This is a genomic window from Pararoseomonas sp. SCSIO 73927, from assembly GCF_037040815.1.
Classification (GTDB): Bacteria; Pseudomonadota; Alphaproteobacteria; order Acetobacterales; family Acetobacteraceae; genus Roseomonas.
The window spans coordinates 1,537,432-1,645,913 of sequence record NZ_CP146232.1 but is presented as its reverse complement, the minus strand read 5'-3'; the positions used below and the strand labels follow the sequence as shown (position 1 = coordinate 1,645,913).

At 71.9% G+C, this 108,482-nt stretch carries 118 protein-coding genes (1 of these 118 running past the window's edge); 86 read left to right on the top strand and 32 right to left on the bottom strand.

The annotated features are described in order from the left end of the window. Window positions 1–365 precede the first annotated feature (365 nt). Genes VQH23_RS07825 through VQH23_RS07810 form a run of 4 tightly spaced genes read left to right on the top strand, consistent with a single transcriptional unit; the run spans window position 366 to window position 5,427 of the window. Window positions 366–1,952 (top strand): ABC transporter substrate-binding protein, encoded by a 1,587-nt coding sequence (locus VQH23_RS07825; protein WP_338665074.1) that lies wholly within the window; start codon window positions 366–368, stop codon window positions 1,950–1,952. 9 nt (window positions 1,953–1,961) lie between these two features. Beyond that, window positions 1,962–2,945: an ABC transporter permease gene (locus VQH23_RS07820; RefSeq protein WP_338665073.1), complete on the top strand. Its 984-nt coding sequence runs from the start codon at window positions 1,962–1,964 to the stop codon at window positions 2,943–2,945. Beyond that, window positions 2,945–3,781, top strand: a complete 837-nt coding sequence (locus VQH23_RS07815; protein ID WP_338665072.1) for an ABC transporter permease — start codon at window positions 2,945–2,947, stop codon at window positions 3,779–3,781. The genes VQH23_RS07820 and VQH23_RS07815 overlap by 1 nt, the downstream gene beginning before the upstream one ends. Then, the gene (locus VQH23_RS07810) at window positions 3,778–5,427 is read left to right on the top strand and encodes an ABC transporter ATP-binding protein (RefSeq protein WP_338665071.1); all 1,650 of its coding nucleotides are present in this window, start codon (window positions 3,778–3,780) and stop codon (window positions 5,425–5,427) included. Before VQH23_RS07815 ends, VQH23_RS07810 begins: the two co-directional genes overlap by 4 nt. Before the next feature lie 162 nt (window positions 5,428–5,589). Here the strand turns inward: VQH23_RS07810 and hemA are convergent, their stop codons facing one another. From hemA to VQH23_RS07795, 3 genes are all read right to left on the bottom strand, one after another. Further along, window positions 5,590–6,795 carry a 5-aminolevulinate synthase gene (gene hemA, locus VQH23_RS07805; RefSeq protein WP_338665070.1) on the bottom strand — a complete coding sequence of 402 codons (1,206 nt, stop codon included), beginning with the start codon at window positions 6,793–6,795 and terminating at the stop codon, window positions 5,590–5,592. 114 nt (window positions 6,796–6,909) lie between these two features. Then, window positions 6,910–8,085 carry an acetyl-CoA C-acetyltransferase gene (locus tag VQH23_RS07800; protein ID WP_338665069.1) on the bottom strand — a complete coding sequence of 392 codons (1,176 nt, stop codon included), beginning with the start codon at window positions 8,083–8,085 and terminating at the stop codon, window positions 6,910–6,912. A gap of 434 nt (window positions 8,086–8,519) precedes the next feature. After that, entirely contained in the window at window positions 8,520–9,401 is an 882-nt protein-coding gene (locus VQH23_RS07795) for a pyruvate, water dikinase regulatory protein (protein WP_338665068.1), read from the bottom strand. A gap of 344 nt (window positions 9,402–9,745) precedes the next feature. Between VQH23_RS07795 and hemE the strand changes: the two genes are divergently transcribed. Both hemE and VQH23_RS07785 read left to right on the top strand, forming a co-directional pair. After that, the gene (gene hemE, locus VQH23_RS07790; RefSeq protein ID WP_338665067.1) at window positions 9,746–10,807 is read left to right on the top strand and encodes a uroporphyrinogen decarboxylase; all 1,062 of its coding nucleotides are present in this window, start codon (window positions 9,746–9,748) and stop codon (window positions 10,805–10,807) included. Between the two features lie 45 nt (window positions 10,808–10,852). Beyond that, on the top strand, window positions 10,853–11,863 hold the full coding sequence (locus tag VQH23_RS07785) for a TIM44-like domain-containing protein (protein ID WP_338665066.1): 1,011 nt from the start codon (window positions 10,853–10,855) through the stop codon (window positions 11,861–11,863). A gap of 255 nt (window positions 11,864–12,118) precedes the next feature. Here the strand turns inward: VQH23_RS07785 and VQH23_RS07780 are convergent, their stop codons facing one another. The 9 genes from VQH23_RS07780 to VQH23_RS07740 form a co-directional block, all read right to left on the bottom strand. Beyond that, window positions 12,119–12,832: an isochorismatase family protein gene (locus tag VQH23_RS07780; protein WP_338665065.1), complete on the bottom strand. Its 714-nt coding sequence runs from the start codon at window positions 12,830–12,832 to the stop codon at window positions 12,119–12,121. Further along, window positions 12,829–13,323 (bottom strand): hypothetical protein, encoded by a 495-nt coding sequence (locus VQH23_RS07775; RefSeq protein WP_338665064.1) that lies wholly within the window; start codon window positions 13,321–13,323, stop codon window positions 12,829–12,831. The genes VQH23_RS07780 and VQH23_RS07775 overlap by 4 nt, the downstream gene beginning before the upstream one ends. Further along, window positions 13,320–15,257: an acetate--CoA ligase gene (acs, locus tag VQH23_RS07770; RefSeq protein WP_338665063.1), complete on the bottom strand. Its 1,938-nt coding sequence runs from the start codon at window positions 15,255–15,257 to the stop codon at window positions 13,320–13,322. The genes VQH23_RS07775 and acs overlap by 4 nt, the downstream gene beginning before the upstream one ends. Before the next feature lie 160 nt (window positions 15,258–15,417). Next, the gene (locus tag VQH23_RS07765; protein ID WP_338665062.1) at window positions 15,418–15,720 is read right to left on the bottom strand and encodes a hypothetical protein; all 303 of its coding nucleotides are present in this window, start codon (window positions 15,718–15,720) and stop codon (window positions 15,418–15,420) included. A gap of 114 nt (window positions 15,721–15,834) precedes the next feature. Further along, a complete protein-coding gene (locus VQH23_RS07760; RefSeq protein ID WP_338665061.1) occupies window positions 15,835–16,182 on the bottom strand; it encodes a Rieske (2Fe-2S) protein in 348 nt (115 codons plus the stop codon). Between the two features lie 12 nt (window positions 16,183–16,194). Continuing rightward, window positions 16,195–16,605 (bottom strand): EVE domain-containing protein, encoded by a 411-nt coding sequence (locus VQH23_RS07755; RefSeq protein ID WP_338665060.1) that lies wholly within the window; start codon window positions 16,603–16,605, stop codon window positions 16,195–16,197. Beyond that, entirely contained in the window at window positions 16,602–16,895 is a 294-nt protein-coding gene (locus VQH23_RS07750; RefSeq protein WP_338665059.1) for a YciI family protein, read from the bottom strand. The genes VQH23_RS07755 and VQH23_RS07750 overlap by 4 nt, the downstream gene beginning before the upstream one ends. Before the next feature lie 81 nt (window positions 16,896–16,976). Then, a complete protein-coding gene (locus VQH23_RS07745; RefSeq protein ID WP_338665058.1) occupies window positions 16,977–17,960 on the bottom strand; it encodes a tripartite tricarboxylate transporter substrate binding protein in 984 nt (327 codons plus the stop codon). Window positions 17,961–18,321: 361 nt separating this feature from the next. Further along, entirely contained in the window at window positions 18,322–18,735 is a 414-nt protein-coding gene (locus VQH23_RS07740) for a zinc-ribbon domain-containing protein (RefSeq protein ID WP_338665057.1), read from the bottom strand. A gap of 105 nt (window positions 18,736–18,840) precedes the next feature. Between VQH23_RS07740 and VQH23_RS07735 the strand changes: the two genes are divergently transcribed. The 4 genes from VQH23_RS07735 to VQH23_RS07720 are packed head-to-tail and all read left to right on the top strand — an operon-like array spanning window position 18,841 to window position 22,040. Next, a complete protein-coding gene (locus VQH23_RS07735; protein ID WP_338665056.1) occupies window positions 18,841–19,809 on the top strand; it encodes an ATP-binding cassette domain-containing protein in 969 nt (322 codons plus the stop codon). Further along, entirely contained in the window at window positions 19,802–20,671 is an 870-nt protein-coding gene (locus tag VQH23_RS07730; protein WP_338665055.1) for an FtsX-like permease family protein, read from the top strand. The genes VQH23_RS07735 and VQH23_RS07730 overlap by 8 nt, the downstream gene beginning before the upstream one ends. Next, the gene (locus VQH23_RS07725) at window positions 20,668–21,303 is read left to right on the top strand and encodes a YdcF family protein (protein WP_338665054.1); all 636 of its coding nucleotides are present in this window, start codon (window positions 20,668–20,670) and stop codon (window positions 21,301–21,303) included. Before VQH23_RS07730 ends, VQH23_RS07725 begins: the two co-directional genes overlap by 4 nt. Beyond that, window positions 21,300–22,040, top strand: a complete 741-nt coding sequence (locus VQH23_RS07720) for a lysophospholipid acyltransferase family protein (protein ID WP_338665053.1) — start codon at window positions 21,300–21,302, stop codon at window positions 22,038–22,040. Before VQH23_RS07725 ends, VQH23_RS07720 begins: the two co-directional genes overlap by 4 nt. Window positions 22,041–22,309: 269 nt before the next feature. On the opposite strand, the gene VQH23_RS07715 is transcribed toward VQH23_RS07720, so the two are convergent. Further along, complete coding sequence (locus VQH23_RS07715; RefSeq protein WP_338665052.1) at window positions 22,310–24,352, bottom strand: TRAP transporter fused permease subunit; 2,043 nt, start codon at window positions 24,350–24,352, stop codon at window positions 22,310–22,312. After that, the gene (locus VQH23_RS07710) at window positions 24,352–25,326 is read right to left on the bottom strand and encodes a TAXI family TRAP transporter solute-binding subunit (protein WP_338665051.1); all 975 of its coding nucleotides are present in this window, start codon (window positions 25,324–25,326) and stop codon (window positions 24,352–24,354) included. The genes VQH23_RS07715 and VQH23_RS07710 overlap by 1 nt, the downstream gene beginning before the upstream one ends. 136 nt (window positions 25,327–25,462) lie before the next feature. Between VQH23_RS07710 and VQH23_RS07705 the strand changes: the two genes are divergently transcribed. Further along, a complete protein-coding gene (locus VQH23_RS07705) occupies window positions 25,463–26,605 on the top strand; it encodes an epoxide hydrolase family protein (protein ID WP_338665050.1) in 1,143 nt (380 codons plus the stop codon). Between the two features lie 216 nt (window positions 26,606–26,821). Continuing rightward, window positions 26,822–27,343, top strand: a complete 522-nt coding sequence (locus tag VQH23_RS07700; RefSeq protein ID WP_338665049.1) for a hypothetical protein — start codon at window positions 26,822–26,824, stop codon at window positions 27,341–27,343. A gap of 278 nt (window positions 27,344–27,621) precedes the next feature. Here the strand turns inward: VQH23_RS07700 and VQH23_RS07695 are convergent, their stop codons facing one another. Together VQH23_RS07695 and VQH23_RS07690 are read right to left on the bottom strand one after the other, a co-directional pair. Further along, window positions 27,622–29,307, bottom strand: a complete 1,686-nt coding sequence (locus VQH23_RS07695; RefSeq protein ID WP_338665048.1) for a UdgX family uracil-DNA binding protein — start codon at window positions 29,305–29,307, stop codon at window positions 27,622–27,624. Further along, window positions 29,300–30,622, bottom strand: a complete 1,323-nt coding sequence (locus VQH23_RS07690) for a putative DNA modification/repair radical SAM protein (RefSeq protein WP_338665047.1) — start codon at window positions 30,620–30,622, stop codon at window positions 29,300–29,302. Before VQH23_RS07690 ends, VQH23_RS07695 begins: the two co-directional genes overlap by 8 nt. Before the next feature lie 132 nt (window positions 30,623–30,754). Here VQH23_RS07690 and VQH23_RS07685 point away from each other — a divergent pair, with 132 nt between their 5' ends. Continuing rightward, window positions 30,755–31,369 carry a hypothetical protein gene (locus VQH23_RS07685; RefSeq protein WP_338665046.1) on the top strand — a complete coding sequence of 205 codons (615 nt, stop codon included), beginning with the start codon at window positions 30,755–30,757 and terminating at the stop codon, window positions 31,367–31,369. Between the two features lie 63 nt (window positions 31,370–31,432). Further along, entirely contained in the window at window positions 31,433–31,660 is a 228-nt protein-coding gene (locus VQH23_RS07680; RefSeq protein ID WP_257717640.1) for a DUF4170 domain-containing protein, read from the top strand. 279 nt (window positions 31,661–31,939) lie between these two features. Here the strand turns inward: VQH23_RS07680 and rfaD are convergent, their stop codons facing one another. Next, window positions 31,940–32,923, bottom strand: a complete 984-nt coding sequence (rfaD, locus tag VQH23_RS07675; protein WP_338665045.1) for an ADP-glyceromanno-heptose 6-epimerase — start codon at window positions 32,921–32,923, stop codon at window positions 31,940–31,942. Window positions 32,924–33,014: 91 nt separating this feature from the next. On the opposite strand from rfaD, the gene VQH23_RS07670 reads away from it, so the two are divergent. Together VQH23_RS07670 and rfaE1 are read left to right on the top strand one after the other, a co-directional pair. Beyond that, window positions 33,015–34,145 (top strand): AGE family epimerase/isomerase, encoded by a 1,131-nt coding sequence (locus VQH23_RS07670; RefSeq protein WP_338665044.1) that lies wholly within the window; start codon window positions 33,015–33,017, stop codon window positions 34,143–34,145. A 299-nt stretch (window positions 34,146–34,444) separates the two neighbouring features. Then, on the top strand, window positions 34,445–35,890 hold the full coding sequence (gene rfaE1 / locus VQH23_RS07665; protein ID WP_338665043.1) for a D-glycero-beta-D-manno-heptose-7-phosphate kinase: 1,446 nt from the start codon (window positions 34,445–34,447) through the stop codon (window positions 35,888–35,890). 218 nt (window positions 35,891–36,108) lie between these two features. Here the strand turns inward: rfaE1 and VQH23_RS07660 are convergent, their stop codons facing one another. The 3 genes from VQH23_RS07660 to VQH23_RS07650 all read right to left on the bottom strand — a co-directional run bounded on the left by VQH23_RS07660 (window position 36,109) and on the right by VQH23_RS07650 (window position 39,324). Beyond that, window positions 36,109–36,861 carry an aspartate/glutamate racemase family protein gene (locus VQH23_RS07660; protein WP_338665042.1) on the bottom strand — a complete coding sequence of 251 codons (753 nt, stop codon included), beginning with the start codon at window positions 36,859–36,861 and terminating at the stop codon, window positions 36,109–36,111. Between the two features lie 7 nt (window positions 36,862–36,868). Continuing rightward, window positions 36,869–38,134 carry an FAD-binding oxidoreductase gene (locus VQH23_RS07655; protein WP_338665041.1) on the bottom strand — a complete coding sequence of 422 codons (1,266 nt, stop codon included), beginning with the start codon at window positions 38,132–38,134 and terminating at the stop codon, window positions 36,869–36,871. 272 nt (window positions 38,135–38,406) lie between these two features. Next, the gene (locus tag VQH23_RS07650; protein ID WP_338665040.1) at window positions 38,407–39,324 is read right to left on the bottom strand and encodes an NAD(P)-dependent oxidoreductase; all 918 of its coding nucleotides are present in this window, start codon (window positions 39,322–39,324) and stop codon (window positions 38,407–38,409) included. A gap of 362 nt (window positions 39,325–39,686) precedes the next feature. Between VQH23_RS07650 and VQH23_RS07645 the strand changes: the two genes are divergently transcribed. From VQH23_RS07645 to VQH23_RS07620, 6 genes are all read left to right on the top strand, one after another. Further along, entirely contained in the window at window positions 39,687–40,454 is a 768-nt protein-coding gene (locus tag VQH23_RS07645; RefSeq protein WP_338665039.1) for a lysophospholipid acyltransferase family protein, read from the top strand. Between the two features lie 10 nt (window positions 40,455–40,464). After that, the gene (locus tag VQH23_RS07640) at window positions 40,465–41,247 is read left to right on the top strand and encodes a glycosyltransferase family 2 protein (RefSeq protein WP_338665038.1); all 783 of its coding nucleotides are present in this window, start codon (window positions 40,465–40,467) and stop codon (window positions 41,245–41,247) included. Continuing rightward, a complete protein-coding gene (locus tag VQH23_RS07635) occupies window positions 41,247–42,290 on the top strand; it encodes an alpha/beta fold hydrolase (protein WP_338665037.1) in 1,044 nt (347 codons plus the stop codon). The genes VQH23_RS07640 and VQH23_RS07635 overlap by 1 nt, the downstream gene beginning before the upstream one ends. A gap of 353 nt (window positions 42,291–42,643) precedes the next feature. Next, window positions 42,644–43,870 carry a JmjC domain-containing protein gene (locus VQH23_RS07630; protein ID WP_338665036.1) on the top strand — a complete coding sequence of 409 codons (1,227 nt, stop codon included), beginning with the start codon at window positions 42,644–42,646 and terminating at the stop codon, window positions 43,868–43,870. Next, entirely contained in the window at window positions 43,867–44,730 is an 864-nt protein-coding gene (locus tag VQH23_RS07625) for an OmpA family protein (protein ID WP_338665035.1), read from the top strand. The genes VQH23_RS07630 and VQH23_RS07625 overlap by 4 nt, the downstream gene beginning before the upstream one ends. Before the next feature lie 248 nt (window positions 44,731–44,978). Further along, the gene (locus tag VQH23_RS07620) at window positions 44,979–45,290 is read left to right on the top strand and encodes a hypothetical protein (protein WP_338665034.1); all 312 of its coding nucleotides are present in this window, start codon (window positions 44,979–44,981) and stop codon (window positions 45,288–45,290) included. Window positions 45,291–45,541: 251 nt separating this feature from the next. On the opposite strand, the gene VQH23_RS07615 is transcribed toward VQH23_RS07620, so the two are convergent. Both VQH23_RS07615 and VQH23_RS07610 read right to left on the bottom strand, forming a co-directional pair. Next, complete coding sequence (locus VQH23_RS07615; protein WP_338665033.1) at window positions 45,542–45,973, bottom strand: hypothetical protein; 432 nt, start codon at window positions 45,971–45,973, stop codon at window positions 45,542–45,544. 97 nt (window positions 45,974–46,070) lie between these two features. Next, on the bottom strand, window positions 46,071–46,706 hold the full coding sequence (locus tag VQH23_RS07610; protein ID WP_338665032.1) for a polymer-forming cytoskeletal protein: 636 nt from the start codon (window positions 46,704–46,706) through the stop codon (window positions 46,071–46,073). A gap of 336 nt (window positions 46,707–47,042) precedes the next feature. On the opposite strand from VQH23_RS07610, the gene VQH23_RS07605 reads away from it, so the two are divergent. Both VQH23_RS07605 and VQH23_RS07600 read left to right on the top strand, forming a co-directional pair. Continuing rightward, window positions 47,043–48,029 (top strand): adenosine kinase, encoded by a 987-nt coding sequence (locus VQH23_RS07605; protein ID WP_338665031.1) that lies wholly within the window; start codon window positions 47,043–47,045, stop codon window positions 48,027–48,029. A 44-nt stretch (window positions 48,030–48,073) separates the two neighbouring features. After that, a complete protein-coding gene (locus tag VQH23_RS07600; protein ID WP_338665030.1) occupies window positions 48,074–49,255 on the top strand; it encodes a beta-ketoacyl-ACP synthase in 1,182 nt (393 codons plus the stop codon). A 296-nt stretch (window positions 49,256–49,551) separates the two neighbouring features. On the opposite strand, the gene VQH23_RS07595 is transcribed toward VQH23_RS07600, so the two are convergent. Together VQH23_RS07595 and VQH23_RS07590 are read right to left on the bottom strand one after the other, a co-directional pair. Further along, window positions 49,552–50,166: a hypothetical protein gene (locus tag VQH23_RS07595; protein WP_338665029.1), complete on the bottom strand. Its 615-nt coding sequence runs from the start codon at window positions 50,164–50,166 to the stop codon at window positions 49,552–49,554. Continuing rightward, complete coding sequence (locus VQH23_RS07590; protein ID WP_338665028.1) at window positions 50,163–50,993, bottom strand: S24 family peptidase; 831 nt, start codon at window positions 50,991–50,993, stop codon at window positions 50,163–50,165. Before VQH23_RS07590 ends, VQH23_RS07595 begins: the two co-directional genes overlap by 4 nt. Before the next feature lie 105 nt (window positions 50,994–51,098). On the opposite strand from VQH23_RS07590, the gene VQH23_RS07585 reads away from it, so the two are divergent. The 59 genes from VQH23_RS07585 (at window position 51,099) to VQH23_RS07295 (ending at window position 95,994) form a co-directional block, all read left to right on the top strand. Then, window positions 51,099–51,410, top strand: a complete 312-nt coding sequence (locus VQH23_RS07585; protein WP_338665027.1) for a helix-turn-helix domain-containing protein — start codon at window positions 51,099–51,101, stop codon at window positions 51,408–51,410. After that, entirely contained in the window at window positions 51,407–52,249 is an 843-nt protein-coding gene (locus VQH23_RS07580) for a ParB N-terminal domain-containing protein (RefSeq protein WP_338665026.1), read from the top strand. The genes VQH23_RS07585 and VQH23_RS07580 overlap by 4 nt, the downstream gene beginning before the upstream one ends. Continuing rightward, complete coding sequence (locus tag VQH23_RS07575; protein WP_338665025.1) at window positions 52,246–52,506, top strand: hypothetical protein; 261 nt, start codon at window positions 52,246–52,248, stop codon at window positions 52,504–52,506. The genes VQH23_RS07580 and VQH23_RS07575 overlap by 4 nt, the downstream gene beginning before the upstream one ends. Further along, entirely contained in the window at window positions 52,503–53,261 is a 759-nt protein-coding gene (locus tag VQH23_RS07570) for a hypothetical protein (protein WP_338665024.1), read from the top strand. Before VQH23_RS07575 ends, VQH23_RS07570 begins: the two co-directional genes overlap by 4 nt. Then, window positions 53,258–53,479 (top strand): hypothetical protein, encoded by a 222-nt coding sequence (locus tag VQH23_RS07565; RefSeq protein WP_338665023.1) that lies wholly within the window; start codon window positions 53,258–53,260, stop codon window positions 53,477–53,479. Before VQH23_RS07570 ends, VQH23_RS07565 begins: the two co-directional genes overlap by 4 nt. Next, window positions 53,479–53,658, top strand: a complete 180-nt coding sequence (locus VQH23_RS07560) for a hypothetical protein (RefSeq protein WP_338665022.1) — start codon at window positions 53,479–53,481, stop codon at window positions 53,656–53,658. Before VQH23_RS07565 ends, VQH23_RS07560 begins: the two co-directional genes overlap by 1 nt. Further along, window positions 53,655–53,999: a hypothetical protein gene (locus VQH23_RS07555; RefSeq protein WP_338665021.1), complete on the top strand. Its 345-nt coding sequence runs from the start codon at window positions 53,655–53,657 to the stop codon at window positions 53,997–53,999. The genes VQH23_RS07560 and VQH23_RS07555 overlap by 4 nt, the downstream gene beginning before the upstream one ends. Before the next feature lie 4 nt (window positions 54,000–54,003). Continuing rightward, complete coding sequence (locus tag VQH23_RS07550) at window positions 54,004–54,456, top strand: hypothetical protein (RefSeq protein WP_338665020.1); 453 nt, start codon at window positions 54,004–54,006, stop codon at window positions 54,454–54,456. Next, the gene (locus tag VQH23_RS07545; protein WP_338665019.1) at window positions 54,456–56,438 is read left to right on the top strand and encodes a transposase domain-containing protein; all 1,983 of its coding nucleotides are present in this window, start codon (window positions 54,456–54,458) and stop codon (window positions 56,436–56,438) included. Before VQH23_RS07550 ends, VQH23_RS07545 begins: the two co-directional genes overlap by 1 nt. 68 nt (window positions 56,439–56,506) lie before the next feature. Next, window positions 56,507–57,514 carry an AAA family ATPase gene (locus tag VQH23_RS07540; protein ID WP_338665018.1) on the top strand — a complete coding sequence of 336 codons (1,008 nt, stop codon included), beginning with the start codon at window positions 56,507–56,509 and terminating at the stop codon, window positions 57,512–57,514. Beyond that, complete coding sequence (locus VQH23_RS07535) at window positions 57,511–57,801, top strand: hypothetical protein (protein WP_338665017.1); 291 nt, start codon at window positions 57,511–57,513, stop codon at window positions 57,799–57,801. The genes VQH23_RS07540 and VQH23_RS07535 overlap by 4 nt, the downstream gene beginning before the upstream one ends. Window positions 57,802–58,012: 211 nt before the next feature. Beyond that, window positions 58,013–58,291 (top strand): GapR family DNA-binding domain-containing protein, encoded by a 279-nt coding sequence (locus VQH23_RS07530; protein WP_338666066.1) that lies wholly within the window; start codon window positions 58,013–58,015, stop codon window positions 58,289–58,291. Window positions 58,292–58,294: 3 nt separating this feature from the next. Then, window positions 58,295–58,429, top strand: coding sequence for a hypothetical protein (locus VQH23_RS07525; protein WP_338665016.1), 135 nt, complete (start codon window positions 58,295–58,297; stop codon window positions 58,427–58,429). After that, on the top strand, window positions 58,426–59,112 hold the full coding sequence (locus VQH23_RS07520; RefSeq protein ID WP_338665015.1) for a DUF2786 domain-containing protein: 687 nt from the start codon (window positions 58,426–58,428) through the stop codon (window positions 59,110–59,112). The genes VQH23_RS07525 and VQH23_RS07520 overlap by 4 nt, the downstream gene beginning before the upstream one ends. Then, the gene (locus VQH23_RS07515) at window positions 59,105–59,431 is read left to right on the top strand and encodes a DUF4326 domain-containing protein (RefSeq protein ID WP_338665014.1); all 327 of its coding nucleotides are present in this window, start codon (window positions 59,105–59,107) and stop codon (window positions 59,429–59,431) included. The genes VQH23_RS07520 and VQH23_RS07515 overlap by 8 nt, the downstream gene beginning before the upstream one ends. Beyond that, on the top strand, window positions 59,424–60,164 hold the full coding sequence (locus VQH23_RS07510) for a phage Gp37/Gp68 family protein (RefSeq protein WP_338665013.1): 741 nt from the start codon (window positions 59,424–59,426) through the stop codon (window positions 60,162–60,164). The genes VQH23_RS07515 and VQH23_RS07510 overlap by 8 nt, the downstream gene beginning before the upstream one ends. Further along, window positions 60,161–60,655, top strand: a complete 495-nt coding sequence (locus tag VQH23_RS07505) for a regulatory protein GemA (protein WP_338665012.1) — start codon at window positions 60,161–60,163, stop codon at window positions 60,653–60,655. Before VQH23_RS07510 ends, VQH23_RS07505 begins: the two co-directional genes overlap by 4 nt. A 202-nt stretch (window positions 60,656–60,857) precedes the next feature. Then, window positions 60,858–61,220: a hypothetical protein gene (locus VQH23_RS07500; protein WP_338665011.1), complete on the top strand. Its 363-nt coding sequence runs from the start codon at window positions 60,858–60,860 to the stop codon at window positions 61,218–61,220. A gap of 110 nt (window positions 61,221–61,330) precedes the next feature. Next, window positions 61,331–61,861 carry a glycosyl hydrolase 108 family protein gene (locus tag VQH23_RS07495; protein WP_338665010.1) on the top strand — a complete coding sequence of 177 codons (531 nt, stop codon included), beginning with the start codon at window positions 61,331–61,333 and terminating at the stop codon, window positions 61,859–61,861. Next, window positions 61,858–62,400, top strand: a complete 543-nt coding sequence (locus tag VQH23_RS07490; protein ID WP_338665009.1) for a hypothetical protein — start codon at window positions 61,858–61,860, stop codon at window positions 62,398–62,400. The genes VQH23_RS07495 and VQH23_RS07490 overlap by 4 nt, the downstream gene beginning before the upstream one ends. A 2-nt stretch (window positions 62,401–62,402) precedes the next feature. After that, window positions 62,403–62,831: a hypothetical protein gene (locus VQH23_RS07485; protein WP_338665008.1), complete on the top strand. Its 429-nt coding sequence runs from the start codon at window positions 62,403–62,405 to the stop codon at window positions 62,829–62,831. Further along, window positions 62,828–63,133 (top strand): hypothetical protein, encoded by a 306-nt coding sequence (locus tag VQH23_RS07480; protein WP_338665007.1) that lies wholly within the window; start codon window positions 62,828–62,830, stop codon window positions 63,131–63,133. The genes VQH23_RS07485 and VQH23_RS07480 overlap by 4 nt, the downstream gene beginning before the upstream one ends. A 6-nt stretch (window positions 63,134–63,139) precedes the next feature. Then, complete coding sequence (locus VQH23_RS07475) at window positions 63,140–63,700, top strand: phage protein Gp27 family protein (RefSeq protein ID WP_338665006.1); 561 nt, start codon at window positions 63,140–63,142, stop codon at window positions 63,698–63,700. Then, the gene (locus tag VQH23_RS07470; RefSeq protein WP_338665005.1) at window positions 63,697–65,328 is read left to right on the top strand and encodes a terminase large subunit domain-containing protein; all 1,632 of its coding nucleotides are present in this window, start codon (window positions 63,697–63,699) and stop codon (window positions 65,326–65,328) included. The genes VQH23_RS07475 and VQH23_RS07470 overlap by 4 nt, the downstream gene beginning before the upstream one ends. Before the next feature lie 10 nt (window positions 65,329–65,338). Continuing rightward, window positions 65,339–65,560, top strand: coding sequence for a hypothetical protein (locus tag VQH23_RS07465; RefSeq protein WP_338665004.1), 222 nt, complete (start codon window positions 65,339–65,341; stop codon window positions 65,558–65,560). Window position 65,561: 1 nt separating this feature from the next. Continuing rightward, window positions 65,562–67,115 carry a DUF935 family protein gene (locus VQH23_RS07460; protein ID WP_338665003.1) on the top strand — a complete coding sequence of 518 codons (1,554 nt, stop codon included), beginning with the start codon at window positions 65,562–65,564 and terminating at the stop codon, window positions 67,113–67,115. A gap of 119 nt (window positions 67,116–67,234) precedes the next feature. Then, window positions 67,235–68,482 (top strand): PBECR2 nuclease fold domain-containing protein, encoded by a 1,248-nt coding sequence (locus VQH23_RS07455; RefSeq protein ID WP_338665002.1) that lies wholly within the window; start codon window positions 67,235–67,237, stop codon window positions 68,480–68,482. 121 nt (window positions 68,483–68,603) lie between these two features. Next, window positions 68,604–69,068: a phage virion morphogenesis protein gene (locus VQH23_RS07450; protein ID WP_338665001.1), complete on the top strand. Its 465-nt coding sequence runs from the start codon at window positions 68,604–68,606 to the stop codon at window positions 69,066–69,068. A gap of 134 nt (window positions 69,069–69,202) precedes the next feature. Continuing rightward, complete coding sequence (locus tag VQH23_RS07445) at window positions 69,203–70,363, top strand: hypothetical protein (protein ID WP_338665000.1); 1,161 nt, start codon at window positions 69,203–69,205, stop codon at window positions 70,361–70,363. A gap of 10 nt (window positions 70,364–70,373) precedes the next feature. After that, entirely contained in the window at window positions 70,374–70,793 is a 420-nt protein-coding gene (locus VQH23_RS07440; RefSeq protein WP_338664999.1) for a capsid cement protein, read from the top strand. A gap of 14 nt (window positions 70,794–70,807) precedes the next feature. After that, window positions 70,808–71,737 (top strand): major capsid protein, encoded by a 930-nt coding sequence (locus VQH23_RS07435; protein ID WP_338664998.1) that lies wholly within the window; start codon window positions 70,808–70,810, stop codon window positions 71,735–71,737. A 3-nt stretch (window positions 71,738–71,740) separates the two neighbouring features. Continuing rightward, window positions 71,741–72,187: a hypothetical protein gene (locus tag VQH23_RS07430; protein WP_338664997.1), complete on the top strand. Its 447-nt coding sequence runs from the start codon at window positions 71,741–71,743 to the stop codon at window positions 72,185–72,187. A gap of 3 nt (window positions 72,188–72,190) precedes the next feature. Further along, window positions 72,191–72,640 (top strand): DUF1320 domain-containing protein, encoded by a 450-nt coding sequence (locus VQH23_RS07425; protein ID WP_338664996.1) that lies wholly within the window; start codon window positions 72,191–72,193, stop codon window positions 72,638–72,640. A gap of 2 nt (window positions 72,641–72,642) precedes the next feature. Beyond that, entirely contained in the window at window positions 72,643–73,248 is a 606-nt protein-coding gene (locus VQH23_RS07420; protein WP_338664995.1) for a phage protein Gp37, read from the top strand. Continuing rightward, window positions 73,245–73,514 carry a hypothetical protein gene (locus tag VQH23_RS07415; RefSeq protein WP_338664994.1) on the top strand — a complete coding sequence of 90 codons (270 nt, stop codon included), beginning with the start codon at window positions 73,245–73,247 and terminating at the stop codon, window positions 73,512–73,514. The genes VQH23_RS07420 and VQH23_RS07415 overlap by 4 nt, the downstream gene beginning before the upstream one ends. Continuing rightward, window positions 73,511–74,986 carry a phage tail sheath C-terminal domain-containing protein gene (locus tag VQH23_RS07410; protein ID WP_338664993.1) on the top strand — a complete coding sequence of 492 codons (1,476 nt, stop codon included), beginning with the start codon at window positions 73,511–73,513 and terminating at the stop codon, window positions 74,984–74,986. Before VQH23_RS07415 ends, VQH23_RS07410 begins: the two co-directional genes overlap by 4 nt. Before the next feature lie 13 nt (window positions 74,987–74,999). Continuing rightward, window positions 75,000–75,359 (top strand): phage tail tube protein, encoded by a 360-nt coding sequence (locus tag VQH23_RS07405; RefSeq protein WP_338664992.1) that lies wholly within the window; start codon window positions 75,000–75,002, stop codon window positions 75,357–75,359. Further along, a complete protein-coding gene (locus VQH23_RS07400) occupies window positions 75,356–75,766 on the top strand; it encodes a phage tail assembly protein (RefSeq protein ID WP_338664991.1) in 411 nt (136 codons plus the stop codon). The genes VQH23_RS07405 and VQH23_RS07400 overlap by 4 nt, the downstream gene beginning before the upstream one ends. Before the next feature lie 17 nt (window positions 75,767–75,783). Continuing rightward, window positions 75,784–77,886, top strand: coding sequence for a tape measure protein (locus tag VQH23_RS07395; RefSeq protein ID WP_338664990.1), 2,103 nt, complete (start codon window positions 75,784–75,786; stop codon window positions 77,884–77,886). Continuing rightward, entirely contained in the window at window positions 77,886–79,268 is a 1,383-nt protein-coding gene (locus tag VQH23_RS07390; RefSeq protein ID WP_338664989.1) for a DNA circularization N-terminal domain-containing protein, read from the top strand. Before VQH23_RS07395 ends, VQH23_RS07390 begins: the two co-directional genes overlap by 1 nt. Beyond that, window positions 79,265–80,536, top strand: a complete 1,272-nt coding sequence (locus VQH23_RS07385) for a phage baseplate assembly protein (protein ID WP_338664988.1) — start codon at window positions 79,265–79,267, stop codon at window positions 80,534–80,536. The genes VQH23_RS07390 and VQH23_RS07385 overlap by 4 nt, the downstream gene beginning before the upstream one ends. Further along, window positions 80,533–81,105 (top strand): phage baseplate assembly protein V, encoded by a 573-nt coding sequence (locus VQH23_RS07380; protein WP_338664987.1) that lies wholly within the window; start codon window positions 80,533–80,535, stop codon window positions 81,103–81,105. Before VQH23_RS07385 ends, VQH23_RS07380 begins: the two co-directional genes overlap by 4 nt. Then, complete coding sequence (locus VQH23_RS07375) at window positions 81,102–81,554, top strand: phage GP46 family protein (protein ID WP_338664986.1); 453 nt, start codon at window positions 81,102–81,104, stop codon at window positions 81,552–81,554. Before VQH23_RS07380 ends, VQH23_RS07375 begins: the two co-directional genes overlap by 4 nt. Beyond that, window positions 81,554–82,615 (top strand): baseplate J/gp47 family protein, encoded by a 1,062-nt coding sequence (locus tag VQH23_RS07370; RefSeq protein ID WP_338664985.1) that lies wholly within the window; start codon window positions 81,554–81,556, stop codon window positions 82,613–82,615. Before VQH23_RS07375 ends, VQH23_RS07370 begins: the two co-directional genes overlap by 1 nt. Beyond that, the gene (locus VQH23_RS07365) at window positions 82,612–83,199 is read left to right on the top strand and encodes a putative phage tail protein (protein WP_338664984.1); all 588 of its coding nucleotides are present in this window, start codon (window positions 82,612–82,614) and stop codon (window positions 83,197–83,199) included. The genes VQH23_RS07370 and VQH23_RS07365 overlap by 4 nt, the downstream gene beginning before the upstream one ends. Then, the gene (locus VQH23_RS07360; RefSeq protein ID WP_338664983.1) at window positions 83,199–84,035 is read left to right on the top strand and encodes a hypothetical protein; all 837 of its coding nucleotides are present in this window, start codon (window positions 83,199–83,201) and stop codon (window positions 84,033–84,035) included. The genes VQH23_RS07365 and VQH23_RS07360 overlap by 1 nt, the downstream gene beginning before the upstream one ends. A 2-nt stretch (window positions 84,036–84,037) precedes the next feature. Continuing rightward, the gene (locus VQH23_RS07355) at window positions 84,038–84,346 is read left to right on the top strand and encodes a hypothetical protein (protein ID WP_338664982.1); all 309 of its coding nucleotides are present in this window, start codon (window positions 84,038–84,040) and stop codon (window positions 84,344–84,346) included. Window positions 84,347–84,348: 2 nt separating this feature from the next. Beyond that, window positions 84,349–87,570, top strand: coding sequence for a hypothetical protein (locus VQH23_RS07350; protein WP_338664981.1), 3,222 nt, complete (start codon window positions 84,349–84,351; stop codon window positions 87,568–87,570). Between the two features lie 37 nt (window positions 87,571–87,607). Further along, entirely contained in the window at window positions 87,608–87,967 is a 360-nt protein-coding gene (locus VQH23_RS07345; protein ID WP_338664980.1) for a hypothetical protein, read from the top strand. Further along, window positions 87,967–89,160 (top strand): hypothetical protein, encoded by a 1,194-nt coding sequence (locus tag VQH23_RS07340; protein WP_338664979.1) that lies wholly within the window; start codon window positions 87,967–87,969, stop codon window positions 89,158–89,160. The genes VQH23_RS07345 and VQH23_RS07340 overlap by 1 nt, the downstream gene beginning before the upstream one ends. 147 nt (window positions 89,161–89,307) lie before the next feature. Further along, window positions 89,308–90,132, top strand: a complete 825-nt coding sequence (locus tag VQH23_RS07335) for a DNA adenine methylase (protein WP_338664978.1) — start codon at window positions 89,308–89,310, stop codon at window positions 90,130–90,132. 362 nt (window positions 90,133–90,494) lie between these two features. After that, window positions 90,495–91,289: a beta-ketoacyl synthase chain length factor gene (locus tag VQH23_RS07330; protein ID WP_338664977.1), complete on the top strand. Its 795-nt coding sequence runs from the start codon at window positions 90,495–90,497 to the stop codon at window positions 91,287–91,289. Between the two features lie 29 nt (window positions 91,290–91,318). Continuing rightward, window positions 91,319–91,699 carry a phosphotransferase gene (locus VQH23_RS07325; RefSeq protein ID WP_338664976.1) on the top strand — a complete coding sequence of 127 codons (381 nt, stop codon included), beginning with the start codon at window positions 91,319–91,321 and terminating at the stop codon, window positions 91,697–91,699. Then, complete coding sequence (fabG, locus tag VQH23_RS07320; RefSeq protein ID WP_338664975.1) at window positions 91,696–92,412, top strand: 3-oxoacyl-ACP reductase FabG; 717 nt, start codon at window positions 91,696–91,698, stop codon at window positions 92,410–92,412. Before VQH23_RS07325 ends, fabG begins: the two co-directional genes overlap by 4 nt. Next, window positions 92,409–92,945: an NUDIX hydrolase gene (locus VQH23_RS07315; protein WP_338664974.1), complete on the top strand. Its 537-nt coding sequence runs from the start codon at window positions 92,409–92,411 to the stop codon at window positions 92,943–92,945. Before fabG ends, VQH23_RS07315 begins: the two co-directional genes overlap by 4 nt. A 7-nt stretch (window positions 92,946–92,952) precedes the next feature. Then, window positions 92,953–93,654, top strand: a complete 702-nt coding sequence (queC, locus tag VQH23_RS07310; protein WP_338664973.1) for a 7-cyano-7-deazaguanine synthase QueC — start codon at window positions 92,953–92,955, stop codon at window positions 93,652–93,654. Window positions 93,655–94,029: 375 nt separating this feature from the next. Further along, complete coding sequence (gene trxA, locus VQH23_RS07305; protein ID WP_338664972.1) at window positions 94,030–94,362, top strand: thioredoxin TrxA; 333 nt, start codon at window positions 94,030–94,032, stop codon at window positions 94,360–94,362. A 19-nt stretch (window positions 94,363–94,381) separates the two neighbouring features. Further along, window positions 94,382–95,509 carry a PQQ-dependent sugar dehydrogenase gene (locus VQH23_RS07300; RefSeq protein WP_338664971.1) on the top strand — a complete coding sequence of 376 codons (1,128 nt, stop codon included), beginning with the start codon at window positions 94,382–94,384 and terminating at the stop codon, window positions 95,507–95,509. Beyond that, on the top strand, window positions 95,506–95,994 hold the full coding sequence (locus VQH23_RS07295) for a glutathione peroxidase (protein ID WP_338664970.1): 489 nt from the start codon (window positions 95,506–95,508) through the stop codon (window positions 95,992–95,994). Before VQH23_RS07300 ends, VQH23_RS07295 begins: the two co-directional genes overlap by 4 nt. Before the next feature lie 4 nt (window positions 95,995–95,998). Here the strand turns inward: VQH23_RS07295 and VQH23_RS07290 are convergent, their stop codons facing one another. After that, window positions 95,999–96,613, bottom strand: a complete 615-nt coding sequence (locus VQH23_RS07290) for a Maf family nucleotide pyrophosphatase (RefSeq protein ID WP_338664969.1) — start codon at window positions 96,611–96,613, stop codon at window positions 95,999–96,001. 327 nt (window positions 96,614–96,940) lie between these two features. Then, window positions 96,941–97,864, bottom strand: coding sequence for a dihydrodipicolinate synthase family protein (locus tag VQH23_RS07285; protein ID WP_338664968.1), 924 nt, complete (start codon window positions 97,862–97,864; stop codon window positions 96,941–96,943). A 138-nt stretch (window positions 97,865–98,002) separates the two neighbouring features. Here VQH23_RS07285 and VQH23_RS07280 point away from each other — a divergent pair, with 138 nt between their 5' ends. Continuing rightward, window positions 98,003–98,629 (top strand): glutathione S-transferase family protein, encoded by a 627-nt coding sequence (locus VQH23_RS07280; protein ID WP_338664967.1) that lies wholly within the window; start codon window positions 98,003–98,005, stop codon window positions 98,627–98,629. A 301-nt stretch (window positions 98,630–98,930) separates the two neighbouring features. Here VQH23_RS07280 and VQH23_RS07275 read toward each other — a convergent pair whose 3' ends face one another. The 3 genes from VQH23_RS07275 to VQH23_RS07265 form a co-directional block, all read right to left on the bottom strand. After that, on the bottom strand, window positions 98,931–101,426 hold the full coding sequence (locus tag VQH23_RS07275; RefSeq protein WP_338664966.1) for a PAS domain-containing protein: 2,496 nt from the start codon (window positions 101,424–101,426) through the stop codon (window positions 98,931–98,933). Between the two features lie 69 nt (window positions 101,427–101,495). Beyond that, window positions 101,496–102,446 (bottom strand): MYG1 family protein, encoded by a 951-nt coding sequence (locus tag VQH23_RS07270; protein WP_338664965.1) that lies wholly within the window; start codon window positions 102,444–102,446, stop codon window positions 101,496–101,498. 295 nt (window positions 102,447–102,741) lie between these two features. Continuing rightward, window positions 102,742–104,763, bottom strand: a complete 2,022-nt coding sequence (locus tag VQH23_RS07265) for a M3 family metallopeptidase (RefSeq protein WP_338664964.1) — start codon at window positions 104,761–104,763, stop codon at window positions 102,742–102,744. Window positions 104,764–104,874: 111 nt separating this feature from the next. On the opposite strand from VQH23_RS07265, the gene VQH23_RS07260 reads away from it, so the two are divergent. Further along, the gene (locus tag VQH23_RS07260) at window positions 104,875–105,846 is read left to right on the top strand and encodes a tripartite tricarboxylate transporter substrate-binding protein (protein WP_338664963.1); all 972 of its coding nucleotides are present in this window, start codon (window positions 104,875–104,877) and stop codon (window positions 105,844–105,846) included. A 291-nt stretch (window positions 105,847–106,137) separates the two neighbouring features. On the opposite strand, the gene VQH23_RS07255 is transcribed toward VQH23_RS07260, so the two are convergent. From VQH23_RS07255 to VQH23_RS07245, 3 genes are all read right to left on the bottom strand, one after another. Continuing rightward, window positions 106,138–106,344, bottom strand: coding sequence for a hypothetical protein (locus VQH23_RS07255; RefSeq protein ID WP_338664962.1), 207 nt, complete (start codon window positions 106,342–106,344; stop codon window positions 106,138–106,140). A 72-nt stretch (window positions 106,345–106,416) separates the two neighbouring features. Beyond that, the gene (locus VQH23_RS07250; RefSeq protein ID WP_338664961.1) at window positions 106,417–107,772 is read right to left on the bottom strand and encodes an aldehyde dehydrogenase family protein; all 1,356 of its coding nucleotides are present in this window, start codon (window positions 107,770–107,772) and stop codon (window positions 106,417–106,419) included. 184 nt (window positions 107,773–107,956) lie between these two features. After that, complete coding sequence (locus VQH23_RS07245; protein WP_338664960.1) at window positions 107,957–108,199, bottom strand: hypothetical protein; 243 nt, start codon at window positions 108,197–108,199, stop codon at window positions 107,957–107,959. A gap of 262 nt (window positions 108,200–108,461) precedes the next feature. Between VQH23_RS07245 and VQH23_RS07240 the strand changes: the two genes are divergently transcribed. Further along, on the top strand, window positions 108,462–108,482 hold the 5' portion of the coding sequence (locus VQH23_RS07240; RefSeq protein WP_338664959.1) for a Tat pathway signal protein. It continues 450 nt past the right edge of the window; the window shows 21 of its 471 coding nt (coding positions 1–21); it begins with the start codon at window positions 108,462–108,464; its stop codon lies beyond the right edge, outside the window.

Genomic DNA, 108,482 nt, shown 5'->3' with positions numbered 1-108,482 from the left:
CGGGTACGATGGTGGAAGGCGGCACCGAGAGGCTTCACGCCGTGTCGGCCCGGGCCGCCGTGTCCGTCGCCTGAGGTCATCGACCTCAGGGGCAACGTCGGGAGAGCATTCTGCGGCAGCCCACCAAGAGGGAATTTTGAGGGGGTCGGAGCACTGCCTCCGATGCGGAAGAGAATTCCTTCTCCTCCTCAGGTTACCGCGGCGGCAGATCGCATCGGGCCCTGCCCCTGCCCACAGGGCGGCAGAATGCCCGCACCATGGGCACGGCGATGTCCCGCGCCAGCCCGGCGGCCTCAATGCCCCCCTTTCGCCATATTGCTCATCCGGCCTAGCCTTCGCGCCGTCTGACGACCGGAGATGACGCGATGAGCCTGACGCGCCGCAACCTTCTCGCCGGGGCGGCCTCTGCCCCCGTGCTGATGAGCGCCTCCCAGGCCATGGCGCAGGGCGTGCAGCCCAGGCGGGGCGGCGTGCTCAACGTCATCCTGAACCCCGAGCCACCGGTGCTGCAGATCGGCGTCAACAACCAGACGCCCACCCTCATCCTCGGCACGAAGATGACGCAGGGGCTGCTGAAGTTCTCCCCCACGCTGGACCCGATGCCGGAACTGGCGAAGAGCTGGACGGTGAGCCCGGACGGGCTGGAATACGTCTTCCGCCTGCAGGAGAACGTGAAGTGGCATGACGGCCGCCCCTTCACGGCGGACGACGTGATCTACTCCGTGATGACCTTCAACCGGGAGATCGCGCCCCGCCTGCGCGGCATCATCGCCGGCATCGCGGAGGCGACGGCCCCGGACCCGCACACCGTGCGCTTCGTGCTGAAGCAGCCCTTCCAGCCCTTCCTGCTCTGCTTCGACGCCACCGCCCTGCCGATGGTCGCCAAGCATGTCTATGAGGGCGGCGACATCCGGGCGAACCCCGCCAACGCGCGCCCGATCGGCACCGGGCCGTTCAAGCTGGTGGAGTGGCAGCGCGGCAACTTCGTGCGGATGGAGCGCTTCGAGGAGTACTGGAAGCCCGGCCAGCCCTACCTCGACGGCATCCTCTGGCGCATCATCCCCGACGCGCAGAGCCGCCGCGTGGCCCTCACGGGCGGGCAGGTGCAGATGGCCACCGCCACGGACATCGAGCCCTTCGACGTGCCGGCGCTGCGCCAGGCGCCGAACCTCAACGTCACCACCAAGGGCTGGGAATACTTCTCTCCCATGTTCTGGTACGAGGTGAACCACCGCATCAAGCCCTTCGACGACAAGCGCGTGCGCCAGGCGATGAGCATGGCGCTGGACCGCAACTTCATCGTCAACCGGCTGTGGTTCGGCCTGGGCAAGGCCGCCACCGGCCCCGTCTCCTCCACCACCCGCTTCTACGATGCCAACGCCAAGGTCGCGCCCTTCGACGTGGCGAAGGCGCGCGCGCTGCTGGACGAGGCCGGGCTGCGGGCGAACGCGCAGGGCGTGCGCGGCAGCTTCAAGTACGTCATCCCGCCCTATGGCGAGATCTGGAACCGCATGGGCGAGTACTTCCGCCAGGCCATGCGCCAGATCGGCTTCGAGGTGACGCTGGAATCCACCGATGCCGGCACCTGGGGCTCCCGCGTGGCGAACTGGGACTTCGAGACGACCTCCAACGTCCTCTACCAGTTCGGCGACCCGACGCTGGGGGTGGAGCGGAGCTACGTCACCTCCAACATCCAGAAGATCCTGTTCACCAACACCTCCGGCTACTCCAACCCGCGCGTGGACGAGCTCTTCGCCCGCGCCCGCACCGCGGCGTCCGAGGCGGACCGCCGCGCCGCCTTCTCCGAGGTGCAGAAGGTGCTGGTGGACGACATGCCCCTGCTCTGGGTGGTGGAGGTGAACTACCCCACCATCACGGACAAGCGGCTGCAGAACGCCGTGCAGCTCGGCACCGGCGACCACGCCAGCTACGACGACGTCTTCTTCGCGTAACGGGGTCTTATGGAATTGTCGCGCCTGCCCGGCTTCCTGTTGCGCCGGGTGCTGAAGTCGATCGCCGTCGTGCTGGCGATCGTTGTCTGCAACTTCCTCCTGATCCATGCGGCGCCGGGCGACCCGGCGACCGTCATGGCGGGCCAGTCCGGCGCGGCGGACCCGCAGTACATGGAGCAGCTGCGCCGCCAGTTCGGCCTGGACCAGCCACTGACGACGCAGCTCTGGATCTACCTCAAGGGCGTGCTGCAGCTCGACCTCGGCTACAGCCACCGCCAGCAGGCGGGCGTGGCGGGGCTGATCGCGGACCGGCTGCCGGCCACGCTGCTGCTGACGGGCGCCGCCTTCCTCATCGCCATCGCCGGCGGCGTCGCCATGGGCGCGCTGGCCGCGCGACGCGTGGGCACCTGGGCGGACAGCGCCATCACCGTGGTGGCGCTGGCCTTCTACGCCACGCCGATCTTCTGGGTCGGGCTGATGCTCGTCCTGCTGTTCAGCGTGACCCTCGAATGGCTGCCGGGCTTCGGGATGAGCGACCCGAGCCTCAACGCCACCGGGCTGGCACTGGCACTCGACGTGGCGCGGCACCTCGTGCTGCCCGCCGTCACGCTCGGCCTCTTCTACCTTGCGGTCTACGCGCGGCTGACGCGGGCGACGATGCTGGAGGTGGCGGACCAGGACTTCGTGAGGACCGCCCGCGCCAAGGGCGTGCCGGAGGGCCGGGTGCTGCGCGCCCATATCCTTCGCAACGCGCTGCTCCCCGTCATCACCTTCGCCGGCATCCAGGCCGGGCAGCTCGTCGGCGGCTCCATCCTGGTGGAGACGGTCTTCGCCTGGCCGGGCATCGGGCGGCTGGCCTTCGAGGCGCTGCTGGCGCGCGACTACCAGGTGCTGATGGGCGTGTTCTTCATCACCTCCGTCATGGTGGTCCTGTTCAACCTGCTGACGGACCTGCTTTACGCCCTCGTCGATCCGCGGGTGGAGGTCGCCTGATGAACCTTCTCCGTCGCTTCATGCGCCACCCCGGCGCCGTGGTCGGGGCGGTGGCGCTGCTCCTCGTCGTCGCCACCGCCCTCCTCGCGCCCCTGCTCTTCCCCGGCTCCCCCTGGGACATGGCCGGCGCACCCTTCGGCCCGCCGGGGGAGGACGGCATGCTCCTCGGCACGGACAGCCTCGGCCGCGACCTCGCCGCCGGCATCGCCTACGGCGCCCGCGTCTCGCTCCTCGTCGGGATCATCGCCACGGCGGTCTCCATCGTGATCGGCGTCGCCCTCGGCGCGGTCGCCGGCTATCTCGGCGGGATCGTGGACGACGCGGTGATGCGCTTCACCGAATTCTTCCAGACCATCCCGAGCTTCGTGCTGGCGATCCTGCTGGTGGCGATCTTCACCCCCTCCATCACCTCCATCGTGGCCGCCATCGCCATCGTCTCCTGGCCCCCGGTGGCGCGGGTGGTGCGGGCGGAGTTCCTCTCCCTTCGCAACCGGGAGTTCGTGCAGGCGGCGGAGGTACTGGGCAAGCGCCCCGTCTCCATCGTGCTGACGGACATCCTGCCCAACGCGCTCTCGCCCATCATCGTGCTCGCCTCGCTCAACACCGCCAGCGCGATCCTGCTGGAGAGCTCGCTCTCCTTCCTCGGGCTGGGGGATCCGAACCTGATGACCTGGGGCTTCCTCATCGGCTCCGGCCGCTCCGTCATCCAGCTCGCCTGGTGGATGAGCGTCTTCCCGGGCATCGCGATCTTCATCACCGTCCTCGCCCTCAACCTGATCGGAGAAGGCCTGTCCGACGCCTTGAACCCGCGCCTGCGCAAGAGGGGCGAGCGGTGAGCGCCCTCCTCTCCGTCGAGGGCCTCACGGTCGGCCTGCCGCCGGGCGGCGACCGCCCGAACGCCATCGAGGACATCACCCTCACCGTCGCGCCCGGGGAGATCCTCTGCGTCGTCGGCGAGAGCGGGTCCGGCAAGTCGATGACGGCGAACGCCGCCATGGGCCTGCTGCCGCCCGGACTGCCCGTGAAGTCCGGCCGCATCCTGTTCCAGGGGCAGGACCTGCTTGCGAAGCCGCGAGAGGAGATGCGCAAGCTCCGCGGCTCCCGCCTTGCCATGATCTTCCAGGAGCCGATGACGGCCCTGAACCCGCTGATGCGCGTGGGCGACCAGATCGCGGAGGCGCTGCGCGTCCACGGCGCCGGCGCGGACGCCGCCCGCCGCGTGCCGGAGCTTCTGGCGGCCGTGAACCTGCCGGACCCGGAGCGCCTGGCCCGCAGCTACCCTTTCCGCCTCTCCGGCGGCCAGCGGCAGCGCGTGATGATCGCCATGGCGCTGGCACTGGAACCCGCCCTGCTGATCGCGGACGAGCCCACCACCGCGCTCGACGTCACCACCCAAATGCAGATCCTGCGCCTGATCCGGGAGGTGCAGGGCCGGCGCGGCACGGGCGTGATGTTCATCACCCACGATTTCGGCGTGGTGGCGGAGATCGCGGACCGCGTGGCGGTGATGCAGCGCGGCCGCATCGTGGAATCCGGCATCGCGTCCCAGGTGCTAAACGCCCCGCAGCACGAGTACACGAAGGCGCTGATCGCCGCCGTCCCCCACGGCACTCCGGCCGAGCGCCCGCCCGTGCAGCCCGGCGCCCCGATCCTGTCCCTCAAGGGCGTGCGAAAGACCTACCACCGCGGCGGCGGCTGGTTCGGCAAGGGCCAGTCCTTCCAGGCCGTCCACAGCGCCGACATCACCCTGAACCGCGGCGAGACCCTCGGCATCGTCGGCGAGAGCGGGTCCGGCAAGTCCACCCTAGCCCGCGCCGTGGTCCGCCTTGTCCGCCCGGAGGAAGGGGAGATCCTCTTCCACGGCACCGACCTGCGCCCCCTCTCACGCGATGCCTGGAAGCCCTTCCGCCGCCAGATCCAGATGGTCTTCCAGGACCCCTACGCCTCCCTCAACCCCCGCCGCTCCGTCGGCGAGGCCATCGCGGAAGGCCCCATCACCCACGGCACCCCCCGCGCCCAGGCCCTGGACCGTGCCCGCGAGCTGCTCCGCCTCGTCCAGCTGCCCGAGAACGCCATGGACCGCTACCCGCATGAGTTCTCCGGCGGCCAGCGCCAGCGCATCGGCCTCGCCCGGGCGCTTGCCATGGAACCGGAGCTGCTGATCGCCGACGAGCCCGTTTCCGCCCTCGACGTCTCCGTCCAGGCCCAGGTCCTCGCCCTGCTCGCCGCTATCCGCAAGCGCCTGGGCCTGACGATGCTCTTCATCACCCACGACCTGCGCGTGGCCGCCGAGATCTGCGACCGCGTGGCCGTGATGCAGCGCGGCGCCATCGTGGAGCAGGGCCCGACCGCCCAGGTCTTCGCCAACCCGTCCCACCCCTACACCCGCGCCCTGCTGGACAGCATCCCCGGCCGCGGCTGGACGCCGCCTTCCGGGGAAGGGCTCCGCCCTTCCCCGAACCCCAACCCGCCAGGAAACTGAGTTTCCTGGACCTTCCATCTGTTTAAACGCCCTCGGATGGAGGGGCCCTTTTCGGGGCCCCTCCATCCGAATGCATGTCTTTTACAGGCTGGAGGTGCCGGGAAACTCAGGTTCCCGCCGGATAGGGGGCACAGGGGAAAGGCAGAGCCTTTCCCCCGAAGGTCAGGCTGCCAGCTTCTGCCGGGGCAGTCCCAAGCGGTCCCAGACGGTGGAGAGGGCCTGGGCCAGGTGGGCGATGGCCGCGTCGTCGTGGAGCGGTGTGGGCGTGATGCGCAGGCGCTCCGTGCCGCGGGGCACGGTGGGGAAGTTGATGGGCTGGATGTAGACGCCATGCTCCTCCAGCAGCATCTCGCTGGCCTGGCGGCACAGGGTGGCGTCGCGCACCATGACAGGCACGATATGGCTGGGACATTCCAGCACGGGCAGGCCCTGGGCGCGAAGGGCGGCGCGGGTGGCGCGGGCGCGCTCCTGGTGGGCGGTGCGCTCGGCGTCGGAGGCGCGGAGGTGGCGCACGCTGGCAAGGGCGCCTGCGGCCACGGCGGGGGTGAGGGTAGTGGAGAAGATGAAGCCCGGCGCGAAGGAGCGGATGGCGTCGATCAGGGTGGCGCTGCCGGCCACATAGCCGCCGCCGACGCCGTAGGCCTTGCCCAGCGTGCCCTCCACCACGTCGATCTCCACGCCCTCGCGCGCGGCGACGCCCGCGCCGCCAGGGCCGTAGAGGCCGACGGCATGGACCTCGTCGATGTAGGTCAGGGCGTTGTGGCGGCGGGCCAGCTCGGCGATCTGCCGGATCGGGGCGATGTCGCCGTCCATGGAGTAGACGCTCTCGAAGGCCACCACCTTCGGCGCCTCGGGCGGCAGCTCGGCCAGCAACTCGGCCAGGTGCGCCACGTCGTTGTGGCGGAAGATCCTCTTCGGCCCGCGCCCGTTGCGGATGCCCGCGATCATGGAGGCGTGGTTGTCCGCGTCCGACAGGATCGTGGCGCCGAGCAGGGAGGCCAGCGTGGACAGCGCCGCCTCGTTGGCGGTGAAGCCGGAGTTGAAGACCAGCGCCGCCCCCTTGCCGTGCAGCGAGGCCAGCTCCGCTTCCAGCGCCACGTGGTGCCGCCCGGTGCCGGAGATGTTGCGCGTGCCGCCGGCACCCGCCCCGTCCTCCCGGATGGCGGCGATCATCGCCTCCTGCACCTTTGGGTTCTGGCCCATACCCAGGTAGTCGTTGCTGCACCACACCGTCACCGGCCGCCCATCGGCCCGCAGCGCGCGCGGGAAGGCGCCGGCCTGCCGTTGCAGGGTCAGGAAGTGGCGGTAGCGCCCCTCGGCACGGAGCGCGTCCAGGTGGGAGGCGAGAAGGGCATCGTAATCGGGCATCGCGGGGAAACGTGACCAGCTTTGGTTCTGCGGAACGGGGTTAGGCCCCGCCCCGCGCGGAATCAACATTTTCGATGGCGGCGCGGCCCGCCCTGGAGGGGCCGCGCCCGCCGATCAGGCGGCCTCGACGCACATGGCCACGCCCATGCCGCCACCGATGCACAGCGTCGCCAGGCCCTTCTTGGCCCCGCGCCGCTGCATCTCGAACAGCAGCGTGGTGAGGACGCGAGCGCCGGAGGCCCCGATCGGATGGCCCAGCGCGATGGCGCCGCCATTCACGTTCACCTTGGACGGATCCCAGCCCAGGTCCTTGTTCACCGCGCAGGCCTGCGCCGCGAAGGCCTCGTTCGCCTCGATAAGGTCCAGGTCCTGCAGGTTCCAGCCCGCCTTCTGCAGCGCCTTGCGGGAGGCCGGGATGGGCCCCGTGCCCATGATGGAGGGGTCGACGCCCGCCGTGGCCCAGGAGACGATGCGCGCCAGCGGCGTCACACCCCGCTTCGAGGCCTCCGCCCCGCGCATCACCAGGATGGCCGCCGCGCCGTCATTGATGCCCGACGCGTTGCCGGCCGTGACCGACCCCTCCTTGTTGAAGGCCGGGCGCAGCTTCTGCAGCACCTCCAGGCTCGTCTCGGGCTTGGGATACTCGTCGTTCTCCACCACCGTATCGCCCTTGCGGCCCTTCACGGTCACCGGAACGATCTCGTCCGCGAAGCGGCCGGCCTTCATCGCCTCGCCCGCCTTGCGCTGGGAATTGAAGGCGAACTCGTCCTGCTGCTCGCGCGTGATCTGGAACTTCTGGGCCACATTCTCCGCCGTCTGGCCCATGTGGTAGCCGTGGAAGGCGTCCCAGAGCCCGTCCTTGATCATCGTGTCGATCAGGGCCAGGTCGCCCATCTTCTGCCCGGCCCGCAGCTGCTGGGCGTGCGGCGCCTGCGTCATGCTCTCCTGCCCGCCCGCGATCACGATGGACGCATCCCCCGTCGCGATCTGCTGGGCCGCCAGCGCGACCGAGCGCAGGCCCGAACCGCAGAGCTGGTTGATCCCGAAAGCCGTCCGCTCCACCGGAATGCCCGCAATCACGCTCGCCTGCCGCGCCGGGTTCTGCCCCGCCGCCGCCGTCAGGATCTGGCCGAGGATCACCTCGTCCACCTCCCCGGCCTCCACCTTCGCCCGCTCCAGCGCCGCCTTGATCGCGGTGGCGCCGAGCTGGTGCGCCGGCACGCTGGCGAAAGCCCCGTTGAAGCTGCCCACCGGCGTGCGGGCGGCGGAAGCGATGACGATGTCGTCCATGACCGGCTCTTTCCTCTGTGTCCTGGCGATTGCGCGGGCAGTCCCGCGTCCCCGTCCCGCGCAGTCCGGACGAGGGTCTTGCCGGAAAGAGTGCGTCCGGCACCCGCCCCGCACAACCCATCCGTGGAACGGCTGGCCTGCATGTGGCGAGGCAGGGATGGCGGCACCAGGGGGCGCCGCCCCCTGGAACCCCCGCCAAAGGCCTGAGGCCCTTGGATCCCCTTCTGGCTGCCGCCGCGCCGTCCTGAGACGGTATTTCTGCAGGACAGGCCCCTTCCTGCCCAGGCAGTCGCCTCGGGTCATCGACCCGAGGCGCACCGTCAGCAGGGTATTCCCAAAGCCTAAAAAAAGATGATGGAGAGGGGTCCGGGGAGAGGAAGAATTCCTTCTTCCTCTCCCCGGCCACGAACCGCCCCCGGCAGGATCAAGCCCGCCTACCGGGCTGGCGGCCCCTGGTTCGCCCCGTGCGGCCCGGCGAGAAGTCCGCTGCGGGCGTGCCAGGCTTCCATAAGCTGCAGCACCGTCGCCGCCGTCTCCTCGATGCTGCGGCGGGTCACGTCGATCACCGGCCAGCCTTTCGTGGTGCAGAGGCGGCGGGCGGCCAGGATCTCGGCCTTCACCGCTTCCGGGTCCACGTAGTCGGTCGTGTCCTGGCGGAGGGCTCCGGGGCCGTGTCCGATGAGCTTCAGCCGGTGTCGGCGGATTTCCAGGAGGGCGTTCACCTCAATCGTCAGGCCGACCACGGGGCAGGGCGGGGCGTCCAGTTCCCCGGGCAGGGTGGCGCCGGGGACGATGGGGACGTTGGCGGCCTTGATGCCGCGGTTGGCCAGGTAGAAGCAGGTGGGCGTCTTGCTGCTGCGGGAGACGCCGACAAGGCAGACATCCGCCTCCGCGATGCCGGCGGTGCCCTGGCCGTCGTCGTGGGCCAGGACGTAGTGCATGGCGTCGATGCGGCGGAAGTAGTCCGCGTCCAGCACGTGCTGGGCGGCGCGCTTTTCCTTCGCTGCCTCGCCGATGGCGGCCTGCAGCAGGTCCAGCGTCTGGTCGAGGACGGAGAGGCTGGTGACGCCAAGGCGGGCGCAGAACTCCTCCAGCGAGTGGCGCAGCGACTTGTCGGCCATGGTGAACAGGACGGGGCCGGGCTCCGCCTGGATGCCCTCCAGCACCTGCTCCAGCTGGAAGCGGGAGCGGACGAGGAACCAGCGGTGCTGGATGACGTGCGGCTCCTCGAAGCGCGCCAGGGTCGCGCGCGCCATGGAGTTCAGCGTCTCCCCCGTGCTGTCCGAGACGAGGTGGAGGTTCGTGGTGCGCGGCATGAGCGGAGCCTAGCCCAGTTGGGTCCGGGATGGGGAATCCGGCTGGGGGGGACTCGGGGGGCGGGGGTGAGTCCTGGGGATAGATCCCGGCCCTTCCCGTCCCCCGCTGAGTCATGGGGAGGGCGAGTCACGACTCACGCCAGGGTGGATCGAATCCCCGCCCCTGCCGTGACTCGCCGGGGAACGAGTCACCGACTCGGCCCGAGTCAGCGAGTCCCCGTGCGTCCGGGCCTGTGGAAAACCCTCGGGATGAAATGCGCCGGCGGATGCGTCCACAGGACTCACACCCCCTACAAACCACCTCAGTCTTTCTTAAAGAATCCAATTAGAGTGAAAGGGCGCCGATGGACCCCGTGGACAAACCCTTCCTCCGTGCCCTGGCCGGCGAGGCCGTGTGGCCGCCGCCGGTCTGGCTGATGCGCCAGGCCGGGCGCTATCTGCCGGAGTACCGCGCGACGAAGGAGCGGGCCGGCGGCTTCCTAGAGCTGTGCCTGAACCCCGAGCTCTCGGCCGAGGTCACCTTCCAGCCGCTGCGCCGCTTCCCCGGGCTGGACGCCGCCATCCTCTTCACGGACCTGCCGATGCTGCCCTGGGCCATGGGCCAGGGGCTGCACTACGGGAAGGGCGGCGCGGAGGGTGTTGGGCCCATCCTGGAGCCGGTGCGGGACGCCGCCACCCTGGCGGCCCTGCGCCCGGGCGATGCGGCCCGGCGGGCTTCCCCGATCATGGAGACGGTCGCGCGGATCCGAATGGGCCTTGAGAAGGACCACCCCGGCACCGCCCTGATCGGCTTCGCCGGCGCCCCCTGGACCACCGCCTGCTACATGATCGACGGCCGCGGCGGGCACGGCTTCCCTGAGGCGCGCCGCGCCGCCGAGGAGAGGCCCGATTTCCTCGCCGACCTCTACGACGCGCTGCTGGAGGCCGCGGAGGCCTACCTCCTCGCCCAGGCAGAAGCCGGGGCGGAGGCGCTGATGCTCTTCGACTCCTGGTCCGGCCTGCTGCCGCCGGAGCTCTTCGACCGCTGGGTGTTGGCCCCCACGGCGGTCCTCACGGCCCGCCTGCGGGCGCGGCTGGGGCCGGACTACCCCCTGATCGGCTTCCCCCGCCTGGCCGGCCCCGGCCTGCCCGCCTACGCCGCCCGCGCCGGGGTGAACGCCATGGGCCTGGACGAGACCGTGGACCCCGCCTGGGCCGCCTCCACCCTGCCGCAGGGGGTCACCCTGCAGGGCAACCTCGACTCCCGCCTCCTCGTCCAGGGAGGGCCGGCGATGCGGGAGGCCACCGACGCCATCCTCGCCGCCATGAAGGGCCGCCCCTTCGTCTTCAACCTCGGCCACGGCATCACACCGGACACGCCGATCGACCACGTGGCGGAACTGGTGCGGAGGGTGAGGGCGGGCTGAACCCCCCTGATGAAACCGGTGCGAAGCGCGCTATATTACATGGCTGTGAGAAACCTCCTCGGGAGCAACCCCACCATGCGCCCCCGCGCCCGCCTCCTGGCCGCCTTCGCCGCCCTGGCCCTCGCCCTCGGCCCCGCCATCGCGGAGGCACGGCCGGGCGGCGGTTCCTCCTCGGGCAGCCGCGGCAGCCGCAGCTACAGCGCGCCGCCGAGCACCCGCACCGCGCCCGGCACCGCCACCCCCTTCAACCGTACGGAAACGCCGCAGACGGCCCCCGGCACGGCCGCGCCGGGCTACGGCCAGCCGCGCCCCTCGCCGAGCTACACCACCCCCAACCGGGGCGGGATGTTCGGCGGCGGCTTCATGACCGGCCTGATGGGCGGCCTGCTCGGCGCCGGCATCGCCGGAATGATCTTCGGCGGCGGCGCCTTCGGCGGCATGTCCGGCGGCGCGGGCTTCCTCGGCTTCCTGCTCCAGCTTGCCCTCATCGCCGGCATCGTCTGGCTGGTGGTGCGCGCCCTGCGGAACCGCAACCCGTCCCCGGCCATGGCGGGCGCCACCCCGAACGGCGCCCCCGGCAACGCCATGGCCCGCGCCATGGATGACAGCAACGCCATGGGCCGCGGCGCCGGCGCCCGCACCGCCACCCGCGCGCTGCAGATCACGGAGACGGACTTCGCCGCCTTCGAGAACAGCCTGATCCGCATCAACCAGGCCTGGTCGAACCGCGACACCGGCAGCCTCGCGCGCCTCGCCACCCCGGAGATGGTCCGCTACTTCGAGGGCGACCTGCGCGACCTCGCCGCCCGCGGCTGGCACAACGAGACCCGCGACGTGCGGCTGGAGTCCGGCGACCTCTCCGAGGCCTGGGCGGAGAACGGTCTGGAGTACGCCACGGTGGCCATGCGCTTCAGCATGATTGACGTGACCCGCGACGCGGCCGGGCAGGTTGTGGAGGGCGACCCGAACGCCCGCCAGACCTCCACGGAGATCTGGACCTTCGCCCGCCGCCCGCGCGAGGCCTGGTTGCTCTCGGCGATCCAGCAGGTCGGCTGACGGCCTGTCCCGGGGAGAGGAAGAAGGAATTCTTCCTCTCCCCGGACCCCTCACCATCATCTTTTTCTAGGCTTTGGATTTACTCGGCTGACGGTGCGCCTCGGGTCGATGACCCGAGGCGACTGCCAGGGCAGGACCGAGCCCTTCACGCAGAGACCCTGCCTCAGGACGGCGCGGCGGTAGCCAGATGGGGATCCAAGGGCCTCAGGCCCTTGGCGGGGGTCCAGGGGGCGGAGCCCCTTGGGGCCACCCGCGCTACCCCCCGGCCAGTTCCGTCAGTGCCGCCGTCGTCGTCACCCACCCGAAGAAGGTCTTCGTGTTGAAGACCGTCGCGTCGTGCACGAAGCGCGGCCCGCCCTGCCAGCAGGCGTCCTCCACCAGCACGGGCCAGAACTCGCGGTGGAAGGCCTCGCGCAGGGTGCTCTCCACGCAGACGTTGGTGGCCACGCCGCAGAACAGGATGTCGCGGATGCCGCGGGCGCGCAGCATCATCTCCAGCTGGGTGCCGCTGAAGCCGCCGTAGCGGGGCTTCTGGATCAGGATGTCCTCGGGCGCGCGCTGCATCTGCGGCACCAGGGCGTAGTCCCAGCCTCCCTTGGCCAGCAGGGTGCCGGCCAGTTCCGGCTTCTCCCGCATCAGGCGCAGGGCGTTGGACTTCCAGTGGTTGGGGGAGCCGGGGCCGCCAGCCTCCACGCCCTCGGGGTCCCAGCCGTTCTGGAACCAGACGATCTGGATGCCCAGCATGCGGGCGGCGGCCACCACCTGCGTCACCTTGGCGATGACGGACTGCGCGCCGGAGAGGTCGAAGCCCGCCTTGTCCAGGTAGCCTTCCCTGGAGGCGTAGGCGTTCTGCATGTCCACGACGATGAGGGCGGTGCGGGCGGGCAGGACCGGAAAGGCCTCGGGCTCGGCGAGGAGGAGGAGGTCGCCCGGGACGCGGGGAAGGTCCTGGGGGGCACGGTCGGTCATCGGAGAACATCCTCGGGGCGCTGCAGAAGCCGCCTCTCGCGCGGTGCGGCGGGGCGGTTGGCGTAGAGGTCTGCAAGCGCCGGGCCGGAGCGCGGGCCGGAGGAGGTGCCGTGGCAGGCCCAGCCATAGGCGGCGGCCGCGGCGCGGTCGGCCGGGGCGGGCTCGCCGGGGTTCAGGGGGCGCTCCCGCCAGCGCCGCCCCGCGCGCTCCACCAGGGCGGGCCAGGTGCCGGAGCAGAGGACGTAGAGGATCTCCTCCTGCACCTCCTCCTCGCCCGTTTCCGGGCGGTCGGTGCCCGTCCACCAGTGGATCTGCAGGCGCAGCAGCATCCCGCGCGCGCTGGCGCCGGCCACCTCGCGCGACAGCTCGCGGAACCAGATGCAGCGCTCCTCCTCGCAGGGGCCGCGCACGGGCCGCCCCGCCTCCGCGGCCGGGGCGGGAAGGAGGCCCGCGAGGAGCAGCAGCGCCAGCGCGGGCCCGGCCGCCCTCACCCCACGCGGTTCCCGATCAGGTCCTGCACCACGGTCGGGTCCGCCAGGGTGGAGGTATCGCCGAGGCTGTCCGTCTCGTTCGCGGCGATCTTGCGGAGGATGCGCCGCATGATCTTGCCGGAGCGGGTCTTCGGCAGGCCCGGCGCCCACTGGATGGCGTCCGGGCTGGCAATGGGGCCGATCTCCTTGCGGACCCAGGCCACGAGCTCCTTCCGCAGCGCCTCGGTCGGCTCCTCGTCCACCTTCAGGGTGACGTAGGCGTAGATGCCCTGGCCCTTGATCTCGTGCGGCATGCCGACGACGGCGGCCTCCGCCACCTTGGGGTGCGCCACCAGCGCGCTCTCGATCTCGGCGGTGCCCATGCGGTGGCCGGAGACGTTCAGCACGTCGTCCACGCGGCCGGTGATCCACCAATAGCCGTCCTCGTCCCGCCGCGCGCCGTCGCCGGTGAAGTACTTGCCGGGGAAGGTAGAGAAGTAGGTCTGCACGAAGCGCTCGTGGTCGCGGAACACGGTGCGCATCTGCCCGGGCCAGCTGTCGGTGATGACGAGGTTGCCCTCGACCGCGCCCTCCAGGATCGCCCCGTCATTGTCCACCAGCGCGGGGAAGACGCCGGGCAGCGGCAGCGTCGCCGAACCCGGCTTCTGCGCCACGGAGCCGGGAAGCGGGGAGATCAGGATGCCGCCCGTCTCCGTCTGCCACCAGGTGTCCACGATCGGGCAGCGCTCGTCGCCCACCACGCGGTAGTACCAGAGCCAAGCCTCCGGATTGATCGGCTCGCCGACCGAACCGAGGATGCGGAGGGACTTGCGGGAGGACTTCCGCACCGGCGCCTCGCCCTCGCGCATCAGCGCGCGGATGGCGGTGGGCGCGGTGTAGAAGATGTTCACCTTGTGCTTGTCGACCACGCTCCAGAAGCGGCTGGAATCCGGCCAGTTCGGCACGCCCTCGAACATCAGCGTCGTCGCGCCGTTCGCGAGCGGCCCGTAAACGATGTAGGTGTGCCCGGTCACCCAGCCCACATCGGCCGTGCACCAGTAGACCTCGCCCGGGCGGTAGTCGAAGACCAGCTCGTGCGTGAAGGCGGCCCAGACGCCGTAGCCGCCGGTGGTGTGCAGCACGCCCTTCGGCTTCCCGGTGGAGCCGGAGGTGTAGAGGATGAAGAGCGGGTCCTCCGCCCCCATCGCCTCCGGCGCGCACTCCGCGGATTGCGCGTCGCACAGCGCGGCCCAGTCGTGGTCGCGCCCCTCCTCCATCGCCACGCTGCCGCCCGTGTTCTTCGCCACGATGACGTTCTTCACCGTCGGGCAGGACTTCAGCGCCTCGTCCGCATTTGCCTTCAGCGGCACGGTGCGCCCGCCGCGGCGGCCCTCATCGGCCGTGATCAGCAGCGTGCTCTCGCAGTCCTGGATGCGGCTCGCCAGGCTGTCCGGGGAGAAGCCACCGAAGATGACGGAGTGCACGGCGCCGATGCGCGCGCAGGCCAGCATGGCCACCGCGGATTCGACGATCATCGGCAAGTAGATCGAGACCCGGTCGCCGCGCCGCACGCCGAGCGACTTCATGGCGTTCGCCAGCCGGCACACGCGCTCCAGCAGCTGGCGGTACGTCACGTGCGCGTCGCTGTTGGGGTCGTCGCCTTCCCAGATAATGGCCACGGCGTCGCCGCGCCCGCCCTCCACATGCCGGTCCAGGCAGGATTCCGTCAGGTTGAGGACACCGTCCTCGAACCAGCGGATGGAGACGTCGCCCTCGAAGCTCGTGTTCTTGATCTTCGTCGGCGCACGCATCCAGGAAAGGCGGTTCATCTCCCGGGCCCAGAAGCCGTCCGGGTTCCCTGTGGCCTCGGCCACCATCGCCGCCCGCCGCTCCGCATCGGCATGGCTGCCGGCGGCGATCTCGGGCTTCACGGCGATCAGCGTCTGGTCGGTCATGGCGGTCCCCTGTGGCCTTGGCACGGCCTTTCCCGCCCATGGTGGCCCCCCGCCCCGCCCCGTCAAGGCGCATGTACGAAACGGGAGGGCCCGGACGGATCCGCCCGGGCCCCACCTGCAGCGCCGATCCCTCAGCGCCGACCTTCAGCAGCGCCAGTGGCTAGTAGCGCCAGTGGCGGGGCGGGCCGCGGTGATAGCCGCCCCGGTAGCCGCCATGGTGCCGGTAGTAGCGCGGCGGCGGCGGCGGGCGGCGCCAGTGGCGGTGGTGCCGGTAGTGGCGCCGCGGCGGTCCGTAATAGTACTGCACCGGCACCAGCTCGGCCGCCGGGCCGCTCAGCATCACGGCGGGCACGGGCTGTGCCTGCGCCGCCGGGGCGGCCGCCAGGGCCGGGGCGCCGATCAGCGCCGCGGCGACGAGGGCCCTGCGCCCCCATGAAGCGATGCGTGCGTAAAGGTCGCGCAAAATGGGCCTCCTCTCTCACAGACCTTCAGAGGTCTTTCACGGAGAGAGAACGCGACAATTCGCGCGGGGTCGCGGCACGATTGCGACTTCGCTGCGGCACGGCGTACCCGTGCGTTACAGCCCCGCCCCCGCGGGGACCAAAACCACCCCGCCCTCGATCCGCACCTCCACCACCTCCAGCCGGTCGCCCGCGCAGGGGCCGGAGACGCAGAACCCGTCCTCCACCCGGAAGCGCGCCCCGTGCGCGGTGCAGACGAGGTGGCGCCCCGCGCCGTCCAGGAAGCGGTCCGGCAGACTCTCCAGAGGGATGCCGAGATGCGGGCAGGCATTCACGTAGACATGCACCGCCCCGCCGCGCCGCGCTGCCACCAGCCCGGCGAGGCCGCCGCGCGCGGGCGGGAAACCTCGCGCCGCGCCGTCCGGGATCTCCTCCAGCCGGCAGAGGGCGCGATCCCCCGTCACATCCCTGCCCCCTCACATCCCCGCCATGGAGCCGATCACCGCCCAGTGCTCCGCCGAGACCGGCACGACGGAAAGCCGGGACTGCCGGATCAGCGCCAGCCCTTCCAGCCGCGGCTCCGCCTTCATCGCCGCCAGCGTCACGGGCCTCGGCACCGGCCCCACCGCGCGCATATCCACGCAGATCCAGCGCCCCGTCCCGTCGGTGGGATCGGGATAGGCCTCCCGCACCACCTCGACGATGCCCACCACCTCTTTGCCGATGTTGGAGTGGTAGAAGAAGGCCCGGTCGCCCGCCCGCATCGCCCGCAGGTTCGCCGCCGCCTGGGCGTTGCGCACCCCCGTCCAGGGCTCCACCCCGTTCGCCACCTGCTGCTCCCAGGAGAAGGCGTCCGGCTCGCTCTTCACCAGCCAGTAGGCGGTCACGCCACGCGCGCCCCGTCGCGGAAGATCTCGCGGAACGCGTGCACGGTCTGGCTGCCGAACACATCGGCCTCCCAGAACGGATCGGCCCTTGCGAAGGCCCTCGCCGTCTCCAGGTCCGGCTGCTCCGTCACCACGATGCTGCCGCGCTGCTTCCCCTCCTCGTCCAGCAGCGGCCCGACATAGCGCAGCGAGGGACCCGCCGCGTCCAGCCACACCAGGTGCTTCGGCCGCGCGGCCAGGCGACGCTCCAGCGCGTCCGGCTTGTCGTAGCTGACGATGGCGAAGAGCACGGCGATCCCCCCTGGCGATTCCGGCGCATGGAAGCGCCGCCAGGCGGGGCGCGCAACCTGCCGCCGCGCTCCGCCTCCCGGTCAGGCCGGCGCGATGTTCCCCGCCTCCACCACGCGCTTCCACCGCGCGATCTCGTTCGCCTGGAAGGCCACGAACTCGGCCGGGGTGCTCGCCACCACCTCGAAGCCGATCTCGTCCATGCGCCGCGTCACCTCCGGGGAGCGGAGGGCCGCCGCCGCCTGCGCCTGGATGCGCTGGCCGAGCGCGGGCGGCAGCCCCGCCGGCCCGCCCAGCGCTTGCCAGGAATACACGACGAGGTCGCGCAGCCCCGCCTCCACCCCCGTCGGCAGGTTTGGCAGCAGGCGGTGGCGGCTCTCCGCCGTGATGAGGATCGCCTTCACCCGCCCGTCCGCGATCTGCGGCGCAATGGAGCCGAGGTTCTGGAAGGAGAGCTGGACATTCCCGGCGATCAGGTCCGTCGTCGCCGGCGCCCCGCCGGAATAGGGCACATGCGCGATGTCCGTGCCCGTGAGCTGCTTGAACATCTCCATCGTCAGGTGGTCCGAGGAGCCGACGCCGGAGGTGGAGTAGGAGGCCCGGTTCGCCTTCAGCCAGGCGACGAGGGAGGTCAGGTCGTTCGCCGGCACCTGCGCCGGGTTCACGACCAGCACGTTCGGCGTGCGCACGGTCTGGCTCAGCCCCGCCAGCTGCTTCACCGGGTCGTAGCCGAGGTTCGGCCGCAGGGCGACGTTGATGGCCCAGGTGCTGATCGGCGCGTGCATCAGCGTGTGCCCGTCCGCCGGGCTGCGGATCACCGCGCGGGCGCCCAGCTCGCCGGTCGCGCCGGGCCGGTTCTCCACCACCACCGGCTTGCCGATGGCCTGCGACATCGGCCCGGACAGGGCGCGCGCCACGATGTCGGAGGAAGAGCCGGGCGCGAAGGGAACGATGATCGTGACGGGCCGGGCCGGCCACTCCTCCTGCGCCCGGGCCGGGCACGCCGTCGGCAGGAGGGCGGAAGCCGACAGCAGCGACAGCAGGGCGCGACGATCAATCCGGGACAAGGCGGGTCCTCCAGGGCTTGGTTGCGCGCAGGCTAGCAACAACGCCGGACGTGGGGCGAGAGGGCAGGGGCCGGTCCTCCGCTTCCGGTCTGTCCCGGGGAGAGGAAGAAGGAATTCTTCCTCTCCCCGGACCCCTCACCATCATCTTTTTCTAGGCTTTGGATCCACTCTGCTGACGGTGCGCCTCGGGTCGATGACCCGAGGCGACTGCACGGGCAGGAAAAAGCCTCTCACGCAGAGACCCCGTCTCAGGACGGCGCGGCGGCAGCCAGAAGGGGATCCAAGGGCCTCAGGCCCTTGGCGGGGGTTCCAGGGGGCGGCGCCCCCTGGCTCCGGACCTTCCGGAACAAGGGCAATCCCATCACCCCGCCAGCCCGAGCGCGACGTAGGCCCGCGCCGCCGGCGGCCAGGCTTCCACCACGTCCACCCGCCAGTGCCATGCCGCGGCTGCCGCTCCCGCGAGGAGGAGGAGGGACGCGGCCCAGGCCAGGGCGGGCGCGCGGCTTCGGCGCGGGGTCGGGGCTGGCGGTGGGGTCGGGGCGGGGTCGTCCGGCCGTTCGATGATGGGAAAGGCCGGGAAGGGGACCGGCTCGGGGCCCGCTGCCGGCGCCGGGGCGGGCGCGTCCTCCGGCGGGGTGGGGGCGGGTGCTGCCGGCCGCGGCGCCCAGGCGGTGCCGCAGCGGGCGCAGCGCACGGTCCGCACCCCGTCCAGCCGCTGGGCCAGGGCGGCGGGCAGGTCGTACTCGGCGGAGCATTCGGGGCAGGCGACGCGCATGGCGCAGGATGGTCGCCCGGCATGGGTTAAGGCAACGCCTCCATCCCGGGCCTTTGCCGTGGCCCATCCTGGCGCTGCCCGCCCTGGCGTGGCATGTCGGGCGCCATGGTGCGCTTCACCCGGGTCGGGCTGCGTTACCCGGACCCCACCCGTGGCGGGGAGGGTGAGCGGGAAACGCTGCGCGACCTCTCCTTCACCCTGCCCCAGGGGTCCTTCACTTGGCTCACCGGCCCCTCGGGCGCGGGGAAGACCTCGCTGCTGCGCCTGATGCAGCTCGCCATGCGGCCGACGCGGGGGGAGGTGGAGGTGCTGGGCGCCCCGCTCTCCCGTGCGCGGCGGGCGGACCTGCCGAAGCTGCGGCGCCGGATCGGGGCGGTGTTCCAGGAGTTCCGGCTGCTGCCCTACCTGACGGCCTTCGACAACGTGGCGCTGCCGCTGCGGCTGGCCGGCCGGGCGGAGGCGAGCCTGCGGCCGGACGTGGCGGAGATGCTGCGCTGGGTGGGGCTGGAGGACCGGGCGGATTCGCTGCCCCAGCAGCTCTCGGGCGGGGAGCAGCAGCGCGTGGCGATCGCCCGCGCCGTGGTCACCCGCCCCGCCCTGCTGGTCGCGGACGAGCCGACGGGCAACCTGGACGCGGTGCAGGCCCGCCGCCTGCTGCTGCTGCTGGCGGAGATGAACCGACTGGGCGCGACGGTGGTGGTGGCCACCCATTCCCGGGACCTGATCGCGCAGCACCCCGGCGGGGTGATGCGGCTGGAGGGCGGGCGGATGGTCGCGCTCGATCCCTGGCCCTACGCGCCGATGGAGGAGGTGGCGCCGGAGCCCTCGGCGCCCCTGGCCCCGGACGGCGCGATCGACCTGGACGACCCGGAGCCGGAGGCGGGCTGGGTGGAGGAGGTCCCCGAGGATGGGACGGGGCAGGAGCCGGAGGAGGTTCCCCCCGCCCCCCTGTCGCCCGACTTCACCCCGGACCTGGGCACGGCGGAGGAGGAGCTCGCCCTCCCGTCCCCGCCCCGCCCGCGGCGGAGCATCTGGCCCAGCCCGCGGGCGGAGGGCGGCGCCGGACATGGCTGAGCGTCGCCGCCGCCTGGCGCGGGACCCGCTGGGGCTGCGCCGCGCCCTGTCCGACCGCCTGCTGCCGGGCCTCGTCGCGGCCATGGCGCTGCTCGCCGCCCTCGCCCTGGCCGGGGCGCGCGGGGCGGACCGGCTGGCGGATCGCTGGCAGGCCGGCGCCGCCGCCGCCGTGACGGTGCAGGTGCCCGACCCCAGCCGGGAGAGGATGGCGGCCGCCCTGGAGCTGCTGCGCGCCGACCCCGTGATCGCGAGGGCCACGGCCGTGAGCCCGGAGCGGGTGACGGAGCTGCTGCGCCCCTGGCTCGGCGAGGCCCCCGCCCTCATCCTGCCCGGCGTGATCGAGCTGCACCTAGCCGCCGCGCCGGAAGCCCTGCCCCGCCTCTCGGAGCGTCTGGCCGAGGCGGTGCCGGGGGCGGAACTGGAGGCGCACGGCATCTGGGTGGCCCGCCTCTCCGCCCTGGCGCGCTCCGTCCAGGGCGTGGCGCTCGCGGTCCTCGCCCTGGTGGCGGGGGTGGCCGTGGCCGTGGTGGCGGTGGCGACGCGGGCGGGGCTGGCGGCGCGGCGGGAGGCGATCGGGGTGCTGCACGACCTCGGCGCGACGGACCGCGCCATCGCCGGCCGCTTCGCCCGGCGCGTGGCGATGCTGGCAGGGCTCGGTGCCCTGGCCGGCGCGGCCCTGGCCGTGCCCGCGCTCGCCGCCCTCTCCGGCCTCGCCCTTCCGCTCTCCGGGGGGGAGGTGCCGGCCCATGTGCTGGGGGAGCTGCCCTGGCCCATGCTCGCCGTCCTGCCGCCCGCGGCCGCCGCCATCGGCTGGGGCACGGCCCAGGCCACCGTCCGCCGCTGGCTGCGGCGCCTGCCGTGAGCGCGACGGCGGACCGGCCGAAGAGGCGTCGCCTGCCCCTTCTCTCGGCGCTGATGGCGCTGTTCGTCATCGCCGTCTCCGGCGGCTTCCTGTGGTTCCTGCACCGCGCCGCCGCGCCCGCGCCGGAAACCCCGCCCGCCCCCGGCATCGCCGTGCTGACAGGCGGTCCGGACCGGGTGGAGGAAGGGCTGGCCCTGCTGGCCGAACGGCCGGAGGCGCGGATGATCGTCTCCGGCGTTGGGCCGGATGCCGGGCTGGCCGACCTCATCCGCAGCGCCGGCGGCCGCGCCGCCGCCATGGAACCCGCCCCCCTCGCCGACCGCATCGTGCTGGGCCGGCAGGCGACGAGCACCCGCGGCAACGCCCGCGAGATCGCCGCCTGGGCCCGCGCCTCCGACATCAGGGACATCACCGTCATCACCGCCGGCTTCCACATGCCCCGCGCCCTTCTGGAGCTGCGGCGCGACCTGCCGGACGCCGTCCTGCACCCCCGCCCCGTGGCGCCCTTCGTGGCCCGCCCCGTGCCGATGATCCGGGAGTACGTGAAGCTCGTCGGCGCGGCCCTGAACCTCTCCGCCCTGCACGAGCGCGCCCCTCCCGAGCATCAGGGCCGCGGCGGAGCGACCCGATGAGCGACCTCCTGACCACCCTGCGATCCGCCCTCTTCAACCCTCTCTTCTTCGCCTTCACCGCCCTGGCCGTCCTCTTCGGCCTGCCGCTGCTGCCCTTCCCGCCGGCGGTGATGCACCGCTTCCTCCGCGGCTGGGCCAACGGCGTCCTGTGGCTGCTCCGCGTGGTCTGCGGCATCCGCCTGCGCGTGATCGGGGCGGAGAACCTGCCCACCACGGGCCCGGCCATCATCGCCGCCCAGCACCAGTCCGCCTTCGACACCGTGGTCTGGCACGCCCTGCTCCCCCGCCCCTCCTACGTGATGAAGGAGGAGCTGATGCGGATCCCCGGCTGGGGCGCCATGGCCCGCCACGTCCACTCCATCCCCGTGGACCGCGAGGGCGGCGCGTCCTCCCTCAAGCGCCTGGTGCGCGCGGCCCGCGACGCCGCGGCCCGGGGCTACCAGATCGTCATCTTCCCCGAGGGCACCCGCTCCGCCCCCGGCCAGGTGCAGCCCTGGCAACCCGGCTTCGCCGCCATGGCCGCCGCCACCGCCCTGCCCGTCGTTCCCGTGGCCACCGACTCCGGCCGCCTCTGGGGCCGCCGCGCCTTCACCAAGCGCCCGGGCACCCTGACCGTCGCCGTGCTGCCGCCCATCCCCCCCGGCCTGCCACGCGCGGAACTGACCGCGCGCGCGGAGAACGCGGTGGCTGAGGCCTCCGCCCTGCTGGAACAGGGGAACGGTCGGGCCACGTCCTGACGGGTCCGGAGCCAGGAGGCGCCGCCCCCTGGAACCCCCGCCAAGGGCCTGAGGCCCTTGGAACCCCTTCCGGCTGCCGCCGCGCCGTTCTGGGACGGTGTTTCGGGGTGACGGGCCCTTTCCCGCCCTTGCAGTCGCCTCGGGTCCATGACCCGAGGCGCACCGTCAGCAGAGTAAATCCAAAGCCTAGAAGAAGATGATGGTGAGGGGTCCGGGGAGAGGAAGAATTCCTTCTTCCTCTCCCTGGCCACGGACCGCCCCTAGCAGGATCAGGCCGCCACCCGCCCCCGCCCCTGGAGCGCCAGCAGCCCCGCCGCCAGCACCATCCCGATCCAGTGTGGCGCCGGCAGCCAGGGGATCACCCCTTCCAGCAGCGCCGGGAAGACCAGCAGCAGCCCGGCCAGGGCGAAGCCCGCGCGCTCCGCCCCGTTCAGGGCGCGCAGGAAGTAGCCCTGGCAGGCGGCGGCGAGAGCCGCGAGGCCGGCGGTGGCGAGCACCACCTGCCAGGCCACGTCCAGCCAGGTCATCTGAGGCGTGAGAGAGAGGAGCAGGCCCACGCCTTCCGGGTCGGTGACGAAGACGAAGGGCAGCACGAAGGCGGGCAGCGTGTATTTCCAGGCCTGCAGCGTCGTCGAGTACGGCCCGGCGCCGGTGATGGCCGCCGCGGCGAAGGGCGAGAGGGCGGTGGGCGGGGACACCTCGCTCAGCACGGCGTAGTAGAAGACGAACATGTGCGCCGCGTAGTCCGGCACGCCGAGCTTCGTCAGCGCGGGCGCGGCGACGACGGCGCAAATGATGTAGCTGGCCGTCACGGGCACGGCGAGGCCGATGACCCAGACGATCAGCGCCGTGAACAGCGCCGTGCCGAGGATGGAGCCGTTCGCCGCCTGGATGGCGATGTCCGAGAACTTCAGCCCCAACCCGGTCAGCGTGATGACGCCGACGATGATGCCCGCGCAGGCGCAGGTGGCGGCGATGCCGACGGACTGGATGGCGCCGATCGCCAGCGCCTCCATCAGCTTGCGCGGCACCAGCGCCGTGTCGCGCCTGAGGAAGGAGAGAACGACCGCCACCCCCATCGCGTAGAGCACCGCGAGGGTGGAGGAGTAGCCCAGCACCATGAAGACGATGATCGCGATGAGGGAGGAGAAGTGGAAGCCGTACTTCCGCGCCAGCTCCCGCGCCGGCGTCGCCTGCGGCACCTCCACGGGCACCCCCGCGGCGCCCAGGCGGCGCTGGTCCAGCTCCACCATGAACAGCAGCGAAGCGTAGTAGAGGCAGGTCGGGATCACCGCCATGCGCAGCACGTCGAGATAGCCGATCTTCAGGTACTCGCTGATCAGGAAGGCCGCGGCGCCGAGCACGGGGGGCGAGATGATGGCGCCCAAGCCCCCCGCCGCCAGCAGCCCGCCCGCATCGGCCGCGCGGTAGCCCACCTTCTTCATCATCGGCCAGGCCACCGTGCCGAGGGTGACGGTGGTGGCAACGCCGGAGCCGGAGGGGCCGCCGAGCAGGAAGGAGGAGAGGACGACGGTGCGGCCAGCGCTGCTCGCCTTGCCGCCCATAACGGAGAAGGAGAAGTCCACGAAGAACTTCCCCGCGCCGGAGAGCTGCAGGATGGCGCCGTAGATGGTGAACAGGATGATGAGGGTCGCCGAGACATCCACGGCGGTGCCGAAAATCCCGTCCAGCCCTACGGCGAGGTGCGGGATCAGCCGCTCGGAATCGTAGCCGCGATGCGTCCAGGGCGCGGGCAGGTGGTTGCCGAGAAAGGCGTAGGCGATGAACACGATCGCGACCACGGGCATCACCCATCCCGTGGTGCGCCGCGTCACCTCCAGCACGAGGGCCACGAGCATCCAGCCGACGACGAGGTCCATCGGCTCGGGGAAGATCACGCGGTCCTGCAGGTCGTCGCCGCCGGAGATGAGATACCAGGTGACGTAGAGCCCCGCGGCGATCAGCACGGCGTCCCAGGGCATGAAGCGGTGCCGGAAGCGGCGCGCCACCGGGAACAGGTAGAAGCCCAGCACCATCGCGAAGCCGACATGGACGAAGCGCAGCACCGTCGTCGGCACGATGTCCCAGGCGGCCCAGAGGTGGAACAGGCTCATCGCCAGCGCGATCGCCGTGCCGACCCAGGCGAGGATGCCGCGGAAGCGGTGCTGCGCGCCCTCCTCCTCCTCGATCAGCGCTTCCACCCGCGCGGTGGTCGCGGCGTCCAGCGCGCCCGCTGCCGCCTCGGGCGGCAGGGCGGACCCCGCCGCGCCGGGCGGCCCGTCGGCGGGAGAGGCCAGTTCCTCGCGGCGCATCAGCCCAGGTTCGCCCCGACCCCGCGCCAGAAAGCTTCCGCCGCCGGGTGCCAGGGGATGCCGGCGGCCGCGGTCTTCTGGCCCTCCAGTTTGAAGTTCCGCGCTTCCGCATGGGTGCGCGCCAACTCCTCGCGCCCCTCCCAGGTCAGGCGCAGCAGCTGCGTCACGGTCTCCGCCGGCATGTCCTCCCGCACGGCGAGGACATTGGCGACGGACATCTGCTTGTTGTCGGTCTTCTGCCCGGGATAGGTGCCGGCCGGGATCACCTCGTTGAAGTAGACCGGCCCGTGCTTCTCCACGATCTTCGCCGTGTAGCTGTCGTGGTCGATCATCTGGATCTCCACGCCGGGGCTGGCGCCGAGGTCGGTGATCGCGCTGGTGGGAATGCCCGAGACGAAGAAGTAGGCGTCCAGCTTGCCGTCCTTCACCGCGTTCGTGCTCTCGGCGGGGGAGAGGCGCTCCCGCGCGCGGAAGTCCTTCGCCGGGTCCAGCCCCGCCGCCTCGATCAGCCGCAGCGCCATCACCTCGGTCGCCGAGCCCGGCGCGCCGGTGGAGACGCGCTTGCCCTTCAGGTCGGGGATGGACTTGATCCCCGTCGCCACCGTCGTCACCGCCTGCATGCGGTTGGTGTAGATCACGGCGATCGCGCGCGCCGGCACGGGGCGGCCGCGGAAGCGGTCGTTCCCGCGCACCGCGTCCACCGCCGCGTCCACCTGCGTGAAGATCAGCCCCACGCGGTTCGCGCCGAGGAGCTGCAGGTTGCCAACGGAGCCGCCCGTCACCTCCACGGTCGCGGAGGTGCCAGGGATCCCGCGGGAGATCATGTTCGCGAGCGCGCCGCCCATCGGGTAGTACACGCCGCCCGTCGTGCCGGTGCCGATGGCGAGCTGCCCGCCTTGCGCGCGGGCGATGCGGGGCGCGGCCAGCGCAATGCCGGCGGCCGCGAGAACGCTTCGGCGCGGGATGGTGCCCATCACCCGAACTCCTTGAACTGTTTTCCTCTGCTGCAAGCATAGACCGCGCTTTCAGCGGGGCGAAAGGCCCGACGTCCCCGGCCGCCCTGCCGCGTTGCAGCACCGCAAGGCCCGAGGAAGGACGACAGGAACGATCATGGAGACCCGCCCCTTCGAGGTCCGCTGGGACCCCGCCGCCCTGGCCCACCTCAAGGACCGCCTGCGCGCCACCCCCCTGCCCCGGCAGCCCCGCGACGCCGGCTGGAAGTATGGCTGCGACCCGGACTTCCTCTCCGCCCTGCGCGACCACTGGCTGGAGGGCTACGACGCCGATGCCGCCGCCGCGGCGCTGAACCGCCACCCCCAGATCACCGCCCGCGTGGAGGATCTGGACATCCACGCCTACCACGTCGTCGGGGAGGCTGGCGGCAAGCGCCCCCTCCTCCTCACTCATGGCTGGCCCGGCTCCGTCCTCGAGTTCCTGGAGGTGATCGAGCCCCTCGCCTTCCCCTCCCGCCACGGCGGCCGGGCGGAGGACGCCTTCGACCTCGTCATCCCCTCCCTCCCCGGCTTCGGATTCTCCGGAAAGCCGGAGGCCCCGATCTCCGCCCGCACCACAGCCCGCCTCTTCGACGTGCTGATGCGCGGCCTGGGCTATCCGCGCTACCGCGCCCAGGGCGGCGACTGGGGCGCGGCCGTCACCGCCTGGCTCGCCCTGGACCACGTGGCCTCCCTGAAGGCCATCCACCTCAACATGGTCCTCGTCCGCCCGGACACCGCGCCGAAGACGCCCGAGGAACTGGCCTGGCAGGCCGAGCAGGCGGGCGTGCAGGGGAAGCTCGGCGCCTACGCCCAGCTCCAGGGCACCAAGCCCCAGTCCCTGGCCTACGCCATGCAGGACAACCCGCTCGCCCAGGCCGCCTGGATCGTGGAGCGCTTCCACGACTGGGCCGACCTGCGGGAACGCCCCTTCGAGCAGGTCTTCACCAAGGACCAGCTGATCACCGACGTGATGATCTACGCGATGAACGACGCTTTCACGACCGGCGCCTGGTACTACTTCGGCGCGATGGAGGAGGGCGTGCGCAACATGCCCCCCGGCCGTCGCGTGATGGTGCCCACCGCCGTGGCCTCCTACCCCGACCCACGCTCCCCCATGCCGCCCCGCAGCTTCGTGGAGAAGGGCTACGCGGTGAACCGCTGGAGCGACATGCCCCGCGGCGGCCACTTCCCGGCCCTGGAGGTGCCGGACGACTTCGTGGCCGACCTGCGAGCCTGGGGGCGGCAGACGGAGGCCTAGGACCCACCCCGGGCCGCGCCCGTTCCGCCTGGCCGGTGAGGGGCGGCAAGGCCCGGTGCGTGCCGTCCCGGACACGCCGCGGCACCGCCGTCGGGCATGCCTCACTCGTGAGGTTCCTCGCAGCCCGGACCGGCGTAGCATGCCCCTTCGCACGGCAATGCCAGCGTTCCTCCGGGGGGATCGGAACGGGCAGCGCCGTGGGGTTCGGGGGTTGCCATGTCTTCTCGCGGTCTGGCGGGGCTGGTTGTCGTGGCGGCCTGCGGCCTGCAGGCCTTCGCGGCGCTTGCCGCCCCGCGGGAGCAGGCGCCCAGCGCCATCATCGAGGTGGCGCCGCGCCCGGCGCCCACCCCGCCCCGCGCCCCGGATCGTTCGGCGGACCGCTCCGGCAAGGCGCGGCAGACCGAAGCGCGGGTCCTGAGCACCCCTTCCCTCGCCAATGCCACGGCCGTGGGCGTCAGCGGCGTGCTGCCCCAGGGCACGACCGCGCGGGTGCAGAACCTGCAGAACGGGCGCTCCACCACCGTGCTGGTCCAGCCCGGCGGCCCGGACAGCGCGGGGCGCCTGCTGGACATCACCCCGCCCGTGGCCCGCGCCCTGGGCGTCACGGGGGCCAGCGCGACCATCCTGGTCGCCCCGCTGGCCGTGCCCCAGCCCGACGGCACCATCCGCCTGGGCGAGGGCACGCGCATGGCCGGCGCCCTCGCCGCGCCGGCGGTCAGCGAGCGGCCCGAGGACTGAGCCTGTCGGGAGGTTGCCCCAAGGGGCTCCGCCCCCTGGACCCCCGCCGGGAACCTGAGGTTCCCGGACCTCCCATCTGGCTGCCGCGGATACGATTCCGGAAGGGCGGCGCCGCAGGCCTTCTGACTTCAGGTCAGCCCTGACGGACCTGTCCCGCGCCTCGGGTCATGGACCCGAGGCGAGACCCCAGCCCCCCATTACGCGGCAGCCCTTCAGAAAAAGATGAGGGGTGGGGTCCAGGGGAGGGGAGAATTCCTTCTCCCCTCCCCTGGGGCCGTTCAGCGCGCCGGCAGGTTGCGCGCGGTGGCCGCGGCCTGACCCAGGTCTTCCACGAAGCGGTCGTACTCCCGCGCCTTCGCGGCCGGATCGGGCAGGCGCAGCAGGTACGAGGGGTGGACGGTCGGGTAGAAGGGCCGGCCTTCCGGATCGCGGAGGAGGGAGCTGCGGAGCTTCGTCACAGGCATGGCGCGGCCGGAGACGGCGCGGAGCGCGGTGGCGCCGAGGGTGACGATCAGCCGGGGCCCGACGAAGTCGATCTCACGCAGCAGGAAGGGCCGGTAGAAGGTGATGTCGCCGGCATCGGGCGACTGGTGCAGGCGGCGCTTGCCGGTGGGCGTGAACTTGAAGTGCTTTACGGCATTGGTGACGTAGGCCTCGTCGCGGGTCACGCCCGCCTCCTCCAGCGCCTTGTTCCACAGGCGGCCGGCAGGGCCGACGAAGGGGTGGCCCTTCAGGTCCTCCTCATCGCCGGGCTGCTCGCCGACGAACATCAGCAGCGGGTGCTGCGGGCCCTCGCCCATCACGGGCTGGGTGGCGTTGGCGGTCCAGGGCGGCAGGTCGTTGCGCGCCAGCAGGTCGCGGCGGAGCGCGGCCTGGGCCTCCGCGAAGCTCTCGTTGGGGGTCAGCAGATCGGCGGGCATGGGGGAATCAACGCTTCCCGCCGCCTCCGGCTGCGCGGCGCGGATGATGGCGGGCAGGTGGATGGCGCGCTGCCGGCGCTCCACCGGTGGGGTGGCGCCGCGGGCGACCATCTCGGCCACGCGCCTGGGCGCCTCCTGCATCAGGCGGGGGATGTCCTGCGCCTCGGGCAGGTTGCGCCAGTACTTGCGCGGCATCTCCGCGCGCATGGCGTCCGGCTTCAGGCGCGCGGGATTGAAGATGGAGGCGAAGTAGGCGCGCCAGAGGGTCTCGGCCGCGTCCTCGGCCGGGGCGTCGGCGCGGCGGGCGCCGGGGCCGAACGTCACCGCCTCGCCGTCCCAGTGGGCGGAGAGGGCGGGGGTCAGGATGCTCCAGCGCAGCATGGCGAAGCGGCGGGTGAAGAAGGCGGATTCGGCGCGCAGGATGTGGTGCTCCGGCTCGTACCAGGCCACGAAGCGGCTCTCCGGCGGCGGCTCCGGGGCTCGGGGCGCGGGCGGGGCAGGGGGCGCCTCGGCGGCCTCCTCCAGCGCGCCGTGGTCGCGCAGCGCCAAGGCGACACTGCGGGCGTTGCGCGCGGGGGCAGGGGTGTCCGGCACCGCCACAGGATCGGGCGCGGCGAGCGGGGCCGCCAGGGCACCGTCCTCCACCCGAACCTCTCGAAACCGGACGAAGGCGTGCATCTTGTGCGCGTCTCGCCGCACGGCGCGGGCCATGGCGTTGGCACGGGACACGGCGGGGTCGGCGGCGTCGTCCAGCAGCCCGCGCTCGTGCTGCAGCCGGTACAGCAACCCGTGCAGCAGGGCGAAGCGGCCAGGGTCGCGGTGGCGGATGACGAGCTGCGCCAGGTCGGGGAAGCCGCGTGGCACGCGGGGCGGCGGGGCATCGGCCGGCGGCGCGGGCGGTGGGCCGCCGCCGAAGAGGGGCACGGGATCGCCCTCGGCCCGCCACTCCACCTCCTCCGGAGGGATGCCGGCCATCACCAGGGCGCGGGCGGCGGTGCGCCAGCCCTCGAAGTCGTCCGGGGTGGCGAGGGCGACCTCATGCATGGGCGAAGAGGGGCAGCTGCACCGGGCGCGGCATCAGCCCGCCGGGAAGGATGGCGGCGCGGTCCGCCAGCCCGTCCCTCGGCACCAGCATGGCGCGCAGGTCCTGGCGGTCCAGCAGCCCGGCGCGGGGATGGTGGTCGATCGCGGTGATGAAGGGCGCGACCTTGCGCAGGCTGACGCGAAGCCGCGCGAGATCCGCCATGCGGAAGGACCGCACCCGGCGGGAGGAGAGGACGCGGTCCACCGTCTTCGCGCCCAGCCCGGGCACGCGCAGCAGCATCTCCCGGTCCGCGCGGTTGATGTCCACGGGGAACATCCAGCGGTGCTTCAGCGCCCAGGCGAGCTTGGGGTCCACCTCCAGGTCCAGCATCCCGTTCTCGCCGCCCGCCATGATCTCCGGCGCCGTGAAGCCATAGAAGCGCAGCAGCCAGTCCGCCTGGTACAGCCGGTGCTCCCGCACCAGCGGCGGCGCCACGGGCGGCAGCAGGGCGGAGGCGTCGGGGATGGGGGAGTAGGCGGAGAAGTAGACGCGCTTCAGCCGGTAGGACCCGTAGAGGTGCGTGCTGGTGTCGAGCACGGTCGCGTCGGTGGAAGCATCGGCGCCCACGATCATCTGGGTGGACTGCCCCGCCGGCGCGAAGCGCGGCGCCGCCGCGCGCGGGCCGCCCTTCATCGCCACGCGCGGCCTCGCGGCCTCCGCCCTCGCCTCCTTCGCCTCCTCAATCCGCGTCCGCAGCCCGGCCATGGCCACGCGGATGCGCCCCGCATCCTTCTCCGGCGCCAGGGTCTTCAGGCTGCTCTGCTGCGGCAGCTCCACGTTGATGGAAAGCCGGTCCGCGTGCCGCCCCGCTTCCGCCAGCAGCGCCGGGTCGGCATCGGGGATGGTCTTGAGGTGGATGTAGCCCTTGAAGCCGTGCACCTCGCGCAGTTCGCGGGCCACGCGCACGATCTGCTCCATCGTGTAGTCGGGGGAGCGGATGATGCCGGAGGAGAGGAACAGCCCCTCGATGTAGTTGCGCCGGTAGAAGTCCAGCGTCAGCCCCACGATTTCCCGCACGGAAAACCGCGCCCGCCGCACGTTGGAGGAGGCGCGGTTGATGCAGTAGGCGCAGTCGAACACGCAGGCATTCGTCAGCAGCACCTTCAGCAGGGAGATGCAGCGCCCGTCCGGGGCATAGGCGTGGCAGATGCCCATCCCCTCCGTGCTGCCCAGGCCACCGTCCCGGCTGTCCCGCTTCTCCGTGCCGGAGGAGGCGCAGGAGGCGTCGTACTTCGCCGCATCGGCCAGGATCTCGAGCTTCTCGCGCAGTTCCAAGGGGGTTCTCCGGACGCCCTTCCATATGGGCAGCGCCGCCGCCCCGGCAAGAACAGAAACCGAACGAATCCCCTCGCCTCAACCCCGCCCGGCCGGCGCCGTTCACCCCTGGACAGCCACCAGGATCCCCTGATGACGCCCCACCCGCACGGCCGCCGGGCGGCCCTCGGCCTCGCCGCCCTCCTCCTCGCCCGCCCCGCCCGTGCAGCGGACGCCCTGCCCGCCCCCGTGAACGGCATCACCTTCGACGAGTGGACCTCCGCCAACGCCCGCCTGGCCGCCGGGCGCCCCCTGTCGGAGATCCTCGGCGTGCTGCGGGTGAGCGAGGCCGACTGGAACGCCGCCAACAAGGCCTTCCTCGCCGCCCTCACCAACGGGGACCCCGCCGGCCCCGTCTTCGCGCGCTACGGCGAGGTCTTCGCCCGCCCGGAGGCCGGCCGCTTCGGCCGCTCCGGCGACACGCCCAAGCCCGCGGTGTTCGAGAGCGCCGAAACCTACCTTCGCGTCCAGGCCGAGATGACGGCGGCCCAGGAGGTGGGGCAGGACCCCGTGCGCGTGCTGCAGGACCGCTTCGGCCTGACCCCCTACGACTACTCCCAGGCCGGGGCGCGCTGGACGCAGCACTTGGCCGACACGGCCCGTACCAACCCCGACGGCGTGCGGCAGTGGAACGCGATGCGCGAGGCCGCCCTGGCCGAGGCCCGCGCCCGCTACGCCAGCGGCGGCGACAAGCGCGACGGCAACTGACGGGTTTGGCAATCCCGCGCCGCGGGCCTATGTGCTGCGCCGCAACAGCGCCGAGCCGAAGCCATGCCCGACACCTCCTACCCCAAGCTGCACTTCATCTGGGGCGGCATCTTCACGGACGCCACCTTCAGCACGCTGGAGCCCGGCACCGAGGAAAGCTACGGCCCCTACACCGACGAGAAGACCGCCGACCGCGTGTGGAACGAGAAAGCGCGGCGCAACATCGACATCGCCAACCACCGCCTTTTCGTCATCAGCGTGCCCCGTCCGGGCGGCGCGAAGGTGGGGTGAGCCTTCGGGAGGCTTCGCCTCCCGGACCCACCACCAGGGGAAGAAGAAATTCTTCCCCTGGACCCCATCATCTTCTTCCCGGTGGCTGCCGCGGAAGGCGGGGCTGTTCCGCGAAGCTCCCTCCCTGATTCGAGGTCGGCACGAGCGGCCCTGTCCTGCGCCGAGCGGCGTGGCCGCTCGGCGATCCGCCAGCTCCGCATTCCGCGGCAGCCCTGAAGAAAAAGATGAGGGCGGGGGTTCCAGGGGGAGGGAGAATTCCTTCTCCCTCCCCCTGGTCCGTCAGCGGTACCGGTCCTCCCGCGTCAGGAACCCCTGCACGTAGCGGGCGACCCCGTCCTCCAGCCCTGTCATCGGCGCGTTGTACCCGACGCGGCGGAGCTTCGTGAGGTTCGCCTCCGTCCAGTACTGGTATCGGCCGCGCAGGGTCTCCGGCATCGGGAAGAACTCGATTTCCGGCGGCTTCCCGAGGGCGGCGAAGACGGCGCGGGCGAGGTCCGCGAAGCTGCGGGCCTGCCCGGCGCCGATGTTGTAGAGGCCGGACGCCGCGTTGCCGTTCAGCAGCCAGAGGATGACGTCGCAGATGTCGTCCACCCAAACGAAATCGCGGGACTGGCCGCCATCCCTGATGTCCGGCCGGTCGGAGGCGAAGAGGCGGGCAGGTTCGCCGCGCAGCACGGCCTCCGTGATGTTGTGGACGGCGCTGCGCATGTGGCCCTTGTGGTACTCGTTCGGGCCGTACACGTTGAAGAATTTCAGCCCGTACCAGCGGGGCGGGGCCGCCTCACGCGCTTCCACGATGCGCGCCACGCGCCGGTCGAAAACGTGCTTGCTCCAGCCGTAGAGGTTGAGGGGTTGGAGGGTGGCGAGGGAGGCGGGGTCGTCCCGGTCCTCAAAGCCCTGATCGCCGTTGCCGTAGGTGGCGGCGGAGGAGGCGTAGAGGAAAGGCGTGCCGGTGGCGGCGCAGTGGCGCCAGAGGGTGAGGGAGGCGGCGAAGTTGTGTCGCATCACCTCGTCGCCGTCGGTGGCGGTGGTGTCGGAGTTGGCGCCCAGGTGGATCACGCCGTCGAACGCCGGGGCGCGGGCCAGCCAGGCTTCCAGGTCATCGATCGGCACGAAGTCCGCGAATTCGTGGGCGCGCAGGTTGCGCCACTTGCCCTCGGTGCCGAGGGCGTCGCAGATCACCACATCCGCCCGGCCCTCGGCGTTGAGGCGGGCCAACAGGTTCGATCCGATGAAGCCCGCGGCCCCGGTCAGTAGCAGCATCGGGCGGCCCCCTTCCTAATCCCGCCCGCCTCTTAGCCAGAGGGGGCCGGATTGCCACCCCCTTCGCCCCGGGTCTAAGCCGGGGCCCGCGATGCAAACCCTGGACGACGCCTGGATCTGGCTGCGGGACACGGCCTGGCCGTTCTGGCTGGACCGCGGCGTGGACTGGGACCGGGGCGGCTTCCACGAGTGCCTGGAGATGGGCACGGCCCGCTGCCCCGCAGATTTCCGGCGGCTGCGGGTGGTGACGCGGCAGGTTTTCGCCTTCTCCGCCGCGCACGGGGCCGGGCTGCCGCGGGCCGGCGAGGCGGTGGAGACCGGGATCGGCTTCCTGCGCCGGGCGCGGGGGGAGGATGGCGGCTACCCCTGGCGCTACGGGCTGGACGGGGCGGTGCTGGACGGGCGGCGGGACCTGTACGACCACGCTTTCGTCCTGCTGGCGCTCTCCAGCGCCGCCCGGGTCCTACCGGCAGAGCCGCTTCGGCAGGAGGCGCTGACGCTTCTGAACTTCCTTGACCAGAAGCTGGCGCACCCGGCCGGCGGCTACGCGGAGGGTCTGCCCGCCACCCTGCCGCGCCGGCAAAACCCGCACATGCACCTGCTGGAAGCCTGCCTCGCCGCCTTCGAGGTCTTCAGCGAGGCGGTGTTCCTCGATCGCGCCACGGCCCTGGCCCGCCTCTTCAAGGACCGGCTGCTGGACCCCGCGACCGGCGCCCTGCCCGAGTACTTCGATGACGGCCTCCGCCCGGTGCTGGAGGGCGGCCGCTTCGCCTGGGAACCCGGCCACCACGCCGAATGGGCCTGGCTGCTGGGCTGGCTTGAGCGCCTCGGCGGCCCGCCAGGGGATGGCGCGCGCCTCCTCGCCCACCTCGACGCGAAGGGCCTGCGCCACGGTGCGGCGGTGGACGCGGTGTGGAGCGACGGTGCGGTGAAGGAGGCGGGTTTCCGCCTCTGGCCGCAGACGGAGCGGCTGAAGGCCGAGGCGCTGCGAACCGACCGCACCCCGGCGCGGCAGGCCGAAGCCCTTGCTGCCCTGGCCCGGCACGTCGCCGGCGCCCCACCCGGCCTGTGGTTCGAGCGGCTGGGTCCCTCCGGCCAACCCCTGGACGAGCCCGCCCCGGCCAGCAGCCTCTACCACCTCACCGCCGGCATCCTTGTGGCGCGGGGGGCGGGCGGGCTGCCCCAAGGGGCTCTGCCCCCTGGACCCCCGCCAAGGGCCTGAGGCCCTTGGATCCCCTTCTGGCTGCCGCCTCGCCGTCCTGAGACGGTGTCTCCTCGTGAGGGGCTTCTTCCTGCCGCTGCAGTCGCCTCGGGTCCTCGACCCGAGGCGCACCGTCAACAGGGTGAAACCAACTTCTAGAAGAAGATGATGGTGAGGGGTCCGGGGAGAGGAAGAATTCCTTCTTCCTCTCCCTGGCCACGGACCGACAGCCCAGGACTGCCCCAAGGCCCCGCCGATCCCCGGCATTTCCGCCCCGCGCCGATCTGCTCTATGCAGCCGCGCCCGTCAGGAGGGGTGGGATGATCGATTTCGGCGGCCGGCGCATCCTCTGCCTCGGCGACGTCATGCTGGACCGGTTCCACTACGGCCGGGTGGAGCGCATCTCGCCGGAGGCGCCGGTGCCTGTGGTGCGGATGGGCGACAGCCGCGCCATGCTCGGCGGCGCGGGCAACGTGGCGCGCAACATCGCCTCTCTCGGCGGGGCGGCGGTGCTGGTGGGCGTGGCGGGGGGGGACGCGGCGGGGCGGGAGCTGGCGGCGCTGATCGCCGGCACGCCGGGGCTGGAGGACGCCCTGGTCCCCTCCTCCACCCGCCCCACCAGCGCCAAGACCCGCATCATCGCCGGCCACCAGCACGTGGTGCGGCTGGACGAGGAGGTGACGGCCCCGATCGAGGCGGCCGACATCGCCGCCATCCGCGGCCGGGTGGACGCCCTGCTGCCGGGCTGCCACGCCCTCGTTCTCTCCGACTACGCCAAGGGCGTGCTGGGGGAGGAGGTGGTGCGCCACGCCATCGACACGGCGCGCGGCCTCGGTCTGCCAGTGCTGGTGGACCCCAAGCGGCACGATTTCGGCTTCTACGCCGGCGCCACCGTGCTGACCCCCAACCTGAAGGAGCTGCGCGCCGCCGCCGGCCGCGCGCTGGAGACGGAGGGCGAGATCGCCGAGGCCGCCCGCGCCCTGCTCGGCCCCGCGGGGGCCGGCGCGATCCTCGTCACCCGTTCCGAGAAGGGGATGCTGCTGGTGGAGGCCGATGGCGGCGTCCACTCCGTTCCCGCCCACGCGAAGGAGGTCTTCGACGTCTCCGGCGCCGGCGACACGGTGATCGCCGTCGCCGCCCTGGCGGTGGCCGCCGGCCAGCCCCTGCCGCGCGCCATGCGGATCGCCAACGCCGCTGCCGGCGTCGTCGTCGGCAAGCTCGGCACCGCGACGCTGGACGTGGCGGAGCTGACCGCCGCGCTGGAGGCGGAGGAGAGCGAGAACACCGACATCGCCGGCAAGATCGCCGCCTCCCCCGACGGCGCCGTCCCCGTGCTGGACAACTGGCGCCGGCGCGGCCTGACGATCGGCTTCACCAATGGCTGCTTCGATATTCTCCACCGCGGCCATGTCACCATGCTCCAGGCCTGCCGCGCCGCCTGCGACCGGCTGGTGGTGGCCGTGAACACGGATGACAGCGTGCGCCGCCTGAAGGGCCCCACCCGCCCGGTGAACGGGCTGGAGGACAGGCTGGCCGTGATCGCCGCCCTGCAATCCGTGGACCTCGTGCTCGCCTTCGGCGAGGACACGCCGCTGGAACTCATCACCCGCCTGCAGCCGGACGTGCTGTTCAAGGGCGCCGACTACCGGGAGGACCAGGTGGTGGGCGCCGATGTGGTGCGCGCGCGCGGCGGGCGGGTGGCGCTGATCGACCTCGTGCCCGGGCGGTCCACGACGCGGATCATCGAGCGGAGCCGGGCGGGGTAGTGCTTGTGGCCCCAGGGGGAGAGAAGGAATTCTCTCCCCCTGGACCTCCACTCATCTTTTTCTATCCGTTGGTCCCGGCGGACCTGTCCCGCGCCGAGGGTCGATAACCCTCGGCGAACCGCAAGTTCCGCATTTCGCGGCAGCCTCTCAGAAGAAGATGAGGGGTGGGATCCAAGGGAGGGGAGAAGTCCTTCTCCCCTCCCTTGGCCCGCCCGCGATCACCTCGCGAAGTCCCGCGGCCGCAGCCCGGCGTGGAAGTAGGTGATCATCGAGTAGATGTCGTAGACCGGCCGCCCGGTCGCGCGCTGCACGGCGGCGGCGTAGGGCGGCATGTTCGTGCACTCCAGCACGATGGCCCCGACATCCGGGTGGCGGGCGACGAGGCGCTCGGCGGCCTCCACCACGTCCCTCTCCGCCAGGTCCACGTCCATGTCGTCCTTCTCGGCTTTGATGAGGACACGGAAGAACTCGCGGCCGCTCTCCGTGCCCTCCATCGGGATGTCGAGGGGCACGCCCACGGCCTCCAGGTGCCTCGGCGTCAGGCTGCCGCCGGAGACGGTGACGAGGCCGACGCGCTGGCCGGGCGGCAACATCGCCTGCACCCAGGGCACCTGCATGAGGCTGGAGGTGGCGACGGGAACGCCGACGGCCGCCGCGATCTCGCGCTGGAACAGGGAGAGGAAGCCGCAATTGGTGGTGATGGCCTCGGCGCCCTGGGAGACGAGGTCGCGCGCGGCCTCGATGAAGTCGTCCATCAGGCCGGCGGCGCCGTTCAGCACCACCTTCTCCGGGCTGGCGCCGCGGACGAGGCGGTAGAGCACGGGGAAGGGCCAGGTGGTGCCGTTGCCCATGTCCCCGTAGATCCGAGGGAAGCGCGCCTCTAGCATGAGGATGCCCAGCGGCACGCCGTAGAGCGCCTTGCCGCCCTTCGCGACGCCGCGGCGGGGGGATGGGGCGGGAATGGCGGTCATGGGCGGCCTACCGGAAGCGGGTGGGGGAGAAGGGCGCGATGTCGATCTCCGGCGCCTGGCCGGAGAGGAGCTGGGACACGATACGCCCGGTGCGCGGCCCCGCCACCAGCCCGACATGGCCGTGACCGAAGGCGTGGATCACGTCGGCGCAGCGTGAGGAGGGTGCGAGGACCGGCATCCCGTCCGGCGTGCTCGGGCGGTTGCCCAGCCACATGCTGACGCGGTCGGCCGGAAAGGGATCGGGCAGGCCGGGGAACGAGCGCAGCAGGTGGTCGCGCAGGATCTCCGCGCGCTTCCAGTTCGGGGGCGCGTCCAGCGCCGCGATCTCCACCTGCCCGGCGGCGCGCAGCCCGTCCGCCATCGGGTTCACCACCATCTTCGCCGCACCGAGACTGATGGAATGGCGCGGCCCCGCATTCGCCCCGCGCAGCATCACGTGGTAGCCGCGCTCCGTCTGCAGCGGCACGCGATCCCCCGCCTGCGCCGCCAGCGGCGCGGAGCGGATGCCGCAGGCGATCACCGCCGCGTCGCATTCCAGCACCGTGCCGTCCGAGAGCGCGACGCCCCGCAGCACGCGCCCTTCCAGCCGCAGCCCTGTGGCCGCCACCTTCCGCAGCGCCGCCCCCTGCGCCTGCGCATGCGCCACCAGCGCCGCGACGTAGCGCCCCGGAGAGAGGCACCGCCCCGCCTCCTCCACCAGCACCGCGAAGGTGTAGGCCGGGTCCAGGTCCGGCTCGATCTCCCGCAGCGCCTCGCCCTCGATCTCCCGCCACGCGATCCCGACCTGCCGCCGGATGCGCCAGCCCATCGCTTCCGCCTCGAATCCCGCGCGGGAATGCCAGGCGTTCATCAGCCCCCGGTGCTCGATCAGCTCCGGCACCCCCGCCTCGCCCGCCAGGTGCGTGTGCAGCACGGCGCTGTCCTTCAGCAGGGGCCGCAGCGCCCGCGCGATCCGCAGCAGTTTCTCCTCGGTCGATCCCGCGGCCAGGTAGCGCAGCAGCCACGGCAGGGCGCGCGGCAGATACCCCCACCGCACCGCCAGCGGCCCCAGCGGATCGGACAGGAAACCCGGCACCTTCCTCCACAGCCCCGGCGCGCTCGGCGGCAGCACGGAGTGGGAGGAGAGCCACCCCGCGTTGCCGAAGCTCGCCGCCTGCTCGCCGCCCGGCGTGCCCGGCTCCAGGATCGTCACGCGGTGGCCGGCGCGGAGCAGCTCGATGGCGCTCGCCGCGCCCTCGACGCCCGCACCGATCACCGCGACGTGGCGTGTCATGGGTTCCGGTCCTCTTCCTGCGGTGGCGGTCTGTCCCGGGGAGAGGAAGAAGGAATTCTTCCTCTCCCCGGACCCCTCACCATCATCTTCTTTTTCAAGTTGGTCTTACCCGGTTGACGGTGCGCCTCGGCTCGTCGAGCCGAGGCGACTGCAAAAGCAGAACCGGGCGGATCACGCCGCAACCCCGTGTCAGGACGACGTGGCGGCAGCCAGATGCAGGTCCAGGAGCCTCAGGCTCCTGGCGGGGGTCCAGGGGGCGGAGCCCCTTGGCCTCACCCCTCCCGCGCGATCCGCCGGCAATGCTCCAGCGACGCCTCGATCAGGTTGTCGCTGGCTTCCGGCGTGCGGAAGGCGGAGTGGGCCGCCAGCGTCGCGTTCTCCACCTTTGAGAGGAAGTGCCCGGCGGGCAGTGGCTCCTCGGCGTAAACGTCCAGGCCGATATGGCGGAGCGCGCCGCTCTCCACCGCGGCGGCCAGGGCGGCCTCGTCCGTGATGGCGCCGCGGGCGGTGTTGATGAAGATGGCGCCGGGGCGGATCTTCGCGATGCGCTCGGCCGAGAGGAAGCCGCGCGTCTCGTCGCTCAGCAGCAGGTGCAGGGAGACGACGTGGCTCTCGGCCAGCAGGGTGTCGAGGTCGGTGAAGGTCACGCCCTCGGCCTCGCGCGGGGTTCGGTTCCAGGCCAGGACCTTCATGCCGGCGCCGCGGCACAGGCGTGCCATCTCCGCCCCGATGCCGCCGTAGCCGATGAGGCCGACGGTCTTGCCCGTCAGCTCCATGCCGTCCGTGCGGTCCCAGCGGCCGGCGCGGATGCCGCGGTCCATGTAGGCCAGGCCCTTGGCGGCGGCCCACATCAGGGCGAAGGACATCTCCGCCACCGCGGTGTCGCCGTAGCCGCGGATGAGGTGGAGCTGGATGCCGCACTCGGCCTCCAGCTCCTCCGGGTTCATGTAGCTGCGCGCGCCGGTGCCGAGGAAGACCACGTGCTTCAGTCCGGCGCACCGCTTGGCGATGGCGGTCGGGAAGTTGGTGTGGTCGATGATGGCGATCTCGGCGCCGTCCAGCACGCCGGGCAGCTCGTCCGGCGTCACGTCGGGGTTGCGGTGGATCGCCACGGGAATGTCCCCCGGCCGGTGGAGCCGTTCCATCACATCGGCCAGGGCGCCCCCGGCATCGACGAAGCAGGCGCGCATGGCGGATCCTTTCCTTGGGGGGTCCCGGCGGCGGGACGGGGAAGCTCTATACACCTCGTGCGACGGGTCAATCCGGCCCCGGCAGGCGGCGGGGCCGCTGCTCCGCCGCCTGCCGGGGGGTGGGGGCCGGATCCGCGGGCCCGGAACCGGGCGGCCGCGCCCGCCGGGGGCTGGAACCGGCACGACGATCCTGCCGCTTCCCGGGGGAATGAGGGTCCCGTGCCCCCAAGGGGGCGAGAGGGCCTAGGGCGCCGCCCCCGTTCCCGTGTATCCTGCCGCCAACCGAACGAGGAGCGGGGCCGCAACGGCCCCCGTCGTCCGGATTGGGGAACCGCTTGCCGTCGCCGCATCCCGCCGCACCCGTGGCGGACACCCTGCCGCCGCTGCCCCCGCCGGACCGCGCGCGCCGGCCGCTCGACGTGCTGGCTTTCTGGGGCGTGCTGGCGGTCTTCGGGGTCTCCTACCTCGGCTGGGGCCTGGCCGCTCTGGCGATCCGGGCGGTGCTGCCGGCCGGGCGGGGGGGCGGCTTCGGCCGCCGCGCCATCGCGCGGGGCTTCCGGATGCTGCTGCGGCTGATGGAGCGGTCGGGCCTCGCGCATTTCGACCTCGCGGAGCTCGACCGCCTGCGCGGCGCGCGCGGCGTCGTCCTCGTGCCCAACCACCTGTCCATGATCGACGTGATGCTCGTCGTCTCCCGCGTGCCGGACACGGTGTGCATCATGAAGGCGGGGCTGGAGCGGAACCCGATGCTCGGCGGCGGGCGGCTGGGGGGCTACCTCCCGAATTCCGGCGGCCTCTCCGTGATCCGGCGCGCGACGGAGGCGCTGCGCGGCGGCGCCAACCTGCTGGTCTTCCCGGAGGGCACGCGTGGCCGGGACGGGCGGCTGGGACCCTTCCACCCGGGCTTCGCCCTCATCGCCCGCCGCGCCGGGGCGCCGGTGCAGCCCGTGCTGATCGAGAGCAACACGCGCTACCTCGGCAAGGAGTGGCCCTTCTGGCGCCGCCCGGCCTTCCCGCTGCGCTACCGCGTGCGGCTTGGGGAAAGGGTGACGGTGACCGGCGGGGCGGAGGCCTTCGCGGAGGGGCTGCGCCGGGGAATGGCCGCCCGGCTGGGAACCGCGCTGCGTTGAGCTCCCGCCTTTGAACCGCACGCACCTCGTCGTCATCCCCAGCTTCGACACCGGCCCGCGCCTGGCGGAGACCGTGGCGGCCGCGCGCGCGGCCTGGCCGGTGGTGTGGGTGGTGGTGGACGGCAGCACGGACGGCTCGGCCGAGCCGCTGCGGGCCATCCGGGACCCGGGCTTCCGCCTGATCGAGCGGCCGCGCAACGGCGGCAAGGGCGCGGCCATCCGCGACGCGCTGGAGGCCGCCTCGGCCGAGGGCTTCACCCATGCGCTGACGGTGGACGCCGACGGCCAGCACCCCGCCGACCGCATCCCCGACTTCATGGCCGAGAGCGCGGCCCACCCGGAGGCGATGATCCTCGGCCGCCCGGTCTTCGGGCCGGAGGCGCCGCGGTTGCGCGTGCGGGGCCGCCGCGTCTCCAACTGGTGGGCGGGGCTGGAGACGCTGTGGTGCAGCCGCGGCGGGGAGGCGATCGCGGACAGCCTCTGCGGCTTCCGCGTCTACCCCATCGCGCCGCTGCTGCGCATCATGCGCCGCACCCCCTTCATGCGCCGCTACGATTTCGACGCCGAGGCGGTGGTGCGCCTGGCCTGGCGCGGCGTGCCCGTGCGGAACCTGATCGCCGAGGTGCGCTACTTCACCCCCGAGCAGGGCGGCGTCTCCCACTTCCGCTACGGGCGGGACAACCTGCTGCTGACGGGGATGCACACGCGGCTGGTCTTCGGCTTCCTGGCCCGGCTGCCTCTCCTCGCCGCCCGGCGGCTGCGCCGGAAGACGGGGTGGAGGGGAGGGGGCTGATGGCCGCTGGCCGCGACGCCACATGGCGGGCGATGCCCGTCCGTCCGTCCCGCCGCGCCCTCCTCGCCCTGCCGCTGGCCCTCTGCGCCGGGGGCTGCACTCCCCAAATCATCCCCGCCGGCCCGGCGCTGGCCGACCCCGCCCTGGCCGGGGAAGCGCTGGTCATGGCGGACGGTGCGCGGCTGCCGATGCGCGCCTGGCTGCCGGAAGCGCCGCCCCGCGCCGTCCTCCTCTGCCTGCACGGCTTCAACGACAGCCGGAACTTCATGACGGAACCGGCCCCGGCCCTGAACAAGGCCGGCCTTGCCGTCTACGCCTACGACCAGCGCGGCTTCGGGGGCGCGCCGCACCGTGGCGTCTGGCCCGGCGCCGAGACCCTGGCCGAGGACGCCGCCGCCGCTGCCCGCCTGCTGCGGGCCCGGCACCCCGGCATCCCCGTCTTCCTCCTCGGCGAGAGCATGGGCGGTGCCGTGCTGCTGCTGGCCGCCACCCGCCCCGTCCCGCCCGCGGCCGACGGCTACGTGCTGCTCGCCCCCGCCGTCTGGGGCCGGGTGACGATGCCCGGGATCATGGTCGGGCTGCTCGACCTCCTCGCCCACACCGTGCCGCGCGTCGCCGTCTCCTCCGGCGTGCCGGGGATCGTGCCCACGGACAACATGGACGCCCTGCGCCGCATGGCCCGCGACCCCCTGACCATCCGGGAAACCCGCGTGGACACCACCAAGGGGCTGGTGGATCTGATGGACGAGGCCTTGGCCGCCGCGCCACGCCTCGGGCCGGGCACGCCCCCCGTCCTCCTCGTCTACGGCGCCCGGGACCAGCTCGTGCCGCCGGTGGCCACCCGCGCGCTGCTGGAACGCTTCTCCCCCGGCGCCCCGGTGCGGATCGCCTACTACAGCGGCATCCACCACATGCCCCTGCGGGACCTGCAGGCGCCGACCGTGATCGGGGACGTGCTGGCCTGGATGGACCGGCCATCCGGCCCCCTGCCCTCGGGCGCGGACGGGGTGGGGACGGCCTGGGCGCGGCAGGTGGCGGGGTAGCGCGGGCGGCCCCAGGGGGAGAGAAAGAATTCTCTCCCCCTGGACCCCCTCTCATCTTCTTCTAGGGGGCTGCCGCGGAAGGCTGCGTTGGAGGTGCGCCTGAGGTCGATGACCTCAGGCGACGGACGCGGCGGCCCGGTCCGACACGGCGTTGAAAAGCCTTCGGCACCGCCCTTTGATCACTGCGTCCGCGGCAGCCCGATCGCGGGTCCGGGGTGGCCGTTGCCACCCCGGCGGGGTTCCAGGGGCAGCGCCCCTGGAGGCCACCGGCACCCACCCGCCGCAACGAAGCCGCGACCGTAACACCGCCGCCCGTTCCGCCCCGGGTCGTTCCGCCCTATTTTGGCCGTGCCATGGCCCTCACCCTCGCCGACCTGCTCGCCCCGATGGACCCGCAGCGGTTCTTCGCGGAGTTCCACGACAAGCAGCCGCTCCACATTCGGGGCGGGGCCGCGAAGTTCGCGGGCGTGCTGTCCTGGTCCGGGATCGACCGGCTGCTGAACCAGACGCACAACTGGTCCGCCCAGTCCCTGAAGCTGCAGATGGACGGGCAGCCCGTGCCGCCCGAGGCCTACTGCGTCCGCGCTACCAACCGCGACAACGCGCCCGTCATGCAGCCGGATTCGCGCCGGCTGCGGGAATGGGTGGGGCGCGGGGCCTCCGTGGTGATGAACGACGTGGACAGCCTCACCCCCGGCCTCGCCTCGGTGAGCGAGGCGTTGGAGGAGGCGGGGCTCGGGCGCGCCCAGGCGAATGTCTACATCTCCTTCCAGGCCCACAAGGCCTTCCCCACCCACTTCGACACGCACGACGTCTGGGCGGTGCAGGTGGAGGGGGAGAAGACCTGGAATATCTGGTCCGGGCGGGCGGAGTACCCGATCCCGCACCCGGCCTTCCGCGGCCTTGGGCAGGCGCATCACGAGCGGGCGCGGGGCACCATCCGGGAGAAGGTGCTGCTGAAAGCGGGCGACCTGCTCTACCTGCCGCGCGGCTGGTACCACGACGCGCTGGCGGAGGGGCCGTCCTCCGTCCACGTCGCCTACGGCGTGCACGCCCCGATCGGGGTGGATCTGGCGAACATGCTGGCCGAGCGCGCCATCCAGGACCCGATGTTCCGCGCGCCCCTGCCGCGGCAGGACGGCACGGCGGCGGCGGGGTTCGCGCTGACCACCCGCGCCGCGCAGCTCGGGCAGCGGATGGCGGAGCTGGCGCGGGACCCGGCGGTGCTGCAGGTGCTGGCGCGCCACGTGGCGGAGGCGCGCTACCACCGGGGCGGCGTGGACCTGCTCGGCTTCCGCGGCCTGGCGCCGGCGGCGGAGGCTCCCTCGGGCGGCGTTTCCGAGGGGCCCGGCTTCCGCGTGCTGGCGCCGGGGGCAAAGCCCGTGCGGCGCGGCGCGGAATGGGTGCTGAAGACGCCAACCGCCACCCTGCCCCTCACCCCGCCAGAGGCCGAGGCGGCCGGCTGGCTCCTCGCCCGGCGGGAGGTGGACGCGGCGGCGCTGCAGGCCGCCCACCCGTCCGTGGACGCCCCTGCCCTCCTCAACCGCCTGACCGACGCCGGAGCGCTCGCCGCCGCATGATTCCCTTCCGCGCCGCTGTAGCGATGCTGGTCCTCTCGGCCGGCACTGCCCTTGCCCAGACCTCACCCTCCCCGGCCCCGCGCAGCCAGCCCCAGCGCCCGCAGCCGCCCTTCAACTGCATCGGGGCGGAGGAGCTGGAGGACGACGTCTTCGCGGTGCCCTTCGCCGCCGGGCGCGACCGGCTGACGGACGCCGCGCGCGCCTCCCTCTCCGCCGCGGTGGAGCTGCTGAAGCGGGACACGGACCGCAACGCCTGCATCCTCGGCCATGCCCGGAGCGAGGGCGGGCAGCAGACGAGCGTGCAGCTCGCGGCCCGCCGCGCCCGCGCGGTAAAGGACGCACTGCGCGCCGCCGGCCTGCCCGAAGCCCGCCTGCGGTCCGAGGCGCGGGTGGCCGGCTTCAGCCGCAGCACCGGCAACACGGTGGCGCGGAGCGTTTCCATCGTCGTGATGCCCGCCGCCGCACCCCGGCCGGAGCGCGTGCCACCCGCCCCCGCCGGTACCGAGCCGCCGCGCGAGACCACCCCGCCGCCGCCCCGCCCCCCGGCCGAGCCGCCGGCGCGGGAGAGCACGCCGCCCCCGCCGCGCCCGCCCGTGGAAGCGCCGGCACGGGAGACCACCCCGCCGCCCGCCCCTTCTCCAGCCGCCCCCGCGCCGCGCGAGACGACGCCGCCCCCGGCCCGACCACCTGCGGAGCCGCCGGCCCGCGAGACCACGCCCCCGCCCGCCGCACCGCCCGCCGAGGCGCCGCCGCGCGAGACCACCCCGCCCCCGGCGCGCCCGCCCGCGGAGACCCCCCCGGCGGAGGGCGCGCGACCGGCTCCGGATGCATCCCCGGCCAGTGGCGCCAGGCCCGATTAGGTCGCCCTGTGCCCGGCGCATGGCAGCTCAGCCCTTTCAGGCCCCAGCTGCATGCTTGGCCTGCCGCGTCGGGGGGCATAGGCTCCTGGGGATGACGTCCTTCCGAGAACTGCGCGGGCGCCGAATGCGCCGAATTACCCGCCCGGTCGCCTGACCGGCGCGCGGGCCAGGGAATGCCCTGGCCCAAGGACGCGCGGGCGGGCGGCCGGGCCAGCTGCCCCCGCCCCTTTCGGAAGAGATCCGTTCCCATGTTCGATGCCGTTCCCGGTGCCCTCCTGGCGCCCGTTTCTGCCCCTGTTGAAGAGGGCGAACGCGTCCTCGCCATGCGCTACCTGCTGCGCGCGGAGCCCTCGCCGGGCCTGCTGCCGCGCCTCCTCCAGCCGCTCGCCAAACGCGACCTGACGCCGGACCGCCTCCGCGCCTGCCGGGAAGGCGCGGCCATGCGGGTGGAGATCTCCGTCACCCTGCCGGAAGGCATGGTTCACTTGGTGGCCGGCAATCTCCGCTCCGTGGTGGGGGTGGTGCGGCTGGAGGTCGAGCAGGGGCGGGTGGCGGGCTGAGGCGTCCGGGCGGCCCCAGGGGAGGGGAGAAGAAATTCTCCCCTCCCCTGGAACCCCACCCCTCATCGTCTTCTGATCGGCTGCCGCGGAAGGAGGCGCGGGACAGGCCTGCCAGGGCTGACCCCACAACAGGACGTCTGCCGCGCCGCCCTTCAATCATCGTATCCGCGGCAGCCAGATGGGAGATCCGGGAACCACAGGTTCCCGGCGGGGGTCTAGGGGGCGGAGCCCCTTGGGGCCACTTGCCCGCCTCAACCCGAGGCGAGCTCCGATAGGCACCCTGCCTCGGTGCGGGTCTCCGTGCCGGAGGCGCGGGCGGCGGCCCAGGCGACGCGGGGCGTGCTGGATTCCCGGTAGAGCACAACGTCCAGCGCGCAGTGTGTGCCCTGGTAGAGCCAGATCTCCGCCTCCCCTTCCGGCCTGCGCCGCGTGGGCTGGCCGAGGGCGGCGACCACCCCTTCCCGGGTCTGGCCGAGCAGGGCGGCGACGCCGGAGGGCGCGCCGCGACGGGCGGCGGGGGCGGCCCGGGGCGGCGGAGCGGTGTCGAGGCCGGCCAGGTTGGCGCGGTGGCTCTCCAGCACCTGTTGCAGTGCCTCGCTCGCGGCGCGATCCGGCCCGGGCGGGGCGCAGCCCGCGAGCAGGAGCAGAAGGAGGGGCGCGCGGAGGCCGGGCAGGGCGGTCATCGCCTGGATCGTGCCGGAGGGAGAGGAGGACCGGCTTTCCCGGGAAGCGGCGGCCGGGCCGCCGGGAGAGGGGCGCGCGGAGGCGCCCCTCCGGAGGTCAGGCGCGCGGCGGGGCGGCGGGGGCGCCGGCCGGCTGGGCCGGGGCCCCCGCCGGAGCGGAGGCCTGGGCGTCCGTCAGCATCTCCATGCGGCCGGAGAGCTGGCCGCCCTCCTCCACGGAGAGGCGGCGGGAACGGGCCACGCCGAGCACCCGGCCGGTGGAGCGGATGACGAGCGAGCCGCGGGCGGTGATGGTGCCGTCGAACACGCCGGCGATCTCCGCGTCCTCGACCTGGACCTCGCCCTTGAAGACGCCGGACGGGGTGATCTGCAGTTCGGAGGCCTGGATCATCTGGCTCTCCACCGTGCCGTCCACCACCAGGCGCTCCGCGTCCGCCACGGTGCCCTGGAGGGAGATGCCCTTGCCGACGACGAGGGTGCGGCGCTCGGCCGCGGCCGGGCGGCCCGCCGGGCGCGGCGGCATCGTCACGCCGGGGGCGGTGGGCGCACCCGCGGGGGCGCTCGGGGCGGTCGGCTTGGGCGGCAGGCTCATGGCGGGGTCCTTGGAGGCTTGGCCCGGGGTGGGGCGGTAGGGGGGCATGGCCAGGTCGGGATCGCGCGAAACGGGCACGGTCGCGGGCTCGGCCTCGGAGGGCCCCTGGTCGGCGGGGCGGCGACGGAAAATTCCGGACATGGCAGTTCCCCCTGGCGAAGGCGTCACGGCACGGCGCGGCCCCGGATGGTCCGGAGCCCGGGACCCCTCACGGCTCCCGGCCTGGCGGGAACCCCCCGGCCCCGTGCCTGCGGGGATGGGCTATCACGGGCGGGAGGGCGCGGACAACGCCCCGCGGCCCGGATCGTTCGGGGCCGGGCGGTTTTTTGCGCGGCCGCCGGGCGCCGGGCGCCGCTTTTCCGCCACGCCGCCGTGGTCTTCGCCCGCATGGTCATGACAGGGCTGCGCTGGTATGGCCGCCGGCATCGGCGACCGCTTCGGGCGCGGCCCCATGGGGGCGATGAGAGGATCGAGGGCATGGCGGACCGGCAGGCGCTGGACATCCTGGGCATCGGCAACGCCATCGTGGACGTGGTGGCCTCCGCCACCGATGCCACGCTGGCGGAGTGGGGGATGGCCAAGGGCGGCATGGCCCTGGTGGACACGGACCGCGCCACGGCCATCCACGCGGCGGTGGGAGAGGGCGTGCAGACCGGCGGAGGCTCCGCCGCCAACACCTGCGCCGCCGCCGCCGCCCTCGGGGCCAAGGTGGGCTACCTCGGCAAGGTGGCGGACGACGCGCCGGGCGCGGCCTTCGCCGAGGACCTGAAGAAGCTCGGCATCCACTTCCCGACGAAGCCGCTGAAGGGCGGCGCCCCGACGGCGCGCTGCCTCATCCTCGTCACCCCCGACGGGCAGCGGACGATGAACACCTATCTCGGCGCCTGCGTGGCCTTCGGGGAGGAGGATGTGGACCAGGGGGCGGTGGAATCCGCCGCCGTGACCTACCTGGAGGGCTACCTCTACGACCCGCCGGCGGCCCAGGCCGCCTTCCGCCGCGCGGCCGCGATCGCGCACGGGGCGGGGCGGCAGGTGGCAATCACCCTCTCCGACAGCTTCTGCGTCGGCCGCCACCGGCAGGCCTTCCTCGACTTCATCGCGCGGGACGCGGACATCGTCTTCGCCAACGAGGACGAGGCGCTGTCCCTCTTCGGGGTGGTGGACGCGGAGGCGGCGACCCGGGCCTTCGCGGCCACGGGAAAGCTCGTTGCGCTGACCCGCAGCGAGAAGGGCAGCCGCATCATCAGCCCGAAGCACGGGGTGGTCGAGGTGCCGGCCGTGCCCACCACGCTGATCGATTCCACCGGCGCCGGCGATGCCTACGCCGCCGGCTTCCTGGCCGCCCATGCCCGCGGCCTGCCCCTGGCCGAGTGCGGCCGCTGGGGGGGCGTGGCGGCGGCCGAGGTGATCTCCCACTTCGGCGCCCGGCCGCAGGCGGACCTGCGCCGCCTCGTCGGGGCCTGAGCCGGCGGGCTTGCGGGATGCGATCCAGCGGTTAGATGCAACGAATGGTTCCGCCCCTCGCAATGCCCGCCCTGACCGCCACCAGCGCCATGGGCGTGGGGGTGGAGGCGACGCGCGCGGCCCTGCACGCGCGGCGCGGGGGCCTCGCGCCCTGCGACCTGCCGGGCATGCCGCCGGGCATCTGGATCGGGCGCGTGCCCGGGCTGGAGGAGGTGGCGCTGCCGGCGGAGCTGGCGCGCTACGACTGCCGCAACAACCGCTTGGCGGAGCTGGCCCTGTGCCAGGACGGCTTCGACGCGGCCGTGCGGGAGGCCGCCGCTCGCTTCGGGGCGCACCGCGTGGCCGTGGTGCTGGGCACCAGCACCGCCGGCATCGCGGAGACCGAGGCCGCCTACGCCCGCCGCGCCGAGGACGGCACGCTGCCCGAGGGCTTCGACTTCGCCCACACCCACGACCTGCACGCCCTGCCCCGCTACGTCCGCGCCCGGCTGGGCCTGCGCGGCCCGGCCGTCTCCATCTCCACCGCCTGCACCTCCGGCGCGCGCAGCTTCGTGGAGGCCGGCGCGCTGATCGCGGCCGGCATCTGCGACGCGGCGGTGGCCGGCGGCGTGGACACGCTCTGCCGGATGACGCTGCACGGCTTCAACGCGCTGGAACTGCTGAGCAAGGCCGCCTGCCGCCCCTGCGCGGAGGACCGGGACGGCATCTCGATCGGCGAGGCGGCGGGCTTCGCCCTGCTGATGCGGGCGGAGGACGCGCCCGCCGGCAGCCCCCTCCTCCTCGGCGCCGGGGCGAGCGCGGACGGGCACCACATGTCCTCCCCCCACCCCGAGGGCCTCGGCGCCGTGGCCGCCATGCGCGCCGCGCTGGAGGCCGCCGGCGGCGGGCCGGTGGACTACATCAACCTCCACGGCACGGGCACGCGCGCCAACGACGCGATGGAGGGCGTGGCGGTCCGCACCCTGTTCGGGAACGCCGTGCCCTGCTCCTCCACCAAGGGCTGGACGGGCCACACCCTCGGCGCCTCCGGCGCGCTGGAGGCGGTGATCGCGGCGATCTGCGTGGCGGATGGGCTGGTGCCGGGCTGCCTCGGCGTGGAGGCGGGCGATCCGGCCTTCGGGGTGGACGTGGCGACCGAGAACCGCGCCGCCCCCGTGCGGCGGGTGCTCAGCAACTCCTTCGGCTTCGGCGGCAGCAACTGCGCCCTCGTCATCGGGCGGGCGTGACGGCTTGCGCGGCGTGATCCGGGCGGAGGCCCGTTCTGACCTGGTGGTTCGGGTGGCCCCAGGGGGAGATGAGGGTGGACACCGGTATCTGCAATTCCGGGACTATGCGGGACCAGCGGGGACTATGCGGGATGGACGCCCGGAAATCCGACGTTTTCGGGCCGTCTTCCCCGTCTGGAGTGCCGGACTTCGATTTCTGCAATTGCGGGCCCGAAGCGCCAATCTGACATCGGACCCTGCAATCCCACTGAGCTGGCTAAGGGGCCGCTTAGCGGGCCTTTAAGGCTCCGTGGCTCTCAGGGACGCCTGTTGACGGCCGGCAAGCCGGGCCTCGCCCGTCGAGGCTCTAGAACGACGTCGGTCAGCTCCGGATGGTTCATCCGAGTATCACCGATTGTGCCCACGATATCATAATCGCAATTGGGTTGATTGGCACTGAAACCCGAGCAGTTCTGAACTACCTCTCGAACGGCATCGATAGCCGCACCACTAAAGCGGACGAATGCGGTCCCGCCTTGCAGCTTAAGCTGTGCGGTTCTGGCTTCAGCCCCTATCAGCGTCCCACCTATTACCCGTGCTCGTGTGCCAACCAACGACTTATATTGGAGCATGAGATCGAGCCCCGAAATTGATCTAGGTGAGGCAGCTGCATCTGTCTCAGTGAGAAGTCGGTACCGACCACCTTCACCTCTGCGAAGCTCCCGCCCGTCCTCAAGAGTTATTACATCGCCAACACGGAAGAGGATTTGTCCGTTGGCGTCGAGCGTCACGGTGACGCCTTCGACGGCTCGACCCAGCCTCGGCGCGTCTGCCGGGACCTGCGAGAGGGCATGGTTCGCGTGGCCGCAGAGAAGGCCCAAGGCCAGAAAAGAGGCGAGTTTCACTAGCTTTTCTCCAAGGGAGGGTGTCATCCCGCGGCCCTGACCCGAATCTTTCCGCCCGACCACACAACCTCTCCAACAACGTCGAGCTGGTCCTTCCGCGGATCAACAGTTTCTTCCCCATAAAGGGGATTGTCGGAGATTATCTTAATCGTTCCATTGAACATGAGCTGCAGGCGCTTGACGAGCAACTGCTCGGCAAGCCGAATTACATACACTGAGCTGAAGCGGATAGTCAGAACCGACACATCGATCATCAAGATATCGCCGCTCTCGATCGTGGGTGCCATGGAATCACCCAAAGCCTCAAGAAGAGCCATGTGTTTCGGTTGGCGACCTAACACGCGCCGGATGTATTCCTCCGTGACGGTAATCTGCTCGATTACCCGATCGGTCGGGTTGATTGCACCAGATCCGGCGCTGGCGTGAGCCTCGTAGCGGGGGATGGAAACATACCCTGGTGGGGCACGGCTCGCCTCAAGAGTTGCGGGCGGCAGTAGGACTTCGCTTCTGCCATTCCGCGGGCCGTTGCCGGTAAGGAGCCACTCAATGCTCACCGAGGTTGCTTCCGCCAGGCGTGCCACGTTCGACGCGCGCATGTCACGTCCGGCGACATAGTTGTCGATGGTCCCCACGGGCACGCCGGATTTGGCCGCGACCGCACGATTCCCTCCGGCCTCCCGGACGGCCTGCCGGAGCCGCTCCGCCCGATCAGCGACTTCCCGGCTCACGTCGCGAACCGGGAACTCCCGTTTGGAGGTCTCCATCGCCTTCCCACTTCGGTTTTGCTGTTCCACATCAACCACTTGGGGCGAAAACCTCCGAACGGGCGCCGAAATCGAAGTGGGAATGTCCATTTGGCTTGCGCTTGAACCCCACTTGTGGCGTTATGACGTGACTAGACACGTTCCCTCACTGACCGGGCACCCGGTCAGGGGTGCGCTGTCAGGTGGAGGTCACGGATGGCGGCGAACGAGGCCGAGGGTTGGCACCTGGAGCAGATCAAGGCGGCGCTGCGTCAGCGTTTCGGCTCGCTGCGCGCCCTCTCTCTCCAGTGGAAGCTGAACCGCTCGGCCATCAGCAACACGCTAACCGACCCGACCTACTCGGTCCGGCTGGAGAAGCGGATCGCCAAGGCGCTCGACCAACACCCCAACACACTCTGGCCCGACCGCTGGACGCCCAAGGGCGAATCGCGGCCGCGCGCCGTCATCGCCGGGAAACGTAACCGCGCCCCGGCCCACCCGCATCGTCAAAAGCGCGAGGCCGCATGAACAACGCCCAGCTCACCACGCCGGCGAAGGTGATCCCGCTCGACCTGATCGAGGTCGGGCCCCGCCTCCGGAAGGTAGACCCGGCCTGGGTCACCACGATCGCCGAAAGTTTCCAGGAGCGGGGGCAGGACACCCCGATCCTTGTCCGCCCGGCCGACGTGGACGGCCGCTTCCGCTTGGTCGCAGGTGGTCACCGCGTGCCGGCTGCCCGCGAGGCTGGCTGGAAGACGATCGAAGCCAAGGAGTTCCTCGGCAACGACCTCGAAGCCGAGCTGGCCGAGATCGACGAGAACCTCATCCGCCGCGAGCTGTCGGAGCTGGACCGCGCAGCCTTCCTCGCCCGGCGGAAAGAGGTGTGGGAGGAGCTGCACCCCGAGACGAAGCACGGCGGGAAGCGGCGCGGCGATCAAGTTGGCAAATCTGACGACTTGAAAGTCGGCCGCTTCACGGCCTCGGCCGCAGCCACCCTCGGCGCCTCCGAAGCGTCCATCCAGCGGGCCCTGCGCCGGTATCGCGAGCTGGAGCCCGCGGTTCGTGCTCGGCTCTCCACCACCCGCTTCGCCCACAACGGTGCCACGCTGGACACGCTGACGAAGCTGGGTCCGCGCGACCAGGCCGCCGTGGTGGACCTGCTGCTGGATCCGGCCAAGGGCCTGAAGAGCGTGGGCGAGGCGATCCGCGCCTACCGCAAGACGCCGGATCCGGACTTGGCGCAGGTCCAGCTCGACAAGCTGCGCCGGACCTGGGACCGCTGCGGGAACGCCCAAGCGCGCCGCCAATTCATCGAGTACCTGGGCAACCAGGGCGCGCTCACGGCGCCGCGGAAGACGGCGGCATGAGCGCGGCCGGGATCATCCGGGGGAGCCTCAGCCCCGAAGAGTTTGCCGCGATCATCGAGAGCAAAGGTCCTCTCGATGCCTGCGCCGTCTTCGCCGGGGCAGTTATGGGTGCTGCGGACAGCGCGCAGCACGCGATGGTCCTAGGCACAGACCGCGCCGCCATTCTGGACGCGCTCCTCTATCTAATCGACACCTGGGGCTCGGCCCTCGACCGGACTATCGCTTCGCAGGCTGCCTCCCCGAGGACGCTGCAGTGAGCGCGCCGGAGGCCCTGTCCGGCATGCGGAGGGGGGAGTGGACCTTCGACCGGATCGCCCTCGCGGAGACCGGCTGGACCCGCGGCGACAGCCCCCACGCCATCCTGAAGGCCGTCAACGAGCTGCCCGGGCGCCCGATCGCCAGCCCCATGGCCGTGCGGACCAAGGCGAGCGTCATGGGCTGGGGAGCACAGCCAGACCTTGGCCGCGGCCCGGCGCCGATCCTCTGGACGGAGGAGCGCCTCGCGCTGGCGAAGGAGAAGTGGGAGGCCGGCGTGGCGCCCCTCCTCATCACGGCGGACCTGAACCGCCTGCCCGGCATGCGGTTCTACCATCACGGTCGCGTCGTCTCAGAGGCGTACCGCCAGGGCTGGACGCGGCTCAGCGAGGCAGCGCCGGCGGTTCTGCCATCCGAGCCGGTCATCGTGCCCGCCGAGCTGCCAGCGGCCGATGCCGGCGAACCCTGCACCTTCTGCGGAGCACCCACCGGCACTGAAGCCGTCCACGACGACAACGGCGAGGCTGCCTGCGCGCCGTGCGGCGCGGCCGAGATCGAGGCGCAACAGGCCGAGGGCTTCCTGCCCCCGCCAGCCCCGCCGCCGGTCGTCAATTGCATCACCGGCGATCGCGCCGAGGCCGAGGCCCTGCTCCGCAAGGGCATGTCCGGCCGCGCGGTGGCCGAGGACCTGGGCCTGCCGCTGGGCGATGTCGCGCGGTGGGTCGGAGAGCTTCGCGAGAGAGGAGAGGTTCCATGATGACCAGCACCGATCGCCGCATGGCCCGTGCCATGGCGGAGCTGAACACTGCGGCGGGCGCCGCCCTTGCCGCTCGCGCGGTCGAGGAAAGTGCTGCCGACGCCGAGGCGGGGACGGTGGAGCAAGTCCAGGCGCGCTCCGCGGCCCGCGTGCTGCGGACCTTGTCGGCGCACGGCATCAGCCGTGCCGGCCGCATCGTGGACAGGAAGCTGGGCTGATGCCGCGCTACCTGCCCTCTCAGCCCCGCCAGCCCGCCCCGCGTGAACCGTGGGCGGTGCAGGCGGTGGATGCCACGCTGACCGTCCTGATCGGGTTGCTGCTCGGTTGGGTCGCCGGGGGCTTTAGCCTTGGCGCCGGCGTGGACCTGACGATCCTGCTGCCGGAGATCGGACTGTGATCCCCGCCCTGCGCCGGGCGCGGGAAGAGGGGACGAGGCTCGCTACCGGCGCTGGCGCTGCGAGCGCGCCCCCGGTGGACCTTACCTTCCAGGGGGAGGCGAAAGGCGCCGTCGCGATCGTCGAGGCGTGGATCGTGCTGAACGGCCTGCGGGCGCTCGTCTCGTCCCTGGAGGAGCAGATCCTCGACGCGGAGGTGAAGAACCGGGGCTCTCGCGCCTGGTTCGCTGAGATGGGGAGCAAGGCCAAGGCCGCCCGGGAGACGTCCGCGGCGAAGGCGCGCGAGCTGCAGGACCAGGTCGTGGCCTGGGAGAAGGCCTACCGTCCCGAGAGGTGGCGCTGACGCCATGCCTATGACGCTGAAGACGCAGCCGAACCTCTGGGATTACGAGCCTCCGCCGGTGGTGGCCGAGTTCGACCCGGACGAGGTGCGGGGCAAGAACCTCGCGGCGCGCCTCTCGATGGCCATCTCGAAGGCTCTGTCGACCGTGGAGGCGTCGCGCGCTCAGATCGCCGCGCGGATGACCGGCTTCCTCGGCGGGCCTCCGGTGACGAAGGCCATGCTGGACGCCTACGCGGCGCAGTCCAGGCCTGACCACAGCATCTCCGTGCCGCGCTTCGTCGCGCTCCTCCACGCCACCCAGGACCGGCGCTTGGCGCAGATGCTTGTGGAAGGGCTTGGCTGGGCGGTCATCGAGAAAAAGTACCTGCCGCTGATCGAGGTCGCCGAGCTGCGCGAGCAGGAGGACCGCATCCGGCGGCGCGTGAAGACGCTCACCGCACAGGCGGGGCGCCGCTGATGCCCCTCGACGTCGCGCCCTCCTCGATCACACCGCTGCGGCAGGAATGGTTCACGGCCGCCGAGCTGGCAGCGCTGGGACTGCAGGGCATTCCGACGACGAAGCGCGGCGTGAATATGATGGCGGACGCCAAGGGCTGGAGCGCGCCGGAGCGGGAGGGCGGCTGCTGGCGGATGCGTCAGGGGCAGGGTGGCGGGCTGGAGTACCACTACTCGGTTCTGCCGGCGGCGGCGCAGGCCAAGCTCACCCACACCATGGTCGTGCGCGCGCCGGAGGCGACCCGCATGTCCGTCGCCGAGAGCTGGGCGTGGTTCGACCGGCAGACCGAGACGAAGAAGCGCAAAGCGCGGGAGAAGCTGGAGGCGCTCGACCAGGTCGACGCCCTGGTGCTCGGAGGGGTGGACCGCACCGACGCCGTGCGCCACGTCGCGCAAAGCCGCGGCATCTCCTGGCGCGTCATCTACGACTGGAGCAAGGCCTGCGCGCACGCAGCGCGTGCCGATCGCCTACCCTGCCTTGTGCCGCGCAACGCGGGCGACGTCGCCACGGCGGAGATGAGCCCGGACGCCTGGACCTACATCAAGTCCGAGTGGCTGCGGCAGTCCCAGCCGTCCTTCCAGGCCTGCTGGCGCCGCCTCGTGATGAAGGCCGAGGCTGAGGGGTGGACCATCCCGCACGAGCGCACCGTGCGGCGGCGTCTGCAGGCACTGCCCGCGGGGGTGAAGACACTGCTCCGCAAGGGCGCGGATGCCCTTCGCGAAATGATCCCGGATCAGGAGCGCGACAGGGCGGTCTTCCATGCTCTGGAGGCCGTGAATGCCGACGGCCACACCTGGGACGTCCGCGTTCAGTGGCCGGGCATCGAAAAGCCCGTGCGCCCGGTCATGGTGGCCTTCCAGGACCTCTACTCCGGCAAGATCCTGGCGTGGCGCCTGGACACCACGCTCTCCTGGCACGCGGTGCGTGTCGCATTCGGTGATCTCATCGAGGGGTTCGGCATCCCCTCGCACTGCTGGCTCGATAACGGCCGCGAGTTCGCGAACAAACGGATGACCGGCGGGCAGGCCAATCGCTACCGCTTTAAGGTGCAGGCTGACGATCCCGACGGGCTGATGACGACGCTCGGGGTGAAGGTCCATTGGACCAAGCCCTACAGCGGCCAGTCGAAGCCGATCGAGCGGGCGTTCCGCGACTTCGCGCAGGACCTGGCAAAGCACCCCGCCTTCGAGGGCGCCTACACCGGCAATAGCCCGACCAACAAGCCGAGCAATTACGGTTCCCGCGTTGTACCCCTGGATGTGTTCCGCCAGGTCGTGGAGGAGGGGGTGCGCGAGCACAATGCCCGCCTCGGCCGTCGCTCCGTCGTGTGCGCGGGGCGGAGCTTCGACCAGGTTTTCGCAGAGAGCTACGCGGCGTCTGGCATTCGCCAGGGCACCGCCGAGCAGCGCCGCATGTGGCTGCTCTCCTCCGAGCCGGTGAAGGCACGAGCGCCGGACGGTGCAATCCACCTCTACGGCAACCGGTACTGGGGCGAGTTCCTGCACGGGTGCATCGGTCAGAAGGTGGTCGCGCGCTTCGACCCAGATGCCCTGCACGAGCCGATGCACGTCTACGCCCTGGACGGTCGATACCTCGGCGCCGCGGCTGCCGAGAGCAGGGCGGGCTTCGCGGACGTCGAGGCTGCCGCGACGCAGGAGCGTCGCCGCAAGGACTTCGTGCGGAAGAACCGTGCCAAGGTCGAAGCCGAAGGCCTCCTCAGCCTCACGGAGCTGGCGAAGGCCGCGCCGCGCGTGCCGAAGCCGCCGGTGATGGAGCCGCCTCGCCTCGTCCGCCCCCTCTTCGCCGGCAACACCGCGCTCAAGGCCGCGCCTGCGGCGGCCGCACGGAAGGGTGAGGCGGAAGACCTGCAGGAGGAGATGCTGCGCGGCATCGCGCATGCCCGCCCCCTGCGCCTGATCAGTGGGTCAGGCGGCGACGCCTGACCCACCAACCGATCCCAGGGCTGTGCTGGCAGGCCGTGCCCCCGGGATCTCGCAAGAGAGGAGACTACATGCCGAGCGATCTTCCGAGCAACGAGTTCCCGAACGAGGAGGCCCGGCAGGCTTGGGCCGCCGACATCCGCAAGCGTGGGATCGAGGCACGCCAGGCTGACGGGATCACCTGGGGCAAGATGGCCGACCAGGTGGGCGGGAACGCAGAGAACAAGGTGGGTGAGAGCACCCTCGCGGCCGCCTTACAGGGGTCTTACAAGGGAGACGCCGACAAGGTCCTCCGGAAGGTGGAGATCTGGCTGCAGTCGCGTGAGGCCCGGCAGGCGGCCCGTGCGCGCGCCCCGTCCGGCATCGACTTCCAGCTGACGCCGACGGCGCAGGACATCACCCTGATGCTGGAGCACGCGCAGTTTACGCCGGACATGGTGCTCGTCTCCGGCGCGCCTGGCATCGGCAAGACGATGACCTCGCGTCGCTACGCGAAGGCGACGTCGGGCGTCTACATGATGACCGGGCAGCGGGGCTGCGCCGGGGCGAAGTCTGCCATCCAGGATCTCGCGCAGGCGATGGGCCTCTCCGCCTACGGGGCGCGGACACGCACCAGCCGCGACATCATTGTCCGCCTGCAGGATTCGGGTGGCCTGCTGATCTGGGACGAGGCGCAGTACTACGGCCTGGAAGGTCTGGATCAGATCCGGCACTGGCACGACCAGTGCGGTGTCGGTATCGCCATCCTCGGCAACGACCTGATCCCCAAGAGCCTCGGGCGGGCGGTGAGCGATGACCAGTACGCCCAGCTCGCGCGCCGGGTGGGGGCCAGCCTGTCGCGCACCGAGCCGAAGCCGGGCGACATCGAGACCATCCTGGGCGCGTGGGGCTTCACCGATCCGGAGGTGCTTGGCGCTCTCCGGGCGCTGGCCGGCAAGCCGGGCGCGCTCGGCACGCTGAACAAGGTCATCGCCATGGCCCTGCGTGCCGCGGCCGCCGCCGGTGAGGAGCTAAAGCTCCGGCACGTCGAGCGCGCCTGGCTACAGATCGACCCGACGCGCCGGGGAGGCCGCCCGTGACCCGCACCCGCATCGTCATAGCCAGCTGCGCCCTCGGGGTGGCCATGGCGGCACAGGGAGCCCTCCGGGCGAACGGGCCGGAGCGCCTGGCGACCGCGCCGGGCTATGCAGCCGCCGGCCCCGTCGACGAAGCGGTCGAGGCCGTGTTGGAGCTGGTGGACGAGATCGGCCTCGTCGCTAGCACACCCACCCGGACCCACGAGCAGCGCATCGAGCTGCTGCTGCACATCCGGGTTCGGATCGAGGCGGTTCTGGCCGTCCCGATCGGGATGGCACCCGCGCCATGACCGGCCCTGCATCTTGCAGCACCTGTAAGGGCCTTGCCCTCGTCTGGGTGCCGACGGGCGGGATCGACGCCTGCCCCGCCTGCGCCCGTGCAGCGGAGGAGGCCTTCCGGACTTGTCGCGCCGTCCCCGCTCCGACGCTCGCGCCGTCGGTCCTCTTCCTCCCCCGCCCGGCGCATCGCCGGGCCAACGGCGAAAGGCTTGCCGCATGAGCATGACGGCCGAGGATCAGCCGGACGACGGCGAGGACGAGGTGGACGTTGGCGGGGTAGCCGTCGACCGGCTCCGCTCCGTCATCGAGCGCGTCGAGCGCCTGGAGGAGGAGCGGAAGGCGCTGGCCGACGACATCCGCGACATCTTCGCGGAGGCGAAGAGCGCCGGGTTCGACGTGGCCGTGGTCAAGCAGATCATCCGGCAGCGGGCGCAGGAACCCGCCGAGGTGGAGGAGCGGGAAACCCTGCTCGACCTCTACCGCCGCGCGCTGGGGATGTAGGCGATGCTGAGCACCATCACCTCCGCACTTAGCGACGTCTGGACCGCGCTCCTCTGGCTGCTGGCCTGGGTGGCGGTTGCCGCTGGCACCATGGGCTGGTGGCACGTCCTTGTCGCCGAAGACGAGGACGAGCTGTGACCGACCTCGACGCCGTCATCCGGAGGATCCGGGCCCTACTGCAGCTGACCGAGGCGAACGGCTGCACCGAGGGCGAGGCCGTCGCGGCCGCCGCGAAGGCGCTGGAGCTGATGCGCCAGCACGGGCTGGACGAAAAGTCCGTGCACACCGGCCGGGCCGAGCGGACCCTGCCCGCGGACGGGAGAGATACTCTCCGCGGTCTCTGGGCCGCCGTCGCCTACGTCACGCGGTGCCGCCTCTACTACGACTTCGGCCGCTCTCCCCAGGTGGTCTACATCGGCCGCGCGCCCTGGCCCGAAGTGGCCGACTGGCTGCACGGCGTGGTGGATGCCGTCTCTCGAAAGGCGCACGGCGCGTTCTACGCCTCGCCCGCCTATCAGCGACATCGCACAGTGCGGGCGCAGAGCCTGGCCCGTGCCGCCTTCCAGCAGGCGTTCGTGGAAGGGCTGCGCGCGAAGATCATCGCCCTTGTGGACGAGGCGGACAACGACTTCGCCCGTGACCGCCGCTTCGCAGAGCGCGCTCTCCGCGCCGTGCCCGACCTGCGGCCGGCCGGGAAGGCGGGCCAGGTGCCGGGCTTTGCGGGCGCGCGACGTGCGGGGCAGTCGGCCGCGCGCGCGGCGCATGTGGGCTGGGGAATCCAGGGAGCCGGGCCTCGGCTGATCGGGGGCGGCCGTGGCTGAGCGGGTGCGCCTCTCGCGCAAGGGCGGCTGGAGCATGCCGGAGAACACCGTGCGGGTGGCACGCCCCGGCCTGTTCGGGAACCCCTTCGCGCACGCGGAGAGCCGTGTCGCTGTGGCGATGCACCGCGTCTGGCTCACTGGCGGGATGCGCTCCACGGCCATGCTGGACTGCCGGGTGGTCCTGCCCGGGGACGTGACCTTCCGACGGCGCCAGGTGCTGCGCGACCTCGGCTGGCTCCGCGGCAAGAACCTGGCGTGCTGGTGTCGCCTCGACGCGTCGTGCCATGCCGACACCCTCCTGGAGCTGTCCAATGGCTGAGACGACAGGGATTTCCTGGGCCGATCACACTTGGAACCCGTGGATCGGCTGCACCGCCGTCTCCCCGGCCTGCGATCACTGCTACGCCGAAGCCTGGGCGAAGCGTTGGGGGCGCGACTTCTCGGAGCGGCGCCGGACCAGCGCGGCGAACTGGCGCATCCCCGCGAAGCTGAACGCGGCGGCTGCGGCGGCAGGCGTTCGGCGGCGCGTGTTCCCGTCCCTGATGGACCCGTTTGACAACCAGGTGGACCAGGCGATCGGCGCCGACTTCTGGCGCGTCATCGCGGAGACGCCCTGGCTGGACTGGCTGCTGTTGACGAAGCGGCCGCAGAACATCCGGAAGATGCTCCCCGCCGGCTGGGGCAAGGGATGGCCGAACGTGTGGCTGGGCACAACTGCGGAGAACCAAGACGAGGCGGATCGCCGGCTGTGGGCCCTGACCAAGGTCCCGGCGGTCCTGCACTTCGTGTCGTGCGAGCCGCTGCTCGGGCCCGTCTGGCTCCCGGACTACCTCGGCTGGGAACTCAAATGGGTCATCTGCGGGGGTGAGAGCGGGCCTGGGGCACGCCCCATGGATCCGGCCTGGGCGCGCAGCCTCCGCGACCAGTGCGCGGGGAAGGCTGTTCCCTTCCACTTCAAGCAGTGGGGCGGGGCCTCGGCGAAGGCCGGAGGCCGCCTGCTCGACGGCCGCGAACACCTCGACATCCCTCTGCCGGAGATGATCCGCCCATGACCGACCGTATGGCCTCGGGGCGCATGCCGCGCCTCGCCCACGCCCGCCCGCCGGAGGGCAGCGCGCGCGGCGCTGACCCGAAGGTTCTGATCGCGAAGATCCACGTTGCGAAGAAGCAGCTGGGCCTCACCGACGATAGCTACCGGGACCTGCTGCGCCGGCTGATCGGGCAGGAGACCTCGAAGGGCGCCTCCGCCTCCCAGCTCGACCGCGTGCTGCAGGAGTTCAAGCGTCTCGGCTTCACGGCCACGAAAGGCCGGCCGGATCACCGCCGGCAAATCCGCATGATCGTCGCGGTCTGGGCGGACCTCCGCCCCTACCGGGAGGAGGTAGAGAACGAGGAGGCCGATCGCGCGGCGCTCCGGGCCTTCGTGCGGCGGCAGACGGGCGGCGTCGACGACGTCCAGTTCCTCACTCCTGAGCTGGCGAACAAGGTCCTGGAAGGGCTCAAGGCCTGGCTTAGCCGCGCGCAGCGTCAGGTCGTCGCCTGATGGGCCACCGTCGCCCGCGTCGTAGTCGTCGACGTCGTCTCGCACGTCGCGAGCGCGCAGTGCTACAGAAGGCCGCAACGCAGGCTCCTCCGTCGCCGTTCCAGAGGTTCTACCAGGAGTTCATCGCCGCATCGGTGAAGGCCTTGATCGCGGTCGATGCGGCATTCCATGAAGCCTTCACACGAGCAGCCACACCGCCGAGATGAGACCGCCGCCCGCCGTCCCTGCCGAGCTTTCGCCGATCGCCGATCTCATCGGGCGTGAAGCGCTGCTGCGGCTGATCGAGACGCACGGGGGCACGCGGCTCTTCATTCCCGAGAGGCCCGTTGAGGGAAGTGTCCTGACCGGTGCCGTCGGCCTTCCGGCGGCACTGGCGCTGTCCAGCCGCATGGCCGGCACCTACCTGAAGGTGCCGCTCGCGCGCGCTTGGCGTGCGGCCATCCTGCGCCACTATGGGGCGACCAATCCCCAGATCGCCCGTGCTCTCGGAGTGACGGAGGGCGCGATTGAGCGCATGCTCCGCCCAGCGCCTCGCAGCGCCCAGGCCGAACTCTTCAGCCCCTGAGATCGTCATGCCCACGCCGGGGGGCATGACTTCATCCCGCCTTGCGCGACCACTGTTGCGCCATGGATTCCCCGGCCCTTTCTGCCCTCCTGCCCGCCCGAGATGCCTTCATGGGCTTCGTGTTCGAGCGTGAGGGCGCGCTCGTCGATCACCCCTCTGACCCCGGCGGCATCACCAACCGCGGCATCAGTCTTCGCTACGCCAAGTCCAAGGGGCGACTGTTGGACCTCGACGCCGACGGCGACGTCGACGCGGCCGACATCCGCCTCATCACGCCTGCGGTCGCGGCGGAGATCTACGACGCCGACTTCTACCTGAAGGTGCGCGGGCCCGAGCTGCCCGCTTCGATTGCAATCGCGGCGGCCGATGCCGCGGTGAACTGCGGGCCCGATCGCGCCATACGCTGGCTGCAGGCCGCCGTCGGCGCCCGGGTGGATGGCGCGCTCGGCCCGCTGACCCTCGTCTCCGTCGCTGCCGCCAGCCCGCGCCAGTTGCTGGCCGAGTTCCAGGCCCGCCGGATGGTCCACCACGCGACCCTCAGCACCTTCGGCACTTTCGGCCTCGGCTGGATGCGCCGTTGCTCCGCCCTCTCGATCCTCTGCGCGGCCTACCTCCCGCCCGTCCCGGAGACCTCCCCGTGAAGCGTCACCTCTGGCTCCGGCTGCTGCCGCTGCTGATCATGCTCCTGGCGCTCGCGCCGGTCCTCTTCGTGCTGCCGGCCCTGGCGGCAACGCTCGGAGTGCCGCCGGTGCCCGAGGGCGGGGGAAGCACCTTCCTGCTGTGGGCGAACTCTTTCGCCGGCATGGTTGCCGCCGCGGTCGGCCTCTGGCTGTTCCGGGAATGGCTGAACACCTGGATCAAGACGAAGGGCCTGGAGAACGATCAGCGCGTACGTGACTACGTCCTGCCGGTCCTCGACATCGCGGTAAAGGCCGCCTTCGCGCGCCTGGGCCCGCTCGGTGTCCTCGCGACCCTTCCGCCGGGGGCGGACCTCAAGGCGCTCGGTGCCCGCGCCGAGGTGGAGTTGGACGCGATCTCCTACCTCGACCGGCAGGTGCCGGGCGGCCTGGGTCACTTCCGCCTCTCCGCCGACGACGCCCGGCGCATGGTCGGCAAGCGCCTGGAGGCGATGGCTGGCGATGTCGTACAGCGCGGTGAGGCCGCTCCGGCGCTCTCGTGACCATGGCCGACCTCGTCCCCGACTTCAGCTGGCGCGACCTGGGCGGGCTGACGATGTTCGCGCTCGCCGTCGGCACGGTCATCGGCTTCGTCGTTCGCGCCTGGCTCCGTCAGAACCTGGCCGGCGTCTTCGTCGAGCACTCCGATTTGAACCGGGTCCAGGCATCAGTCGATGGCGTCAAGGCCGATGTCGGCTCGGTGAAAACCGACGTGGCGCAGCTCACGGCGCGCACCGTCGAACTGGAGGAACTCGTCCACACCCTGCCAACCAAGGAGGACGTGAAGACCATCCGTCACGACGTGAAGGATCTGCTCCAGCAGAACGCCGCTCTGGGTGCCACGGTGAAGGGGCACAGCGAGCTGCTGGAGGGGATCGATCGTCGTCAGGAGATCCTGCTCCAGACACTTCTGCAGGGAGGGAGCAGGGCGTGAGCCTCGCGGAAGAGCTGGCCGCCGATCGGCGCGGCGTGATCCTCGACCTGCTGATGCGGGAGCCGGGCTACAAGCTCTCGGATGACGTGCTCCGCCTTTCGCTGAAGGGGCTGGGGCGGGGCGCGCACCGGGTCACCGTCATCCAGGCCGAGCTGGGCTGGCTGGCCGAGCACGGCCTCGTGCGGATCGAAAAGGATCACAGCGACGGGGTCGAGACGCAGATCGGCGTGCTGACCAGGGCGGGGAAGGAGGTGGCCGAGGGCGCGCCCCATCCTGGTGTCCGTCGCCCGGAACCGCGGTAGGCCGGCATGGGACGCCCATCCTCGGTCGACCGGCTCGGACCCGAGATCCGGGAGCAGATCGGCCGCCTTCTCGACGAAGGCCGGTCGCTGGACGAGATCATGGCGCATCTCGCCTCGCTGGAGGTGCGCGAGATCTCGCGCTCGGCGCTGGGGCGCTACACCCAGCGGGTCAACAAGCTGGCCGAGAATCGCCGGCGGGCGGAGTTCGTCGCGCAAGCCCTTGAGCGTGACTTCGGCTCGGATCCCGAGAACAAGCTTCTCCGCCACTTGATCAAGTCGGTGGAGGTAGACCTCTTCGACATCCTGAACTGTGAGGGGGAGGAGGGCGAGGACGCGCCGAAGCCGGACGCGAAGTCCTCCCTCACCATCGCCCAGACGCTGGAGCGCCTAGTCCGCACCAGCCGTCACGACGCCGCGCTGAGAGAGAGTATCGAGAAGCGGGCGGCGGAGAAGGCGAAGCGCGAGGCCGCCGCCTCGGCCGAGGAGGCTGGGCAGGAGGCAGGCCTCTCGGGAGACATGATCGACAAGATCAAGCGGAAGATCCTAGGGCTGAAGGCAGCACCATGAGCACGCTCATCACCGAGGAGGAGTGGAAGCGGCACCGCGCCGAAGCCATGACCATGTCCGCCGTAGGCCTCCTCGGCGGTTTTGAGGAGGGCGTGCTGCTTCCCTACCAAGCCGCTCTAGTGGAGGAGATCGAGCGGAACGAGGTCGTCATCTGCGAGAAGAGCCGTCGCATCGGGGCCACATGGGGGGTGGGGTCGAAGGCAGTCCTGCTCTCGGCAGCGAAGCGCTCCGAACGCGGCATGGACACCTTCTACATCGGCTACAACCTGGAGATGGCGCGGGAGTTCATCGACGTCTGCGCTATGTGGGCGGCCGCCTTCGACGAGGCCGCGACGACGGTCGCGGAGTTTCTTTTCGAGGACCGGAAGAAGGGCGAGGATACCCGGCATATCCAGGCGTTCCGCATCGCCTTCGCGAGCGGTTTCGAGATCGTCGCCCTCTCCTCCCGCCCCCGCTCTCTCCGTGGCCGTCAGGGCTTCGTCATCATTGACGAGGCTGCCTTCCACGAGGCCCTGGCCGAGCTGATTAAGGCCGCGATCGCGCTGCTGATGTGGGGCGGGAAGGTACTCATCATTTCCACCCACGACGGGGAGGAGAACTACTTCAACGAGCTGATCAAGGACGCCCGGGCGGAGAAGAACCCGTACAAGGTGGTCCGGATCGCCTTCGACGAGGCGATTGAGCAGGGCCTCTATGCCCGCATCTGCCTAGTGCGTGGGATGGAGTACTCGATCGAGACGGAGGCCGCCTTCCGGGCGAAGATCCGCGCCTTTTACGGGACCGGCGCCGGCGAGGAGTTGGACGCCATCCCGTCCAGCGGCGGCGGCAAGTTCCTCCCCCTCAGCCTGATCGAGGCCCGCACCAGCCGCGAGATCCCTGTCCGCCGCTGGCGCTGCGAGGCGGACTTCGTTCACAAGCCCGACCATGTCCGCACCCGCGAGGCCTTTGCGTGGTGCGAGGAGGAGCTGGGGCCGCTGCTGCGCCTCCTGGATCCCCTGCTCCGCTCCGCCTTCGGGCAGGACTTCGCCCGGGTCGGCGACCTGACGGTCATGTGGCCGCTCCAGGTCCGGCACGATCTCCGCCGGCACACGCCCTTCATCGCCGAGCTGCGAAACGTCCCCTACGAGCAGCAGCGCGAGATCCTGTTCTACATCTGCGACCGCCTGCCGCGCTTCACCTCCGGCGTGCTCGACGCTGGCGGCAACGGCGGCTACCTCGCCGAGCGCGCGATGCAGCGCTACGGCGCTCACCGGATCGAGATGCTGCACCTCACCGAGGGCTGGTACCGCGACCAGATGCCGAAGCTGAAGGCGGCCTTCGAGGACGCCAGCTTCGATCTTCCCGCCGACGACCAGGTCGTCGACGACTTCCGCCAGATCACCCTGGTGCGCGGCGTGCCGCGCATCCCGGAGAAGCGGACCTTCGCGAAGGGCGAGGACAAGGACAAGGCAGGAGGCCAGCGTCACGGCGACGCCGCCGTCGCCGGCGCCATCAGCTTCTACGCCGCCGGCCGGGAGGTGGGCAGCACCGAGCACGACACCCTGCCATCCGCCGCGCCGCTGCCTCCCTCCATTCGCGACTTCCTCGGCCTTGGCGGCCGGACGTCGCTCGCTGACTACGTTGGGTAGGAGAAGCCCCTTGGATCAGACGTCCCCGCCGATCTCCGGCTATCGCCAGCTCAGCCCCGAAGAGGTGGAGCAGATCAACAAGGTAAAGGCACTCGCCAATCAGGTGGGCGAGCTGGTCGACCAGGTGCGAGCCAGCGGCGCTGACCCCCGCTGGGCGAGCATCGCCGCGACGGAGCTGCAGCAGGGGTTCATGGCCCTGAACCGCTCGATCGCGAAGCCGACGGGCTTCTGAGATGGCCAAGGCCGCTGTCCCCGCGCCGCTGCAGGTCGAGATCGCGACGATCGCGCGCGACGTCACCGCGCCAATGCCGGGCTTCACCCTGGCCCCGCGCGACGACATCCTGGCGCGGCGCGGCGGGCAGGACGGCCTCAAGATCTACCAGGACCTGGCGCGGGACGGGCACGCCGGCTCCGTCCTCCGCAAGCGCCGTGCGGCCGTCATCGCTCGCGAGTGGACGGTCGAGGCCGGCGGGACGCAGCCGGACGACCTGCTGGCCGCCGAGCTGGTCCGCGTGGCGCTCCGCCGCTTCGGGTTTGACCGCCTCTGCCTCGGCCTCCTGGCCGCCGTGCTGAACGGCTACGCGGTCGCGGAGGTCATGTGGGAAGCGGCCGACCTGGTCGTGGACCCCCGGCCGGAGGATGAGCGCGAAGGCAAGCCGTCGCCGTCCGCCACGCCCTGGATCGTGCCCGCCTCGGTGAAGGTGCGGAACGCCCGGCGGTTCCGTTTCGGCCTGCAGGGCGAGCTTCGAATGCTGACCTGGGATGAGCCCCTGCACGGCATCCCGCTACCGGACCGCAAGTTCATCGTCGCCCGCTACTGGGCGGAGGAGAATGAGGACCCCTATGGCCGCGGCCTCGGGCACGACCTCTTCTGGCCCGTCTACTTCAAGCGCAACGGCGTCGCGCTCTGGCACAAGGCGCTGGAGCGCTTCGGCCAGCCCTTCCCCTACGCCGAGTACCCGACGGGGACACCGCGGAACGAGCGGCAGGAGCTGCTCGCCGCCCTCGCCGACCTCGGCCAGAGCGGCGGCCTCGTCGTGCCCCAGGGCTCGCTGGTGAAGCTCCTGGAGACGAAGATGACCGGGCCGGACGGCGGACACGCCGCGCTGGTGTCCGTCATGGACGCGGAGATCTCCAAGATCGTCCTCGGCGAGACCCTGACCACCGAGGCCGGGGACAAGGGCGCGCGCTCCCTGGGCGAGGTCCACGACGACGTGCGCCAGGAGCTGGCGGACGGTGACGCGGACCTGCTCTCGGCGGAGCTGAAGAGCCAGGTCGTGCGCTGGATCGTGGAGCTGAACCTGCCCGGCGCAGCGGTGCCCGACATCTGGCGCCGCGCGCCGGAGCAGGTGGACCTGAAGGCGCAGTCCGATCTCGACAAGGCGCTCTTCGACATGGGCTTCGAGCCCACCGACGCCCACGTCTCGGAAACCTACGGGGACCACTACCAGCGCAAGGCCGCCCCGGAGCCGCCCGCGCCGCCGCGCGTCGCCGGCCCGCCCCAGCTCCGGCTCGTGGAGCATGCCCGCGCCGACGGTGCCGGCCCGCTCGATGAGCTGGTGGCCCGCCTGGCTGTCGCCGCCGCGCCGTCGCAGGAAGCGGTGCTCAACGCCATCCGGCGCGAGGTCGAGATGGCATCGAGCTACGAGGACCTGGAGCAGCGCTTCCTCCGCCTCTCTGCGGCGCTGCCGATCGAAGGCCTAGCGCAGGCGCTGCAGCCCGTCCTTCTCCTCGCCAACCTGACCGGAAGGGACGCCGTCGGGCAGGCCGCCGGACACGACGAATGAGAGGCGCCGAAAATCGCCCCTGCAGGGTGGAGGGGCGCGCCGCCGCGCCGTGCCCCCGTCCGGGGTGCGCCACCCGGCCCTTAGAGGCCCTTAAAGGGCCTTAAAGCGGGGGTGAAGGGATGAGCGGATCGGCCGAGTGGGGTGGCATGCCGATGCAGGAGGCCATTGCCTTCCTGCGGCAGAAGGTGCGCCTGCCCTCCACACGCTACGACGACCTGGAGCGTGAGGCGCATGTTCGCGCCTTCTCCGTCGCCGGCATCCAGGCAGACGACATGCTGGCGGACCTGCAGGGGGCGCTGATTCGGTCCCGGGAATCCGGCAAGGGCTTCGCCGAGTTCCGCCGGGACATCGGGGAGACGATCGCCAAGACGGGCTGGGCGGATCGCGGCGCCGATTACGTCTCCTGGCGCACCCGCTTGATCTACGACACGAACGTGCGGGTCTCGCAGGCCGCCGGCCGGTATGCCCAGATGACCGAGCCGGAGACGCTGGAGGCGCTGCCCTACTGGCTCTACCGGCACAACCCCAGCCAGCATCCCCGCAAGCACCACGAGGCCTGGGACGGCACGGTGCTGCCCGCCGACGACGTCTGGTGGAAGACGCACTACGCCCCCAACGGCTGGGGTTGCCAGTGCCAGATCGAGGCGATCTCCCGGCGGGACCTGCGGCGGATGGGCATGCAGGGGCCAAGCCGGCGCCCGGACGACGGGACACGCCGCTACGTCGATCCCGTCACCGGTGAGGCGCGCCAGGTTCCCGTCGGCATCGACCCGGGCTGGGACTACAACCCGGGGGAGAGCTGGCTGCACGGCGCCGTTCCCACGGAGCTGCAGGAGCCGCTCCGGCCCCGGGCGGAGGCGTCGGAGGCGCAGGTGCCCGCAGCTCTGCCCCCCATGCCGACGCCCCGCCCCTTCGACCGGGAGCGCCTGCTGCCGGAGAGCACCTCGGCGGAGCAGGCAGCCGCGGCCTTCCTCGGCGAGTTCGGCGCCACGATGGAGAAGGCCGTCGTCTACCGCGACGTCACCGGCGCCCGGATCACCGTCGGACACGACCTCTTCGTCACGGCTTCCGGCAAGATGAAGGCCGACAAGCGAGGCCGTGCGCCCTGGATGCGCCTGCTGGCCGACGCCGTTAGGGATCCGGACGAGGTATGGGTGGACTTCGAGCTGGGGCGGAAGAGCGGCGAGGTGATCCTGAAGCGCCGCTATCTCCGGCGCTTCGCGGGCGCGGACGGGGCCGAGGGCTTGGCCGTCTTCGAGTGGGGATGGTCCGGCTGGCGCGGCACCACGGCCTTCCCGCCGGACAAGGCCGCCTATCTGGAGGCGCTGCGCCGCGGAGCGCTGCTCTACCGGCGGAGGGAGGGATGATCGGGGGCGTCCAGCCCGCCCGCTCGATCGAGCCCCTGCAGCTCGGAGGTGGGCTGGCCACTAGCACGCCGGGGCAGGCCCATAATGGGCATCGGCCGGCCCTCCATCAAGGAGAACCGGCATGAGCGGGATGGTCGGCGTCCACATCGATATCCAGGGCGACAAGGAGGTGCTGAAGGTCCTGCAGCTCCTCATGGCCGCCGGCACCGACCCCGGGCCCTTCCTGCGCCCGCTCGGCACGCAGCTGCTCCGCACCACCCGGGAGCGCGCGGCGGATGAGGTGGATCCGGAGGGCAAAGCTTGGGAGCCGCTGAGCGAGGAGTACGCGAAGCGGAAGGTCCGGCCGACGATGCTGCGGGAGAAGGGCATCCTCCTCGGCGGTCTGACCCGCGAGGTGGAGGGCTTCGATCTGAGCTTGGGGACCAACGAGGTCTATGCAGCCATCCATCAGTTCGGGGGGGAGACGGGGCCCGCCGGCACGTCTAGCATCCCGGCGCGCGAGTACCTTGGCCTCTCGGCCGACGACATCCTCATGATCCAGGAGGAGTGGGAGGACTTCGCGACGCGTCGTGGTCTCGGCCGCTGAACGCTCTCCTGCACCGCTGAGCCTCGAAAGTTTCCTACGCCCACGCCTGTGGGCATGACCTCGCATGCCCGTGACGTAGCAACGTCTGGGGCATGCAGCGGCTCCACATCTTTCGCGCCGGACGCCACCAGCCCATGGCTGGCCCGGCCCTCGACTTCGCCGCCTCCCACCTGGAGGCGACGGCGCGCGCCTACGACCCGTCGAAGCACGAGGCGCCGATCGTCGTCGGCCACCCCGCCCTCAACGCCCCGGCCTACGGATGGGTGAGCGGCCTCGCCGCTGAGGCGGACGGGCTGCACGCGACGCCGAAGCAGGTGGACCCCGCCTTCGCCGCCCTGGTGGATGCCGGCCGGTTCAAGAAGATCAGCGCCTCCTTCTGGCGGCCGGACGCCCCGGACAATCCCACCCCCGGCGTCTATGCGCTGCGGCACGTCGGCTTTCTCGGCGCCGCGCCGCCGGCGGTGCTCGGCCTCAAGCCCGTGTCCTTCGCGGCCGAGGCCGAGGGTGTCGCCACGGTCGAGTTCAGCGCCGACGCCGGCGGCATCCGCTCCCTCGGCTGGATGCTGGGCGACATCGCCGGCCTCTTCCGCGGGCTGCGGGAGCGGATGATCGCCAAGGACGGCCAGGAGGAGGCAGACCGCGTCCTCCCGAACTACTCCATCCAGAGCGTGCTGGATGAGGCCAAGCGCATCCGCGACGCCGGCGACACGGCCGATGCCGCCCCGGCCTTCGCGGCCACCATCACCCCCCCGGCCGAAGAGGCCGCAGCTTCCCAGGAGAATGACGTGACGGAGCAGGAGCGGGCGGCCCGTGAGGCGGCCCTGAACGAGCGTGAGCAGGCGCTGGCGAGCCGCGAGACGGCCGTCGCCGACCGCGAGACGGCCTTCGCCGCCCAGGCGCAGCAGGTGCGCCTCGCCACGGCCACCGACTTCTGCGCCCGCCTGGTGCGCGAGGCGCGCCTGCCGCAGGGCCTGGCCCCGCGCGCGGCCGCGGTGTTGGCGAGCATGCCGGTGGAGGGCGCCGTGTCCTTCGCGGCCGCGGGCGGCCAGACGACCGAGGAGACGCCGGCAGCCGCGCTGCAGGCGCTGCTCGCCGCCCTGCCGCAGAGCGTGAGCTTCTCCGCCGTGAACGATCCCGAGCCCGCCGGCCACGGCGCGGCCGGCGTGGCCGAGTTCGGCGGTCAGCGCGTGGACAGCGACCGCATGGAGCTGCACCGCAAGGCGCTGGCCTACCAGGCCGCAAACCCCACCGCCGACTATCTCACGGCCGTCTCGGCCGTCGAGATGGCGGCCTGAGGGACCGAGGATGAGCGCGAGCATCACGACCTTCGCCCTCCCGCAGCGCTCTGCCGGCGCCATCGGCCGCGGGCGCGGCGTCACCTTCGGCGGGGCGCAGGTCTCCACGGCCGGCGCCAAGCCCAAGGGCATCGCGCACCACGCGGTGACCGGCGCCGGCCAGGACCTCACCCTCGACGTGTGCGGCACCACCCTGGTCGAGACGGGCGGGGCCTTCGCCGAGGGCGATTCCCTGGCCATGGACGCGCAGGGCCGCACCGTGGCCGCTGCCGCCCTGGCGGTTGCCTCCGGCGCGACGGCGGTCACCTCCGCCTCGGCCAACGGCGTCGCGGCGCTCGTGGGCGGCGATCCGCCGACCTTCGTCTACGCCGACGCGCTCGTGGGCTCCACGGGCGCCGGTCTCTTCGTCGAAGTCCTGCTGCGCCGCTGAAGGAGCGCTCCTAGATGTCCATGTCCATGCAGCAGGTCCGGATCATCGATCCGGTCCTCTCCACCGTCTCGCGCGGCTATCGCCGGGCCGACCTCGTCGGCGAGGCGCTCTTCCCGCGCGTCGACGTGCCGATCTCGGGTGGCCAGATCATCGAGTTCGGCAAGGAGGCGTTCCGCCTCTACAACGCCCGCCGCACGCCGGGCGCGACCACCCGGCGCATCGAGACCGGCTACCTCGGCAAGCCGTTCGCGCTCCTCCAGGACAGCCTGGAGGGCAAGGTGCCGCGGGAGTGGATGCGCGACGCCACCCGCGCACCGGGGGTGAACCTTGGCACGCGTGCGACCAACGTGGTGATGGGGTCGCTGCTGCTGGCGCTGGAGTACGAGCAGGCCCAGCTGGCCCGCACGCCCGGGAACTACCCGGCCAGTAACCGGATCGCCCTCGCCGGCGGCTCCCGCTGGACCGATGCCAGCGTGAACCCGACGAAGCACATCGACGACGGCCGCGAGGCGATCCGCGCGTCGGTCGGGATGTACCCGAACACGGCGGTGCTGAGCGCCAAGGCCTTCGCCGCCGCCCGGTCGAACCCCAATATCCTCGATCGGTTCAAGTACACGTCCAGCCAGAGCGTCACCAAGGAGATGCTCGCCGCGCTGTGGAACGTCGACCGGATCGAGGTCGGCCAGGCCGTCTTCGCCTCCGGCCCGAACGACGACTTTGGCGACGTCTGGGGCAGCGACGTGGTGCTCGCTTACACGGCGATCGCCTCTGTCGGCGCCGAGGTGCCGAGCTTCGCCTACACCTACCAGATGGAGGGCCACCCCTCCGTCGAGCAGGCCTACTGGGAGAACGCCTCGAAGAGCTGGATCTACCCGGTGACCTTCGAGCGCGCGCCGGTCATCGCCGGCGCGGGGGCGGGCTACCTCATCCAGACGGCCGCCTGATCCATGCGCCTCAGCCGTGCCCTGACGCCGATCGAGGTCGACCGGGAGCTGTTCCCGGTCGGGGCGACCCTGCCGCCGATGGAGGATGACGAGGTCGAGCTGCTCGACCGCCTCCAGGCCGTGGAGGACCTGGGCCCGGTGGTCGACGGGCACGAGCTGCAGCGCTGGCACGACGACGGCGGCGCGGGCCCGGAGGGGGCGCAGGTCAATATGCAGGGGCAGTCCGGGGGCAGTGCCTCCGGCGAAGGGTCGGACCCGGCGCCCAATGGCGAGGCAGCGGCAGGACAGGGCCCTGGTGGTGCCCCGTCCTCCTCCGCCCCGGGGACCGGCGCGTCCGCGCCGGGCGGCTCCGGTGAACAGCCGGCGGCAGGGGCGTCCGACGCCCCCGCCGCTCCTCCCACGTCGCCCGCCAAGGGCAAGAAGCGCGCGGCCCTGCCGCCCCAGGGCTGAGCCATGCCCTATGTCGATCAGGCCGCGCTGGAGGACCGCTTCGGCGCCGATGAGCTGCGGCAGCTGGCACCGGACGGCCTGGACGGCGTGGATCCCGGACGGGTCGCACGGGCGTGCCAGGACGCCTCCAACACCGCCGATGCCTATCTGGCCGGCCGCTACGCCCTGCCGCTCGCGGTCGTCCCCGAGCTGCTCGTGCGCCTGACGGCGGCGATCGCGCGCTACGACCTGCACCTCGGGCCGGGTCGCGTCGTGACGGACCAGGTCAAGGACGAGAAGGTCGCAGCGATCTCGATGCTGAAGGACATCCAGGCCCGCCGCGCGGACCTCGACCTGCCCTCCGGCGAGGCGCCTGCGCCCGAGGCGGAGGGGCCGGAGGTGCTCCGCACGCCCTCCCGTTCCCGTACCCCCGACAGCTGGCTCGACAGCTACCGCTTCGGGGACTTCTGCTGACCATGATTGCTGAGCTGGAAGACGCGATCATCGACCGCCTGAAGGCCCGCTTTCGCGGCACCCTGCAGGCCATCGAGCACCGCCCAGCGAAGATGACGGCGGAAGAGCTGGCCCGCGTGCTGACCACCGCGCCGGGTGCCTTCGTGTCCTTCCTCGGCTGGCGCCGCCGGGAGCGCCCGGAGGGCACCGCGACGCTGACCTTCGGCGTCTACCTGGTCGCGTCCAACCCGGCCAGCGAAGTCGCCCGCCGACGCGGCGACGCACGGACCATCGGCGCCTACTCCATGATCGACGTCGCGACCCGGGCGCTGGAGGGCTTCGCGCCCGACGCGGCGGCCGGCGCGGCCGAGGTCACCCGGTGCGAGAACCTCGGCGGCAAGGCGATCGATAGCGCCGGCTTCAGCGTCTACGGCCTGGCCGTCGAGATCCCCGGCGAACTGCCCACCTCCGACCTCCCCGAGGACAACGAGGAGGCGCAGGTCGGGGAGTTCCGCGTCTTCCGCACCGACTGGGACGTGCCACCCCACGGCGACGTCGGCCCTGACCTGCCCGCCGAGCGCGCGGACGCCGCCGACCACATCACCGTCCGCCCGAGCGAGGAACCATGAACGACCAGCTGCGCCTCATCCCCACGGGGAAGGAGGCGATCACCGGCCCCGGCGGGGTCGTGCTGTCGCCCGATGGCGGCCGTGTCCCCAACACCGAGTTCTGGCGCCGGCGGCGCCTCGACCAGGAGGCCCGCGACATGACGTCGGCGGAGATCGAGGCGGCCGACAAGGCCGAGAAGGCGGCCGAGGACGCGGCCATCGCGGCTGCGAAGAAGGCGGCGCAGGAGGCCAAGAAGCCTGGCGGTAACGGGGAGAGCGCGGCGTGAGCGGGTCCATCAGCTTCGACGGGATCCCCGTCGCCATCCGCCTCCCCGGCACCTATGTCGAGATCTCCAACCGCCGGGCGCAGCAGGGCCTGCTAGCTTGGCCGGCGCGGGTGCTGCTCGTCGGCCAGAAGGTCGCGGGCGGGACGGCGCCGATCGGCGTGCCCTTCCCGATCGCGGCCGGCTACGCCGATGCGCGCCTTGCCGGCGGCCGCGGAAGCCTGCTGGAGCAGATCGCCAAGCCCTACTTCGCCAACGCGGGCTATACCGAGACCTGGGGGCTCGTGCTGGATGAGCCCAGCGGTGGTGCCCCCGCGACGGCGACGATCGCCGTCACCGGCACGGCTACCGCCAGCGGCACCATCGCCCTGCTGATCAACCAGCTGCGGGTGCCGGTGGGCGTGACGGTGGGCCAGACGGCGGGTCAGGTAGCCTCGGCCATCCAGGCGGCCCTCGCGGCCGCCGGCGACCTGCCAGTCACCGCAGCGGTCACGACCTCCACCGTCACCTGCACCGCCCGGAACAAGGGCGAGCACGGCAACGGCATCGACATGCGGCACAGCTTCTACCGCGGCGAGAGCCTGCCGGCCGGCATCAGCCTGGCGATCAGCGCCTTCACCGGCGGCACCGGCAACCCCTCCATCCAGACGGCCCTGGACGCGATGGGCGACGCCTGGTTCACGGACTACGTCCTGCCCTACACGGACGGCAGCAACGTCGCCGCGCTGGAGGCGAAGCTGCTGGGCGACTTCGGGCCCCTGGTGATGCGGGACAGCACGTACTGGACCGCGATCGCGGGCACCTACTCCAGCTGCTACAGCTACCTTTCCAGCCGCAACGGCCAGGTGGGCGTCACCTTCCCGCTGCGCGGCGCCCCCTTCGCGCCCTACCAGTTCGCCGCGGCCGCGGCGGGCTTCAGCGTGCCGCTGCTGGCGGCCGATCCCGCGCGGCCGATCCAGAACGTGGCGATGGCCGGCATCCTGGCCACGCCCCCGAACGTCCACTGGACGCGAACCGAACGGGAGCTGTTCCTCAACAACGGGGGCAGCACCTTCCGGGTGGGCAACGGGGGCGAGGTCATCATCGAGCGCGCGGTGACGAACTACCGGCTGGCCGCCGCCGGCGTGCCCGACACCTCCTACCTCAACCTGGAGACGCTGAAGACCGTCGCCTTCCTGCGCTACGACCTTCGCACCTTCATCCCGCGCACCTACCCGCGCCACAAGCTGGCCAACGACGGAACGCAGTTCGCCCAGGGTCAGGCGGTGGTGACCCCCGGGCTGGCGCGCGCGGAGATCATCGCCCGGGCCCGCCAGTGGGAAACTGCCGGGCTGGTCGAGAACCTCGACCAGTTCAAGGAGGACATCATCGTCAAGCGGAACCCGGACGATCCGGACCGGCTCGACGCGATGCTTCCGCCCGACCTCGTCAACCAGCTCCGCGTCTTCGCGGCGCAGATCCAGTTCCTGAACTAGGAGGCGCGGACCCATGCCCAAGTTCCTCGGCCGCGCGACGATCCGCGCGGCCGGCACCGTCATCAAGAGCGCCAAGGGTGCCTCGCTCGACATCGGGGGCACGAAGCGCACCCCCGTCGTCGTGGGCGGCGTCGTCGGCTGGTCGGAGGAGACGGTGCCGTCGATGCTGGAGTGCGAGACGGCCCTGGAGGCCGGCATGTCGCTCCGCGCCATCTCCAACCTCGCCGGCGTCACCGTCACTTTCGAGGCCGACACCGGCCAGCGCTACGTGATCAGCGACGCCTTCCACACCGACACGCCCACGATGAAGGACGGCGAGGGCGGGAACGTCGCCATCAAGATGGCCGGCCCGCCGGCGGAGGAGGTGCTGTGACGCCTCTCAAGCTGAAGCACCCGATCGAGCGCCGCTCCACCGCGACGGGTGAGGTCGTGGACCGGGTCACCGAGCTGACCTTCGTGAAGCCCAATCTCGGGGCGATGATGGATGCCTTCGGGTCGGCCACCGGCGCCGACGGCCAGGCGGATGTCGGTGTGCTGCTGACGGTGCTGGCCGCCAACGCGGCCGGCATCTCCGTTTCCGAATGCCGCAGCCTCGACCTGGAGGACGGCATGAAGGTGCTGACGGCGGTGCAGGGTTTTTTGCCGAGTGGCCTCGTGGCTGGCCTGAGTGGCTCGACCTCATCTTTGGGCATTTCGGCATCGCCGCAGACTGGCGAAGCTGGGGCGCCACCGAACTCCGGTTCCTCGGCGCCCGCGCCAGCGCCTGGGACCGGCGGGTGAACGGAAGCCACTAGCCGGTGCGCCTCGCCCTCATCCTCACCGCGGTGAACCAGCTGACGCGCCCGCTCGCGCAGGCGCACGCGCAGGTTCAGGCCTTCACGCGCCCGATCGCGGCAGTGAACGGCATGACGCGCCAGCTGGGCAGCGTGGCGGGGGTGGGCCGGCTAAGCGACGCCCTGCAGGGCGTCGGTCACCAGGCGCGGTACGCCATGGGGATGGTCGGTGGCTTGGCGAACCGGATGACAGGCCTCGGTGCCATTGCCGGCACCGCCCTCGGCTTTGCGTCGCTGGCCGGGTTCAACGCCGGCTTCGTGCGGCCGGCTGCCGAGATGGAGCGGATCCGGATCACGCTGGAGCGGGTCGAGGGCAGCTCCGCCGGTGCCCAGCGCGCCCTCGACTGGGTGAGCGACTTCGCCCGCCGGACCCCCTACGAGCTGGGGGAGGTAACGCGGGCCTTCCTCGACATCCGGAACCTCGGCCTCGATCCCACGAAGGGGGCGCTGGAGCGCGCAGGCGACGCGGCCGCCATCATGGGCACCCGCTACTCCGAGGCCGTCACGGCCCTGGCGGCCGCGCTGCGCGGGGAGTTCGACCCGCTGGAGCGCTTCGGCGTCTTCGCCAAGGTCGAGGGCGAGCGCGCGGTCATCGAGTGGGAGAACAACGGGCGCCGCATGCGCTCGGTGGTGGCCAAGACGAACCGCGCCCTCATCGCTGAGGCCATCACCCGCGCCTGGACCCAGAAGTTCGGCGGGGGGATGGAGGCCCTGGCCCAGAGCTGGGACGGCATGATGTCGAACCTGTCGGACACCTGGGGGCGCTTCCGTCTCCTCGTCATGCAGGGCGGCGTGTTCGACTTCCTGAAGACGCAGCTCGGTGAGCTGCTCTCCTGGACCGAGCGGCTCTCCGCCGACGGCACCTTGCAGCGATGGTCCTCCACGCTGGGAGGGCAGCTGCTCGCCCTCGGCCGTGGCGTGCGCGAGCTGGTGGTTGGCACGGCCGAGGTGCCGCCGCTGATGCAGAGGCTCAGCGCGGTGTTCGAGGTGGTCAACGGCATCGTCGGCCCGCTGGTGGAGCGATACGGCGGGCTGGAGCTGGCACTGGGCGCGATCGCTGCCATCGTCGCCGGTCCTGTAATCTCTGCCCTCGCCTCCATGGCAGTCGCCGTCATCACCCTCGGCGTCGCGCTGCTGACCACGCCGGTAGGCTGGGTCATCGCCGGCCTGGCCGCGATCGCCGGCGCCGTGACGCTGATCTACCGGAACTGGGGGCCGATCAGCACCTGGTTCTCCAACCTCTTCCGGCGCATCGCACGGGATCCGCAGGTGCAGTGGCTCCGATCGGTGCTGGGTCCGCTCTTCGCCGGGGTCGCCGCCTTCATCCAGCGCGCCTGGTCCGCCATGCCGGGGTTCTTCCGGAACCTCTGGACCTTCATCACCTCCCCGTTCACCGCGGCCGCCGCCCTGATCCAGCGTGCCTGGTCCGTCATGCCGGGGTTCTTCCGGAACCTCTGGACCTTCATCACCTCGCCCTTCACCGCGGCCTGGGGTGTCATCAAGCCCGTTCTGGACGCGCTGGGCGTGACCGACGCGCTGCAGGCCGCATGGGAGCCCCTGGCCTCTTTCTTCGAGGGTCTGTGGGAGCGGATTGAGGCCGCCTTCCGGGCCGCTTGGGACACGGTAAAGCCCATCATGGACAAGGTCGTAGAGGCCGTGCGCTTCCTCGACCGGGATGCGAATGTCGGCCAGCCCGGGCCGGCGCAGGGCCAGGTCAACCGCCGCATGGCCGGGCGGGCGCAGCGGATAGACGGCTACGACGACGAGGACATGCCGGATGTGCCGGCCCTGCCGCCGCGCGGCCTCTTCCTTGGCGATGTGATGCCGGATCCGCAGGCCTCACCGCGTGACGGCGTGCGTCTCCTTCCGCCTGGCGGAGCCCGCAACCCTCTCCTCCTGCCCCCTTCGGCCCCGCCGCCGGCGGCGCGACAGCGCGAGGAGGTCCGCGTCAACGCCGGCGGCAAGCTCCAGATCGAGATCCAGGACAACCGCACGAACGTGACCGGCCGCATGGATGACCCGCGGATCGGCCTCGACGTGCGGCGCGGCCTGAGCATGGCCGACTGATGAGCGTCACCCTCAGCACCCTCCTCGGCACGGGTAGCGTCAGCGGACCGCTGGACCGCATCTTCCGGAATGCCGCGCTCGGCGGACAGTCCTTCTGGGCCGCGGTGGCCGAGGACGGCCTGATCCGCCGGTGGGTTGCCCACGCCTTCCCGGGCCGTGACGAGCCCTGGCACGAGGATTTGGGGCTCGGTCCCGAGGACTTCGCCGTCGAGGGCATCCTCATCGGGGATGACGTGCTCGAACAGGCAGAGGCGATGCGGGAGATGTTCCGCAAGCCCGGCCCGAAGCAGCTGGAGCACCACCTTTACGGCGAGCTGCAGGTCGCGGTTTTGGACCTGCGGATCCGCCAGAGCCAGGACAAGCGCCGGGTCGCCTTCCTGAACTTCACCTGCCAGCGCTACGGCACGAAGCCAGCGCCTGAGGTGGCGGAGGACTTTCTCGGGCGGCTGAACCGCGAAATTGACGAGCTGATGGATGAGGCGCGGACGGAGGTCGGCCGCATTCAGCGCACCATCGCCCGCTACGACCGCGCCATTGGCCGGGTGCTCGGCGTCGTCCAGGGCGTGGCGAGTTCGGTCCTCGGCCTCTTCAACGGGTCCGGCCTCGCCGCCGCGCTGTCCAGCACGGTGACAGGGCGCGCGATCGCGGGGCTTGTGGGCCTGGCAGGCGGCTCCGGCGCGACCTTCATGTCGGACGTCGCCTCTGCCCTCACTGCCCTCCCGCGTGCCCTCTCGCATCAGGCCGGCGGCGCGGCCGTGCTGAGCCCGGCCGCCTTCGCGACGGCCACCTCCAGTCCTCCCGCGGTGCTGGAGACCTTGGCCCAGCCACGCGCCGCTTTCGTGGCCCTGACCCGCCTGGCAGAGGCCCCACCGATCACGGTGCCGGCGCCGGTGCTCGTGCCAGGGGTGGGCCCGGTGCCAGGGCCAGGACCGGGCGCGACCTCCAGCCAGGTACAGACCTTCGAGGCTGTCCGCGCCCTGCGGGTACTACTGCAGGTGTCCGCGGGCTGCGAGGCGGCGCGCGCAGCGGCGGAGATCCCCTTCGTCTCTCGCGAGGAGGCGATCGCCGCGCGGGACCAGGTGGCTGCGGTGCTGGACCAAGCGGCAGACGAGGCCACGTCCGCAGGGCTGGTGGCCTGCTGGCGGGCGGCCACCACCATCCGCGCTCAGTCCATCCGGGAGATCGGCGTGCGCGCTGCGCGCCTGCCGGTGCTTCAGCGCCTCACCCTGCCGGCCACCATGTCCGCCACCCTCCTGGCCTATCGGCTGGACGGCGACGACCTGGACGGCCTCCTGGACCGCGCCGCCGCCCTCGCCGCGCGCACCGGCGCCCGTCACCCGAGCTTCGTGCCGGGCGGTGTCGAGCTGGAGGTCGAGCGGTGAGCGAGACCACCCGGAGGGGCTTCACCAGTGCGGCCGGGCTGGAGGTGGTGATCGCCGACCGGATCCACCGCGGCTGGCGTGAGGCCTCGATCGAGGTCGGGATCGAAGCCGTCGCCGGGAAGATGGAACTGAAGCTTGCAGAGCGCTGGGCTGGCGAGGACAAGCCGCGTCTCATCCTGCCCGGGCAGGCCTTCAAGGCGACGCTGGACGGGGAGATCGTCATCGAGGGCTTCATCGAGGCCGTCGACCCCGAGTACGACGAGACCGATCACGTCCTGACCATCACCGGCCGCGAGCGCACGCAGGACCTCGTCGACTGCGCGGCCGTGCTCGACGGCCCGCACGAGTGGAAGAACATCAAGCTCGACGAGGCATGCCGGCGCATCTGTGCCCCCTACGGCATCCTGGTCGAAGCGCAGTGCGACGTCGGCGCGGTGTTCCCGCGCTTCTCGATCGAGCCCGGCGAGGCGGCCTGGGACACGATCGAGCGGCACTGCCGGCAAAGGGCGGTGCTGGCCACGGGCAACGGTCGCGGCACGCTGCTGATCACCCGCTCGGGCCTCGGCGGCACCGGCGCCGGGCCGATCCAGCTCGGCGGCCCGGAGGGCAACATCCGGAAGGCCAAGGGCGTCTTCGACTGGAGCCAGCGCCACCACCTGGTTGTCGTGCGCGGCCAGGCGCAGGGCGGGAAGGTCGACGGCGAGGGCCTCTATGACGTCACGAACGAGCGCAAGCCGGTCCTGGTGGAGCGCCACGGCACCGGGCCGAAGGCCGCGCAGGGCACTCTCCGCGGCCAGGGACGGGCACGGGACGCCGAGATCGGGCGCTACCGACCGAAGGTCATCATCGCCGAAACGCAGGGGGGTGGCGCCAGCTTCCAGGAGCGGGCCGAGTGGGACGTGCGCGTCGCCGCCGGTCGCTCGCGGCGGCCGACCTACACCGTCCCGGGCTGGCGAGGCTCCACCGGCGCGCTCTGGCGCCCCAACACCATGGTGCCCGTGGCAGACGCCTACCTTGACGTCCGCGAGGAGCTGCTCGTCGCCGGGGTGAAGTGGGCCGTCACGCAAGACGGCTCGCTGACCGAGCTGCAGGTCACGCGCAAGGACGCCTTCGCGCGCATCGCCGAGCCCGCCAGCAACCAGGGGCAGGGCAAGAAGAAGGGCGGCGGCCTGATGGGTGGCGAGGGCGACTTCTACGAGGACGACCGGGGCCGCTTCGTGCGGCTGAAGCCCGGTGAGCAGCCCCCGCCGGGCCGGAGCAAGCCGTGACCCCGGGGCAGTTCCAGCGCCTGATCGCGCCCTTGCGCCGCCGCGTCATGCTCGCCGTCGGCCGGGCGGTGCTGCACGCGGCCACCGATGGGCAAGGCCTGCAGAAGCTGCAGGTGACCATGCTCGCCGACGAGACCCGGGAGGACGTGGACCATGTCCAGACCTACGGGCTGGCCACCGCGCCGCTTGCCGGCGCCCACGTGGTTGTCGTGTGCGTCGGCGGCAGCCGGGACCATCCCGTCGCCGTCGCCGTCGAGGATCCCCGCTTCCGGCCGGGCGGCCTCGGGGCGGGCGAGGTGTGCTTGTACAGCTACCAGGACGCGGGCGGCGCCGGGCACCGCGTGATCCTGACGGGCGAGCGGAAGATCCGGGCTGAAGGCCTGGAAATCGAGCTGAAAGGGGAGACGAAGGTCCGGGTCGATAGCCCGCTGCTGGAGTGCACGGGCGAGATCCGGGACCGCTGTGAATCCGGCGGCGTCACCATGGCGGACATGCGCCAATCCTACGACGAGCACGGCCACCCGGACGCCGCCGCGCCGCCATCCCCGCTGATGCAGGGGGGCGCATGATCGGCCTCCTTTGGGACAACGGGGTCGGCGAGGCCGTGCTGGCGCGGTCCTCGTCCGGCGCCCTGGCGCACGATGACGGCCTCGGCACCGCGGTGCTCCTGTCGCTCTTCATCGACCGGCGGGCCGAGCCGGGCGCCCGCCTCCCCGACGAGCGGGCGTTCGTTGCCTTCGGAGGGCGGCCGGATCGCCGAGGATCGCCGCTCGACGTGCTGGCCCCAGATGACCGCTGGGGCTCCCACCTCTGGCTTCTCGATCGCGAGAGCACCACCACGGCCGTGCTGCGGCAGGCCGAACGCTACGCCCGCGCCGCCCTGCAGTGGATGATCGAGGACGGCCTGATCACCGCGCTCCAGGTTGCCGCCTCCTATGGACGGGAAGCCTGGATGGACCTGCAGATCGACGCGGCCCTGCCGGATGGCAGCGTCTTCAGTCTCACGGTGCCTGTCTGATGCCCTTCGTCCGCTCCACCCCGGCCGAGATGCGCGCCCGCCTCCGTGCGGAGGTCGAGAGCGTCCTATCCGGCTCCGACGCTCGCTTGCGCCGCTCGATCGAGGAGATCCTTGTCCGGGTCACCGCGCTCGGAGCCGAGGAACACCACCAGCACTTGGACTGGAACGCCAAGCAGCTGCTGCCCGACACGGCGGAGGACGAGGTACTGGCGCGTCATGCCTCGATCTGGGGCGTGGCCCGCCTGGCCCGGACCTTCGCCCATGGCGACACCTGCACCGTTTCGGGCGCCACGCAGGGCGCCATCATCCCGGCCGGCGCGGAACTCCGCCGTGGCGACGACGTGCGGTTCGTCACTGACGTCGACGCGACCGTCGGGGCCGGCGGCGGTGCCACGCTCGCAGTGACGGCCTTGGTGGCGGGCTCGGCGGCCAACACCGAGGTCGGCACCACCTTGGATTTCGTCAGCCCCATCCCCGGCGTTGTCGGCGCGGTCACCGTCGCCGGCGATGGCATCAGGGGCGGCGAGGAGGAGGAGAGCGACGACCGCCTGTTGAGCCGCCTCCTGGATCGCATCCAGGATCCACCGGCCGGCGGCAAGGCGAGCGACTACAAGCGCTGGGCGCGCCAGATCGCCGGCGTCGGGGAGGTCTTTGTCTATCCCGGGCAGTACGGCCGCGGCACCGTCGCAGTGCTCTTTCTCACCGAGGAGGGCGGGATCCCGCCTGCGCCGCTGGTCGTGGACGTGGCCGCAACCATTGAGGCAGAGCGGCCTGTGACCGCGGCCGTGACGGTTCTGCCGCCGGCCGCATTCCCGATCGCTTACACGGTGAAGCTGGATCCCGACACGTCGGCCGCGCGCGCGGCCGCGGAGGCCGCGATGGTCGAGTTCCACGCGGCCGAAGTCGCGCCCGGAGAAGTGCTGCACCTCTCGCGGCTGTCCGCCGCCATCTCGGCCGCGGACGGAGAGAACTGGCATCGCATCATCTCCCCGGTGGCCGACCCGGTCCCGGGTTGGGGGCAGCTCCCCACCTACGTCCCGGGTTCGGTGACCTGGGCATGAGCCACACCCGAGAGGACCACCACGCTCAGCTCCAGGGCCTCCTCCCCCCCGGCCGAGCCATGGCGAGCGGCGAGATCGGTGCCCTCCTCGCGCCGTTCGCCAGCGAGCTAGCCTGGACCGGCGAGCGCGCGGCCGCGCTGCTGGAAGAACTGGACCCGCGCACGGCGACGGAGATGCTTCCGGATTTTGAGCGGGTGCTCGGTCCGGATCCCTGCGGCCGCGATGGGCTCGGCCTCGACATGGAGGGGCGGCGCGCGATCGCGCATCAGCGCTGGACCACGCGCGGCGGCGCCAGCATCGCCTTCTTCGTCGACCTGGCCGCCAAGCTGGGGGTGGCCATCACGATCGAGGAGAGCGAGCCCACTGTCTGCGGCGAAGCTGAGTGCGGGGACGAGCTGACCCCCGAGGACGAGATCTTCGTCTGGACCGTCCACCTGCCCCTGGAGCGCGAGATCGAGGCGGAGTGCGGCGTGACGGAGTGCGGCGACTTCCTCGGGGAGTTCGCGCCCAACCTCGTCGAATGCGTGATCCGGGACCTCGCCCCCGCCCACACCACCGTCGTCTTCTCCTACGAGGCCACCTGATGGATCGCACGACCGCCTGGAACAACGTCGACATCGGCGCTGGCCGCCGCGGCTACCGCGACAAGAACAAGTCGGCCGGCATCGGCGGAACCGGCTTGGCGGCCGCTGATAGGAACGCCATCCAGGAGGAATTGCTGGCCATCATTGAGGCGGCAGGCCTGGTGCCGAGCGCCGGCAATTGGGCTCAGGTGCTGCAGGCCATCCGGGTGCTCCGGGGCGGCAAGGCGGAGTTCATCACCACCTCCCAGGCCTGGGTCGTCCCGCCCGGCGTCACGCGCGTGCGCTTTCGCATGTGGGCGGGCGGCGGCGGCGGCGGCGGGTCGGCGAACCCTAACTCCGCGGCAGCCGGCGGCGGCGCGGGTGCCTATGTCGAGGGCTACCTCGTCGTTACCCCCGGGCAGATCCTGAACCTGACCGTGGGGGCAGGCGGCATCGGCGGTGTGGCGGGCATCGCGGGCGGAACCGGCGGGGCGGGCGGCTCCACCATCATCCTGAACTACGCAAGTTGCGGGGGTGGCGGCGGCGGGACGGGTGCCAACGGCATCATCTCCTCCCCTGGTGGTGCGGCGGGCACCCCCGGCATCACCGCCGGAGTGAACGCCAAGGGCTTCACCGGCCTGGGCGGCGGCACAGGGTTCGTGACCGGCGACAACGGGCGAACAGGCGGCGGTGGTGGGCCGGCATTCTCGTCCGCCGCTCCGGGCAGCGCGGCGAGCGACGCGACGACCCCGCAGATCGGCGGCACGGCGTCGCTCCCCGGCGCCGGCGCCGCGGGCGGCGTTGCCGGCGGGAACGGCGGCAAGGGCGCCGACGGCCTGATCATCCTGGAGTACTGAGCATGGCCACCTACGCCCAGACCGCGACGCGGGCGGTCGATCTCACCCAGCCCGACGGCGCGACGCGCAGCTTCCAACAGGGCGAGGTTGTGAACCTGATCCTCTGGGATGGCACCGCCGAGATCTCCGTGGACGAGGGGACGGAGCTGCGCCCGGTGCCGGATGGCTGGGGCGTGGTGGACGGGCAGGTCGTCGACCTCTCCACCTTTCCGGTGCCGCCCCCGCCACCTGCCCCGCCCGAGCCAACGAAGGCCGAGCTGCTGGCGCAGGCGGAGGCCCTCCTGGCACGCATCAACGCGATGCCGTCCTAGCCATGGCAGTTCCAGCCCCCGTCCGGCTCCGGATCAGGCAGGACCCGCTCGGGGTCACCTCAGGTACGCCCGTGGCCGGCCAGGCCGTCCGGATCCGCATCGACGCCAGCGACGAGGCGGGGAAGCCGCTCGACGTCGACGGCCTGGTGCTGGTGGTGCTCCGGCCGGGGGCGAAGCGCGCCGTCCGCTACCAGGCCGTGCGGCTCGCCTTGGGCGCCTACTACGTGGACCTGCCGCTCGACGCCGGCGGGAACTGGCGCTTCCTGGCGCGCTGCCGAACCCCGCGCGATGCCCGGGCGGAGCTGACCCTGAAGGTCGCGGGCAGCACCGTCCTGCCGACATCGCCCCCGCCGGACGTGCTCCTCACCGAAGACGACGAGATCCTGACCTTCGAGGACGGTGCGCCCTGGGATGCCCGGCGCGTGAAGGGGCTGCCTCCGGCGACCGGTATTGCTGGCCGCGTCATGCACGTGGTCGGGCCGGGGGGAGATGAGCACCTCCCGCTGGAGGATCTCGTCGGCGCGGCGGGTGAGAGCGTCTACTACCCCGAGGCCCAGCCCGACCTGAAGACGCCCATGATCGAGAAGCTCCGGCAATTTCCGGACATGGAGCGCGACTTCAAAGCGCGGATGGACGGGGCCAGCGACGACACGGCCCCCCTGGTGGACGCGGTGCGCTCGGGGAAGCGTGTGCTCTTCCCGCCCGAGTACCGCCCGCTAGTCACCTATGACGAGGCGAAGACCAACGGCCCCTGCCGGCTAGAGGGCAACGGGCGCCTCTCGCCGATCATCCAGCGGACGTACTGCATGCGCGTGGTCCGCGTGATGGACGACGACTGCTACCTCTCCGGCCTGCGCTTCATCCAGCCCCACCCGATGGTGAAGCCGACCAGCGCGGCGAAGCCCAATGGGTACTGGCCCTATGGCGGCTCGGCGGCCGAGGGCCTCAACGACAGCATGGGCCAGATCGCGGCGCTGCACATCACGGGCAATCGCTTCACCGGGCGGGATCTAGGCTTCACGAACTTCCCGGTCTCGATCCGCCTTCGACCGGTCGACACCGCCAATCATCAGAACGTCGGCGCTGACATGCGCGGCATTTTCACGCGCAACACGGACTTCGGGATCCTGTTCACCAGCATCGCGGACTTCCACCTCGAGCTGAAGTACGAGAACATCACGGGCACGGACATCATCCCAGGCACTGGCCTGAGTTTCCGGCCTCCCCATCCCGTCTACGGCACAAACCCAGGCAGCCTGGCCGAGAGCCCCGAGGATGACCTGGAGGATACCCCCACGCAGCGCCTCAACGAGGGGGGCTACCTCTTCGTGGAGGGCAACGGGAGCCGGTTCAGCGATGTGGTCAAGATCCGTGGGGCCAGGGGGATCGAGATCCACATCCTGACCCGCTCGCAGGAGACTGCGGCGCACATATCCTACTCGCAGGGCGTCAATATCGCGTCGCTGACCGCAGACGACATGGCCCCGGCGCCCATCTGGGACATCGCGAACCGGCGCTGGGTTGAGGACCCGAACCCCGTGACCGGCGCGGGTTACGGGGTCTCTTTCGCCTACGCGACGGACTGCATCGTGAACAACCCGCTGATCATAGGCCGCTCGGGCTTCGACGCCTGGGGCGGCATGCGCGCCTACTATAACTCCGAGCGTTGCGTGATGATCGGCGGTCGCATCGTCCGCAACAGCACGGCCGACCTGAAGAGCCCCTTCGCCCGCTTTGAGCGGGGCTCCAGGAGCTGCGGCATGCGGGGCACTCACCTCGTGGACCGCGGGGCGGGCGACTACTACGCCATCATGGACACCGGCGGGGACGGCACGGTGATCGATCGCGTCACCATTGATCGCGAGAACAAGGCGGCCACCAGGGGCATCTACATCGGCTCCCTCACCAAGAACTTCAGCATGATTGCCCCTGACGGCTTGTTCCCGGGCGAGGGGGTGGCAGCAGTCGAGGACTACGGCACGGCCACCGCCATCAAGAAGCCGATCTACCTCACCCACCTGCAGCTCCCCGCGCCTGCGAGAGTGCCAGGGCACTCGGCGGTCCTGAAGGCGGGCACCGACGGGCGGACGGACGAGCAGATCTACAGCACCGGGACGGCCTGGCTCTACCGGGACAAGGCGCCGGTGCAGGTCCTCTCCATCGCCGCACAGCCCGCGAGCACGGTGGCTGGCGCCGAGCTGACCATGCGGGTGCAGGCCCAGAACCTGGCGGCCGTTCGGTTCACGGTGCTGGACAGCTCGGGCGCGACGGTCGGTTCCCCCGTGGTCGTCAAGCCCATGGCCGGCGCGGCCCTCTTCTCGGGCGTCGCTCCGGGGGTCGGCACGGGCTACGCCATCCGGGCCGAGGATCCGGCAGGGGGTGTGGCAGCGGTCACCAGTGGCGCCTTCTCGGTCACGGCACCGGCGGCCTGGTCGTTCGCCCCGCTCGACCTCGGGGCGCAGTACGTCGCCGCCGCCACCCTCAACAACCCGGCCTGCTTCCTGCCAGACGGTGCCGGCGGGGCGCTTGAGGTCCGCGACCTCTACGATCCGACCAAGCGCCTCGTCGCCGCCAACGTCGCCATTCCGCCTGCTCCGGCATCCCCGCAGCTGATCACCACGGCCGGGATCACCGGTGACAAGCGGGCCCTGGTCTTCAGCGGCTCGCAGTACATGCGGACGGAGGGGAACTGGCCGGCCCTGGCCCAGGCCTTCAACGGAGACCTCTCCGCCTCGTCCTGGGTGGTCTGGGTCGCGGGCCGGTTCGCCTCGCTAAGCGGCAGGTCCATGCTGGGCGCCTGGGTGCTGGCCGCGGTCTCAACACCGACGCGCACCGAGCTTCGCAGTCAGGGGACGGCTGGGCTCGGGAAGCAGCTGCTGGTCCGGTCGCCCAACGGGAACACACAATCCGATATCGCGGCGGGCAACCCCGACACAGCCCCATTCGTGGCGTGCTTCGCCAAGCAGGGGGGAACCATCCACGGTTGGATCAACGGCTTCGACCCCGTGCCCCACGTCACGCGGGCGGTGACCGGCGGCGGCGTGCTCACCGCGACCGACTTCCTTCTGGGGGCGACCGTGTCGGGCGGAGCGTACACGCCATCGGCCTTCGGCGAGTTCACCGCCTTCATGGTCGCCAACGGCACCTTCCCGCTGGTCTTGGACGGCAGGCTCCACAACGGGATGAGGTGGGCCGGCGACGAGATCGGGCGCGTGGTGCCTTGATCCGAGCCCAAAGCCCCCGGTCCCACAGGAGAATGCTGTGAACACTTTCCAGGAAATCACCTTTCCCATCCCGGCCGGCCAGTCTGTCAGCGAGGCAGCGCGCCTGGGCGGGGGCGCCATCCTGGGGTTGGTCCTGCCGTCCGATTGGGAGGGCGGTGCCGTGGTCGCGGTCCAGGGGGCGCTCGCCGAGGCGCCGGCGGCCGGGGACTGGTTCGACGTGGCCGACGGCTCCGGCGTGACCGCCACGCTGGGGCCGACGACGGGCAAGCTCCTCCAGTTCGACGTTCCTCCGAAGGGCTGCCGGTGGGTGCGGTTGGTGAGCCGCAGCTCCGCCGGCGCCCCGGCCGCTCAGGCGGCTGCCAAGACGATCCGGGCATCGGTCTGGTTCTTCACCTGATGATGGATGCTGCCCTGCAGCTGCTGCTGACGCCGAGAAGGCGCCGGATCCGCCTCATCTCCCCCGGCGCCCCGGGCGTCCTTGGCTCCGGTGCCGCCTTCTCGCGCCCCTCACCCGCCACCTACACCGGCCAGGACGGCGTGTCCGTGCTGCCTGTGGCGCCCGAGATGCCGCGCTTCCAGGGGCTGGCAGGGTTCCTCCCGATGGAGGGAGCCACCATCAACTTCACCGCCGACAGCGACGGCCTGCCCGTGCCAGTCGGGACCAACACGGTGGAGTTCTCGGGCGAGGCGCCGGCCAAGTTCGTGGGCCGCCAGGTGGTTAAGCACGTCCGCGGCGCGGACACGGCCGACACGAATTGCGGGGCGTGGGCGACGATCCGGGGCGGCTCTTACAACACCACCTTCACCTACTACCGGTGGGTCTATGTCCAGGCGGACAGCACGGCGACCGCCATCACCTTCGGCCTGGAGCATCCCTCCGGCGGCCTCTGGGGCGCGGCGATGCGGCCGGTAGCCGCCGACATGGCGCGGCGGAATGTGTGGCAGCGCCTCGCGATCACCGTCACCACCGCCAGCAGTGGCTCCTCGCCCTCGAACCCCGGCCTGGTGCTGCGGATGGCCGGCCCAGCGGGGTCCTACTGCTACTCTCAGGCCACGCAGTTCGAGCTGGGCGCGATCCCATCCAGCTACGTCCCGACGGCCGGGGCACCGGCGAACCGGGCGATGGAGGTCCTCAACTGCGTCATCCCCGCCGCGCAGCGGCGGGGCACGGTGGTTGGGAGGATCCTCATTCCGGCGGACGTGCCCGCCTCGGCCTATCTCGGGCTGTTCTGCCTCGACAGCGGGGGCAACACGAACCGCTCCTACATCGCAAAGGAGGTGGGCGGGAACACCATCGTCTTCGGTCGCGCGGGCACGGGTGGCGGACAGTTCAACATGGCCACCATCCAGCCCGGCGTGCCCTTCGGGTACGCGATCGGCTGGGACGTCGAGACCGGCGCCGTCCGGGCCAGCATCGCTGGCAGCCCTGTCCAAGGCTTTACGGGCACGACCGCGGCGAACCGCTTCCTGCCCGGGAACGGCCATCCCGGGCTCAATAGCCCCGCCTGGTCAGAGTATGGCGCCCATGACCTCTACCCAGGGGTGCTTCTCCCCGACCCGCGGCTCCAGGCCCTCGCCTTGGCCGCATAGAGGGGCGTGATCGCCTGACGACCTCCCCGCCGGCAGGCGGGGGCAAGGGGCGCGTCAACGCCTCGAGCCGCGCGGTAGGGCCGCGCATGGGTAAACCCACCCCGCCCTCTCCGGCCGGAGGGGAGGGAGCATGGAATCTTTTACGCAATGGAGTCTCGCGATTCGCTGGACCTGACGCCTGTCCAGCCTGTTCAGCCCCCGGCCGCCTACCTCGGGGGCAAGCGCAACCTGGCCGGCCGCATCGCAGAGCAGCTGCGCCAGGTGCCCCACCGAACCTATGTGGAGCCCTTCGTCGGCATGGGCGGCGTGTTCCTACGCCGCCCCTTCCGGTCCCAGGTGGAGGTGATCAACGACCGCTCCCGGGACGTCTCGAACCTCTTCCGGATCCTCCAGCGGCACTACGTCCAGCTGATGGACACCCTGCGCTGGCAGATCACCAGTCGGGCGGAGTTCGAGCGCCTGCAGGCGGCCGAGGCCGATACCCTCACCGACCTGGAGCGGGCCGCTCGGTTCCTCTACCTCCAGCGCCTCAGTTTCGGGGGCAAGATCGAGGGGCGGAACTTCGGGGTGGACCCCTCCACCCCCGGCCGCTTCGACGTGACCAAGCTCGGGCCGGTCCTGGACGCAGTGCACGAGCGCCTAGCGGGGATGGTGATTGAGTGCCTGCCCTACGAGGAGGCGATCCGGCGCTACGACCGGGAGAGCACCCTCTTCTACCTCGACCCGCCCTATCATGGGTGCGAGGGGGACTACCTGCCCGGCCTCTTTGGCCCTCGGGACTTCGACCACATGGCGGCCATCCTGGCCCGGGTGAAGGGGCGCTTCCTGGTGAGCCTCAACGACACGCCGGAGGTCCGCCGGATCTTCGGCCGCTTCTCGATCACGGCGGTGGACACGACGTACAGCGTTGCCGGCGGCCGGCGGGCAGGGGGTGCCGGCGAGGCGAAGGAGGTGCTCATCTCGGGGCCATAAGGGGGCGCTTAGGGCGCCCTGAGATCTGCCTTAGAGGGGCCCGAAGTGGTTGCAGAAACGGGTGTCAGAAATTGCAGAAATGGCTGTCGCGCTTCAGGAGAGAACGAATTCTCTCCCCCTGGACCCCCTCTCATCTTTCTCTGGGCGGCTGCCGCGGGAGCCTCGTCTGGCGGTGCGCCGGAGGTCGATGACCTCAGGCGACTGACATGGCTGCCCGGGCCGGCCTGGCATCAGAACTTCTTCGGCGCTGCCCTTCGGCCTTCACGTCCGCGGCAGCCCGATCGCGGGGTCTGGGGAGCCCGCTGGCTCCCCAGCGGAGGGTTCCAGGGAGGCAGCGCCTCCCTGGGGCAGCACGCGCCGACATGAGGTGCCGGATCGCCGGCGTGGGCCTTCTCGGGCCGGGCCTGCCGGGCTGGGAGGCGTCCCGCCCCGTCCTGACAGGGGAGGTGCCCTGGGAGCCGGGGCCGGTCGCCCTGCCGCCCCCCGCGGCGCTGCCGGCCACGGAGCGGCGGCGCACCAGCGCTTCGGTCCGGCTGGCGCTGGCCGCCGCCGCGGAGGCCGTGGCCGCTTCCGGCCTGCCGGCGGGGGAACTGGAGACGGTGTTCGCCTCCTCCAATGGCGACGGGGCGGTGGTGGGGGCGATCCTGGAGGCGCTCTCGGGCGGGGACGGGGCGATCTCGCCCACGCAGTTCCACAACTCCGTGCACAACGCGGCGGCGGGGTACTGGGGGATCGCGGCAGGGTCCATGCGGCCCTCCGTCAGCCTCGGCGGGCACGACGACAGCTTTCCCACGGGGCTGCTGCAGGCGGCGGCGGCGGTCGTCGCGCGCGGGGTGCCCGTGCTGTTCTGCGCCTACGACGCGCCGTTGCCGCCGCCGCTCCACGCCCGCCGGCCGACCGAGGCGCCCTTCGCCGCGGCGCTGGTGCTGGTGCCGGACGTGCAGGGGGTGGGCACGCCCCTGACGGTAGGGTTCGTGGAGGCGGCGGAGGAGGGCCCGGCCGGGCCGCTGGCCGCCCTGGCGGCGGGCAACCCGGCCGCCCGCGCCGTGCCGCTGCTCCGGGCCCTGGCGGCGGGGCGTGCCGCGCGGATCGGGCTGCCGCTGGCCGATGGCGGGGCGGTGGTGCTGGGGCTGGGCGACCCCGGAGAGGCAATGTGACGGTGCCGCGCGTGCCTCATGCAGGGGCCATGCGGCTGCTGGACCGCGTGGTGGCGCACGACGCGGATTCCATCGCCTGCACCGCCACCTCGCACCGCGACCCGGCCAACCCGCTGCGGCGGGACGGGGTGCTGCCGGTGGTCTGCGGGGTGGAGTACGCGCTGCAGGCCATGGCGGCGCACGGCGCGCTGACGGGGGATGGGGAGGCGCAGCCGCCGGGCTACCTTGCCAGCCTGCGCGGGGTGGAGATGGCGGTGGAGCGGCTGGACGACATCGCCGCCGAGCTGCGCGTAGAGGCGCGCGCGCTGTCCCGCGCCGCGCGGGGCTTCGTCTATGCCTTCACGGTGGCGGCGGGGGACCGCATCCTGCTCTCCGGCCAGGCGGCCATCATCATTCCGGAATCTCCATGATCCGTGCCATCGTCAGCGGCGGCGCCAGCCCGATCGGCGCCGCCATCTCTCGCGCCCTGGCGCGGGACGGGCACCACGTGATCGTCCATGCCAGCGGCAATCCGGATCGGGCGCGCGACTTGGCGGCGGAGATCGCCACCTCCGGCGGCAGCGCGGAGGCCGTCACCTTCGACCTGACCGACGCCGCCGCCTGCGGCGCCGCGCTGGCCGTGCTGCTGGAAGGCGGGCCGGTGCAGGTGGCCGTGCACAACGCCGGCACGCATGACGATGCGCCGATGGCCGGCATGTCCGCGCAGCAATGGCATTCCGTGGTGGACGTCTCGCTGAACGGCTTCTTCCACCTGATGCGGCCGCTGCTGCTGCCGATGATCGGCACGCGGTACGGGCGCATCGTCGCCGTCTCCTCCGTCTCCGGCGTAATGGGCAACCGCGGCCAGGCGAACTACGCCGCCGCCAAGGCCGGGCTGCACGGGGCGGTGAAGTCGCTTTCCATGGAGTGTGCGCCGCGCGGCGTGACGGCGAACGCGGTGGCGCCCGGACTGATCGAGAGCCCCGCCGCCGCGTCCTTCACGCCCGAGCAGATCCGGGGGATGGTGCCCGCGCGCCGCGCCGGGCGGCCGGAGGAGGTGGCGGATCTCGTCGCCTTCCTCGCCTCGCCCCGCGCGGGCTACATCACCGGGCAGGTGATCTCCATCAACGGGGGAATGGCGTGACGATCGAGACCCTCTCGACGCGGCTGGCTTACGAGAATCCCTGGACGCGCGTGCGCGAGGACATCATCCGCCGCCAGGACGGGTCCCAGGGCCTCTACGGCGTTGTCGAGCGGTCCGACTTCGTGGTGGTGGTGCCGGTGCAGGACGGGCGCGTGACGCTGGTGGAGCAGTTCCGCTACCCCGTGCAGCGCCGCATGTGGGAGTTCGTGATGGGCATGTGGGAGACCCGCCCCGGCACGGACCCTGCGAGGATCGCCGCCGGCGAGCTGCGCGAGGAGACCGGGCTGATTGCCGACCGCATGACCTATGCCGGTGAGATGTTCCAGGGCGCGGGCTACTGCAACCAGCGCGGCCACGTCTTCCTGGCGACCGAGCTGACGATGGGCGAGACGGCGCGGGAGAGCACGGAGCAGGACCTGGTGTGCCGCGACTTCGCGCTCGCCGAGGTGGAGGCGATGCTGCGCGACGGCGTGATCGTGGACGCGATGAGCATGGCGGCCTTCGGGCTGCTGCGCCTTAAGGGACTGATCTAGCCCGGCCATGACGGACGAAGGCGCCCTGGTCCTCTTCTCCGGCGGGCAGGATTCCACCACCTGCCTCGCCTGGGCGCTGGACCGCTTCGCCCGCGTGGAGACGCTGGGCTTCGATTACGGCCAGCGCCACCGGGTGGAGCTGGAGTGCCGCGACAGGCTGCGCGCCGGGCTGCGCGCGATGAAGCCGGAATGGGCGGAGCGGCTGGGGGAGGACCACACCCTCTCCATCCCCGTGCTCGGCGCCATCTCCGACACGGCGCTGACGCGCGACGTGGCGATCGCGATGGAGGCGGGCGGGCTGCCCAACACCTTCGTGCCCGGGCGGAACCTCGTCTTCCTCACCTTCGCCGCCGCGCTGGCCTATCGCCGCGGCCTGCGCCGCATCGTCGGCGGCATGTGCGAGACGGACTACTCCGGCTACCCGGACTGCCGCGACGACACGATCAAGGCGCTGCAGGCGGCGCTGAACCTCGGCATGGCATCCCGCTTCGTGCTGGAGACGCCGCTGATGTGGATCGACAAGGCCGAGACCTGGCGCCTGGCGCAGCGCCTGGGCGGCGAGGCGCTGGTGCGGCTGGTCGTGGAGGAGACCCACACCTGCTACCGCGGGGAGCGCGGGCCGATGCACCCCTGGGGCCATGGCTGCGGCACCTGCCCGGCCTGCGAGCTGCGCGCGGCGGGGTGGCAGCGTTTCGCGGAGGCGGTCTGATTCACCTTTCTGGGCTGTCCGGCACCAGGGGGCTTTGCCCCCTGGAACCCCCACCAGGAGGCTGAGCCTCCTGGACCTGCATCGGGCTGCCGCGGGACTGACGGGAGATGTCGGCCCTCTACGATTAGCACCCCATCCTGCCCCTGCAGTCGCCTCGGCTCCACGAGCCGAGGCGCACCGTCAGCCGGGTCCAGACCAACTCGAAGAAGAAGATGATGGTGAGGGGTCCGGGGAGAGGAAGAACTCCTTCTTCCTCTCCCCGGCCACGGAGGGCCGCCGCAAGGCCGGGCCCTCCCTGTCTTGACCGGTGGCCGGGGCATCCCGATTTTCTATCCGAACCCGGCATCGGGCCCCATCACTGGGACGAGATTGAGCATGAGCGAGAACACCAAGGCTGTCAGCGACGACAGCTTCAAGACGGACGTGCTGGAGGCTTCCGGCCCCGTCCTCGTGGATTTCTGGGCGGAGTGGTGCGGCCCCTGCCGCCTGGTCGGCCCGATCCTGGACGAGATCGGCAAGGACTACGCGGGCAAGCTGACGGTCGCGAAGGTGAACATCGACGACAACCCGATGACGCCGAACGAGTACGCGGTGCGTGGCATCCCTACCATGATCCTGTTCAAGGACGGCAAGCCCGTGGACATGAAGGTGGGCGCCATGCCGCGCGGCCAGCTCCGCGCCTGGGTGGATCAGGCGATCGCCGGCTGATCCGGGGGGCCTGAACCGCTTGCGCACCGCACTCCTGTTGCTGCTGGGGCTGGCCGCCTGCGCCAGCCCCGTCTCGTCGCAGGAGGTGGTGCGGAGCGAGCGCGCGGCCTTCCGCGTGACCGACTTCGCCACGGGTCTGGAACGCCCCTGGGGCGCGGCCTTCCTGCCGGATGGCCGCCTGCTGGTGACGGAGCGGCCGGGGCGGCTGCGGATTGTCGGGCGGGACGGCGCCGTCTCGGCCCCCGTCCCCGGCGTGCCCGAGGTGGTGGCGCAGGGCCAGGGCGGGCTGCTGGACGTGGCCCTGGCGCCGGATTTCCCGGCCACGCAGCAGGTGTATTTCTGCCTCGCCGGCGCGGCGGGGGGCGGGGCGCTGACGCGCTTGGCCACCGCGCGCTTCTCCGCGGACATGGCGCGGCTGGAGGGCACCACCACCCTGCTCGACGCGACGCCGGCCCAGTCCTCCGGGCGGAACCATTACGGCTGCCGCATCGTCTTCGCGCCGGACGGGAAGCTGATGCTCTCCACCGGGGATCGCTACACCGACAAGGAGCGGGCGCAGCGGCTGGACGACCTCGGCGGCAAGGTGCTGCGGCTGGAGCGGGACGGGCGCCCGGCGGAGGGCAATCCCTTCATCGGCCGCGCGGGCGCGAGGCCGGAGATCTTCACCTACGGGCACCGCAACCCGCAGGGGCTGACGATCAACCCCGCCACCGGCTCCGCCATCGAGATTGAGTTCGGGGCGCGCGGTGGGGACGAGGTGAACCGGCTGCGCGCGGGCGCCAATTATGGCTGGCCGCTGGTCTCCTACGGCACGGATTACGACGGCAGCCCGATCGGCACGGGGCAGGCGAGCGCGCCGGGGATCGAGGAGCCGCTGCGGCACTGGACCCCGGCCGTCAGCCCTTCCGGCGGGAACTTCTACGCGGGGGGCGCCTTTCCCGGCTGGCGGGGCAACCTCTTCGTCTCCGCGCTGCGGACGCCCGGCCTGGTGCGCCTGACCATGGACGGGGACCGCGTGGTGGGGGAGGAGCGGCTGCTCTGGGGCCGCACGCGCCTGCGCCACGTGCTGCCGGGGCCGGACGGCCTCCTCTACATCCTCACCGACGAGACACAGGGCCGGGTGATCCGGCTGGAGCCCGCGAATTGAGCGATACCGGCCTTCTCGACCTCTCCGCCCCCCTTCCCGGGGGCGGTGCCCAGCCCCTTGCCGACTACGGGGGCAAGGTGCTGCTGGTGGTGAACACGGCGAGCCGCTGCGGCTTCACGCCGCAATATGCGGGGCTGGAGGCGCTGCAGCGCCGCTACGGCGAGCGCGGCTTCCAGGTGCTGGCCTTCCCCTGCAACCAGTTCGGCTCCCAGGAGCCGGGGAATGCAGAGGAGATCGCCAGCTTCTGCACCACGAAGTACGACGTCACCTTCCCCGTCTTCGCCAAGGTCGAGGTGAACGGGTCCGGGGCGGACCCGGTCTTCCGCCACCTGAAGCACGCCGCCCCCGGTGCCCTGGGCACGGAGGCGATCAAGTGGAACTTCACCAAGTTCCTGATCGACCGGAACGGCAAGGTGGTGTCCCGCTACGCCCCCACCACGGCGCCGGAGAAGCTCTCCGGCGACATCGAGATGCTGCTGGGCTGACCTCCTAGCGCAGCAGCACCCCGTGCTGCCGCAGGAAGCCGAGCAGCGGCAGCAACGGCAGGCCGAGGATGGCGGCGTGCTCGCCCTCCACCCGGTCGAAGAGCTGCACCCCCGGCCCTTCCAGCCGGTAAGCCCCCACGCTCTCCGTCACCCGCTCCCCCTCCGCCGCCAGATAGGCGTCGATGAAGGCGTCCGACACCGCGCGCATCGCCAGCCGCGGCTGCGACACGTGCCCCCAGACCCGCCGCCCGCCCCGCCAGCACAGCACCGCCGTCACCAGCCGGTGCTCCTTCCCGCGCAGCGCCTCCAGGTGCCCGCGCGCCGCCTCTGGGCCCTCCGGCTTGTCGAACCAGCGGTCCTCCAGCACCAGCATCTGGTCGCAGCCGATCACCAGCGCCTCCGGCTGCGCCGCCGCCACGCGCCGCGCCTTCGCCTCCGCCAGCATCATCGCGGTGTCCTCGGGCGAGAAGCCCTCCGCCCGCGCGCTCTCCTTGATGGAGGCCTCGTCCACCGCCGCCGCGACTGCCTCGAAGCGCAGCCCGGCCGCTTCCAGCACCGCACGGCGGGCGGAAGAGGCGCTAGCCAGGATCAGCGGGGGGTCTTCGGTCTGGAAACTCACGCTTCTCTCCCCTGGGCGTTTCTCGGGCGCCTGTTCTGGCAGGGGGGCTCCGGCGGCCTCAAGGGAGGGGAGAAGGAATTCTCCCCTCCCTTGAACCCACCCCTCATCTTTTTCTGGTGGGCTGCCGCGGAATGCTGAACTGGTGTCTCGCCTCGGGTCCATGACCCGAGGCGCGGGACATGTCCGTCCGCGCGCTCATGAGGAAAGCCTGCGGCGCCGCCCGTCGATCATCGTATCCGCGGCAGCCAGATGGGAGGTCCGTGAACCTCAGGTTCCCGGCGGGGGTTCCAGGGGGCAGCGCCCCCTGGTGGCCACCCGCGCGCCAGATCAGGCCGCGTCGGCGCGCAGCAACCCCCACTCGCCCAGGCGCTGCTGCAGCAGGGTGGCCTGGCGATCCGTCAGCGGCCAGGCGCCGGGCGGGCGGACATGGCCGCAGTCGTTGCCCATCAGGGCCAGGGCCGCCTTCACCACGGTGACGTTGGTGCCGTTCCCCTCCTCGGCGCGCAGCTCCTCGAAGGCGCCCATGATGCCGATGAGCGCGTTGGCGCGCGCGTAGTCGCCGGCGGCAAGGGCGGCGTGGATGGCCACGGAGTGCTCCGGCCAGACGTTGATGAGGCCGGAGGTGAAGCCGCGCGCGCCGACGGCGGTGAAGGGCGGCGCCCAGACCTCGGCCAGGCCGCCGACCCAGACGGTGGAGGGGTCGGCGCGGCGGATCGCCTCGGCGAGCTTCAGGGGGGAGGGGGCGGCCCACTTCACCCCGGCCACGCCGGGGATGGCGCAGAGCTTCTCAATCGCGTCCAGGCCGATGCCGTCGTTGCGGAGGTAGAGGACGAGGGGAAGGCCGTCGCCGGCCTCGGCCACGCGCTGGACGTAGGCGACGCCGCCGCGCGGGGAGACGAAGGGGTCGGGCGGCTGGTGCACCATGAGCGCGGAGGCGCCCGCGGCGCGCGAGGCGCGGGTGAGGGCCACGGCATCCCCGATGCTGCGGCCGACGCCGGCCACCACGGGCACGCGGCCATCCACCATCTCCGTCACGGCGTGGACCATCGTCTCCGCCTCGGCGGTGGTCAGGCCGTAAAACTCGCCGGTGTTGCCGTTGGCGGTGAGGATGTGGACCCCGGCCGCCACGGCGCGATCAATCACCGGGCGCAGCTTCGCGGGGGCCACGCGGTCCTCGGCGTCGAAGGGCGTGACGAGGATGCCGGAGATGCCGGGCAGCGCCGCCAGCACGCGGTCGTTCGGGGAGGCCATGTCTGGATTCTTTCCTGGTCGTCCGCGCAAACTGCTATAGCAGAACGTGCCGGACGGCAAGCGGCGAGGCCGCCCCAATTCGCCGCAGGGACGCGGCGTGCTATCGCCGCCGTCTCCGTGATTGAGAGGCGATGCCGCATGCCCCTGACCCTCTATGGCTGCCTTCGTTCCCGCGCCACGCGCCCGGTCTGGGCCGCGATGGAGCTGGGGCTGGATTTCCGCCGCGTGCCGGTGATCCAGGCCTACCGGTTGAAGGATCCGGCCGCGCCGGACGCGCCGTTCAACACCGCCTCCCCCGACTTCCGGGCCGTGAACCCCAACGGCCTGATCCCCACGATGGAGGATGACGGCTTCGTCCTGAACGAGTCCCAGGCCATCACCCTCTACCTCGCCCGCAAGGCCGGCGGCCTGCTGGGTCCGCGGGACGCGAGGGAGGAGGCGCTGGTGGCCATGTGGGCCCTCTGGGGCCGCGGCATCGAGGATGACTGCCTGTCCATTGTCCAGAAGAAGGAGCCGGAGGCGGCGGCCGGCCGCCTGCGCGCCCCCTTCGCCGTGCTGGATGCAGCCCTGGCGGAGGGCGGCGGCTTCCTGGTGGGCGGCCGCTTCACCGTGGCCGACCTCAACCTCGCCGAGATCATCCGCTACGCGCAGCCGGATAGGAGCCTGTTCGAGGCCGCGCCGCAGGTGCAAGCCTGGATCACCGCGTGCCAGGCCCGGCCGGCCTTCCAGGCGATGATGAAGGAGCGTGAGGCGGAGCCGCTGTAGCGGCGCCTGCGGACAGCCCACGGGGGAGGCTTCGCCTCCCCCGAGAACCCCTCCACCGGGGTGGCGACGGCCACTCCGGACCCCGCGATCGGGCCGCCGCGGCTGCAATGATCAAAGGGGTTTCTGAACCGCAGCCCAGCCGCTCCTGCCCCTGCCGTCGCTTCGGGGCCGCGACCCGAAGCGCACCGTCAGCGGGATGACTCCCACTCAAAGAAGAAGATGATGGTGGGAGGTCCGGAGGGAGGAAGAATTCCTTCTTCCTCTCCCCGGCCACGGCGGCCCGGCGAAGGATCCGAAGCCGTCAGGGCTGGACCAGCGTCCCCGCGACGAGCTGCCGCACCGCGCGCACCAGGTCCTCCGGCCGGATCGGCTTCGTCAGCACGGTGGCGCCGTGGTGCCCCGGCGGCGGCTCGCCGTAGCCGGTGGTGAAGATCATCGGCACGCCGCGCGCCGCCAGCTCGTCCGCCAGCGGCAGGACGGGGCGGCCGCCGAGCTTCATGTCCAGCACCGCCGCGTCCAGCGCGCCGGCGCCGCGGGCCGCGGCCAGCCCCTCCTCCAGCGTGCCGGCGGGGCCGATGATGCGGCAGCCCGCGGCGGCCAGGGCATCGGCCACCTCCACCGCCACCAGTGCCTCGTCCTCCACCACCAGCACGCACAGCCCGGCCAGCGCCCTCGGGCCCGGCGCCGGGCCGGGATCGGCCGGGGCGGGCGGCGGCGGGCCGGCCCCAGGGGCGATAGCGGCGATGCAGGCCGCGCCGATCCGGATGGTGGCGATCAGCCCGCTCCGCGGCCACTCCTGGGCAAAGGTGCCGCGTAGCTGGTGGCGCACGCTGATCTCGATCAGGCGGGAGCCGAACCCCTTGCGCGCCGGGGGAGCCTCCACGGGCGGCCCGCCGCGCTCGGTCCAGCGGATCAGCAGGTCCCTCTCGCCGCCCGCCGGCTCCGCCCACCAGCGCAGCCCGACCATTCCCCCCTCGCGGGAGAGGGCGCCGTACTTCCGGGAATTTGTGACCAGCTCGTGCAGCACCATGGAGAGGGGCTGCACGGCGTCCGGCCGCAGCGTCACGGCGGGGCCCTCCAGCTCCGCCTGGGGCGGGCCGTCGGCGGGGCCGCCCAGCTCACCCTCTGCCAGCGTGCGCAGGGACCCGCCCTCCCACCGGTCCTGGGCCAGCAGGCCGTGGGCGCGGGCCATGGCGGAGATGCGGCCCTCGATCGCGCGGGCGAAGGCCTTCGGGTCGTCCTTCGGCGAGAGCTGCACGAGGGAGCGGACGACGGACATCACGTTGCGGGCGCGGTGGTCCACCTCCCGCATCAGAAGCTGCTGCTGCTGGTCGGCCGCCCGCCGCTCCCGCAGGTCGCGCAGGATGACGGAGATGCCGATCACCCGCCCATCCCCGCCCCGCATGGCCGCAAGGGTGATCGCGACGGGGATGCGCGAGCCGTCCTTCGCCACCCGCACCGCCTCGTGGTCGCGGATCGTCTCGCCGGAGAGGGCGCGGCGGAACAGCGGGCCCGCCACGTCATCGGACGGCAGCAGCAGGTCGATCCGCCGGCCCAGCACCGCCTCCGGCGGGTAGCCGAACAGGCTTTCCGCGCCCCCGTTCCAGCTCATGATCGTGCCGTCGGCGGGGGAGAGGCTGATGATGGCGTCGTCCGCGGAGGTGACGATGGCGGCCAGCCGGGCATTCGCCTCCTCGCCCTCGCGCAGCGACCTCTCCCGCGCCTCCGCCGTCTCGGCCATGGCGTTGAAGGCCATGGCGAGGCGGTCGAACTCGGACCCTTCCCCCTCCTTCCGCGGCGCGACGGCGATGCGCGCCGCCGTGTCGCCCCGGCGCCAGCGTTCGGAGGCCGCGAGCAGCCGGTCCACCGGCTCCCGCACCAGGCGCCGCGCCCCGATGACGGTGAGGAGGAGCGCGAGCAGGATGGTGCCGGAGAGGATCATCGCCCCGCGCCTCTCCGCCGCCGAGGCCTGGGCGAGAAGGGCGGCGCGGTCCAGCCCGACGACGACCGTGTGCGTGCCCGTCGTCCCGGCCGGGACATGGGCGTAGAACCGGCGCCGCCCGTCGGACCCGACCTGGTCCACCACGCCCTCGCCCTCAAGCCCGACGAGCGCGGCGATGGAGCCGCGAACCTTCTCGCCCACGACCTGCCCGCGCCCGGGCCGGGACGCCAGCACCACCCCGTCCCGGTCCACGACGCTGGCGACGGCGTGGGGCGGGAGCGGCATGCGGCCCAGTTCCCCGGCCAGCCAGTCCAGCCCGATCCCGGCGTGCACCACCCCGGCCACCCGCCCCCCCGTATCGGGCCCCATGTCGGGCCCCGTGTCGCGGAAAGGCTGGGAGAAGTGGAAGCTGCCCTGGCCGGAGGCGCGCCCGACGACGAAGCCGCCGGTGACGAAGCCGTTCTCCGCCAGGGCGCGGCGGAAGTAGTCGCGGTCCCCCACCCCGTTCCCAATCGCCGAGGAGTCGGCGGAGCAGACCACCCGCCCGTCCGGCGTGGCGGTGGCGAGAACGACGTAGCGCGGGAAGTCCCGCATGATCGCGGCGAAGAAGGACTGGCACTCGGCCGCGTCCAGCGCCCGCACGGCGCGGAGATTGCCCAGCGTCGTGAGGAGCTGGCGCGCGCCGTCGGCGATGCGCTGGTGGTCGGCGGCCATCAGCCGGGCCGTCCGCAGCACCTCCTCCCGCGCCGCCGCCTCTCGCGCGTGCCGCTCCTCCTGGGCGCCCCAGAACAGGGCCACCAGCGCCGGCAGCAGCGCGATCCCGACGAGGATTAGCAGCCGGAACAGCAGTGGCACGGAGGCAGGCTCAACGGAGGGGATGGCAGCACGGAACGCACCATAACGGTCCCGTGCCGCACCGCCACATCACGGCGTCGCCAGCGCCCGCCGGGCCATCTCCACCGCCCCCTCCCGCGTGCGGGCGGCGCCGACAAAGCGGCGGAGGTGGACGAAGACCGCGTCCGCCACCCCGCAGCGCGCCGCCAGCTCCTCCCCCTGCAGCCCCGCCCAGTCCGCCGGCAAAGGCATGCGCTGCGCGAAGGAGCCGGGCTCCGGCGGCATGGTGTCCAGCATCCAGTTTCCGTTCGAGGCCGGGCTGACGCAAAACAGCACGGGCAGTTCGTGCGCGAAGACCGCGCTCTTCCAGGGCATGCCGCGGTCCAGAACGAGGATCTGCGGATCCGCCCCCGCCCGGTGGGCGGCCAGCACGATCGCCTCCGCCGCGCGGCGGGCGCGCATCCCCTCCACCCGGCGGCGCAGGATGCCCTCGGCAAAGGCCGAGGCGGCGACGAAGGCCGCATTCCCGGCATCCGGCCCCTCGGCCTCCGGGCTGTCCCAGGTCGGGTTGAAGTCGCCCGCGAGCGCCGCGAGGCCGAGATTGTCGTCCCGCACAGGGCCGCTGGCGGAGACGCCGTTGTCTACCTCGTCGATCCGGAGGATCAGCGACCCGTCCAGCTCCGCCGCGATGCCCTCGGCGAAGCCGCGCGCCTCCTCCGGCAGCATCGCCGCCACCGCCGCCACCCCGTACTCCTGCCAGACGAGCCCGGCGGAGGAGAAGGGCGTGCCGTCCGGCCGCTCCGGCGCGCCGCGCTGGTGGTGGTCGAAGCGCTTGGCCGCCGCGTCGTACACCGTGCCCACGTCCCACACGATGTCCGCAGCCTGGATCGCCTCCGGCTTGCGGGTGCGGACCAGGACGTGGTCCTCCTCCGCCGCGCGCAGGCCGAGCGCGAGGCGCAGCACGGCGTAGGCGAAGACGTCGTCGCAGTGGAACTTGCCGCTGTGCGTGGCCAGCACCGGCCGCGCGCTCTCTTCCGCCATGCTCATCCTGTCCCGTCTTGTTCTGATCTGTCCGGAGCCAGGGGGCGCCGCCCCCTGGAACCCCCGCCAAGGGCCTGAGGCCCCTGGACCCCCGTCTGGCTGCCGCCGCGCCGTCCTGAGACGGTATTTCTGCAGGACAGGCCCCTTCCTGCCCTGGCAGTCGCCTCGGGTCATCGACCCGAGGCGAACCGTCAGCAGGGTATTCCCAAGCCTAGAAGAAGATGATGGTGAGGGGTCCGGGGGAGAGGAAGAATTCCTTCTTCCTCTCCCTGGCCACGGACCGCCACCCGGCGGATCAGTCCACCAGCTCCCGCGTCCGCAGCAGCGCCGCCGTGCTCGGCGTGCGGCCGCGGAACGCCACGTAGAGCGCCATCGGGTCGCGCGTGTCGCCGGCCGAGTAGAGCGTGCGGAGGCGCGCGGCGGTGGCGGGGTCGAAAGGGTTCTGCGCTTCGGTGAAGGCGTCGAAGCCGTCCGCGTCCAGCACCTCCGCCCACATGTAGGCGTAGTAGCTCGCCGCGTAGCCGCCGCCGGCGAAGAGGTGCTGGAAGTGCGCGGGGCGGTGGCGGATGCCGATCTCGGCGGGCATGCCGATGGAGCCGAGAAACTCCTTCTCGAAGCTCTCGATGTCGATTGTGCCCGGCGCGGGGTGGCTGTGCAGCGCCATGTCGATGAGGGCGGACGAGGTGTACTCCACCGTCGCGAAGCCCTGGTTGAAGCCGCGGGCGGCGAGGAGGCGGCTGATCAGCGCGTCCGGGATCGGCGCGCCCGTCTCGTGGTGGCGGGCGTAGAGGCGCAGCGTTTCCGGCAGCGCCATCCAGTGCTCGTAGATCTGGCTCGGCAGCTCCACGAAGTCGCGGCGGACGGAGGTGCCGGACTGGGCGGGGTAGCGGACCTTGCTCAGCAGCCCGTGCAGGGCGTGGCCGAACTCGTGGAACAAGGTTTCCGCGTCGTCGAAGCTCAGCAGCGTGGGCTCGGACTTGGCGAAGTTGTTGTTGTTGACGATCACCGGGGAGACGGGGGCGTCCAGGTTCTCCTGGTCGCGGTAGCTGCTCATCCAGGCGCCGGAGCGCTTGTCGGCGCGCGCGTAGGGATCGGCGAGAAAGACGCCGACATGGCCGTCGGCGTCGCGCACCTCGTAGGTGCGGACGTCCGGATGGTAGGCGGGCGCCTCCACTTCCGTGAAGGAAAGGCCGAAGAGGCGACCGGCGGTGTCGAAGGCCGCTTGCTGGATGTTGCCGAGGAGGAAGTAGGGCTTCAGCTCCGCCTCGTTCAGCTCGTAATCGGCCTGGCGCACCTTCTCGGCGTAGTAGCGCCAGTCCCAGGCGGCCAGCTCGCCCTCAAAGCCCTCCTTGCGGGCCACCGCGAGGAGGCGGTCGCGCTCCTTCGCCGCCTTGCGCTTGGCGGGCTCCCACACCTCGGCCAGCAGGCCCTGCACCGCCTGCACCGTGCCGGCCATGGAATCGGCCAGCCGGAACTCGGCGAAGGTGGCGTAGCCCAGCAGCTTCGCCCGCTCCGCGCGCAGCGCCAGGATTTCCGGGATCAGCGGGCGGTTGTCGTGCTCGCCGGCGTGGGTGCCGCGCGCGGTCCAGGCACGGTAGGCGGCCTCGCGCAGGTCCCGCCGGGCGGAGAAGGTGAGGAAGGGCTCGATGAGGGAGCGGGAGAGGGTGACGGCGTAGCCCGGCAGGTTCCGCTCTGCCGCAGCGCTCGCCATGCCGTCGCGCAGGAAATCCGGCAGGCCGTCCAGGTCGGCTTCCGTCAGCGCGAGATGCCAGACCTTCTCGTCATGGACGACGTTCTGGCCGAATTCCGTGTGCAGCACCGCAAGGCGGGAGGAGATCTCCGTCATTCGCGCCTTCGCCGCCTCGTCCAGCGCGGCGCCGGAGCGGATGAAGCCGAGATGCGTGCGATCGAGCAGCCGCATCTGGTCCTCCTCCAGCCCCAGCAGCGTCCGTTGGCGATGCAGCGCGTCCACCCGCGCGAAGATCGCGGGGTCGAGCGAGACGCGCATCCCGTGCTCGGCCAGGCGCGGCGACATTTCCGTGTCCACCGCCTCCAGCGCCTCGCCCCCGAGGCTGACGACGAGGTTGCCGAACACGTTGCCCACCCGCGCCAGGGCCCGCCCGCTGCGCTCCAGCGCTTCGATTGTGTTGGCGAAGCCCGGTTCCGCCGGGTCGGCGCCAATGGCCGCGATCTCCTCCAGGTGCTCCGCCATCGCGGCCTCGAAGGCCGGCACGAAGTGCTCGGGGCGGATGCGGTCGAAGGGGGGCAGGCCGAAGGGGGTGTCCCAAGGGGTCAGGAGGGGGTTGGGCTCGGTCATGCCGCGCATACGCGGCCGATGCGATGGGACCGTCAAGGTGGGGCGGCCGCCCTTGCGCCCGCGGCGTGCCCCTCGCAACCTCGGGCGCAGGAAACGTCACGAGGCAGAACCATGCCCGCAACCACGCGCCGCCGGCTGCTTTCCACGGCGGCGGCCCTTCCCGTCCTGCCCTCCGCCGCGCGCGCCCAGGCCTGGCCGTCCCGGCCGATCCGGGTGATCGCCTCCTACGCGCCGGGCGGCGGGGTGGACGTGCCCACCCGCCTCGTCGCGGAGCCGATGGGGGCGATCCTTGGCCAGCCGATGGCGGTGGAGAACCGGGCGGGCGCGACGGGCTCCATCGGTGCGGCCGCCGTCGCGGCGGCGGCGCCGGACGGCTACACCATCCTCTCGGACGCCTCCGGCCAGGCGCTCAACCCCGCCCTGCTGACGAACCTGCCCTTCGACTACGTGACGGCCTTCGCCCCGATCGGCCACCTCTGCATCCTGCCGCAGGTCCTCGTGGTTCTTGCCTCCGGCCCGGCGAGCCTGCCCGCGCTGATGGAGGCCGCGCGGAAGAAGCGGGGCATGACCTACGCCTCCTCCGGCATCGCCTCCGGCCCGCACCTGGCCGGCGCCGTGCTGTCGCGCCGGGCCGATCTCGGCCTTACCCACGTCGCCTATCGCGGATCGGCGCCCGCGATGCAGGACGTGCTGGCGGGTGCGGTGGACATGGCCTTCTCCACCACGCCCCAGGCCGTGCCCCTGATCCGGGAGGGGCGGCTGCGCGCGCTCGCCGTCACCACCGCGCAGCGCCTGCCCTTCCTGCCGGAGGTGCCCACGGTGGCGGAGGGGGGCTTCCCCGGCTTCGACGTGAACGACTGGGTGGCGATGTGGGCCCCCGCCGGCACCCCGGCGCCCGTGCTGGACCGGCTGAACGCCGCGCTGAATCAGGCGCTGTCGGACCCCGCGTGGCGGGACCGGCTGCTGAACGGCATCGGCGTGCTGCCCGCCGGCGGCAGCCGGGAGGACCTCGCCCGCTTCGTCACCGCGCAGCGCGCGGCGATGCGGGAGGTGGTGCGGGCGGAGAACATCAGGGTGGAGTGAGGCTTTCCGCGCCTCTCGCTGTCGGTCCGTGGCCAGGGAGAGGAAGAAGGAATTCTTCCTCTCCCCGGATCCCTCACCATCATCTTCTTCTAAGCTTTTAATTTGCTCGGCTGCCGGTGCGCCTCGGGTCGATGACCCGAGGCGACTGCAAGGCAGGAAGAGGCCCGTCACGCCGAGACCTCGTGTCAGGCCGGCGTGGCGGCAGCCAGAAGGGGATCCGAGGGCCTCAGGCCCTTGGTGGGGGTCCAGGGGGCGAAGCCCCCTGGGTCCGGACCGCCCAGAACACGGCTGTCAGCGGCCGCGCTGCTCCGGCCCATCGGTCTCCGCCCGCCCCTGAGGCTCGCCTTCGGCCGGCTTGCCGTCGCCGAGTTCTTCCAGCTTCCGCTTCACCTTCCGGTCCTCGTCCGTCAGCGGCACGGGGTTTACCGGGGCCACGCCGGGCGGAACCGCGTCGCCGGGATCGGGACCACCGTCCTGCCGGTTGCTGTCCTGGGCCATGATGCGCTCCTCCCGGCCTGTTCGAGCCAGGAGAGCGCGGGGTGGATCGGGCGGTTGCAGCGGCGCGGGCCGCTAGCCCATCAGCCGGCGGATTATAGAGAGCGGTGCCCTCGGGGGCGGGTAGCGGAGGGTCGGGTCGATCCCGGCGGGCTGACGGAACAGGGCGCGGGGGTTGGAGAAGGCTTCGAAGCCGGCCTCGCCGTGGTAGCGCCCGGAGCCGCTGGGCCCGACGCCGCCGAAGGGCAGGTCGGGGACGGTGCAGTGGACAATGTGCTCGTTGACGCAGAGCCCGCCGGAGGGCAGGGCGGCCGCCACCGCCTCCGCGAAACCCGCGTCCCGCGTGTGGACGTAGAGGGCGAGGGGGGAGGGGCGGCGGGCGAGGCCGGCCAGCAGCGCGTCCCGGTCCCGCCAGGTCGCCACGGGCAGGACCGGGCCGAAGATCTCCTCCTCCAGCAGCGCGGGGTCGGGGTCCAGCAGGACAGTGGGCTGGATGTGCAGCGCGTTGTGGTCCACCCCGCCGCCGATCGCGGCGCGGCCGCGGGGCAGCACCGCCTCCAGCCGCGCCAGGTGTCGCGCGTTCACCACGCGCTGCATCCCCCGCCCGTCCTCGCCGTAGAAGCGGGCGATCGTGGCGCGCAGCGCGTCCAGCAGGGCCTCCGCCTTCGATTCATGGACGAGAACGTGGTTCGGGGCGAGGCAGGTCTGGCCGGCGTTGAGGAACTTCGCCCAGGCGATGCGCCGCGCGGTGGGGACGGGGTCGGCGTCCGCGTCCACGACGCAGGGATTGGCGCCGCCCAGCTCCAGCGTGGTGGTGGCGAGGTTGCGGGCGGCCGCCTCGGCCACCTTGCGCCCGGTCTCCGTGCTTCCGGTGAAGAAGAGGTGGTCGAAGGGCTGCGCCGTCAGCGCGGCGGCGAGGGACGGGCCGCCCTGCGCCACCGCCACGTGGCCGGGCGCGAAGCAGCGCGCGACGAGCCGCGCCAGCACCTCCGCCGAGGCCGGCGCCACCTCGGAAGGCTTCAGCACCACCGCATTCCCCGCCGCCACCGCGCTCACCAGCGGCACGAGGCAGAGCTGCACGGGGTAGTTCCACGGCCCGAGGATCAGCACGGCCCCGCGCGGTTCCATCCGAAGAGCGGCGCGGCCGGGGAAGTGGAACCAGCGCCCGCCCGCGCGCCGCTCCCCCGCCCAGCGCGGCAGGCGCTTCAGGGCGAGGGCGATCTCCTGCCGCACGAGCAGGATCTCGGAGGTCCAGGAGTCGAAGTCCGACTTGCCGAGATCGGACCGCAGCGCGGCCAGGATCTCGCCCTCCATCGCCTCCATCCCGTTCCGCAGCGCGCGCAGCGCGGCGATGCGGGCGGGCAGAGGGCGGGTGACACCGGTGGCGAAATGCGCGCAGGCGGCGTCCAGCAGGGCGGCGGCTTCGTCCATGCCCTCCCTTACCCTGCCGCGCGGGCAGAGACGATGGAGGCCCGTCGGGCCCCGCCCGGGCCGTCACCGCCGAGGGTCATGGCCTTTTGGCGCCTCCCCTGAGCGCCTCTCTGGGAGAGGGGGATGAGAGGGGTCCGAGGGGAGCGCCCTCTCTTTCCAACGCCGTTCGCGCTCCGGTGCCGGATCAGCCCCCTTCCTTCCCCTCGTCCTCCTCGTCGTAGGAGACCTCCGCCCCGCCCACCACGGCCAGGCAGTCGGCGTAGGTGGAGAGGATCCAGTCCCGATCGTGCTCCGTGCCGTCCTTCGAGGAGGCCATGATGATTCGCAGCAGGGCGAGGGCCACGGCGGGCTCGCTCTCTCCCTGGACTTCGATGTTCGGCAGGTCGGACATGCCGGCCCCTTTCGTGTCGCGGTGCAGCGGGTTCAAAGCCTTAACATGCGGCAGGGATGCGGGAAGGGCCGGGCATCACGCGGAGTTGGCAGGTCCGCCCATCTTTATCTGCAAGTCGTTCGCAACCGCGTTGCATATGCTTTGCAGGTGCGATAGACGGCAGGCCTCCGACGGACGCATCGCGGCCCGGCGCCCCCCGCCGTGCCGCCCGCGCCGGGCCTTCACCGGCCCGGCGCGTGCCGCCCGTTCCTGGGCGCCCCGGCCGGGCGCCCCGACAGATCAAGGACGCTCCAGGGACATGCCCCTCGCCCGCGCCTTA

Excerpts from the sequence above, each read along its gene's own strand:
- VQH23_RS07825 (WP_338665074.1), top strand. The coding sequence starts at position 366 with ATGAGCCTGACGCGCCGCAACCTTCTCGCCGGGGCGGCCTCTGCCCCC.
- VQH23_RS07820 (WP_338665073.1), top strand. The coding sequence starts at position 1,962 with ATGGAATTGTCGCGCCTGCCCGGCTTCCTGTTGCGCCGGGTGCTGAAG.
- VQH23_RS07815 (WP_338665072.1), top strand. The coding sequence starts at position 2,945 with ATGAACCTTCTCCGTCGCTTCATGCGCCACCCCGGCGCCGTGGTCGGG.
- hemA (WP_338665070.1), bottom strand. The coding sequence starts at position 6,795 with ATGCCCGATTACGATGCCCTTCTCGCCTCCCACCTGGACGCGCTCCGT.
- VQH23_RS07800 (WP_338665069.1), bottom strand. The coding sequence starts at position 8,085 with ATGGACGACATCGTCATCGCTTCCGCCGCCCGCACGCCGGTGGGCAGC.
- VQH23_RS07795 (WP_338665068.1), bottom strand. The coding sequence starts at position 9,401 with ATGCCGCGCACCACGAACCTCCACCTCGTCTCGGACAGCACGGGGGAG.
- hemE (WP_338665067.1), top strand. The coding sequence starts at position 9,746 with ATGGACCCCGTGGACAAACCCTTCCTCCGTGCCCTGGCCGGCGAGGCC.
- VQH23_RS07780 (WP_338665065.1), bottom strand. The coding sequence starts at position 12,832 with ATGACCGACCGTGCCCCCCAGGACCTTCCCCGCGTCCCGGGCGACCTC.
- acs (WP_338665063.1), bottom strand. The coding sequence starts at position 15,257 with ATGACCGACCAGACGCTGATCGCCGTGAAGCCCGAGATCGCCGCCGGC.
- VQH23_RS07740 (WP_338665057.1), bottom strand. The coding sequence starts at position 18,735 with ATGCGCGTCGCCTGCCCCGAATGCTCCGCCGAGTACGACCTGCCCGCC.
- VQH23_RS07735 (WP_338665056.1), top strand. The coding sequence starts at position 18,841 with ATGGTGCGCTTCACCCGGGTCGGGCTGCGTTACCCGGACCCCACCCGT.
- VQH23_RS07730 (WP_338665055.1), top strand. The coding sequence starts at position 19,802 with ATGGCTGAGCGTCGCCGCCGCCTGGCGCGGGACCCGCTGGGGCTGCGC.
- VQH23_RS07720 (WP_338665053.1), top strand. The coding sequence starts at position 21,300 with ATGAGCGACCTCCTGACCACCCTGCGATCCGCCCTCTTCAACCCTCTC.
- VQH23_RS07715 (WP_338665052.1), bottom strand. The coding sequence starts at position 24,352 with ATGCGCCGCGAGGAACTGGCCTCTCCCGCCGACGGGCCGCCCGGCGCG.
- VQH23_RS07710 (WP_338665051.1), bottom strand. The coding sequence starts at position 25,326 with ATGGGCACCATCCCGCGCCGAAGCGTTCTCGCGGCCGCCGGCATTGCG.
- VQH23_RS07705 (WP_338665050.1), top strand. The coding sequence starts at position 25,463 with ATGGAGACCCGCCCCTTCGAGGTCCGCTGGGACCCCGCCGCCCTGGCC.
- VQH23_RS07700 (WP_338665049.1), top strand. The coding sequence starts at position 26,822 with ATGTCTTCTCGCGGTCTGGCGGGGCTGGTTGTCGTGGCGGCCTGCGGC.
- VQH23_RS07695 (WP_338665048.1), bottom strand. The coding sequence starts at position 29,307 with ATGCATGAGGTCGCCCTCGCCACCCCGGACGACTTCGAGGGCTGGCGC.
- VQH23_RS07685 (WP_338665046.1), top strand. The coding sequence starts at position 30,755 with ATGACGCCCCACCCGCACGGCCGCCGGGCGGCCCTCGGCCTCGCCGCC.
- VQH23_RS07680 (WP_257717640.1), top strand. The coding sequence starts at position 31,433 with ATGCCCGACACCTCCTACCCCAAGCTGCACTTCATCTGGGGCGGCATC.
- rfaD (WP_338665045.1), bottom strand. The coding sequence starts at position 32,923 with ATGCTGCTACTGACCGGGGCCGCGGGCTTCATCGGATCGAACCTGTTG.
- VQH23_RS07670 (WP_338665044.1), top strand. The coding sequence starts at position 33,015 with ATGCAAACCCTGGACGACGCCTGGATCTGGCTGCGGGACACGGCCTGG.
- rfaE1 (WP_338665043.1), top strand. The coding sequence starts at position 34,445 with ATGATCGATTTCGGCGGCCGGCGCATCCTCTGCCTCGGCGACGTCATG.
- VQH23_RS07660 (WP_338665042.1), bottom strand. The coding sequence starts at position 36,861 with ATGACCGCCATTCCCGCCCCATCCCCCCGCCGCGGCGTCGCGAAGGGC.
- VQH23_RS07655 (WP_338665041.1), bottom strand. The coding sequence starts at position 38,134 with ATGACACGCCACGTCGCGGTGATCGGTGCGGGCGTCGAGGGCGCGGCG.
- VQH23_RS07650 (WP_338665040.1), bottom strand. The coding sequence starts at position 39,324 with ATGCGCGCCTGCTTCGTCGATGCCGGGGGCGCCCTGGCCGATGTGATG.
- VQH23_RS07635 (WP_338665037.1), top strand. The coding sequence starts at position 41,247 with ATGGCCGCTGGCCGCGACGCCACATGGCGGGCGATGCCCGTCCGTCCG.
- VQH23_RS07630 (WP_338665036.1), top strand. The coding sequence starts at position 42,644 with ATGGCCCTCACCCTCGCCGACCTGCTCGCCCCGATGGACCCGCAGCGG.
- VQH23_RS07625 (WP_338665035.1), top strand. The coding sequence starts at position 43,867 with ATGATTCCCTTCCGCGCCGCTGTAGCGATGCTGGTCCTCTCGGCCGGC.
- VQH23_RS07620 (WP_338665034.1), top strand. The coding sequence starts at position 44,979 with ATGTTCGATGCCGTTCCCGGTGCCCTCCTGGCGCCCGTTTCTGCCCCT.
- VQH23_RS07615 (WP_338665033.1), bottom strand. The coding sequence starts at position 45,973 with ATGACCGCCCTGCCCGGCCTCCGCGCGCCCCTCCTTCTGCTCCTGCTC.
- VQH23_RS07610 (WP_338665032.1), bottom strand. The coding sequence starts at position 46,706 with ATGTCCGGAATTTTCCGTCGCCGCCCCGCCGACCAGGGGCCCTCCGAG.
- VQH23_RS07605 (WP_338665031.1), top strand. The coding sequence starts at position 47,043 with ATGGCGGACCGGCAGGCGCTGGACATCCTGGGCATCGGCAACGCCATC.
- VQH23_RS07600 (WP_338665030.1), top strand. The coding sequence starts at position 48,074 with ATGGTTCCGCCCCTCGCAATGCCCGCCCTGACCGCCACCAGCGCCATG.
- VQH23_RS07595 (WP_338665029.1), bottom strand. The coding sequence starts at position 50,166 with ATGACACCCTCCCTTGGAGAAAAGCTAGTGAAACTCGCCTCTTTTCTG.
- VQH23_RS07590 (WP_338665028.1), bottom strand. The coding sequence starts at position 50,993 with ATGGACATTCCCACTTCGATTTCGGCGCCCGTTCGGAGGTTTTCGCCC.
- VQH23_RS07585 (WP_338665027.1), top strand. The coding sequence starts at position 51,099 with ATGGCGGCGAACGAGGCCGAGGGTTGGCACCTGGAGCAGATCAAGGCG.
- VQH23_RS07580 (WP_338665026.1), top strand. The coding sequence starts at position 51,407 with ATGAACAACGCCCAGCTCACCACGCCGGCGAAGGTGATCCCGCTCGAC.
- VQH23_RS07575 (WP_338665025.1), top strand. The coding sequence starts at position 52,246 with ATGAGCGCGGCCGGGATCATCCGGGGGAGCCTCAGCCCCGAAGAGTTT.
- VQH23_RS07565 (WP_338665023.1), top strand. The coding sequence starts at position 53,258 with ATGATGACCAGCACCGATCGCCGCATGGCCCGTGCCATGGCGGAGCTG.
- VQH23_RS07560 (WP_338665022.1), top strand. The coding sequence starts at position 53,479 with ATGCCGCGCTACCTGCCCTCTCAGCCCCGCCAGCCCGCCCCGCGTGAA.
- VQH23_RS07550 (WP_338665020.1), top strand. The coding sequence starts at position 54,004 with ATGCCTATGACGCTGAAGACGCAGCCGAACCTCTGGGATTACGAGCCT.
- VQH23_RS07545 (WP_338665019.1), top strand. The coding sequence starts at position 54,456 with ATGCCCCTCGACGTCGCGCCCTCCTCGATCACACCGCTGCGGCAGGAA.
- VQH23_RS07540 (WP_338665018.1), top strand. The coding sequence starts at position 56,507 with ATGCCGAGCGATCTTCCGAGCAACGAGTTCCCGAACGAGGAGGCCCGG.
- VQH23_RS07530 (WP_338666066.1), top strand. The coding sequence starts at position 58,013 with ATGACGGCCGAGGATCAGCCGGACGACGGCGAGGACGAGGTGGACGTT.
- VQH23_RS07525 (WP_338665016.1), top strand. The coding sequence starts at position 58,295 with ATGCTGAGCACCATCACCTCCGCACTTAGCGACGTCTGGACCGCGCTC.
- VQH23_RS07510 (WP_338665013.1), top strand. The coding sequence starts at position 59,424 with ATGGCTGAGACGACAGGGATTTCCTGGGCCGATCACACTTGGAACCCG.
- VQH23_RS07505 (WP_338665012.1), top strand. The coding sequence starts at position 60,161 with ATGACCGACCGTATGGCCTCGGGGCGCATGCCGCGCCTCGCCCACGCC.
- VQH23_RS07500 (WP_338665011.1), top strand. The coding sequence starts at position 60,858 with ATGAGACCGCCGCCCGCCGTCCCTGCCGAGCTTTCGCCGATCGCCGAT.
- VQH23_RS07495 (WP_338665010.1), top strand. The coding sequence starts at position 61,331 with ATGGGCTTCGTGTTCGAGCGTGAGGGCGCGCTCGTCGATCACCCCTCT.
- VQH23_RS07485 (WP_338665008.1), top strand. The coding sequence starts at position 62,403 with ATGGCCGACCTCGTCCCCGACTTCAGCTGGCGCGACCTGGGCGGGCTG.
- VQH23_RS07475 (WP_338665006.1), top strand. The coding sequence starts at position 63,140 with ATGGGACGCCCATCCTCGGTCGACCGGCTCGGACCCGAGATCCGGGAG.
- VQH23_RS07470 (WP_338665005.1), top strand. The coding sequence starts at position 63,697 with ATGAGCACGCTCATCACCGAGGAGGAGTGGAAGCGGCACCGCGCCGAA.
- VQH23_RS07460 (WP_338665003.1), top strand. The coding sequence starts at position 65,562 with ATGGCCAAGGCCGCTGTCCCCGCGCCGCTGCAGGTCGAGATCGCGACG.
- VQH23_RS07455 (WP_338665002.1), top strand. The coding sequence starts at position 67,235 with ATGAGCGGATCGGCCGAGTGGGGTGGCATGCCGATGCAGGAGGCCATT.
- VQH23_RS07450 (WP_338665001.1), top strand. The coding sequence starts at position 68,604 with ATGAGCGGGATGGTCGGCGTCCACATCGATATCCAGGGCGACAAGGAG.
- VQH23_RS07445 (WP_338665000.1), top strand. The coding sequence starts at position 69,203 with ATGGCTGGCCCGGCCCTCGACTTCGCCGCCTCCCACCTGGAGGCGACG.
- VQH23_RS07440 (WP_338664999.1), top strand. The coding sequence starts at position 70,374 with ATGAGCGCGAGCATCACGACCTTCGCCCTCCCGCAGCGCTCTGCCGGC.
- VQH23_RS07435 (WP_338664998.1), top strand. The coding sequence starts at position 70,808 with ATGTCCATGTCCATGCAGCAGGTCCGGATCATCGATCCGGTCCTCTCC.
- VQH23_RS07430 (WP_338664997.1), top strand. The coding sequence starts at position 71,741 with ATGCGCCTCAGCCGTGCCCTGACGCCGATCGAGGTCGACCGGGAGCTG.
- VQH23_RS07425 (WP_338664996.1), top strand. The coding sequence starts at position 72,191 with ATGCCCTATGTCGATCAGGCCGCGCTGGAGGACCGCTTCGGCGCCGAT.
- VQH23_RS07420 (WP_338664995.1), top strand. The coding sequence starts at position 72,643 with ATGATTGCTGAGCTGGAAGACGCGATCATCGACCGCCTGAAGGCCCGC.
- VQH23_RS07415 (WP_338664994.1), top strand. The coding sequence starts at position 73,245 with ATGAACGACCAGCTGCGCCTCATCCCCACGGGGAAGGAGGCGATCACC.
- VQH23_RS07405 (WP_338664992.1), top strand. The coding sequence starts at position 75,000 with ATGCCCAAGTTCCTCGGCCGCGCGACGATCCGCGCGGCCGGCACCGTC.
- VQH23_RS07390 (WP_338664989.1), top strand. The coding sequence starts at position 77,886 with ATGAGCGTCACCCTCAGCACCCTCCTCGGCACGGGTAGCGTCAGCGGA.
- VQH23_RS07375 (WP_338664986.1), top strand. The coding sequence starts at position 81,102 with ATGATCGGCCTCCTTTGGGACAACGGGGTCGGCGAGGCCGTGCTGGCG.
- VQH23_RS07370 (WP_338664985.1), top strand. The coding sequence starts at position 81,554 with ATGCCCTTCGTCCGCTCCACCCCGGCCGAGATGCGCGCCCGCCTCCGT.
- VQH23_RS07365 (WP_338664984.1), top strand. The coding sequence starts at position 82,612 with ATGAGCCACACCCGAGAGGACCACCACGCTCAGCTCCAGGGCCTCCTC.
- VQH23_RS07360 (WP_338664983.1), top strand. The coding sequence starts at position 83,199 with ATGGATCGCACGACCGCCTGGAACAACGTCGACATCGGCGCTGGCCGC.
- VQH23_RS07355 (WP_338664982.1), top strand. The coding sequence starts at position 84,038 with ATGGCCACCTACGCCCAGACCGCGACGCGGGCGGTCGATCTCACCCAG.
- VQH23_RS07350 (WP_338664981.1), top strand. The coding sequence starts at position 84,349 with ATGGCAGTTCCAGCCCCCGTCCGGCTCCGGATCAGGCAGGACCCGCTC.
- VQH23_RS07340 (WP_338664979.1), top strand. The coding sequence starts at position 87,967 with ATGATGGATGCTGCCCTGCAGCTGCTGCTGACGCCGAGAAGGCGCCGG.
- VQH23_RS07335 (WP_338664978.1), top strand. The coding sequence starts at position 89,308 with ATGGAGTCTCGCGATTCGCTGGACCTGACGCCTGTCCAGCCTGTTCAG.
- VQH23_RS07330 (WP_338664977.1), top strand. The coding sequence starts at position 90,495 with ATGAGGTGCCGGATCGCCGGCGTGGGCCTTCTCGGGCCGGGCCTGCCG.
- VQH23_RS07325 (WP_338664976.1), top strand. The coding sequence starts at position 91,319 with ATGCGGCTGCTGGACCGCGTGGTGGCGCACGACGCGGATTCCATCGCC.
- fabG (WP_338664975.1), top strand. The coding sequence starts at position 91,696 with ATGATCCGTGCCATCGTCAGCGGCGGCGCCAGCCCGATCGGCGCCGCC.
- queC (WP_338664973.1), top strand. The coding sequence starts at position 92,953 with ATGACGGACGAAGGCGCCCTGGTCCTCTTCTCCGGCGGGCAGGATTCC.
- trxA (WP_338664972.1), top strand. The coding sequence starts at position 94,030 with ATGAGCGAGAACACCAAGGCTGTCAGCGACGACAGCTTCAAGACGGAC.
- VQH23_RS07285 (WP_338664968.1), bottom strand. The coding sequence starts at position 97,864 with ATGGCCTCCCCGAACGACCGCGTGCTGGCGGCGCTGCCCGGCATCTCC.
- VQH23_RS07280 (WP_338664967.1), top strand. The coding sequence starts at position 98,003 with ATGCCCCTGACCCTCTATGGCTGCCTTCGTTCCCGCGCCACGCGCCCG.
- VQH23_RS07270 (WP_338664965.1), bottom strand. The coding sequence starts at position 102,446 with ATGGCGGAAGAGAGCGCGCGGCCGGTGCTGGCCACGCACAGCGGCAAG.
- VQH23_RS07265 (WP_338664964.1), bottom strand. The coding sequence starts at position 104,763 with ATGACCGAGCCCAACCCCCTCCTGACCCCTTGGGACACCCCCTTCGGC.
- VQH23_RS07260 (WP_338664963.1), top strand. The coding sequence starts at position 104,875 with ATGCCCGCAACCACGCGCCGCCGGCTGCTTTCCACGGCGGCGGCCCTT.
- VQH23_RS07255 (WP_338664962.1), bottom strand. The coding sequence starts at position 106,344 with ATGGCCCAGGACAGCAACCGGCAGGACGGTGGTCCCGATCCCGGCGAC.
- VQH23_RS07250 (WP_338664961.1), bottom strand. The coding sequence starts at position 107,772 with ATGGACGAAGCCGCCGCCCTGCTGGACGCCGCCTGCGCGCATTTCGCC.